This is a genomic window from Dyadobacter sp. CECT 9275 (genome assembly GCF_907164905.1).
GTDB lineage: Bacteria > Bacteroidota > Bacteroidia > Cytophagales > Spirosomataceae > Dyadobacter > Dyadobacter helix.
On record NZ_CAJRAF010000002.1, the window covers coordinates 1,441,788 to 1,557,130 of the forward strand.

Sequence of the window (115,343 nt, forward strand, 5' to 3'; positions counted from 1 at the left end):
TATCGGGGCAGGGTAATGCTGATAAGGTTCAAAAAATTGTTTCTGGTACTGCGAAGCTTCTCCATGGTTGTAAACTATATCCCCGAGATGATACAAAAACTGCGGATGCGTTTCGTCGCTGGCAGAAGGCTGGTACTGACTTTCCATGGCCGCAACCACATGTCGGATGAACCCCGGATTCCTTATACTTCCTGTGTCACCCAAAATATGGAATGTCATCTTTTCCTTTTCTGGCAAAGGTAAAATATCCGCTAAATTCAAATGGTAAGGATAAGTACCTGTGGGTTTGGGCAAGGAGCGGAATTTAAAACTGTCGTCCGGCTGATTTTTCTTAAAAACCGGTGTCTCATACTTTAGAGCATCCCGCTGCCTTTTATGCTTTTCTGCTTTTTCCATACATCCACTAGCCGAAACAATACGAAAAAGTTCCTGCAAAAGACTGCAAACCAGCAGTTCAACTGATAAAAACAGCCTCTTGAAACTTCATTATTAGAAAGGCAATATTTTTTCTACAAAAAACGCTTCCGCTGTCAGTATTTGCCGACCTACCCGATGCCGTGGCCCGTGTCTTCACGGGGCCACGACATCGCCCTCAATAACCAGTATTTAAATCCGCGGAATCAGGTTTTAAATGAGGCTTTGCCAAACTTAAAATTCCTTGGATGACCTGCGATATTCCTTTCGGTAGAGCACCAGGCACTTGATTTTGTCAGCTGTATCCTTCACCCTTGCCAGTGTCTTCACAGGCTACCAGGGAGCCATGGTACAAACTATTGAGCTTAAGCTCTATAAAAGCGGAAATATATCTGATACGTCAAATGAAGGTATAGTTATTAGTCCCATTTTTTAATGATTTTTTTCCGATTCCCTTTTAAGCGCATTAAGCCAATATTCAATGGACCTATCGAGGCTAAGTTGAAATTTGCTTTGTAATAGCCTTACCAGCCAGCCTTCCATACTTTCATCTACATGTATGGTTGTCCGATCATTTTCTTCTGTGAAATACCAGGTGTGTATGGCAAAAGCACCGAAAGCAGGACCAGACCAACCCACCATTTTATTGGTTTCTACTGTTTGCAGGGTTGAGGTAATCGTTAAACCGTTGCTTTTCCAGTCGAAAGAGGTGCCAACTTGAAATGCACCGTTAATTTTAGGAGCTACAATTTCGTGCTGCCATTTATCCCAGTGATCCACATCGCTGAAAATTCGATATACTTTTTCAATAGGCGCATTGATTACGATGCTCTTTCTTGTGATTACGGGTGCATCAAGATGGATGGTTTTCGAGGTTTTGTAACTGCTGCAATATTCCAATCCAAACACCCCTGAGGCTGTTATTGCCAACAGGGAGAAAATGGATACTAATGTATTTTGTACGCTTTTGCTTTTCATTGCTGTTAGTTTTTAAAGACGGCGCTAACCTGATTTGTCCAATTTGCCTTACTTTCTGGTGTTGGCCTGTCTGCTTTGTCAAAAAAGAAATGCCGGTTGATCGTAAGTCCACAATAAGAGAAAATGCCTTTGTCGGATGTCAGCGACAATGCCTTGTCCATTCCAATGGACTCATATTCGGCATTGGATTTTCCCTGCGTATTGATGATGGTGGTCAACTTTCCAGTGAGTAATCCTTTTTGAATGCCTTGGTCATAACGGTAAGCAAAACCATAACTGAAGACCCGATCGATATAACCTTTCATGATAGCTGGCATTCCCGTCCACCAGATGGGATAAATAAAGGTGAGGTGGTCTGCCCAGGAAATGTAATCCTGCTCGACTTTAACATCGTCTGCAACCGTTCCCAGCCGTTGTCCGTTCATATCTTCCTGGGAAAGAACCGGGTTGAAATTGAACTGATACAAATCCCTGACTTCTATTTCGTGATTTTCAGTTTGCAGACTCTCTATTACGGTCTGCATCAGGTGATGGTTCAGGCTTCCGATGTTGGGATGCGCATAGATGATTAGATGTTTCATTGTCCTGTCTTTTTAAATTTGATAGGACAAAAATATCGGGGCGCAACGGCCAAAAATTGTAAGAAAACGAAAACGACACTATTCCGCCTTCGCGATGCAGATATCTTGCTGAAATTTAAGATACTTTGTCGGACTGATCTTGATGTAGTGTTTAAAATCGTGGATCAGCTGACTTTGGTCGTAGTAACCTCATTCACCAACAATTTCAAACCAGTCGATCTTTGCAGATTTGGAAGTGATATGTTCTATCAGTTCAATGGTTTTCAGGAACCTTTGATAGCGGCCGATTTCTTTGGCAGTGTATCCAAAGGTTTTCTTATGATTGAGCTGAATATTTCTTTCGGTTTGATTTTGCTGGTTTGCAATACATTTTATTGGATTCTTCCTTTCCTCTTTAAAGCTTGCCAACTGTGCTGCAATGGCATTTCTATGCTTCAGATATGGTTTGCAGAATTCCAGAATATAGTTTACCCTGTCGTTCACATCCTCAATTTTGTTGAGCTGTGTCCATAAAAACGTGAAGCAATTTTCATCTGATAAATCATCGGGATCAACCGGCAGATGTTCCGAAACCGAGGCATTTCCGAAGAAACGGTAAAAAGCATCATCTTTAAAATTCGCAACCAGAATTTGTGAATTGGGGGGCAACGAATAATCAAACGCCTGCTTGATGGGGCCAAGCACCAGACATCTGTCAACACGGACCTCTGTATTTTGCTTAGAATGCAAGATGGGTTGCACACCAAAACTGAATATTAAAATCGTTTGAAACGAGGGGAGAAACGTTTTGGTAATGACATCAGCGGATTTATTCCCCGCAGAATAAAAATGGGTAAAAACGTCTTCGTAATCTTTGGGAACAGCTACTCTCAGACTTGTGTATTCACCTTGTTTTTGTTGCATTTTTCGGATATCACCATTTTGGTGTTGATCAGTCATAATCTATGATTACTCAAATCATCAGCTTGACAGGATAAATATACTATTTTAGGCGAATGCTTTAATACGATGAAAAAACATTAATCATAAGCAACAGTTTTTTCATCGTTTCCTAAGCTGACGTAATCAGTGATATTCCACTGAAGACAGCGCCAGGAATTTGATTTTGTCAGGTATGTAAAGCCACAGACCACCACATAATAGCCTGCGTGGTGGACTATGGTAGTAAAACAATCTACTTCGCCAGCTGCAAATCCGCAATACTCTTGATCCGATTCCGTTCCAGAAAAGCATCAATGGTCTCAAAATGCTCGATGACGCGTTTGTCTTTGAACTCGAATACCTTTTGGGATAAGCCCTGTAGGAAATCACGGTCGTGGGAGACCAGCACCAGCGTACCATCGAAGTTTCGGAGTGCTTCTTTCAATACATCCTTGGATTTTAAATCGAGGTGGTTGGTAGGTTCATCCAGAATCAACAGGTTCACAGGTTCCAGTAGCAGTTTCACCATGGCAAGGCGCGTTTTTTCTCCACCGGACAATACACTCACTTTTTTGTCGATATCTTCTCCCTGAAACATAAAGGCACCCAGAATGTTTTTGATCTGCGTACGTACATCTCCTTCTGCAACCTCGTCCACCGTCTGAAAAATCGTCAGATTAGGATCCAGCAGCGATGCCTGATTTTGCGCAAAGTACCCGACCTTCACATTATGCCCCAGCTGGCAGGTTCCCTCCACGTCAATCTGCCCCATGATCGCCTTGATCATCGTGGACTTCCCTTCACCGTTCCGGCCTACAAACGATACCTTTTCCCCTCTGGAAATGGACATGCTCGCATGCTTAAACACAACCTGGTCGCCGTAGGATTTGGATACATCCTTCACCGTCACCGGATAGTCACCAGACCGTGGCGAGGGCGGGAAACGAAGTTTCAGGGCCGAATTATCGATTTCATCGATTTCGATAATTTCCAGTTTCTCTAGCATACGCTCACGGGAAGAGACCTGGTTGGTTTTGGAGTAGGTTCCGCGGAAGCGTTCAATAAACTGCATGTTATCGGCAATCATTTTCTGCTGTTCCTGGTACGCTTTCACCTGATGCGCCCTGCGCTCTTCCCGTAATACCAGGTAATGCGAATAGTTGGCCTTGTAGTCGTATATACGGCCCATGGTCACTTCAATCGTGCGGTTGGTTATGTTGTCGATGAAGGCACGGTCGTGAGAAATCACCATCACGGCATTGGCTTTATTTACCAAAAAATCTTCCAGCCATATAACGGACTCGATGTCGATATGGTTGGTAGGCTCATCCAGCAAAATAAGGTCCGGCTTTTGCAGCAATATTTTGGCAAGCTCAATACGCATTCGCCATCCTCCGCTGAACTCCCTGGTTTGTCGTTGGAAATCTTCGGGCCTGAATCCCAGTCCTTTCAAGGCCTTCTCCACCTCTGCATCATAATTAACCTCTTCCAGCTGATAATATTTTTCACCCAGTTCAGTAACCTGTTCGATGATCGCCATATATTCATCGCTGTCATAGTCTGTACGGGTTTCGAGCTCAAGATTCAGTTTTTCCATTTCGGCACGCATTTCAAAAACCTGTTTGAATGCTTTGGCAGCTTCTTCAAAAACTGTACAGTTATCTTCGGTGAGTAAATGTTGGGGCAAATAAGCGATCACGGCATCTTTGGGTGCGCGCACATGTCCACGATTGGCTTTTTGCTCCCCCGCAATGATCTTCATCATAGTGGATTTCCCCGCGCCGTTCTTCCCCATCAGGGCAATTTTATCAGTGGGATTGATCACGAAGGAAACTTCGCTAAACAGGACAGAACCGCTGAATTCGACGGCCAGATTTTCAACTGTAATCATCTTCTCGTTTTTTGAAGCCGCAAAAGGTAGGATGACACTTCTTTTCCGCTCCCCGTTCTTTTGCAGATATTGAAATAATCGACGTATATCAGAAAAACAAAAAGCCTGTAAATCAAATATTTACAGGCTTTTAAAAGTACTTTAATATTACTTCCGGCGGTCTGGACGGGACTCGAACCCGCGACCCCATGCGTGACAGGCATGTATTCTAACCAGCTGAACTACCAAACCGTTTCATTTTTACCATCGTTATGGTGAAAACGTGGTGCAAAACTAGTATTATTATTTTCCATTGCAATAACCTTTCCTCTAAAATTGTTATTTTATTTGCAGGTAAAATCATGATCATTGATAAAAAAACTGATTATGAAACAGTTGTAATTTTCTCAAAATGCAAAAAATTAAAGATATTCTTACCAGTCTGGAATCTCTGGCACCACCGTCTTACCAGGAAAATTATGATAACGCGGGGCTGATCGTAGGTGATAAACATGCAATTGTGACCGGAGTACTGATCACACTGGATGTTACCGAAGCGGTGGTGCAGGAAGCGGTTTCAAAAAAATGCAATCTGATCATTGCGCACCATCCTATTGTTTTCAAAGGATTAAAAAAACTGACAGGCAGCAACTATGTAGAGCGCACCGTACTGGCTGCGATTAAAAATGACGTGGCGATCTACGCCATCCATACCAATCTGGATCATGTATTGAAAGGTGTGAACAGTAAGATCGCAGAGAAGATTGGACTGAAAAACATAAAAATACTGGCTCCTAAAAAAAACATTCTGCAAAAGCTGGTGACCTTCGTACCCACCGAAAATAGCGAAAGCGTATTAGAAGCCTTGTTTAATGCTGGTGCCGGAGAAATTGGCGCTTATAAAAACTGCAGCTTTTCAACAACCGGAACCGGCACGTTTCTGCCCGGAGAAGCGGCCAACCCGGCCGTTGGTACCATTGGCAAACGCGAAGATGTAAGGGAAAACCGCCTGGAAGTTATATTTCCCTCGCATTTAGGGAGAAAAATTCTGACGGTACTGAAAGCCGTCCATCCCTATGAAGAGGTTGCCTATTACCTTCAGGAACTTGAAAATGAAAACCAGGAAGTAGGCGCCGGAATGGTAGGGGAGCTTGAACACGACATGCAGCATGAAGATTTCCTCCAACTGCTGCGCAGCAACATGCAACTCCGGGTGATCAGGCACACTGCCCCTGTGACCGGGCCCATCAGACGTGTGGCAGTATGTGGAGGGGCCGGAAGTTTTCTGCTACCCCTGGCGATCGGCTCGGGAGCCGATGTTTTTATTACAGCGGATTATAAGTATCACGAATTTTTTGATGCCGATCAGCAGATTATGATTTGTGACATTGGCCATTATGAAAGTGAAGTATTTACGAAAGATTTACTATATGACTATTTATCAGGAATTTTTAGTAATTTCGCACTCTGTTTGTCGGAAATCAATACCAATCCTGTTCATTACTTCTTGTAAAACGTTATCGGATCACTGGTTTTCAGCAGAAGAACACAGCTTTAAGTTTTCATCAAATACGCATTGAAACAAGTCCATATAAAGACATACATGGAAAACACAATCGCACAAAAATTAGACGCTCTCCTGAAACTTCAGGAAATTGATTCAAGCCTGGATGAAATTCGTAAAACCCGCGGAGATCTTCCCGAAGAGGTAAGAGACCTGGAAGACGAAATCGCCGGAATAGAAACGCGGTTGAGCAAGTTTAAAAGTGAAATCAGCAATCTTAACGCTGAAATTGATAATTTTAAAAACTCACAGAAAGATGGTGAAAAGCTGATCAAAAAGTACAAAGATCAGCAGATGAACGTACGAAACAACCGTGAGTACGACGCTATCACCAAGGAAATTGAACTTCAGGAACTGGATATGCAGCTGGCCGACAAGAAAATTAACGAAGCCCGTGCACGTATCCGCCTGATAGAAGAGGATGCCAACCGGGCGGATGCTTCACTGAATGACAGAAACGAAGACCTTAAAGCCAAAAAAGGTGAGCTGTCTGTTATCACCAGCGAGAGTGAAGCTGAAGAGCAGGAATTGTTGAGCGAAAGGGAAAAACATGTTAAGAAAATTGAGGAGCGTCTGCTGAAATCATATCAGAAAATACGTGATAACTCCATGAACGGCCTTGCCGTAGTAAACGTGTCACGTGGTGCATGTGGCGGATGTTTCAGCATTGTGCCTCCACAACGCCAGGCGGATATCCGTGAAAGAAAAAAACTGATCGTATGTGAACACTGCGGAAGAATACTGGCAGACGTTGAAAGCGTTGAACCGGTGCATCAGCGCAGGTAGTACTACGAGAAAATACAAAAACGAGGTTGTCCTGAAGGGCAACCTTTTTTTATACATTACACGCTTACACATCAATTGATTGACGGTTTATATTAAAAGCTGCCGGATTGTTAGGCCATACCTCAGACCGTTGCTGCTGTTATGGTTTCTAATTTCAGGTATTTTATCCCTGGCAAATCCTCCCATGTTCGGGGCTGGGGAGAAGTACCATGTTGAATTTACGCCGGAGCTTCAGCGCGCCTATTTCGAGATCCAAAAACTCCGCATTCAGTCGGCCCGGCAAATTATCGACGAAGTACGTCCGCAGCATAAGGAGAATGCTTTTATAGCCTACCTGGATAACTATGCCGATCTGCATTATCTGCTGATTTCCGAAGACAAAAAATCCTATCAGCTTTTATTGAAAAAAGAAGACCTGCGCCTGGATGAGATCAATAAGCTGCCGGATCAATCACCTTATAAACGCTTCTTCCTGGGAGAGATCCGTTTGCATTGGGCGTTTGCCAAAATAAAGTTCGGAAACGAAATCAGCGGAGCCTGGGATATTGTGAAAGCTTACCGTTTGCTGGCAGAGAATCAAAGGAAATTTCCAAATTTCAGGCCCACCTTAAAAACGCTGGGTTTGCTGCACATCCTGATAGGATCAGCGCCTGACCAGTATACCTGGGTCACAAAAATCCTTGGTCTGAAAGGTGATATCGGAATGGGTGTCGAAGAGATCAGAACCGTCATCCGCGATGAACCTTTTTTCAGGCAAGAGGCACAGCTGATTGACCTGCTGATCCACGCCTATACCCTAAAACTATCCGAAACTCAGTTAAACAAAGTAAAACAGCTTCCCAGGGAGCAGCCTGACAACCTGCTTCTGCATTTCTTTGCTACAACTATTTTAATGAAAGAGAGCAAAAGTGAAGAGGCGCAATGGTACCTGAACCACGCCCCGGAAGGGCCGAATTACATCTCCTTCCCGTTTCTGGAATACCTCAAGGGCGAGATCATGCTTCAGAAGGGAAATTACAAAGAGGCGGCTGATTTTTACACGCTGTTCCTGAAAAAGTACAAAGGATTTAATTATATCAAGGATACCCATCTGAAGCTTTTTATGTGCTACTGGCTCACTGGTAATGACTCCGCGGGACTTACCTATCTCAACCGGGTCGACAAAGAGGGAAGCAGTGTACTCGAAGCCGATAAATTTGCCACACAGGTTGCCGCAGATTACAAAGCCGGGAAAATAACACCACGCCAAAAAATACTCTACAAAGCACGTTACGCTTCTGACGGCGGATACCTGGACGAGGCCTGGGAGATGCTCTCAACAGTTACGGAGAGTTCCTTTAACACCACGTATGACAAGGCCGAATTTAATTATCGCAAAGGAAGGATTTTACAAAAAAACAACCGTACCGACGCTGCCACCATAAGCTATCAGAGAACATTGCTGCTCGCGACGGGATCATCCGCAGGATTCGGGGCTTCATCGGCTCTTCAGCTGGGATATATTTTTATGGAGAAAAAAGAAAATACAAAGGCAGCAGGTTATTTTCAAAAGGCTATCTCTTACAAAAACCATGAACACAAAAACAGTATTGACAACAAAGCCCGAGCCGCTCTGACAGAGCTTGGCCGGTAAGGACTGCCTTTCCTTCATCTCAGGACCGAAGCCGGCAATACTTTTTCCGCAAGATGCCGTCTCACTGGTATACATTACTTTGAACTGCTCCTGTCATGCCGGAAATTTATCCCAATACAAGAAAAATCCTTAGCTGGGCCGAAGAAGACCGCCCCAGAGAAAAACTCCTTTTAAAAGGCCGGACCGCCCTGTCCGATGCCGAACTGATAGCCATCCTGATTGGCTCTGGCACGGCTGACCTCACAGCGGTTGACGTTGCTAAGGAAATCATGCATTCGGTGGATAATAACATCAATCTGCTCGCCAGGCAGAGCCTCAAAGATCTGATGAAAATCAAGGGCATTGGTGAGGCCAAAGCCATCACCATTATGGCTGCTCTGGAACTGGGACGCCGCAGAAAAGACAGTTTTCAGGACAGGAAAGTAAAAATTAACCAGTCGTCCGTGGTATATGATGAAATGAAACCCTACCTCCAGGACAAACTGCTGGAAGAATTCTGGATAATCCTGCTCAATAAAGCATGCGAGGCAATCCGTATTTTACAAGTAAGCATCGGCGGCCTGGGAGGAACCATTGCAGATACCCGGGTGATTTTCAAGCTGGCTATAGAAAACCTTGCGCATTCAATCATCCTGGTTCACAATCACCCGTCCGGACAACTGTATCCAAGTCCTCAGGACATCAGCCTGACAAACGATATCGTGAAAGCAGGCAAAGTGATGGATATTCCCATTATGGATCACCTCATCTATACGGATAACGGTTATTACAGTTTCCGGGATGCGGACAAACTACCAGTCTAAAAAATCAGGTCTTTTTTCACCACACCATCCAGTTCGGCATAGGGTATCAAAAATTCGATTGGCCCACGGGCATACGCCGCTATCTCGTAAGGATTATAATAAAAGAGGACCCCGGTGCGGGTAAAAGTAAAATTGGCAGGAAGAAAAAACTTATGATTTACCAGAAAATATCCTGCTTCCTCCAGATTGGCATTTTCACCAATTTTTTCCACCTCCCTGAATTTCTTCTCTACCTTTTCCAGCAAAGAAATGGTATCCGAAACAAAAGAAAGGATATTCAGTTCACTCCCTTCAACGGCATCAAAAACATGGTTGGACCGGAAAGTATTAGGGTGCGCTCCGCCTGTGAAAGCATAATGATCCAGCTTGTAGAGCAACAGTTTTGGCGTCACCATCACGGTATCACCTGTTACTTCCACTTCCCAGCATCCGGGTGCATCGGGAAAGTCGCGCTTGAAATCGCGATAATTTTTATCAAATACCTCAAAAGCACCTTTCACGCTTTTCATAGCAGCCGGTGTTTCGGCAATACTTGCGGAGTCGGCATGGGAATTAATCCGGTCGATTATCTTGGCGGCAATCTGGGTATTAATTTTTCTGGCGGCGGCAATTGTATCTTCCGCTTCCCAGATATCTATCCGTACCTGGGCACCCGCATTTGATGTAGTGTCGCAGGAGCCATAGCTTTCGCGCTGGATTTTGCCTTTTTTAAAACCTGAAAACAACTTCGCTTCCTCTTTTTCTGTGGATTGACCACAACCAAACATAAGAAGCCCTACACCTGCTACAACACCAACGATCCAAATGCGCATAACGTTTTTTTAATCTCTTCCTCCGATTCCAATCTATAGACTCATCAGTTCCTTAAACCGGATTGCCTGACGACGCGAAATTTCAATTTTATCTCCGCCCTGCAAAGTAACTAGTAATCCACCACTAAACCATGGCTCAATTTTCTCAATCCAGTGTAAATTTATAATATGTTTGCGGTTCGCCCTGAAATAGGTGTTTGAATCAAGCCTTTCTTCAAGGTTATTCAGAGATTTTAGTACCAGCGGTTTCTGATCATCAAAATGCAGCCTGACATAGTTGCCCATGGATTCAAACAGACGGATCTTACCCAGTTTTACAAACCAGCATTTTTCACCATCCTTGACAAATACCTGATCATTTTCTCCCAAAATTTTCTCGGCACGATCATTGGCCGTTACCGACACTTCAGGATGGATCTGACTTTCCTCAATCCGATGAATGGCGTCTTTAAGACGTTCTACATCAATAGGTTTCAACAAATAATCCAGCGCATTGTATTCAAATGCCTTGATGGCGTACTCATCGTAAGCCGTTGTGAAAATTACTTCCGGGCTTTTTCCCTCAATGGATGAAAGCAGCTCGAAACCATTTTTACCCGGCATCTGGATATCCAGAAACAGGAGTTCGGGCTGGAGTTCATCAATAAGTACCAGGGCCTCGTCGGCATTGGCGGCCTCACCCACAATTTCAATTTTGGTATAGGGCTCAAGAAGTCTTTTCAGTTCATTACGTGCTAAACGTTCGTCGTCAACAATCAGTGTTCTCATGGCGGTCGGAAAATATATAAATGGTGCTTTTTATTTGATCAAATTAGTAAAGATGATTTTATTCCTTTAAGAAACCTATGCTAGTTCCTGCTGTGTCCCTCCAAGCATGCTCTCGGAAAGCATCGGGATCCGCACTTCGGCACAAACCACATTTTCCTCATCCTGAAATACTCTGAAAGATGCCCCTTTTCCGTAAAGGATCGATAACCGCTCTGCAGTATTTTTGAGCCCTACCCCACCCGATTCGGTTTTCCCCAGATTTCCTGAGTTCCTGATCCGGATCACCAGTATTTCGTCTACCACCTCAGACTTTACCTCAATAAAGCCGCCTCCCATCACCTTGCTCACACCATGTTTTATACCGTTTTCCACCAACGTCTGAAGCATCATGGGGGGTATTTGCCAGTAGATAGCCTGCGGATTGGTTATAAGCTTGTACTGAAGCCTTTCTTCATAACGTACCTTTTCCAGCTCCAGGTAATCCTCCACAGTCTTCAGTTCTTCCTGCAGGTCCACGGTTTTTCGGCGATCGGCCAGCAGCGAATTTCGTAAAATATTGGATAACTGCGTAATACTCAGCTGTGCTTTTGACGGATCTTCCAGCACCAGCGCCCTGATACTGTTGAGCGCATTGAAAGTAAAATGCGGATTTAACTGTGAGCGGAGCACCTTTGCCTCCGTCTCCCGCATGGACATCTTAAGCATAATTTTCTCATAACCAGCCATGCGCGTCTGTTCCACATAATGGTATACCGTATAGGATAAAATCCAGGAAAGCAGGTTCTTGCACCAGTTGGAATAGTATCCCCAGAAAACCAGCGGCTGATGTAAGAGATTATTCTGGAGGGTTTCCCTGTCCAGCGGCTGGTTAACCATCGCCATGATGAGCCCAAGCCCCAGTACCGACACAATCACTCTCAGCGCAAGCCGGGGCAATGGCAAAGAAGACCAGTTCCATTTCCGGATTACCAGCCGGTAAACATGCGTGAGCGTAATGGCAAGGAAAATATTGGCCAGGGCCGAATAAAAAGAAGTTCGTTCAAAGCCGTATTCCAGGGTAAAGGGTATAAATTCAAACATGATGAGCAACGTCCATCCCAGTACCTGAAGGGTCCAGTAAACTTTCTTTTTGGACATCATGCTTATTCCGCTTATATACTGATTAATGGACAAAAGTATATAGGCAACTCCTCTACCAGATGGCTATTACACCAAAGGAGTTGCTTGTACATGAGCGGTATTTATAGTGTTTGAGGAATTTCCAGCGAAAGAAGATGCGTGATATCATTGGATATCTCAAGATCAAACTGGCCCTTGTCGTACGAATAATTGATTTTGTATAAACAAAGATTGCTATGTTCATAATCATCCATCCGCACCAACGGCTGGTTAAACAAAATCGTGAGGAAAACACGCATGGCCCGTCCGTGCATGGCCACCAGGATATTCCTCTCATGCGGCCTGGACAGGATGGTTTCAATTACCGGTATCTGCCTGTTGCGTACATCTACGGGGCTTTCACCTTCTTCCGCAGCCAGATGTACCTCCCCATTCCGCCATGCCGTAACCAGCTCGCGGTAGTAATTGCTGTCGCCGGTATTTGGTTCCTTTCCCTCGCGCACGCCCCATGAAATTTCATTCAGTCCGGCATAACTTTCGTGTGGTATCCCCTGTCTTAAAAAACCCCTCACCGACTGGTGTGTCCGCAGTAAATCGGAGGTGTAGATCTTATCAAAAGGGACATGCTGATAGGCATTGAAAAACGCTTCGGCCTGCGCCTCACCCCATTCATTCAACGGGGCATTCACTCCACTGCCTTGTACAACACCCCTACGATTCAAATCGGTTTCTCCATGACGGATAAGGTATATAGACTTTCTTTTCAAAATATTGTATTATTTAAATATTAATTTTGCAAATACCTTGTTTTTGATTAATATAGCCGGTACAAATTTATACAATTTTTAGGTATGTTTACAAATTTCATTTCGATAGATCAGCTGCAAGCCTTTGGTAACAACAGCATTGCAGAACACTTAGGAATAGAGTTTACCGAGATTGGGGAGGACTACCTGATGGCCAGAATGCCGGTGGACCATCGCACCCACCAGCCCTTTGGGATACTCCACGGAGGCGCGTCTGTAGTGCTGGCAGAAACGCTGGGAAGTATCGCCTCCTATCTCTGTCTGGATAAATCTGCTCAAAAAAATGCGGTTGGTTTGGAAATAAATGCCAACCATTTACGTCCTGTCAGGGAAGGATTCGTATATGGGAAAGTCACACCCATCCACATTGGAAGAAGTACGCATATCTGGGATATAAAAATAACGAATGAAGAAAATAAGCTCGTTTGTATCAGCCGCCTCACAGTGGCTATTGTAGATGCAAACCGATAGCCGTAATTTGCATGGAATTAGAAAGAGCACCAGTAATTTCAGGACAAACTAAAAATGGTTTCAGTTAAGGAGGAAAAGCAAGTATCGGACCTGGTATTGCTTCAGGCCGAGGATATATGGGAGGCATTGGTGTCGTTAGGATACCCGGGTGCCATATGGAAACTGCCGCACACAAGGGACATAAAATTACTGATTTCCATTCGTGACGGCATCAAACAATGCCAGCCGGATATCGAAAAACTTTCCCCGGGATTCATGCTGAGCCCGTTTCACTGGGAAGAAACCGAAAATGTGAGTTTCATGGAAGGTGATATTATCATCACTTTTTCGGAAACCGGCATGCTGCAGAATATTGATAACCATATCGGAGAGGAGCACCCTGGATTTAAGAAACTGATCCGAACGGCCCTCGCAGGCATTGGCAGACGGAGCAAGTCAGAGGGAATAAACCATTTTATGCTACCCGGGTCGGAAGATCCTGATGCAAGAGAGCGTTTCAAACGTACCGTAGAACTTGCAGTGGCCGCCATCCGGCAAAATCACTTTCATAAGGTAGTATTGTCAAGAACAAAAGAGCTTGATATTGACAATAATTTTCAGCCGATAACCGCATTCCAAAAGCTGGCGGGGGTATATCCCCATGCCTTTGTGTCGCTGGTTAATTTACCAGAAAATAACGAGCTCTGGCTGGGAGCAACGCCGGAACTGCTGGTTCAGCAAAAATCTGGAGGAGAATTCAAAACCATGTCGCTGGCCGGAACACAGCCTGCTAAAAATGAAAATGGTGTGGTTGTGCCCAAGTACGATATCCGCTGGGGAGAAAAAGAGATTGAGGAACAGGCACTTGTGAGCAGGTATATTGTAGAATGTTTCAAGAAGATCAGGTTAAGAGAATATAAGGAAACAGGCCCCAAGACAGTACTGGCAGGAAACCTTTACCATCTGAGAACTGATTTTGAAGTGGATTCCCACGCCCTTCATTTCCCGGAACTACCTTCCGTGATGCTTCGGCTACTCCACCCTACTTCGGCGGTATGCGGTACGCCCAAAACGGCAAGTCTGCGGTTTATTACAGACATTGAAGGCTACGACCGGTCGTTTTACAGCGGCTTCCTGGGCCCGGTTCAGATTGAGGGGGACTCAAATATTTTTGTAAATCTGAGGACGGTACGGTTAAAAGATAAAAAGGCCACTTTCTACGCCGGGGCGGGTATAACCGAAGATTCCATCCCCGAAAAAGAGTGGGAAGAGACCGAAATGAAAATTGATACCTTGCTGCAGGTGATCACAAAATCGTAAATTTTGAAAGAGCCGATTAAACTTTTAAAGTAGAAAAGCATCTTAGATGTTTTAGATATATTGACAGCCCGTGCGTGTGGAACAACCCGCATCGCTAACCTAACAAGATCCGGAATTTTTTCTCGCCTCTATGAATCTGAATGTTTCAATAAATAAATCTGCAGCCTTAGGCCGACTGTCATTCACCCATACCATTTCTTTTCTCATCCTTACGGGTACGTTGCTCGCTCAATGGGGCTGTAAGGAAAAAAAAGACACATTTCAGCAAAAGAACACCGGCCCCACAACGGTTGATGTGATTGTGGCCAAATCCGAAAAAATCGGAGACCACGTGGAAGTAAATGGTACTGTGGTGGCCAATGAGTTTGCGGAGCTCAGGCCCGAAGTAAGCGGTTTGCTTACTTTTTTAAATGTTCCCGAAGGACAGATCGTCAAAAAAGGTACAGTAATTGCAAAAATAAACAGTGCGGATCTGGCAGCTCAGCTCAACAAACTTAAGGTGCAGTTACAGCTGGCGGAAACGACTGAGAGCCGTTTAAAAAAACTCATTGAAATCAACGGTGTAAACCAGGCCGACTATGACGCTGCCGTTAACTCGGTGAATACCATCCAGGCAGATATTCGTTATTACCAGGCACTTATTGATAAAACAATTGTAAAAGCTCCTTTCACAGGAATGGTTGGTTTAAGGAAAGTGAGTGCAGGAGCCTACCTTACGTCTGGCAGTGTAATCGCTACGATGCAACAACTGAATCAGTTAAGAATTGACTTTACGGTTCCTGAGGTATATCAGCGCTATGTAAAAAAGGGCGGAAGCGTTGAGGTAAATCTGGATCCGAACGGGCAGAGCACGCAACCGGCGCGGATCATCGCAACAGAACCGCTGGTGGACCAAAGTACCAGAAATATTACGGTAAGAGCCGTTCTGGGAAATGTGAATACAAGTCCGGGCTCGTTTGCCAAAGTATACCTGAATGCGGGTGCTGAAAAAAGTGCGATTCTGGTACCTACCAACTGCATTATCCCGGAAGCAAAAAGCAAGAAAATCGTAACGGTTAAAGACGGTAAGGCAGCATTTGTTGTGGTAGAAACGGGCGATCGGCAGGAAGATTATGTGGAGATAACCAATGGACTTTCCCAGGGAGATACCGTGGTGGTTTCAGGTGTACTGTTCACCAGGCCCGATGCACCAGTGAAGATCAGAAACGTGAGAAGTGTAAAAGTGGTACAGGCGAAATAAAACCTGCATATCTACCCGATATTGAATTCCAACTTATGAATATATCAGAATTATCACTCAAAAGGCCGGTGCTTGCGGTTGTGATGAACCTGCTCGTCATCCTGTTCGGGGTGGTAGGTTATAATTTTTTATCACTCCGGGATTACCCTGCCATTGATCCACCGATTGTTAACGTAAGGACAAGTTACGTGGGTGCCAACGCGGACATTATAGAAAGCCAGATCACCGAACCGCTGGAGAAGAGCATCAACGGGATACCCGGAGTAAAAAGTATCAGTTCGTCCAGCCAGATCGGGTCCAGCAATATTACGGTAGAATTCAACCTCGAGGCTGATCTCGAAGCCGCCGCAAACGACGTGCGCGATAAGGTGAGCCAGGCGCAGCGGAACCTACCACAGGATATAGACGCTCCGCCCGTTGTGAGTAAAGCAGATGCCAACGGAGATTTTATTCTGATGCTTGCCGTACAAAGCCCTTCAAAAGGACTTCTTGAACTAAGTGATTATGCGGAAAATGTACTGCAACAGAGCCTACAGACTATTAACGGCGTGAGCTCTATCAACATATTCGGGCAGAAAAGGTATGCCATGCGGATCTGGCTCGATCCCGACAAAATGAGCGCCTACAATATTTCCTTTAATGATATCAGCAATACCCTGAATGCCGAAAACGTGGAGCTTCCGGCAGGTAAGATTTACGGTGCCAATACCGAGCTCACCATCCGAACGATGGGAAGGCTTAAAACCGAAAAAGAATTCAACGACCTGGTGATCAAGGACGATAGTACCGGGATAGTGAGGCTCAGCAATGTGGCCAAGGTGGAACTCGGTCCCGAAAACGAAGAACAGAGCTGGAAATACAACGGGGTGTATGCCGTTGGCCTCGCCGTTATTCCCCAGCCTGGTGCCAACTACATTGAAATATCGGACGAGTTTAACAAACGTCTGGCCGAAATTCAGAAGTCCAACAAATCAGATATTACTTTCAATGTACTGATCGATAACACGAGACTGGTGCGGCAGTCGCTGGAAGAGGTAGAAGAAACCCTCATGATCTCTTTCGGGCTGGTGGTTATCGTGATCCTGTTTTTCTTCCGCAATCTGCTGGTTGCAGTCCGCCCCCTGATTGATATTCCCATATCACTGGTTGCAACGTTTTTTATCATGTACATTTTCGGCTTCTCCGTCAATATCCTTACGCTGCTGGGTATTGTACTGGCAACAGGCCTGGTGGTGGACGACGGGATTGTAGTAACCGAGAACATTTTCCGAAAATTGGAAATGGGGCTGCCTATCCGAAAGGCCGCACTGGAAGGTAGCAAAGAAATTTTCTTCGCTGTTATTTCCACGTCGTTGACACTGGCTGTGGTTTTCCTCCCGGTTATTTTTCTGGAAGGTTTTGTGGGCAGTTTGTTCCGGGAATTTGGAATTGTGGTTGCATCCGCCGTTCTCATTTCCGCATTTGTTTCGCTCACCATTACACCTGTACTGAACGTAGTGCTGAACAGGAAAAATACAGGCCATGGCAAGTTTTACAACATGACCGAACCCTTTTTCACAGGGATGGAAAATGGCTACAGCCGCACATTAAGGGGATTTATGAAAGTACGATGGTTTGCCTGGGTACTGGTATTGATTTGCGGAGGGATTATCTGGTATACCTATAAAAACCTTCAGACGGAACTCGCTCCTATGGAAGACAGAAACAGCATCCGGTTTTCAATGACGGCCCCCGAAGGAACCAGTTTCGATCAGATGCAGCGCATTACGGACCAGGTATCCAACTACCTGAACGACTCCATCCCCGAAAAATCTTTTACATTTTCTGCGACGCCGGGTTTTGGCGGTAGTGGTGTAAATACTGCCTTTGGACGTATTGGGCTCGTACCTGCGCAGGAAAGGAAACGAAGCCAGAACGACATTGCTCAGGCCGTCAGTAAAAAACTTCCTGAATTTAACGATGCCCGGATTTTTGCAACACAGGAACAAACCATTGCGGTTGGAAGCGGTTCAAGAGGAGCTTTGCCCGTAGGATTTATCCTTCAAAATCTCGATTTCAATAAACTGAGCGAGGTACTTCCCCGCTTTCTTGAAGAAGCCCGAAAAGACCCTACTTTCCAGAATGTGGATGTTAACCTGAAATTTAACAAACCGGAAGTTCAGCTCACCATAGACCGTCTCAAAGCCAAAGACCTGGGACTTTCCACGACCGACATTGCAGGTACCATTCAAGCTGCTTTTAGCGGAAGACGGCTGGCATACTTTATCATGAACGGCCAACAGTATCAGGTAATCGGCCAGGTAGAGCGCTCGGAGCGGAACAAACCCGGGGATATAGAAAAGCTGTATGTCCGCAACAGCCGTGGTGAAAATATCCCGGTATCAGCGGTAACACACCTTGCGGAGGAGAGTGGCCCTCCGACCATTTATCACTATAACCGTTATAAAAGCGCTACGGTATCTGCGTCGCTGACAGAAGGCAAAACCATCGGAGACGGTGTAGCGGCCATGCGTGCCATTGCAAACCGCCTGCTGGACGAAAGTTTTCAGACCTCCCTCAGCGGCCCATCCCGGGATTTCGAAGAAAGCTCCTCCAATACTAGTTTTGCGTTTGGGTTAGCCCTTCTGCTTGTGTATCTGGTACTGGCAGGCCAGTTCGAGAGCTTCACTGACCCTTTTATTATCATGATCACCGTTCCGCTGGCCCTGGCGGGTGCGCTGCTGAGCTTGTACATTTTTGGGCTGACGATCAACATATTCTCTCAGATAGGGATGATCATGCTGATAGGTCTCGTAACAAAAAACGGAATTTTGATCGTTGAATTTGCTAACCAGAAACGGGAACAAGGTATGGAACGGCTTGAAGCAGCAATTGAATCAGCCACCCAAAGGTTACGCCCTATCCTGATGACCAGCCTTGCCACTGCATTTGGCGCCTTGCCCATCGCCCTGAGCCTGGGTGCCGCTGCTACCAGCCGTGTTCCGTTGGGCGTTGTGATTGTGGGTGGGCTGATGTTTTCATTGATCCTCACACTATTTGTAATTCCTGCCGTTTACACATTTATCTCACCCAAAAAACATAAGGTTACGGAAGAAGAAAAAATGGCAGAAGAACTTGCTGCTTAACTCCTGAAAATTTATCCGGTATATTTCAACTATTGGTTTCACATGAACCCGTTTAAGAACTTTAAGTACAACATAAGAATTTGTTTTATCATCTTTCTTCCGTCCGGGGTGATCGCTCAGAATAGTACTGATACGCTCCGGATTACGCTGGACGAGGCCATCTCCATTACCCTGAAAAACAGTTACGAAATTCAGATTGCCAAAAATAATGTGGAAGCCAATACCCTGCTGAATAATTACGGAGTAGCAGGGGGGTTGCCGGTTGTTTCGGCAGCATTGGCCAATACCGAACAAATTACCAAAGTAAAGCAAAAGCTAACCGACGGGACGGAGATCAACCGAAATAATGCGGCCGGTAACAATACACAGGCTAATGTTACGGCCGGTATTTTGCTTTACAACGGCGGCCGGGTGGTAGCAACAAAGAAAAGATTATCCGAACTGCAGACCCAAAGCGCACAATACTTAAACTCACAGATTCAAAATACCATATCACTGGTAATGACCAGCTATTATGATGTGGTTCGCCAGCAGAGTTATCTGAACACCGTGAAGACGTCCATTGAAGCCTCCCGGAAAAGGCTGGAAATATTAGAAGTAAGAAAAGTGGCCGGAATGGCTAATAATGCCGATATTTTCCAGGCACAGATTGATCTCAATACCCTGAATCAGACTTATCTGGATCAGCAGATGGTAGCCAATGTTGCCAAAACCGAACTATTGAAAATACTGACACTGGATCCTAAATCTCAGATTGCCATCCGGGATACCATCGTGGTAGATAACAATCTGGCCATCGGGCCGATCCTCGAAAGAGTTAGCCAGAATCCCGATGTACTGGCAGCCGAAACGCAGGTACGGATCAATGAGCTTATTGTGAAAGAGACAGCCGCACTGCGTTATCCCACGCTGAGGTTTAACATGGCTTACAATTATTCGCGGAACCAGACGGCAGCTGGTTTTACACTGCTCAACCAAACATCGGGCCCCAATGCGGGACTTACACTGGCCGTCCCGCTCTACAACGGCTCTGCCTTCAAGCGCCAGAAACAGGTTGCTGAAATCAACACCGCCAACGCCCGGCTTCAGAAAGATGTGATCGTCAGGGATTACAATTCAGGAATCGTTAAAATGCATCAGACCTACCTAAGTTCGCTGGAACAACTGGAAGTACAGAAAGAAAATTACCGGCTCAGCAAGCAGCTCCTGGACCTGACCCTGCAGCGTTTTCAGTTAATACAAGCCACCATTATAGATGTACGGGAAGCACAGCGTAGTTTTGAAGATTCTGGATATCGGCTGGTGAATCTTAATTATGCCGCCAAAGCCGCAGAAATTGAATTAAAGCGGCTGAGTTATTCGCTTCAGTAATGACCTGCTATTGATAAAATACCCCGGGACCTGCACCCGGGGTATTTTTTTGATGGGTACCCTAAAACGAAAAACCTCGGATAGCTCTGTCCTTCTGGCATATCTTTTTACAGAAAATTTATGCACACTTTTAAACTTTGTTAACCCGGCGTTGTCACAGACCCGTATTGCCAGCCACACAACCCGTTCAATTGTTATAAAACCCCTAACTGATCAAAGCTGTTATGAAAGAATTGCTGGTGATATTATGCCTGCTGACACTCCATGCCCACCGTTCTCTGGCCCAAGAAGAGCCTTTGGCAAAATACCCTGTAACCGGCACCTTAACCGAGGCCGGAAACAACAAACCCCTGCTCTTTGCCAATGTGGCTTTGTTTTCAGCAGATTCCGTTTTGGTGGCCGGCGTTACTTCTGACGAAAACGGAAAATTTTCCATACCCACCCCCGTCGGCTCCTATTACCTGAAAATCACGTATGTTGCTATGGCCGACAAGCTGGTATCCGGTATTCATGTTGTAAATCAATCTGTTAACCTGGGAATCATCGCTATCAAGCCTTCGGCAACGGTTCTGGAGGAACTTGTGGTAAGAGGCGAAAAAAGCCAGATGGAACTCGAACTCGACAAAAGGGTATTTAACGTTGGGAAAGACTTGAGTAACGTGGGCAGTAATGCGTCTGATATCCTTAACAACGTACCTTCGGTGACGGTGGATGTAGAAGGGAAAGTAGCGTTGAGAGGAAGCCAGAATGTACGGATTCTGATCGATGGGAAACAATCCGGTATGGTCGGAATGAATCCGGCAGAAGCATTAAGGCAGATCCCCGGCGACCTTATCGAAAGTATAGAAGTGATCACCAACCCGTCGTCCAGGTACGATGCCGAAGGGGAAGTAGGTATCCTGAATATAGTCATGAAGAAAAATGTCCGTTACGGGCTCAACGGCTCGTTCATGGCTACGGCGGGCTACCCGGCAAATTTCGGAGGTTCATTTAACATCAATTTCAGAAAGAAGAAAACGAACCTGATCGCCAGTTACGGGCTGATGTACCGCGAAGGGCCTGGTCGCGGCAATTCCCGCCAGGAATATAACAGCGCTGACACCAGTTTTGTCTACGAACAAACCAACCATCGCAACCGCGGCGGGCTGTCCAACAATCTCATGCTGGGCATGGATTATTTTATCAATAATTTCAATACCCTTACCACAACATTCTCCATCAGAAAATCAAAAAACAATAATAATTCCAGACTGGAATACCGTGATTTCGATTTTAACAATACCCTTACCGAAACGGTGATCCGGACCGAAAAAGAAACAGAACCCCGGACCAATTTTGAAGCAGCGCTTAATTACAAAAAGACGTTCGAAAGAAAAGGTCAGAGCCTGTCGGTGGACGCCAAGTATATCCTGAGCGATGAAACCGAATCATCCAAATACAACCAGTATACCTTCAACGAAGCGGATGGCCTGCGGCAAAGATCTTACAACACGGAAGACGAGAAAAATTTTCTGATACAGGCCGATTACGTGTACCCTTTCGGGAAAGAGGGCAGAATTGAAACAGGTTTAAAAAGTTCGATCCGTTTGCTGGATAATGATTTCTCGGTTCACCAGCAAAACCCTGAACTGAACTGGCAGATACTACCTCAATTTGACAACTACCTTGCGTATAACGAAAAAATACACGCAGTTTACCTGATGGCCAGCAATCAGTTTAATAAGTTTTTTATCCAGGCTGGTTTAAGAGGCGAGTACTCGGACATACTTACCGAATTAAAGAAAACACAGGAGAAAAAGCACAGGCAGTATTTCAATCTTTTCCCCAGCGTGCATTTGTCTTATAAGCTGCAGGACGATCAGACTGTACAGCTCAGTTATAGTTACAGGTTAAGCCGGCCGGGGTTCCGAGACCTTTTACCCTTTTCTAATTTTAGTGATTCTCGCGTTTTCAGAGCAGGAAATCCACTCCTTAACCCAGAATATACGCACTCCTTCGAGGCGGGGCATTTGCTCAATATGAACAAAGGAACCTTGCTTTCAAGCATCTATTACAGGCACCGGCTCGGCGTAGTGGAAAATATCACCTCGGTAGACTCCAGCGGGTTCACCCGCCTTACGCCCATTAACCTCTCCACCGGGAATTCCTATGGTTTTGAATTTACCTTTACTTATGATCCCCTACCCTGGTGGAAATGGAATGCAAATGCCAATATTTTCAGGGCAATGAATGAAGGGTTTTATAACGACAAATTATACAAAAGCGATACCTATACCTGGACAGGTCGGGTGGCATCACGTATGTCGATTGCCAAACTGATGGATTTTCAGGCTTCCGTAAACTACCGAGCACCGCGCAAAACCACACAGGGACGCGACCTGGCCACCTACGCCATTGACCTGGGATTATCGAAAGATGTTCTACAGGGCAAAGCTACCGTTACCCTGAGCGTCCGTGATCTGCTCAATACGCAGAAAAGACGCAGCGTAGTCGAGTCTGCCGGGTACTATTCCAGATCCGACTTCCTGTGGCGTTCACGTCAGTTTCTGGTCACGTTCGCCTATCGGCTCAACAGATCCAAAGAGAAGGCCAAAAGTGATTCCCGTAGCGACTTCGGTGAAGAAGAATGATATTGTAACTCCGAAACTGGTATCTTTGCTGCTCAACTAAAATTAAAGCAGGGATGCTCTTTATTGGAAAATACAATTACCTCACGATACAACGTGTCACCAGTGTCGGATTATTTTTAAGTGATGTGGAAGGCGAAGAGGTACTGTTGCCGAACCAGTATTTGACCGACGACATGAAACTGGATGATACGATAAGGGTATTTGTTTACAATGATTCGGAGGATCGCCCTGTTGCTACCACCCAAACACCTAAAATTGTCCGGAATGAGTTTGCATTCCTGGAGGTAACGGATGTATCCGAACACGGAGCTTTTCTGGACTGGGGATTATTAAAGGACCTCTTTGTTCCTTTCCGTGAACAAAGTACACCCATGCAGGTGGGAGAATGGCACGTGGTGTTTCTCTACCTCGACCAGAAATCTTCCAGGCTCATCGCTTCTACTAAAATTGATCGCTTCCTTGAAAATGACCGCCTGACGGTGAAAGAAGGAGATGAAGTGGATGCGCTGATCTGGCAAAAAACGGATCTTGGATACAACGCCATCATCAACCAATACCATAAGGGACTGATTTATAACAATGAGGTATTTAAAGACCTCAAGATCGGGGATACGGTAAAGGGGTATGTCAAGAAAATAAGAGAAGAAAACAAACTGGATATCAGCCTCCAGAAGCAGGGTTACGTTGCCGTTGAACCCAATGCCCGGAAAATCCTTGACCTCCTGAAAAAGGAAGGCGGATTTCTGAACCTGTCGGACAATAGCTCACCTGATGAAATTTATGCGCGCCTTGAAATGAGTAAAAAGCTATTTAAAAAAGCCATCGGCGGGTTGTATAAACAGGGACAGATCATGATTTCTGATAAGGGGATTCGTCTGGTTAACGAAGACTGATACGGTTTAAGATCTCCACAAAAAAGCGGACTGTTTCTTCCTTGAAGACCAACAGCCCGCTTTTTATCATTCAGAACTATTATTTTGCCTGGTATTTTTCCTTATATTTCTGATACAGGCGTTTTTGTTTGTCATCCAGGTTTACCTTACCTCCTTTGATGTAAATCATTTTAACGTTGTTTCCTCGCATATCCAGGATATCTCCTTCGGATACTATAAGCGAAGCATGTTTTCCCTTTTCCAATGTTCCAACGAGGCGGTCGGCTCCGAGGATTTCGGCAGCATTTTTGGTTACGAATTGCAGTGCCTCTTCTGGTGTTACCTCGCTGAATCCAGATGAAGTTCCGGCCATAAAAGCAAGATTTCGGGTACGCCACCATTCGTCCGCATAGGCAATAGCCACCTTAACGCCGGCCTTATGTAATATCCCTGGAAGTTCGTAAGGCAGGTAAACATTCTCGTCCGGCGATCCCGGCAAACGGTGCGTTGGATTGAGAATGACCGGTATCTTATTGTCTTTCAAAAATCCTGTAACCTTAAAGGCTTCATTTCCTCCTACAATAACCACCTTTTTAATACCAAATTCTTTGGCCAGACCGATTGATTCTATGATATCCTTTGCATATCCGGCACGGATATACAAGTTGCCAGTTCCGTTTAATATTCCCTTCATGGCCTCCATCCTCACATTAACGGTTTTGGGGTTCTCTGTTTCGGCATAAGCCCTGGCATCGCGAAAAGTCTGCCTGAGCTCGTCAATCACAGCCTGCCTCTTTTCATTTCTTTTGATAGAAAATGAAAAATCCTCGGCATTAAAAGTATTGGCCAGAAACGGCGGCCAGTTGATCCAGACGCCATCATCCTTTTTGAGCACAGCATCTTCCCAATTCCATCCGTCCGTATAAAATGCGGAAGAAGTACCTGAAATGATCCCCCCTTGCGGGACGGCCTGTGAAACCACTATCCCGTTAGCCCGAAGCGTTGGAATTACCTCGGAATCGGTATCATAAGCCACCAGGGACCGAATATGCGGGTTAATTTCCCCCACTTCGCTGAAATCCAGTGTAGCCCGCACCGAAGCAACCTCCTGCAACCCGACTGTGGTATTAAGAGAAATAATGCCTGGAAAAATGTGCATGCCTTTTACCTCTATCACCTCCGTACCGGCTAGCTTTACATCAGCAGTGGCTCCCACAGCAGTAATAATCCCATTGTCAAAACTGATGGCGCCGTTGCTAATGACCTGTCCGTTACCTACATGTATAGTTGCGCCCATCAGGGTAATGGGCCTTACCTGTGCCCGGGCAGGAGCAGGGTTTTGCGCTTGTATGGAAGATGATGCCAACAAGGTCATCAGCAGGCTGCCATATATGTTTTTGGAAAATATGTAAGTTATGTTTTTCATTTTGATTAGTTTAAAACAGAGAAAATCGCTCAATACCCTCATTCACCCTCCGCATGCGCTGAGTGAACACCTACAATATCCTCGCAATGCCACATTTTAGGCTGACTTGTCTGAGGCTTTTGCGTTGGTTTCCCGTCCGCCTTTTCTCCCAGCATTTTCTGGACAATCCTCTCCTTTTCCCTGGCGATAGCTACCTGTTTGGCCTGATCAAGTTTGCGGTCAAAATAGATAGCCCCTTCCACCATCGTAAAGTCAGGACGGGCATATATGGAAAGCGGGTGTGCATTCCATAGTACCAGGTCCGCATCTTTTCCTTCTTTCACACTTCCCATCCGGTTGTCAATGTGAAGCAGTTTTGCAGGATTAAGCGTTACCATTTTCCAGGCCTCCTGTTCGGGAACACCCCCGTAGGTCACCGTTTTAGCCGCTTCCTGATTGAGCCTCCTGGCCATTTCGGCGTCGTCAGAGTTTATCGCCACGGTAATTCCCTCGTGGTACATCAAGGCCGCATTGTAGGGAATTGCTTCCTTTACTTCCATTTTATAAGCCCACCAATCCGCAAAAGTGGAACCGCCTATCCCGCGTTTGGCCATTTTATCGGCCATCTTATATCCTTCCAGAATATGGGTAAACGTGTTGACTTTAAATTTGAGAGAATCGGCCACATGCATTAGCATATTTATTTCCGACTGCACATAGGAATGGCAGGTTATATTCCTTTCGCCTGCAAGAATTTCGGAAAGAGCTTCCAGTTCCAGATCACGGCGTGGAATCCTGGCTCCATTTTTCCTGCCAGGACCGTTGTAGTTTTTCCAGCTTTGTGCATACTCTTTTGCTCTCAGGAAATGATCAAAGTATACCTGCTCAACGCCCATCCGCGTCTGCGGAAAACGGATACGGGCTAAATCACCCCAATTGGATTGTTTAACATTTTCACCTAATGCAAATTTTATTGTTTTCACGTCGGGCACCAAAAGGTCGGAAATCCCCCCACCCCATTTTAGTTTGATAAGCGCACTTTGCCCGCCGATGGCATTGGCAGAACCGTGTAGCAGATGTGAAGCGGTTACCCCACCGGCCAACTGACGGTAAATGTTAACATCGTCAGGATTGATCACATCACTCATTCTTACCTCCGCTGAGCTCGTCTGCCCGCCTTCGTTGACAGCAAACAAGGCTATATGGGAATGTTCGTCTATGATACCGCTCGTGAGGTGTTTACCGGTGCCGTCTATGGTTCGTCCGCCTGCCGGTAGCTGCAGGCCCTTTCCTACTTTTGATATTTTCCCTTTTTGAACCAGTACATCAGCATTTTGCAGGATACCTTCCCGCTCATTCGTCCACACTGTCGCGTTTTTCACCAGAATGGTTTCGGCCACTGGCAATTGTTCGTTTCCGAAACCCGTAAAGGGGTATACGATACTACCGGTTTCCCTAGACATTTTTGTGATGGTATCTTTACGGGTGGTGGCCTGGTACTGATCAGTCAGGGTGGCTGTCCAGGAAACCGCCGTGCCATCAGGTAGGATACCTTCTCCTGCCAGTCCGGCTGGAGTTGTCCAACCGGTAAGTCGGGTTGTTTCATTCGTTTTCTTATTCGCCCGATAAGTCAGCGTTATAAGATTGTTGGCCAGAATGGCTTTGGGTGTAATTTTTAGCGTATCAAGAATAATTTTGTATTCCGGTTTTTCAACATTTCCTGTCACTTCAAGTCTTCCTCCCGCCTGCCCGTTGACTGTCAGCGAATAAGTCCCGCGAATATCCGGCGCATCCAGCTGTACGTTTATAAACTTTTTCCCCTGCACCCAGTTTTCATAGATGATATTATCTGCACTGAACAGATCTGTTGAGGTGATCAGAAAATTAGCGACATAACCCGCTTTCAGGCTCCCGAGCTGATGATCGGCTTTGATGAGCCGGGCAGGTATGGTTGTCAGCGCCTCCAGTGCCTTTTCTTTGGATAAGCCGTAGTCAATGGCTACACGGAGATTCTTCCAGAAATCAGCGGTGTTCTTCAGAAGAGCTGTTGTGATGGCAAAGGGAATATCAGCTCCGGCAATTTTTGCTATATTCCCGGGAGCGAGCTCCCAGTGTTTCAGTTGCGCAACCGTCACCACATCGGCGTCCCAGGGGTCTGTTACGTCATACGCATCGGGAAAATTAACCGGTACTATCAGAGAAGCCCGGGTGGCCTTTATCTCAGCCAGCCGCTGATATTCATCTCCACCTCCGCGAATAATGTATTGAACGCCCATTTCATCTCCAATTTTATCTGCTCTTAACAAACTGAATTTATCCTGGGTCTCAAAAAATGCAGGTAAGGTCCTGATCTGGTTAAATGCTTCCAGTGAAAGATTCATTTCGCCCGTTTTATCCGTTTTGGAATACCAGTCCGCGTCGTAGTAGGTCTGACGCAGAAGAGCTGCCACGCCCATGACAGACAATGGGTATGTTTGTGTGGAAGTACCTTTACTGAATGAAAAATGTGAGGATGCTCTCCCGTTGATCAGCGCTTTATTGGCCGGTTCGTCGGTGAGTGATACCAGCGCTCCGTTACCCCGCACGATCCCATCATGGGCATGAACCAACACTGCACCAAATCCTAATTTGCGGAGGCTTTCGCCTTTTTTGGGATCGGGACTAAATAATTTACTGGCATCCGTTTCAGGTTGTATGGCCTGGTTCCAGCCAAATGCGCCCTTTTTACCAGATTCCAGCTGTGGAGCCTGCCTCCCGGTTGCCCGGTTGTCTCTCTTTACCTCGGGCAAGCCATAATCTGAATCCAGGTCAATGAGCGACGGGTATATATATTTTCCTTTGAGATCTGTTACAACGGTACCGGCGGGAATTTTCACCTGCTTCCCCACTTCCAGGATAATGCCATTTTCAATAAGCAGAGTTCCGTTACTAATGGTTGTTTTCGGGTCCGTTATGATGCTGGCATTGATGAAAGCATAACGTCCGGGCCGCTCGTCGTAAGCTCCGTTTCTGGGAAATGTTTCTTGCCCGTAGCACAGGCTGCCCAGCATTATACCAGCGACTAACGTTGATAATTGTTTGTACATGTGTTTTTGTTAATTTGACCAGATAGCAAATTACAATATAATGGAATTTGACCAAAAACTTGCCTGATACAGATTTCAAGAGTAGTATCCGGCAATTTTTACCGTGGATTTTTATATTGGAATGATTTTTCACATCTTGTCTGACTTATTCACTATGACGCAGTTCAATCATGACGCTTGATGAATTCACAGCATCGTTAGACAATTCCCGTCCTCCAAAGGATATCCCTGTTTTGCTTGAAGCACTTTGGTATGATGGAAAGGGGGACTGGGAGGCGGCGCACAACATTGCTCAAAGTAAGGAAGGTACCCGTTCTTACGACAGATTACATGCCTATTTGCACCGGGTGGAAGGAGATACCTGGAATGCCGGATACTGGTATCGCCGGGCCGGTGCCGATGTTTTCAAAGGGTCATTAAAGGAAGAATGGCTGGTACTGGTGAAGGAATTTCTCTAAAATCATATTAGGCTTTTACCTTATATTTTCAAACTATAAGGCATTTAACTTATATTGACAAATTATAAGGTTTTTACCTTATACTAATGTATTATAAGGCATTTGCCTTATATTTGACAATTATAAGGCAAAAAGCTTATATCATGAAAATTTACTCAGCCGTTATTAATGCGGACATTGTCAATTCAACGTACTTTTCCCCTGAGATTACTTCCAAATGGCTGGAAGGATTGATTACCCTATTAAAAGCAAATCAGGACCTGAAATGGGCATTGCCTCCTGAGATCTACCGTGGTGACAGCTTTCAGGGTGTTTTGGAAAATGCGGGCCAGGCTTTAAAAGCCGCTATTCTTGCACGGGCATACCTCCGTTCAAAAAAATACAATCAAACGGAAACCGATATCAGGGTAGCAATTGGAATAGGCGGAATTGAAAAGCTGACCGACCGCCCCGGTACTTCCGACGGCGAGGCGTTCCGGTTATCCGGGTATCTGGCCGATCGGATCAAACAGCAAAAAGCAAAAATTGGCATTGCACTTCCCAGCCCGTCACAGCCCCTTTCGGCAGTAATGGATGTACTGGAAACGCTGGTGGAAAACTGGACGGCCCCTCAGAGCGAGGTAATCACCGGTTTGCTGAATAATGAAACGGTAAGCCTGATAGCAGAGCGACTAAAAATAAGTCAATCTGCTGTAAGTCAACGAATCAATGCCTCAAAATGGTGGGCAGCGGACCACCTTATCCAAACTTTCCCAGACCACATTCACCTTTATACACACCAGCTATGATCGAATTTTTAGCGCTTATCACCGCACATATACTGGCTGATTTCTATTGGCAGCCGACACGCTGGGTGATGGATAAAAAGGGAAGTACCGCATGGTTCATTGCCGACCAGGTTCTTCACCTGATTTCGATCATCTTCATTTCATTAATACTGACTTCCAAAATTGAAATTGGCATAGATCAGCTCAAAGCATGGTACCAAACACCACGTAACCTGGCGATCATTTCGGGGGTTTTACTTTGTCTTTCACCAGTATCTTTTCTGGTGGGAATGCTCACAAGGCCGTGGCGGGACGAACTTGAAAGGCTAGTACCAAATGCGGACGATAACCTTGCCAACGCCGGGCGCTGGATAGGGATGTCTGAAAGGCTGCTGATTTTTGTATTTGTGCTCATCAACCAGTTTTCCGCCATCGGGTTTCTGATCGCGGCAAAATCACTTTTGAGATATAACGATAAAACAACATCCGGCGACATTCCTCCCGCTTACATCAGCAAAAAATCGGAGTACATACTCGTAGGCACGCTGATGAGTTATACCTGTTCCATCGCCATTGCGCTGATCATAAAAATGGTGAATTAAATTTTGATTAAGGATTTAAACCTTGGGACAGGTCTTTACTCTAACCCGGGAATCTTTAAACAATGAATATCATGAAGAAAGGATTGATCGCCATACTGATGGCCTTTGCAAGTATTACCGCGTTTGCGCAGCGCCAGGACTCCAACATGACCGTGGAGCAAAGAGCAGAAAACCAGACCAAAAGACTTACTGAAAGCCTGCAACTTACCGCCGATCAGCAAAAGCAGGTTTATGCGCTGAACCTGGATCGTGCCAAGAAAATGGAAGAAATGAGAAACTCGCAAACGCAGGATCGTGAGGCTATGCGCGCATCCATGCAGACATTTAATACGGAGCTTGGCAAAGTGTTAACACCTGAACAACAGGAAAAGTACAAAGCTTTGCAGGAAGAAAGAAGGAACAGAGGCGGTGGCGGCCGTGGAAATTAAGTTGAGAGTTCACAATTGTGATTTGTGATTGGCTATCTGGCTGATTGGACATATCGGCGTATAACAAAACAATTATGAATTGGGGAATTCACCCACGCGCATGAAAGTCGTTTAAATAGAGACCAACCTATCAAACGACATGGCAGTAGTAGAATTCCCCCAGCTCATAGCCCGAGGTTGTGGCCTGGACGTACACAAAGATACAGTAGTTGCTTCGATCAAAGGAACTGGAATCAAGGAAGAAACCCGGACCTTCGCCACGTTCACCAAAGATCTGGAAGAGTTGTTGCAATGGCTTGAGGACCACCAGATTACCCATATTGCTATGGAGAGTACCGGCGTTTACTGGCGGCCTGTATATTATGTTTTGGAAGGCAGCTTTGAGATTATTTTGGTTAATGCCCGTCATATCAAGAATGTTCCCGGCCATAAAACCGATAAAAAGGATTCTGAATGGATCGCTAAACTACTTTTGAGTGGTCTTCTCCGGCATAGTTTTGTCCCCGAAAGCTGGGTGCGAGAGCTAAGAACATTGCTGCGACACCGTAAAAAGCTGGTCAATGAGCGCAGCAGGGAAAAGAATCGCTTACAAAATATCTTAGAGGATGCCAACATTAAGCTCGGCAGCGTGGTCAGCGATGTGTTTTCCAAAACCGGGCAGGGGATTATAGATTTGTTATTGGCCGGTGTTACCGATCCTGTTGTGTTATCAAACCAGGCCAAAGGTTCGCTGGTGAACAAAAAGCAAGCTTTGCAGCAAGCACTTTACGGCCGCTTCTGTGAACGCCACCGTTTTATGTTGAGCTTGATTATCCAGACGATGCATGCCTTAGACGAGCTCATCAGCCAGCTTGACCAGCAGATAGAACTTTGCCTGGCCGATAAGCAGGCCGAGCTCGCATTGCTACAAACCATCCCGGGTGTGTCAAGGCAATCAGCTATTGGTATCGTATCAGAAATCGGTCTGGATATGTCCCAGTTTCTCTCTGACAAACACCTGGCTTCCTGGGCCGGGGTCTGCCCGGGAAATAACGAGAGTGCGGGTAAAGTAAGGTCAGCAAGGATAACCCACGGAAATACCTATTTGAAAACCACATTGATCGAAGCTTCCTGGGCTGCCAGCCATACCCTGAACACTTTCTTGTCATTCAAGTACCACAAACTGGCGCAGAGGCGAGGAAAGAAAAAGGCGGCAATGGCTATCGCCCATCAGATACTAACAGCTGCATACCATATCCTTCGGGATAAACTACCTTACAAGGAACCAACCCTGAAAGCTGAAATCCTGATCGAAAGAAGGAAAGCTGAAATCCAACGGTTGGAAAACCGGGTGAGAAAGTTGAAAATATTAGCGTCCCAATAGAAAGGTCGAGGCTTTTTTTGGTGGACTATACCCCGTTAACAAAACTGATAACAGACGCTAAGCACCCACAGCTGTTGCCATTGAGCACGTAGAAAAAATTTTCCTCTAAGAGGAAAATCGCTTAGATCGATCTGCGATCTTGGGATTGCTGTGGGTATTCGGGTTCAGAAGAGACTTTCAGAAAAAAAAGAGACACTTCCATGTCTCTTTTTTGCATTCTAATAAGGTACTTCCGTCTTAAATTCCGATGTGAAGTGGAAATGAATAGCGGGATTATTTTCCCTGTTCATCCGGATCATCCATTCGGATTCCGCCAGGAAAACAGGATTTTTGTCTTTATCATACGCGATCTGATTACCTTTCAGCCTGACAAACTGGTCCATTGCCGGTTTCTCATCGGCAGTAAGCCAGCAGGCACGGGAAATGTTCATGGGTACCCAACGGCATTTTGCACCATATTCATGCTCGAGGCGGTATTGAATGACGTCAAACTGAAGCTCTCCCACGGTGCCCACGATTTTCCTGTTTCCCAGGTCCAGCGTAAAAAGCTGTGCCACACCTTCGTCTGTTAGCTGCTGGATACCTTTCTCCAGCTGCTTGGATTTCATAGGGTCCAGGTTAATCAGTTCTTTGAAAATTTCGGGAGAAAAACTCGGTATCCCTGAAAAATTCATGATCTCCCCCTCTGTCAACGTATCTCCAATCTTGAAACTGCCGGTATCATATAATCCGACCACATCACCCGGAAAACCTTCATCCAGTACGCTTTTATCCGATGCCATGAAGGTGAACGGACTTGAAAACCGGATTTCCTTATTCAGGCGGACGTGTTTATAAAATTTGCCCCGTTCAAATTTTCCCGAACATATCCTTAAAAAGGCGATACGGTCGCGGTGGCGGGGGTCAAGATTGGCATGTATTTTAAAAACAAAACCGGTAAACTTCGGCTCTGTCGGATATACTTCCCGCACGTCGGTGGGGCGAGGCTGAGGAACAGGCGAAATTTCACAGAAAGTATCCAGCAACTCTTTGATACCGAAGTTATTAATGGCACTTCCGAAAAACACCGGTGCCAGTTCTCCCTTCTGATAGGCGTCCTGTGAGAATCCGTCATAAACACCTTCCACCAGTTCCACATCTTCCAGTAACTGAAGCGCGTCGCGCTCTCCCACCAGGTTTGCCAGCCCGTCGTCATCCAGGCTTATCTTGGCTACATCTCTTTCTATTTTGGTTTTATTGATCTTAAAAAAGTATAACATCTGTTCATACAAGCTGTATACTCCTTTAAATTCAACACCCATGTTAATGGGCCATGTAAGCGGACGCACCCTGATCCCAAGCTTGGTTTCAAGCTCATCCAGAAGCTCAAACGGATTACGTCCTTCCCTGTCGAGCTTATTGACAAACACAATAACCGGTGTATTACGCATCCGGCAAACTTCCATGAGCCGTTCCGTTTGCTCCTCCACACCTTTTACGCAGTCGATCACCAGAATAACACTATCCACCGCTGTAAGCGTCCGGTAGGTATCCTCGGCAAAATCCTTGTGCCCAGGTGTATCCAGGATATTGATCAGCAGATCCCGGTACTCAAAGGTCATTACAGAAGTAGCAACAGAAATCCCTCTCTGTTTCTCAATTTCCATAAAATCGGATGTTGCCGTTTTCTTGATTTTGTTGGACTTCACCGCTCCGGCAGTCTGAATCGCTCCTCCGAAAAGAAGTAATTTCTCAGTCAGGGTAGTTTTTCCTGCATCCGGGTGGCTGATGATCGCAAAGGTGCGGCGCTTTTTTATTTCCTCTAAATTACTCATACATGTTGGCTATTCATACTCCTTATGCTGCGTTCTGAGCGGTTATCTTGCAGATTAACAAAACTTGTAACGCGGGTGGTATGACCTGCTTTTTAAAAATTTGCACAAAGATACGAATAAACAAAAGCCGCCCCTAACCGGAACGGCTCAAATTCATTATATCTTAACCAGTTAATTTTCAGATCAATAAAAGGAATGTTTGTAATCTTCAACCGATGTGCGTATCACTTCATGTGCTTCTTCGCGCCCGTAAACGTTTGTAATTTCGATATGCGCTTTCTCACCCGGCAGATTTTTATAGGTAAGGAAATAATGTTTCAAACGCTCCACGATCCCATCGGGCAGCTCGCTGAGGTCACTGTACTGCCCATAAATTCCATCCCCTTTCAATACGGCAATAATCTTGTCGTCGGCCTCTCCTCCGTCCAGCAAACGGATACCACCGATCGGTTTTGCCTCACACATGATATCCCCGTGTGATATGAATTTTTCGCACAGCACCAGGATATCAAGCGGATCACCGTCACCTTCGGTTACCTCCCTTCCCGAGCGCTCACGCGCGAGTTGGGCTATTTTCTCTGCACAATACGTTTTAGGTATAAACCCATACAAAGCCGGAACAATATTCGAATATTTTTGAGGACGGTCAATTTTCAGATAGCCCGTTACCTTATCTATTTCGTATTTAACTGTATCAGTTGGAACAATCTCAATAAATGCTGTCACCAGTTCCGGTGCGTTTTCTCCCATTGGAATGCCGTGCCAGGGATGGGCTTTGTGTACGTTAGCGATCATTATTTGCGTAATAGGTAAATTACTTTGGTTCTTAATTTTAAATCATACCGGATTTTAATTGCCCACGGTGTCTGAAACAACGTAGTCGCCGGTTTTGGATATGGATTGTTTCACAAACAATTCTCCCAGAAATCCTGCCAGAAAAAGTTGTGACCCCACCATGATCGACACCAGCGCCAGGAAGAACAACGGATTTTCGGTTACATTCCGATATACTTCATGAGATATATAAATTTTATATATCTTGGAACCAATGAGCCACATGGCTATAACACTTCCAAGGAAAAACATCAACGTGCCAAGACTTCCGAAAAGATGCATGGGACGCCGTCCAAACTTATTAACAAAGGCTATTGAAAGCAAATCGAGAAAGCCAAAAATAAATCTTTCCAGGCCAAATTTGGTATATCCGTACTTTCTTGCCCTGTGCTGAACCACCTTCTCTCCTATCTTCGCAAACCCGTTCCATTTGGCTATTACAGGAATATACCGGTGCATTTCTCCATAAATCGTAATATTTTTAACTACCTCTTTACGGTAGGCTTTTAGCCCGCAGTTGAAGTCGTGTAGAGATACTCCGGAAATACTTCGGGTAGCGGCATTAAAGATTTTGGTAGGTATCGTTTTGGTGATCGGGTCATATCTTTTCTTTTTCCAGCCCGATACCAGGTCAAATTTTTCCTCCCTGATCATCCGGTAAAGTGCCGGAATTTCATCCGGACTGTCCTGCAAGTCCGCATCCATAGTAATCAGTACCTCCCCGGTTGCCGCCTGAAAACCTGTCTGCAAAGCTGCTGTTTTACCATAATTTCTGACGAAACGAAAACCACGGATATGAGGGTTGACCGCCGACAGTTCCCTGATCACATTCCACGACTGGTCCTTGCTGCCATCATCCACAAAAAGGATTTCGTAGGAAAATTGATTTTCAATCATTACACGCTCAATCCACTCGCTTAGTTCAGGCAACGACTCCTCCTCGTTATAAAGAGGAATTAACACGGATATCTGTATGGGATTGTCTGTCATGAAATAATGAATGTTCTTAATACCTGGTCTGGATTCGGGTGCAAAGTTCGGCTTTTTCCTGATCAAAATATCAAATAAAACGGTTCAAGTAATTGCCTGAATTCACGGGTATATACTCTTTCCTGAAAATTATATACAGATAATTCATTACTAATGAATTCCTTGCATTCATTTCCACCATACCGGATGGTCAGAATCCGGCGGAAAGGTTTTTTGCCGGGGTCATGTTTCAGTATTAAATTATCGACCAGAACCCATCCTTTGTTTTCAGCTTTACGTAAAAAAAGACCTGCTTCTTCCACAGGTAATAGTACGTGCGCCTTTCCGTGGGGAGTGATTAACCGTGTCATCGCTTCTAAAAGCGCATCAAATGACAGTGTTTCCGCATGGTGAGCCCCGTTCTTCTTTTCCGAGGGGGAGCGTAAGTCGGACTGAAAGAACGGAGGATTGGTAATAATACAGTCGTACCGGTCATCCGGCTGAAACTCCTGAATAGCCGCTTGGTAAATGGAAATCCTGTGCCCGAATGGGCTGGCGCTTACATTTTCCCTCGCCTGCTCAGCTGCCTCCGGGTCCAGCTCCACAGCATCAATCAGTATCTTTTCATTCCGTTGTGCAGCCATCAAGGACAGCAGGCCAGTACCTGCGCCTATATCCAGCATTCTTTTCACATGCTCAATTCCAGCCCAGGCACCCAGTACGCAGGCATCTGTGCAGACTTTCATGGCACATTTTTCCTGAAAAACTGTGAATTGTTTGAAACGAAAGAATGAGTTTCCGGCCATGCCTGTTAATTATTTTCTGCCAAAGTCCGCCGGATTTTCACCCCAGTATTCTGTTTCCCATTTCAGGATTTTGTTGGGAAAGGAATTGGTTGCCAGCCAGCGTTCCGCCCTCTGGAGCATTTCGAAGACGGGTTTGTTACGTGGTGTCAATTCCAGTTTGGTATTGGCATGTTTCTTTTTCACCCAGCTGATGGCCGTCCGGGAGTCCGAATAAATGGGCAAATCACTTTCCTTTTTTTGTAGATAGGCCAGTCCGTGCACAATGGCCAGGAATTCGCCAATATTGTTGGTGGCATCCTTGAACGGTCCCTGTAAAAAAATCCTGACACCGGTTGCCAGGTATACTCCCTGGTATTCCATGTCTCCGGTGGCCGTGTTCCAGGCTGCATCCACAGCTATGCTGTTTTTGATCGGTTTACCTATACTGGCCGGCACCACTTTCATGCTCTGCTTTTGTGCGGCCTCTTTCTTGGCTACAAATTCCCAGTAATTACGCTGAATAGCGGCTTCGGCTTCCTGAAGGGAATCAAATGACTTAAACTGTGCATCGTCAAAACCCTTTATCTGCGCTTCACATTCCCGCCAGTCGGTAAAAATCCCTGTTTGCCGCCCCTGCCAGACCACATAAAATTTTGTCTTTTTTGCCATTACGCTTTCTCTTCCCAAACCTGACACAGACTGACTATTACTTCAACTGCTTTTTCCATATCCTGAACCGAAACCCATTCGAGCCGGGAATGAAAGGCATGTTCTCCTGCAAAAATATTCGGGCAGGGCAATCCCATGAAAGATAGCCTGGATCCATCCGTCCCGCCTCTGATACTCCGTTGGACGGGATTTAAACCCACCCTTTCCATCGCTTCAAGGGCATTCCCGATCACCTGCGGGTGCTGATCAAGAATTTTCTTCATATTACGGTACTGCTCGGTCAGCTTTATCTCGGCAGTTGAACCAGGATATTGTTTTAAAACGGTTTCGGTTATATTTTTCAGAAGTTCCTCTTTTTCTTTTAAGCCCACTTCCGTAAAATCCCTGATAATAAAGTCCAGCGTGGCCTTTTCCTGGATTCCCTCCATAAAAACGGGATGAATAAAACCTTCCTTCTCTTCGGTCGTTTCAGGCGAAAGGGCTGTTTTGGGTAGTGAAGCAAGAATATCCGCACCAATTTTCAATGCATTTTCAAGTTTCCCTTTGCCATACCCGGGATGCGTGCTTACTCCATAAATGGTGATCCTGAGCCCATCCGCAGAAAAAGTCTCGTCCTCCAGTGTTCCCACCGCTTCTCCGTCAACCGTATAGCCATATTCAGCTCCAAGTTTCAAGAGGTCAACTTTTTCGGTCCCCCGGCCTACCTCCTCATCAGGTGTGAAGAGTATTTTGATAACGCCGTGTCTGATATCCTTGTGGGACATAAGATAGTCCGCCGCCGCCATAATCTCAGCAACACCCGCTTTGTTATCCGCTCCTAACAATGTAGAACCGCTGGCGGTCACAATATCATTCCCGATCTGCTGATCCAGGTCGTGTAATTCCGAAATGCGCAGAACCTGGCTGGGATCATCCGGCAAAACAATATCAGCCCCGTCCCAATTACGGTGCACAATAGGTTTAACATTAGCCCCGGAGACGTCAGGAGAGGTGTCCACATGAGAGCAAAAACAAATTACCGGAATTCCCGCCTTCTCCGATGTAGCAGGAATAGTGGCATATACATAACCATGCTCGTCCAGATGCGCATCACGGATCCCAAGCTCCTGCAATTCCGTAACCAGAAGATTACTCAGGTCACGCTGTTTGGATGTACTTGGAAAACTTTCTGAATGAGGGTCCGACTGGGTATCGATCCGGACGTAACGAAGAAAACGGTCGAGAACAGACGACATTGTTTTACAGATTTACTTCTTCTAAAAAACTAAATTGATACTATCCGATTATCCCTGAAAGATCTGCCGGCGAATAGTTAATATTCTTGAGCGTTTTATCATCCGCCGTCCGGTAAACCAGGTATTTCCCGTTATCCTCTCTGAAATAACATTCGGTACCCTTTGCCTGATAATGTGCCACCGTTGCCTCCGCCTCTTCCACCGAATTACAGGCCTTTGACATGTTGGAGCGCTGTACCTCATCAAAAAGAGCTCTGAATTTCTCCCCGAGACCAAATTCCAGCACGGCTCCGGATAGGACATACTGGAGATCACAGAGAGCGTCCGCTATTTCTACGATATCTTTTTCCAGAATGGCAACTTCCAGTTCTTTCAATTCCTCGGCCAGCAGGGCAACCCGAAGGCGGCTGCGTTCCTCAGAAGGAATAGTTGGGGTATCAAGAATGGGATGTTTGAATGTGCGGTGAAATTCCGCTACCTGATTAAGGCTGTCAAGTTGCTGCATAAATAATGGAAAGAATGAACACAGGGCAGATATATCTATACAAGACCCTTTGCTTAGGCGATTAAGATATTAGTTTTAAATAATTTGACTGCAATGGCTAGCAGAATGATGCCGAAAACTTTTCTGAGAATATCAATACCTCCCTGTCCGAGTTTTTTTTCAATCCAGTTGGAAGATTTCAGGACAAGGTATACAAAGATAAGGTTCAGCAAAACGCCGACAAGGATATTCTGTATTTCATAGGCCGACCGAAGTGCCAGCAGGGTTGTCATGGTTCCGGCTCCCGCGATAATCGGAAACGCGATGGGCACGATAGATGCACTGCTGCTTTCCAGTTGGTCGTGCTTAAATATATTATGCCCTAAAATCATTTCAAGGCCCAGCAAAAACAGGATGATGGCTCCGGCAATGGCAAAGGAAGCAACGTCCACACCGAACAGATTGAGCAGCCTCTCGCCCAGAAAGAGGAACAGAACCATAATAAATCCTGCCACCAAGGTCGCTTTTTCAGATTCAATATGCCCCAGCTTACGCCTGAAATCAACAATGACGGGTATAGAGCCGAGAGCGTCTATAACCGAAAAAAGTATGAGCGTTACCGAAATTATTTCTTTAAAATTAAACATGTTCCCAGCTTTCGGATAATGGTGCAAAGTTGAAGAAAACCGCTTGCATACCCAAAAGTATTTTACTGCAATCACCTGATCAGACGATGAAGGCGGCATCACGAAGCATTACCGGGAAGAAAGTTGAGAAAGTTATTGAACTGTTTCTGATATTTCTCTTCATCAATTTTATAGAAGTAAGCACCTTTCTTGGAATACCCCCGCTGTTTTTCGTCCAGTTTGATCAAAAGATTGGTTGACAACAATTTACGGCTAAAATTCCGTTTATCCAGCTCGGTTCCGAAAATGGCTTCATATAACTTCTGCAACTGGGGAATGGTGAATTTTTCGGGCAAAAGCTCAAATCCAATGGGATGCTGCGAAGCTTTGTATCTTAAATGCTGAATGGCCCGCTCCACCATCATCCCGTGATCAAATAACAGCGGTGGAAGCTCCTGCATGGAAAACCACTGGGCCTCATAACTTTTGGATATTTTGTTGTCATAATCGTCCACGTTAATGAGGGCGAAGTAGGCTACGGAAACGGTTCGTTCTACCGGATCCCGCTGTGGTGCTCCGAAAGTGTAAAGCTGTTCGAGGTAAATGTCTGATAAGGTCGTCAGCTCATACAAGATACGGGAGGATGCTTCCTCCAGGCTTTCTTCCGGCTGCACCCAACCGCCCATCAACGACCATGTGTTTTGTTCATTTTCAATCCCACGCTTCACCAGCAGCAATTTCAATTCTTCCCCGTCGAAACCGAAAATAATGGAATCGAGGGCAACAAGGCATTTTGTTTGGGTTTCGTATTGTTGTAATATATCTAAGCGCACAACTTCGGTATAGAGAAGTGGGTAATCGAATAAAAAAATTGCTGATAGCGTACCTTTGTTTCCCTATTCACTTAATTGAAACCGCAAAATGAATGGTTCCGGAACGATGAAAACAAAGCCGACAGATTAATATTAAAACCCGTTTCACTTTAATACTACTCATCAGACCACGGTGGCAGAATGGAAAAATGTCGTTAGCGCTGTTACGTCCGCAGAGGTAATTGCCGGGAAATTGGCTACCCTGAAAGTATTCTCCTTCCAGGAGCCATATCCGTTTCCAAGCACAATCCCCGCACTTTTTGCAGCAGACTTAATGGTACTCAGCCGCTGTCCTTCCGCCTTAATAGCCAAAACGGTATCCGACCTGACTGCATCATTTTCAATTAATGGGGCAAAACCAACATTTTCAAAAAAGGAGTATAGGTCCTTCGCTCTCTGTTTGATTTCCTCCGAAACTTCGGCTATGGAAGGCACCTGCTCCAATACCCTTCCCAGCAAATAAATACCCAGAGAATTGGGAGTATAGGGCGTCTGCTGTTTCAAAAAATTATCCCGGATAAAAAGAAAACTATTGTAATGGGCAGCTTCTCCCATTTCCTTGGCCTGCGAAATGGCTGCCGGGGAAACCACCATCACCCCCATGCCGGGTGGTAGCCCAAAGCATTTCTGAACAGAAGCATACCAGATATCTCCATCGGTCCAGGGTAAGGCAACACCGGCCATAGAAGAAGTAGCATCTACGGCGATGAGATTACCCGTTTTTAATCTCAGTTCTTTAAAAAATGCATCAGGGATTACGGTTCCGTTGGAGGTTTCGTTGTGGGTAATGCAAATTATTTCATTTGCCGATAATTCCTTTGCGAAATCGGTGGCAGGTAGCTCATTACAATCAAAATACCGCCCACTTACACCCGTCCGGAGCTTGCGGGTGTACTCCATCCACTTTTCACCAAAAGCGCCGTTATACACATGAAAACCGGATATCATAAATGATTGAGCTATGATCTCCCAGCATTCCGTAGCAGAAGAAACAAAATAGACTTCATAATCTTCCGGAATAGCCAGTTTGCTTTTCAATATTTTGATGGTTCCCGCTAACATTTGCATAAATGGCTCACTGCGGTGATTCACACTCAGAATACCACTTTGATAAGCGTCCCGAAGATAAGTTTCAATCTGCGGATAAACCTTGGACGGACCGGGATAAAAGGTAATCATAACTCAGGTTTTATAATAACAAAATACAAAAGGCTCCTTTCAGAGCCCTGGGATGATAAGGATACCAAATTCCTGGTCTAGCGCTCCAAAGCGTTGCGCATAGACGATACATAATCTGCGGTAACCCCGGCGGCCAGCGCGATCTGATCATCTTTTAAATCTGATATTCTAATAAGGTTTTTGATCACTTCGTCACGACTTTTTTTCTCTCCGATTTCGATACCTCTTTTAATTCCTTTCTCTTCAATTCTTTCCAGTGTGTTCATAATTGTATCCTTGACATTAAATGACAATAGATCTAATATTTCTTCAATTTTGTGCTCATCGAGCCCCCGTTCCCAAACAAGTAAACTACCAGATTGCTCTGCAGATTCTTAGGGGCCTGCTCCGTTAAAAGCAGAATTTTTAATGCATTCTGTTCCAGCCAGTCCTTTTGAAAACTATGTTTCAACGCCAACAATGACGCAACCAGAAAATTATTATTCAGGGATTCTACCTGCTCACCTGGTATCTCACCCAAGTTATTGTAAATATAATCGAAGTCGGGGATAAATTGATCCCATGCCTGAAACCTGGTTTTAAATAGTCCCGAAAGTTTCTGATACGGCCACTTTCCTTTCCCATGATAAAGCAGTACCGGGATAATCACCGATAACTTTTCCTTGTTCTGAATCTGCTTCTGCAATCCCGAAAAAATATAGTGACCAATCTGCGCAGGCGTATTTTTATCTGGGTAACTTTTATGTTCAAGGAGCAGGCTAACCTTTACTTCTTCTTTTTTATCCGTGCTCAGACAATTGTAGACAATATCGGACATTGACTTTTTGAGCTCATCGGAAAGATAGGTATCCGTAACCTGCGTCAATGAGGAAAGGTCTAGCTTCTCCGATACTGAAAGTGGCAGGTAATTTTGAAAATAATCAATAGCGATCTCTTTATCAGATAAGATAGCACGAATAAAATGATCATGAATGGAAGTGTGCGGCCTGCTCATTTTATAAATTATGACGAAAAAAAAGAGCCTGAACGTTACCGCCAGGCTCCTTATGAATACCAATTACTGTTGATGTCACATAAATCCTTCCCGGATCATCGCTTTTTCCAATTTTTCACCCAGTTCCTGGGTAGCTTTTAGCAAGGGTAAACGCACGGCGCTACTGCATATTCCCTTGATTTCCAGACATTTTTTAATTCCAACTGGATTTGACTCGATATACAGGAGTGTATCAAATTCAAGAAAAGCAAGCTGCAACCGCGCGGCCTCTTTAAAATTTCCTTCCAGTGCGGACCACGTAAGATCCGTAAATTCCTTGGGGAAAGCATTGGCAATCACCGAAATGACACCATGCCAGCCTACGCTTACCATGGTAGTCACCAGATTGTCATCACCGGAAAGCAAAAGAAAATCTTCCGGTGCCCGGGCAGCCAGCTCCATGCTTTGTTCCATACTTCCGCCGGCGTCTTTGATACCAATGATGTTAGGGTGAGCCGCCAGGGTGATAATCGTATCCGCCTTCATGTTGGTAACGGTCCTTCCAGGAACGTTGTAGAGCAACACAGGAACGGGGCTTGCATCCGCAATTGCCGTAAAATGTGCTATGATGCCTTCCTGCGTGGGTTTGTTATAATAAGGACAGACAGAAAGTATGGCGTCAACGCCCGTAAAATCTGTTTTTTTTATGGAATCAATAACTGCTTTAGTATTATTCCCGCCTATACCATAAACAATTGGTAGCGACTTATAATTATGCTTGATTGTGAACGCAAGTGTCTCTGCCTTTTCTTCCGAAGTTACCGTCGGCGACTCCCCTGTAGTGCCCTGCACAACAAGAAAATCAACATCTCCTTCCGATACCAGGTCTATCAGTTTTTTCAGACCTGCGTAGTCAACTTCATTTTGTTCATCAAAGGGTGTAATCAGTGCAGCGCCAACTCCTTTGAAACGTTCGTCCAATGGCATTATTCCTATATTAATGTTTGATATTAAAACGCAAAGTTAACTAAGTAAATGATCTTATAAAGGTAAGAAACGTGGATCAGTACCTATTTTTTAATACACATCTGATTTACAGGAAGATACCTATAAAACTTGTACCTTACCCTTTGATTCAGACTTGTATCATCTCCAGAAATTCCGCTTCAGAAATGATCGTTACACCAAGTTTCCGCGCCTTTTCAAGTTTGGCAGGCCCCATGTTGGCTCCAGCCAGCAGATAATTCAGTTTACCTGATACGCCGCTTAAGACTTTGCCGCCGTTGACTTCGATTTTATCTTTCAGATCATCCCTTTCAAAATTCTCGAATACGCCCGAAATTACAAATGTCTTTCCTTCCAATACATTACTCTCAATTTCAACCGGCTTTTCATCGCTTTCCATCTGAACACCTGCCACGCGAAGCCTTTCAATCAACTGCTGGTTCTCGGGTACACTGAAATAGGATTCGATACTCTGCGCTATTCTCCCCCCTATTTCCGGGACGGCAATCAGCTGTTCATAGGTGGCAGATCTGATCGCGTCAATTGATTTGAAATATGCAGCTAGTTTTTCAGCCACGGTAGCACCCACAAACCGTATACCCAGTGCAAAGAGTACATTCTTAAAGGGTACCGTTTTGGACAATGCTATACCATTCAGGATATTTTCAACTGTCTTTTCCCGGAAACTTATCTTCTTAATTTTCCCTGTTTCTTCGTTCAGGATATTTTTCTCAAGACCCAGCAGCTTTTCGTAGGTAAGATCATATAAATCAGCCGGTGTCATCACCATTCCCAGGTCAAACAACAGCTCTATTTTCCCTTCGCCAAGACTTTCAATATTCATGGCCTTTCTGTGGATAAAATGCTCAATACGGCCTTTCAGCTGCGGCGGACAGTGGCTGTCATTAGGACAAAAAAACGCTACTTCTCCTTCATTTCTCTGCAGCGCAGAGCCGCATTCGGGACATGTTACCGGGAAAACAATGGGCTCCGTAGGAAATAATGCTCTCTGGGATACGTCCACTCCGGTTATTTTCGGAATAATCTCTCCACTTTTTTCCACAAAAACAGTATCTCCAACCCGTATATCCAGTCGTTCCAGCTCGTTAGCATTGTGCAGGGTGGCCCTTTTCACCTGCGTGCCAGACAAATGCACACCTCGCACTTTATTGTAAGTCATATCTCTTTCGGTGATATCACTCAGGTTAGCTACCGGAGTTACAGCACCCGTCCGTCCTACCTGGTAATTTACGGAGCGTAAAATAGCGGGCTTATTTTCGGCCTTGTATTTGAAAGCAATTGCCCAGCGCGGGCTTTTGGCAGTAAAACCAAGTTCCCTTTGCTGCTCAAACGAATTGATCTTGACAACGATACCATCGGTTGCCAATGGAAGAGTACCCCTTTTGTCTTCCCACTCATGAATAAATGCAATGACCTCGTCTATAGTCTGTACCTTACGCCATCCGGGGGAGATGTTAAACCCCCAGCCCTTCAAAGCCAGCAAACTTTCCTCATGCGAAGCAAAAACTTCCTTCTCACTCAAAAAAGAATAAATGTAACAATCCAGTCCGCGCCTTGCGGTTTCTCCCGAATCCTGCAATTTAAAAGAGCCTGACGCTGCATTTCTGGGATTGGCATAAAGATTTTCCCCCAGCGACTCCATCTCGGCATTGAGTTTCTGGAAGGAACTCAGCGGCATAAAACCTTCACCCCTGATTTCAAAAATCGCAGGAAGCGTGTCCGATTTCACACGCAGCGGCAAAGAGCGGATCGTCTTAATATTGTTGGTAATTTCATCTCCACGGGTCCCGTCTCCCCGGGTTACTCCCCGAACGAGCACACCGTTTTCGTAGGTAAAACTGAGGGAAATACCGTCAAATTTCAGTTCGCAGATATATTCATAGGCCTCACCGTCCAGGCCACGGCGGACCCTATCGTCGAAATTCCGCAGTTCCTGCTCATTATAGGTATTGTCCAGTGATAACATCGGGAAACGATGGTATACCGTATTGAAATTTTTAGTGATCGTTCCACCCACCCGCTGCGTGGGCGAATCCGGCAGGCGGTACTCGGGGTGTTTGTCTTCGAGCTCTTTCAGCTCAGCCAGCAGCTGATCGAAGTCAAAATCCGATATTTCAGAGATACTGTCCTGGTAATACTTTGAGTTGTAGTATTCTATCTTTTGGCTTAGTTGCTGTATTTTTTGCACGGGTGTCATCGTTCAGGCAGAATTTCGGTAAATCTTTTGGCTCGGCTTGGGCACAGATTATGGGGTAGGTACCACCAAATCTGCTTTAAACCGAAGTCAAAATTAATGTTAATTATAAATATTAAAACGGTCGCCCATTTCTTTGGCAGCAGTTCTCTTTCACAAAATTTACGTATTTTTAATAAAAAAACGATCAGACCAATGCTTGGTAACGCACAAACGGCTTTGCAGGAATGGGACCTGACTCAAATCATCAACGGCAAAGAAATCACATCCCCAAGTCCTAAAATTTATCATCAGAAAATATCCAGAAAACTCCAGAGATTACTGGAGCAGTATGTTGAAAAACATGATCTGGGAGAGATTTACAATGCTCCTCTTGATGTTATTCTTGAAGAAAATGTTAATCGCCTTCAGCCCGACCTGATTTTTGTAAGCCATGCCAACCGGGACATCATTCAGGACTGGCTGCGGGGCGTCCCCGATCTTCTTGTAGAAATTGTCTCTAAAAGTACGTTTCAGTTAGATACCAAAGAGAAAAAGGAAATTTATGAAAAGTACGGCGTGAAGGAATACTGGATTGTGTTTCCCGAATTTAAAAAGATAGAAGTATACCAGTTGACAAAAAACGGATATATCCTTTTTAACGCTGCTACCGGAACCGAAAACCTGAAGTCCAATATGCTGGCAGGGTTAACTTTCCCTGCCAGCATCATCTTTGAATAAACGAATCTACTTCTTAGGTCCGCTGATCACCCCCAGGTAACGGCCCATCCAGTAGGGCAACAAAAAACTATCTCCCGCACTTAACTCACTGATACCGTTGGTTTCGCGATCCAGTTTAAACAGGTTCCGGTTGTGTTTCAGCTCCGGACGTTCATCTGGCGGAAGTACTGTTTTAGTAGTTTGTCCCCGAAAATTGGGCTCTGTAAATTCAATATCTTTCCTGTGGCTGTTTCTGACCTGCCACTCTATCATATCCAGCGGAAACTCTTTGAGATACCACACCGTCTCGGCAAGGTCAAATTCTTTGGCGCCGGTCATGGCGTAACACAGGTTCCATAATCCATCCCGTTCCGGACGTTCCAGTTCCCAGTGCTGCTGAATAGCCGTTTTATATTTCGCCTTCAGATTTTTGTCAAAAGCATACGGATACAAACACCAGTAAGCAAGAAAATACATTTCATCGTCGGAGTGATTCCAGCCCTCCGAGAGCATTTTGGCCCAGTCGTCAGCCCCCGGCTGTGCTTTCCCGATCTCGGCCATCGGCCTGAGCAGGTTCTCCATATAACCATGTTTTTCGATCAGCTCAAAGGCCTTTTGCTTGTAAATTTCTTTTCCGGTAAAATGATATGCCGTCTGCAAGAAACCGATGATATTGGAAGAATTCAGCTTGCGGTCACCCACGTTTTTGGGGAAGCCATTCACATAATCTGGATGCCATTTGCCCCAAAGGGTAGGTTTCCCGTCAAAATCAATGAGATACCAGTCATTTTTAATGATATTGGTCATCAGTTCGTCAATGTGTTTGATGGCCCGCTGCTTCACCTCTCCATCCATCAATTCGGCCATCAGGGTCAGGGTAAACATCTGCCCCACCGTCTGGTCACTGCTGGTTGTTCCGCGCCAGTCCCACTCTTCGTCTTTGGCGTGCACCCATCCATTGTGCATGCCCCCGTCCCATGGCTTGTCCGAAAACCGGTGGTAACCCCTCCTTTCGAAACCACGGGCAAAATATCCCTTCATATCCGTAATTTCAAACAGCCGCTCCATGGCTTCAAAGGAGTCGAGGCAATTCTGCAATGCTTCCTTGCTTCCCGTCGCCTTATACCTGAAAAGCTGGCTCACCAGATACATGGACGTCCAGAGATTATCGCTATCGCGCTGTCCCATTTCGAAGGTCGAAAGATCGCCATGTTTAAGCGTAGATACGTCGCAGTTGAAACCATAACGGATGTGGCGCATCCTCACCTGTTTTTCATAGACCAGGGCTTTTTCTTCCAGGGTCATCGGGTCAAAATGAATTTCTCCCAATCCCTTGTCGGTCAGTACCAAAACCTGCTTTCCTTCTCCTTCTGAGATGTGGATGACGTTATTTCCGGGAAGCCAGCGCTCTCCATAGTAATAATTAAAAACGCCATCTTTCCGAAGCATAAATGCACCCAGTGCAGAACCAAACCACACATTTCCATGCGCGACAGCTATGGTGGTTATGTCGGTAACGGGGAGTTTATCCCGTAAAGGAGTGGCAACCTTAAAGGTTCCGGCCTCCAGAACCAGGTATCCCTTTTTAGTACCTATGTATATTTTATCACCGCTCACATCAAAGCAGGTAAGTCCGCTACTTTCAAAAACCGTTTTCAGCTGCTTTTCAGGTATGGAAAAAGCCTGTACCGAATGTTGTCCAAGTAGTAAAAACCGGTTATGGACAGGATCGAATTTTATATCCTTCAGATCGTCGTTTTCATACTTGCCTTCCCACAGCAGTTCATTCAGCCCAAATAGTTTAATCCGTTTGCCATCGGATACCATGGCTGTAAAATCCTTACCAACTGAAAAACATTGCGCATCGGGCATTTCATGGCGTGCAAGCCATTTTCCTGCAAACGCATTTGAAAAAATGGCTTTGCTATCCAAGTATACCAGCTCGTTTCTGAACAATGAAATAGCTTTAAGCTTTTTGTCCACAACAGGTTTGTAGGATTTATCCGGCTGTAAAGAGCCGGGATACTGAAACTTCCCGCCATCCGGCCGCAGCATTCCGCCTGCAGAAAGTACGGAAACGACACCATTCCTGTCCCTCACCGCCGAAAACAGCCTGGAAGTAGAATCCGGCAGGTAATACTTAATGCTGTAATCCTGTACGAAGGGGGTATCTATGTAAGCATTGGTCTGCGCCGATACATGCACTGTTACCAGCAGCGAAGAAAGGAGTAAGGTAAATATTCTTTTCATCAGAGGTATAATTGATTATCAGATATACCTCCGGAAGTGAAATTGATACTATCTCTTTGTTTACCGATTTAAGAATTATTTGAAAGGGTTCCGAACAAATGATGCCGAATTCTCTATTCAGCCAGGTTATTTCAGAATGCAAACACCCTTTCCCGTTCCCAGCCACATTTCACCCGTCGGCTTTTCACCGAACGCAAATACGCCTTCGCCTGGCAGGTCATGGAAAGTCCATTTTTTATTGCTGAAAACCGCATATTCCTTCTCTCCACCATAAAATGAAACCCATAAACGATCCTCTTTATCGAAAAAAACCTGTTTCGTAGCGTAAACAACAGAATTTTCATTGGGTAATTTCAGTATTTCGGCCTTTTGCCCGTTAAACCTGAAAGCTTGCGGGCGTTGCGGTACGAAAGTACTGGAAAGACCGTAATCCAGTGATGCAACGATATCCCCTTGGCTATCAACAACCACATTCCCATAATAATAAGGGCTAAACCCGATCTTTTCCGGCCCGTACAAATGCCATCTGTTGCCAGACAAACGTGCCAGGGTTGCACTGGAAACACTTTCATTGACGGTGAGCCAGAGATTGTCTGACTTATCCATAGCGAGACTGGAAATCAGGTGAGCCGGAAGCTGAGAATTTTCGGGCGTAAAAATGGTAAAGCGGCTGCCATCGTATTTAACCAACCCACCGCTTCTGAAACTTGCACAGGTAAACCAAATGTTGTCGGCGGAATCGATCTCGACGGAAAACACGGGATTTTTGGGCAGGTTAAACTGCCCCGCCTCGTATCTTGTAAATTCAGAATTTTTTACTTTGACCAACGCATCGGTTCCCAGCCAGACATTCCCTTTTTTATCTACCTCAATATCCCAGATAGCGGCGTTTGTCAAAACGGAGTTGGACGAATCAAAAACGGTTACCTGATTTCGCTCATATTTTAAAAGACCTTGTCGGAGTGTACCGAGCCATGCCGTACCGGCAGGATCAAATGCAATGGAAATAATATGATAATCCCTCAGAATGACTTCGGAAACTTCCCTTGGTAAACTGAACCGGTCCGCTTCACCGGAAACGTTATCCTTTTTGCAGGATATAAGAATAAAAAAGAGGATCAGGAAAAAGCCGGCAACCGATGTACGTTGCGTCACTCGGATCGTAAAAAGTTTTTTCATATCAGTCAGGATCAGGGGTTTCAACTTGCAACTAGACACATCCCAGGCTTCAAACGTTGTAAAAGAACTGACATTTAATCGTTTATACCTGCGTACGTATCCGGGCCAAGGAGACATAAGCTGACCATACCACTTCCGCATATTCCTGCTCTCTGCTTGCCTTTAATTCAATTTTGGCTATTAATTCCTTAATTTCGCCGTTTCATTTGTAAATTGAATTTGACTAAAATGCCTGCAATAGCTCCTTCCGTACTCGCCGCAGATTTTGCCAATCTGCAGCGTGACATAGCAATGCTCAATAGCAGCGAAGCTGAATATATCCATGTCGACATTATGGATGGTATGTTCGTGCCCAACATTTCGTTTGGTATCCCGGTTTGTGAGGCCATCCACCGCCATGCAACCAAACCACTGGATGTACATCTGATGATTGAACAGCCAGACAGATACCTTCCCGCTTTCCGGAAAGCGGGGGCGTCCATACTGACGGTTCATTACGAGGCCTGTCCGCACCTGCACCGTACGGTACAACACATTAAGGAACTAGGTGCGCTTGCCGGCATTGCACTGAACCCGCATACACCTGTAGAACTGCTGTCGGAAATATTGTCAGATGTTTCATTGATACTGATCATGTCTGTAAATCCTGGCTTTGGCGGGCAAAAATTCATTGAAAACTCCTATCATAAAATTGCAAAGCTTGACCAGCTCAGGAAAGAAAAAGGATATACATTCAAAATTGAAGTGGATGGCGGGGTAAACCTGGACAACGCTGCGCTGCTTGCCCAAAGCGGTGCTGATATCCTGGTTGCCGGAAGTTTTGTTTTCAGCGCCGGGGATCCGTCCGGGACCATATCAAAACTCAAAAATGTTTCGCAGGTATGATTTCCCGTTTCGCTTGTCTTTTTCTGATCATTTCCGGTTTTAGCGCCGTTCAGGCAATTGATCATAGCGAACAACCGATACCGGACAAATTCCCCCTCAGGGTAAGCATAGACGGACGGCATATTGAAGATGCCTCAGGTATGCCTTTTCTGATGGTGGCCGATGTGGCCTGGCAGCTTTTGCGGAAACTTAGTTATGAAGATGGTGTAAAGTATTTTGACATACGGAAATCGCAGTCTTTCAATACCGTACTGGTTCAGGTACTTCCGGGCCTGCCCACGCAACGGAATTTTTATAAGACCGCTCCATTTATCAACAATGATATCTCAAAACCCGACAAGGCATACTTTGATCATCTTGAAAAAATTGTGGCCGCGGCCAGTACACGTCAGCTGGCAATAGGGCTTGTGATAACAGGAAAAAACTGGAATACCCTTTTTGAAACTCAGGGAGCAGAAGCAGGTACCCTGTACGGAAGTTACCTTGCCGGACGGCTCGCCAAATATGAAAATGTGATCTGGATCATCAACGATGAGTTATCCGAAAACGGCGGAAACGCCAAATCCGTTGCAAGTGCCGTCAGGACCCGAAATGCGGGGAGAATCATTGCATCACTCGCCACCTGCTCACCCACGGCCGAAAACGACAAAGTTTCCCCTACGGATATGAAGTTTGTAATCCCCGATTCCACCGTTACGGTTTCTGAGTATGCATCACTGGCTGCCTGGCAAAAAACGATCTGGGAAAATAACCGCCAGCCCTTTCTGATTGCCAACTCCGAATTCCCAAGAGAAATAACGGACCAGTCGGCGCTGATCAGGAACCAAGCCTATCAATCCATTATGAGCTCAGCGGCAGGTTTTTGTCATCAAAGTACGATTAAAAATTTCCACCCGACCTGGAAAGTTAATATCCTCCGGGACGGTGCGGAGTATATCCAGCATTTTGTTAAAATACTGAAAGGGATCCCCTGGGAATATATGCGCCCCGAAAGTGAATCCGGCATGCTGCCCGATTCGGCAGACAAGGCTCAGGTTGGGGTATTTGCACTGTCCAATAAAAGAATGGCTATGCTTTATCTGCCCGAAACGCGCAGTATTAAAGTGGATTTCAAACAGCTCACGGGTAACCAGTTCAGGGCGGTGTGGTATAGCCCGCGTACCGGCAAGCGGTGGCCAGGCGCTGAATACGAATCCGTGTCCGATGCCATCATTTCCCCACCCGACAGGCAGCCCGAATGGGACTGGATTCTGCTGATCGGAGCAAAAAACTGACGTACCATTCAATGCCAGTCCCGGGATATTTGCCGGGGGGTGTTTTGACATTCTTTATAATTATTATAATATTACCCTATTATTACCCACGTATGAATTCAGGGCCGGTCCTATCCGGACACCGCTCTGTATGTAACCCTGCCGGGAATCCGGCTTTAAAACCTCAATGAAAATTTTAAAACTTACATTTAAGACCTCAATCCTGTTTTGGATGCTCGTCAGCAACCCTTTAAGTGCTCAGAATGTATTATGGGCAGATAAAGTACTGGGATTTTCATCAGAATTCAGGCCGCTGATTTATGGCAGCGGATACCGAACAAAGCAGATACTGGGTGCCCCCAACAAGCTTCCGGCTTATGGAGACAGCCCCTGCGCATGGTCTCCGGCTGACCCCGACGGCTATAATGAAGAATGGATTAAAGTAGGATTTGAAAAAGCGATACCTTTGAAACAGGTAGCCGTAGGAGAAAATTTTAACCCGGGAGCTATCTACAAAATATACGGTTATGATACTTCTGGAAAAGAATACCTTTTAACCGAAAACAAACCGGGCCCGGTTGCGGAAAAAAGCAGGATGTACCGAATTTTCCCAACTTACAACGATATCCTTTGCAACGCAGTAAAAATTGTTTTGCTGCCTTCAAAAGTCTCAGGTTTTAACCAGATTGACGCCATTGGAATTTCCTCAGATACCAAGCCGATTGAGGCAAGTATCAACCTGGCAGCGCAGGCCTCCAAAGATTTTAAGCGGGAAAATATGGGCAAGGCTATCAACAGCCGCAGCCTTGAAGTAGCGCCCGTCATCTCTTCAGACGGTAATACGCTCTATTTTACCCGTAGCAATCATGCACAGAATATAGGTATTCCGGGTAATCAGGATATCTGGTACTCCAGGCTGGGAAAGAACAACCAATGGTCCGAAGCCGTTAACATAGGTCCGCCGCTGAATAACGCTGACAACAATGCCATCACGAGTATCTCTTCGGATGGCAAAAAGGTATATCTGATTAATAAATATAAACCTGATGGTACCATGGAGTTCGGGTTTTCGTACTCCGTGGCCACCAAAACTGGCTGGGGTTTCCCTCAAGAGATCAGAATACCTAACCTGAATATTGACAAAAAACATGGAGATATGGAGATCGCCGTATCTCCGCATGGCAATGTACTGCTGGTTTCGTTTCAACGGCCAGACACCGAAGGACAAAGAGATCTATATGTGTGTTTTCTGAAGTCGGATGATACCTGGTCGGATCCGGTGAACATCGGCAACAAGGTCAACTCAGCCGCTGACGAAGGCTCTCCGTTTCTGGCCCTGGATAACAAAACACTGTATTTTGCATCCCACGGGCACAGTGGTTATGGCGAGGCCGACCTGTTTGTAACGCGACGCCTGGATGATACCTGGATACACTGGTCCGAACCCGAAAACCTTGGCCCGGCCATCAACAGTCCGGAATGGGACGGATATTTTAATATCCCGGCCGCAGGTGACTACGGTTATTTCTGTTCGGGTGCCAATACACTGGGCCAGGAAGATATTTTCAGGATACGGTTAATACCCGAGATCAAACCGGAACCGGTAGCCATTATTACCGGCCAGATCTACGAGGCGGAAACCAACAAACCCATTGAGGCAGAAGTGGTGGCCGAAATGAAATCTGGCAACGACATTTTCACAAAGGTGAATTATCAGCCAGCAAGCGGTGAGTTTAAGCTGATATTACCCCTGAAAGACATCTATACCTTTTCTGCCTCACAAAAAGGATACTTTCCCGTCATTGAGGAAATAGATCTTTCCACAGAAACAGGTTTCAGGAATATCAGGAAAAATATTTATTTGCAGCCTTTGAAGGGCGGGCAACAGATCAGGCTGAGCAACACCCTGTTCTCCCAGAGCAGCTCGGAAGTAACCCCGACAACTTTCAAGGAACTGGATAAAATTGTGACCACCATGGCGACCTACCCCAACATGGAAATACTGCTGGAAGGACACACCGATAACGTTGGTGAAATTCAAAAAAACATTCAGCTTTCGGAAGACCGGGTTAACGAGGTAAAAAAATATCTTATTTCAAAAGGAATAGATGCCAGCCGGATCCAGACCAAGGCTTGGGGCCCTTCCAAACCCATAGCCAGTAACCTTACTGAGGTGAGCCGGCAAAAAAACCGGCGGGTTGAGTTTACAATTCTTAAAATCTAAGCAATACCGGTCAGTTATAATTTGTGTACTTTCGTGCGAGGTACCAATCACTTCAAAATAACCAGCAACGGACTCTGAATTATCAATGACTCAAAATAAATCAAAGGAATCACTTTTCACCTGGATCATTTTTGCAATCATTCTTACGGCAGGCCTTTTCCTACGGCTCCATCGGTTGGATACATATAGTATCTTTTTTGATGAAAAAAGTACGATGGTCATCAGCCAGGGAATTGTGCTGGAAGGTGCTAATCAGAAAGAGGTATTCTCCACGCTGAAAGTTACTGTGCCCGAGTTCTGGAAAGCACCTGCGCTTGACTATCGGCCGCCGCAGGTATTACGGTCATTTACGTACAAGGAAACTTTTATACCCAGGGCCTTTACACCCGCGGAATTTTGGTCACCGAAATCGCTGGCAGATTATTACGAAGCCATGAACCGCAGCGACATAGGAAACAGCCCCTTCTATTACCTGCTACTACATTACTGGATGGAGATTTTCGGTTTGTCTGATTACTCAGCCCGCTCGCTTTCCGTACTTTTCAGTGTGCTGATCATCGGAATGACCTATTTGTTCGCCCGGCGTTTCTTCTCGGTCAAAATCGGGCTGATTGCCTCGGCCATTGTAGCTATTGAACCGTTTTTCATTGCATACAGCCACCAGGCACGCAACTACTCGCTTACTTTTTTCCTGACCCTGCTCGCCACCTATTTCTTTCTGTTGATTGTTGAGAGCAAGCCCGGAAAAACCAGGGCTGGTCTGCTATATCTGGGGTATATACTGGCGGCGGGGCTGAGCCTGTTATCCCACTTTCTGGTTATAACGGTACTCATGGCCCATGGTTTGTATGCCTTGTTCTTCTTGAGAAATCTCAAAACCTGGGTCCGGCTTGCATTGGCTGCACCTGTGGCTTTGGCCGGTGTTACCTGGTGGCTGATGTTCGGGGGAGGCCAATATACCTTATACACCCTCAGTTACCAGGCCGACCTCTACCGGAGAATGGCCGAAACCAGGCCGTATGATAATCCGTTTGGTGCGCTTCCGGCAACATTTAAAAACGTTTACAAAAAATCACTTCCGCTGTTTTCTGATCTTGTACTGTTTACCAATGGTTTGGCGGAGGTTACGCAAGGCAAAAAAAATATGCTGATCGCAATTTTTACCGGTTTCCTGCTGATCCTCCTCTACCGATATACGGAAAGAGCGCAATCCCGATGGCTCCCGGGTGTGCATGTAACTATCAAAAGATTGATCCCCGTCGCCCTGATACTTCTCAGCCTTGTTGTTTATAATAATCACAAGATCCAGTTTGGTATACTTTCGGTTAGCATTTTTGCCCTTTCTTTTATTCCCGACATTCACAGGCGTGCCGATACCATGGGGCGAAAACGGTTGTGGCTGTTGTATATCATGGCACTCGTCCCGGTGTTGTTCCTGATTCTGATGGCCATTAAAAATGGACATACTTTTGGGATACAGCAAAGATACTCCGGTTTCTCCTTCCCTTATGTCATCATCATTTTAAGCCTGCTGCTTGTATATTACACCAAACTCAGGCTGGAGTACGCGGCCATGATTTATGTATTTATGGCGATGCAGCTTTACTTTGTTTCACTGCGCCTTGTTGAATTTTACCAGGACCGCTCTGTGAAGTACGGATACTTTGCCGAACCCCGCGTGTCCAATCCATATTATCGCGCGGCAGATCAGATTAAGCAGATTTATCAGAAGGGGGATACCATTTATTATCCGGCTCCCAGCATGATGATCCTGTCAGAAATGGACCGCACTTTCTTACCCTATTCCATTCAGGATGCGCAACTTACCAACCTTTACCTGCCCAAAAATGCGGACTATGTTCAGGTGATGGATACCACACAGGCAGAAAGCATTCTGTTAAAAAGAAAAATTCAGCAGGACACTCTGGTTATCATGCGCTTAAAGGGGCTCAGATACGGGTCAGAATAACCATAAAGGCCTTCTTTTCAAAAGCCGTCAAATAAGATTTCGTATATTGCGCGCTTATTTGAAACAAAATGCTTGTTACTTTGTAGTCAACTTTAACTGCTCAGATACACAGACTGGCCATGACCGTAGAAGAAATCACAAACGATCCCAGACAAATAAGCGGTGAGCTGCGGCTTAAAATCCTTGGCCTGTACCATCAGGCGAATGCAGGCCATATCGGGTGTTCCCTCAGTTGTATCGACCTGATGATCGGCGTATTGTTCCTGAATAAAGATACCAACGATACTTTCATACTTTCCAAGGGACATGCAGCGGCGGCGTTATATGCCTGCCTCAATACGCTCGGGGAAATAACAGACGAAGAACTTGCCACTTTTTATCTGGACGGTACTACGCTGCCCGCCCATCCGGCCCCGCGCCAGTACAAGGGAATTCCTTTTGCAACGGGCTCGCTCGGGCATGGACTGCCCATTGCCACAGGTATAGCCCATGCAGCCAAAGTGTCTGGCGAAGACAGCATATCTTTTGCTTTGCTGTCCGACGGCGAAACAAACGAAGGAACTACCTGGGAAGCAGCGAATTATGCTATTGCCAACCAGTTGGACAACCTGATCATGATCATTGATAAAAATGGCCTTCAGGGATTTGGGTTTACAGATAAAGTACTTGGAGAAACCGCGGCCATTGAAAAATGGAACGCCATCGGTTTTGAAACAGTAGCGGTTGACGGCCACGATATACTCGAAGTGAGCAGAACGATTAAAGAATTAAAGTCTCATAAAAACGGATTACCTAAGGCAATTATCGCAGACACGGTAAAAGGAAAAGGTGTTTCCTACATGGAGAATAAGCTGGAATGGCACTACCTGCCCATGAATCAGGATCAGTATGCACAAGCCATACTGGAAGTAAAAGAACGTTACCTTAACGAATTCACGAATGCTTGATCAGTTACCGGTCTATCGCGATAAAATTGAAAAACTAAAAGGACCAGTTTTCGTATTCGGTGCCAGCGGTTTTATCGGTGCCAATCTTTTCAACGATATTTTCAAAATCAGGAAAGACTGTTACGCACTCACACACGACGCAACCAAAGCATGGCGGCTGAAATTGCTGAATGTGCCGTTTGAAAACATTATTCACTGTGATATCCTTTCAAATAATTCGGTTTCGGAGGTATTTGAAAAATACAAACCACAAACGATTTTCAATCTGGCCGCCTACGGCGCTTACAGCAAGCAAAGCAGTGTGAACCTCACTTATGAAACCAATGTGTTAGGTACGGTCAACATTCTTCAGAACTGCACCCGTGAAATGGTGTATATCCATGCCGGAAGCAGCTCGGAATATGGCTTTAACTGTACCGCTCCCAAAGAGACGGATCGCGTGGAGCCTAACAGCCATTATGCCGTTTCCAAGGTATCCGCCGCTTATCTGTTAGAATATTATGCCCGGTTGGCTGGTCTCAAAACCCTAAATCTCAGGCTTTATTCCATATACGGTTACTGGGAAGAACCCGATCGGCTCATTTCCAGATTAATCGAAAAAGCACGTCAAAAACAGTTACCATCACTGGTATCCCCGGACATCAGCCGGGACTTTGTTTTTATAGAAGACTGCGTGGAGGCGTTTGTAGATGCCGCCCTTAAAGTAGACCGAGCTACCTCGGGTAAATCCTATAATATAGCCACTGGCCGAAAAACGACGATCGGGGACCTTGTAAATACTTCCCGCAAAACATTTGGTATCCCTCAGGAACCTCAATGGGGAAGCATGTCCAACAGGAACTGGGACCTGGCCGAATGGTATGGAAACCCCGGTTCTTTCCAGGATGATTTTGGCTGGGTTGCACGAACTTCCCTTGAAGAGGGATTGTCCAAGACAGAGCAATGGCAGCAGGCGATACGGTATGAGGAAACCGTCATACCCGCCTTTGAAAATCCGAAACTGAACCCGGTAATCACAGCCATTATTGCCTGCTACAAGGATGCCCAGGCCATTCCCTACATGTACGACAGGCTGGTTAAAACTTTCAACCAACTGAAAGTTCGTTATGAGATCATCTTCGTGAACGACAATTCTCCTGATAACCAGGAAGAAGTCATTAATAACATTTGTGACAAAGACCCCAACGTAGTGGGTATCAGCCATTCCAGGAACTTTGGCTCACAGTCGGCTTTCCTGAGTGGTATGGAAATTGCTACCGGCGACTGCGTGGTACTCATGGATGGTGATCTTCAGGACCCACCGGAAATCATTCCCGATTTTTATGAAAAATGGATGGAAGGAAATGATGTGGTGTATGGCGTACGCGTGCAGCGTGAAATGAAACCGCATATTCATTTCTTTTACAAAACCTTTTATAAAGTATTCCAGAGCCTGAGCTACATCCCCATACCGCGCGATGCGGGTGATTTCTCCATGATCGACAGGAAAGTGGTAAAGGAACTGGTTGATCTTCCCGAAACAGAACAGTTTCTGAGAGGTTTGCGCGCCTGGGTTGGTTTTAAGCAAACAGGAGTACCTTATGTGCGCCCTGAAAGGATGTTTGGGGTTTCAACCAACAACTGGACCAAAAATATATGGTGGGCGAAAAAAGCGATTTTCTCATTCAGTTTTGCTCCGCTTGAACTGATGAGTTATGCCGGTTTTGCACTAACGGGTTTATCAATTCTGGGAATTATCTGGCAGATCCTGGCCAAGTTTATCTTCTTCCCCGACACACCGCAAGGTATCAGTACTGTCATCGTTCTGATCGTATTCTTTGGAGGGCTTACCATTCTGGGGATATCATTCCTGGGTGAGTATATCACCAAAATATTTGAAGAGACTAAAAAACGACCGAAATATATTCGTACTCGTATCAGACGCGGCTCCAAGTCCTATAAAACCGCTGATGAAATAAGGACACTTGTAAAACAGCTAAGAAAATGAGAAAAGAATTTTCGTCTGCCATTGAGGAACTGGCCGCTGAGGACGACTCCATCGTCTTCATTACGGGTGACCTTGGATACAACGCACTTGAAAATCTGCAGGGCAAGCTTGGCAAGCGTTTTATAAATGCCGGTGTTGCCGAGCAGAACATGGTAGGAGTAGCGGCGGGTTTTGCACACAAAGGGTACAAAGTGTTTTGCTACAGTATCGCTCCGTTTATCGTTTACAGATGTCTGGAGCAATTTCGTAACGATGTCTGCTTTCACAACCTGCCGGTTTTCCTGGTTGGTAACGGTGGCGGATACGGTTACGGCATCATGGGCAGCAGCCACCATACCCTGGAAGATATTGCCTGCCTGAGCGGATTACAAAATGCAAATGTATGGGTTCCGGCGTTTTCCGATGAAGTGGGCCCGGTGATCAGGCAAATAGTGGCAGACGCCCACCCAGCCTATCTGCGGCTTGGCGCCGGGAAAACCACGCCCGACAATAGTTACTCTTCCGGGTCGTTCAAGGTGATCCATAAAGGTGCGGAAGCCGAAATGACCGTTTTTGCCCTTGGCCCCGTAGCAAATAATGTGATGACCGCTTTGGGGCAAATTCCCGAAATAGCCTCAAAAATAAACGTGATAACCGCCCTGCATTTCCCTCTGAAAATCGAAAACGACCTGATGGAAATACTGGCTTCTGCCCCGCATATTATGGTTGCCGAAGAGCATATTGGTACCGGTGGCCTGGCGCAGCAGCTTTCTGTACAGCTTCTTGAAAAAGGCGTGGGGATAAGTTCCTTCAAAAGTCTAAAAGCCGAAGGATACCCCAACTCCCGATATGGAAGCCAGGCTTATCATCAGAAGCTCTCCGGCCTGGATGCCGCTTCCATTGCGGGTTATATCAGTCAAATGATGATTCCCGCATGAATAAAAAGGCTTTCAATATCGTCATAAGCCTGATTATTCTTATTCCGGTTGTCGTTTTTTTTACGGCCTGGAATTATTATGCCATTAATATACCCAAGTGGGACGACCACGCGCTAAAAACCTTCATCGTGGAATACAGCCAGGCCACCACCTGGCAGGAAAAATTCGCTTCTGTTTTCAAGCAGCATAACGAGCACCGCATAGCCCTCACCAGAGCAATCACCTGGCTTGACTTCAGGCTTTTTGGCAGCCTTAATTACAGGCACCTGATGCTGGCCGGAAATTTCCTGCTGCTGGCCCTTATTCCCCTCTGGTTCCTGTTGCTTAAAAATAACAAAAAGCCCTATTTTGCCTTATTGCCAATTCCGTTTATCTGGCTGACCCTGGCTTTTTGGGAAAATATGTATTGGGGAATGTCCGCCATTCAGAACTTTGGTGTGGTTACTCTGGCCGTCTGGACGTTGTATCTTTGTGTCAATCCCAAACCATGGCCATTTACACTTTCGCTGCTTCTGGCACTGATAACTGTCGCAACAAGTGGTAATGGGCTGCTGATTTTACCCATTGGAGGTGTGTTGCTGTTTCTCTCCCAAAACCGGAAACGGTTTGCCTTGTGGATTCTGATGAGCGCAGGTGCCGTATTCAGTTACTTTTACTGGTACTCTAAAAACGTTTCCAATCCTGTTTCCAGAGCTTCCGTTTTCCAGCTGGCAAAAGGCTATATGGCTTTCCTGGGTTCCTTCGCGGAATCATTCCCGGTTTTGGATAATTTCAAAGTCTGCGTGTTCTCGGGAATATTCCTTTTTCTGGTCGCCGTTTCCATAGGTTCCACCACCCTTTTCAGGATCATACGAAACAAGTATAGTGCGAAGTCTGAAAAGGCAACCGACCTTTTCTGCCTCGGCACCATTCTTTTTATTCTGGGTACTGCGCTGATAGTCGTCTATTCCCGCGCCGGATTTGGCCTTGAAACCCTGATCACCAGCCGCTATAAAATCTATTCGGTACTGCTGCTGATCACCGGCTACCTGTACGTAGTGATCCCGATCCGCGGAAGTTTTTTATCCCCCTACATTTCTGCGATCATTTTACTGGGAGTTGTTTTCAACATTTTCAGCTACCACTATCACCTGGTAGATGCCAGTTCCCTTCGGAAAATGCTGACCATGAGCCAGTTCAACTGGACCTACACCAATAAAAGTCTTGAAGTACGGCCGGATACCTCCTTTGCCGCTAACATTGTTGCCAAAACTCCGGTATTTTACAGCACATGGCCTGCCCCTATTAAACTTGCTGACAAGCAGGGCTACGCGGGTACTACCAACGGTTTGCCGGAACTATACGCCCAAACACAGTTTGATATTTCCAAGACAGGTATCTCGGTTAAAAACAATAAATTTTCCAGCCAGCGTCTTCAGGATAGCGGAATTTATATCCTGCTGAGTTCAGACAAACGTTTTTATGTTTTTCCTGCCTACCGCACCCGGAACAGAAATCGTAAGCAGCTATTTATCAAGCAATATTACTTCGCTCCCGGCTTCCATTCGGATATCTTTTTTGCGGAAAATCAGATTGAAAAGGGAGATTATAAGATAGGGCTGATCCGCCAGCAGGGCGACGATACCAGCATTTTATTTAAGGATAAAACCGTTCATATTCCCGAAACCATTTCGGAAAAAATTAAAGTAAACTGGTGAGCATGCACACAACCTCCAAGGGACATATTATTCAACTTGACGGTATCCGCTTCATAGCAGTTGCCCTGGTACTGATAGACCACCTGCTTGCCGATATAAACACCATACCCTTTGGTCCGCTCGGGGTGACCATTTTCTTTGTGTTGAGCGGCTTTCTTATCACCAGGATACTACTGAAGAGCAAAGAAAAAACTGCATCCGAGCCCGGAGGGTTTAAGAAATATCTCCGCAAATTCCTGATTCGCCGTACCATCCGGATCTTCCCTGTTTATTACTTATGTATTGCCGTTTTGTACATTCTGGATGTCCCCCCCGTTCGTGAGCAGCTTGCGTGGCTGGCTTTGTATGGTACCAATATCTATATCGCTGTTAACCAGCACTGGATGGGTGTGGTAGATCATTTCTGGTCTCTGGCAGTCGAAGAACAGGTTTACTTATTTTTCCCCTTCCTGATATTTTTTGTTTCAAGAAAAAACCTGATCCCCTGGCTGGGTTTCATGGGTGTGTTCAGTGTTGCGCTGCGGTTCTATTTTTATTTCTCCGGTAAGGAATGGTTTGTCTCTTACGTGACCATGCCTGCCTGCCTTGACTCGTTTGCGCTGGGTGGCCTGATGGCCTGGCTACAACTATACAAAACCGACGTGTTTGTTCGGCTGTTCAACAAATCTTGGCCGGTGGTACTGGGGCTGCTTTCATGGATTTTACTGCATTATATATCCAAGCATCTGGGACAGAAATACAACATTGCGAACGTAGTGCTGGACCGGCTGGTTTCTTCAATCTTCTGTTTTTTCCTGATCGGACGGGGAGTAATCGGGTATGGAGGGCTCATGAAATTTTTTCTTGAAAATCCTGTCAGCGTTTACCTTGGGAAAATCAGTTATGGGATTTACTTGTATCACAACTTTGTTTACAACCACTTTCACAGCGGCCCCAACCACCCGGTTGTGAGGTTTTTCAATAAGGCTTACCGTAACTTTCCTGAGCTGGAAAATTATCCTGCCTTTCAGGTGGTGTCGGTATGTATCTTTACCGTTATGATCGCGTCGGTATCCTGGCATTTTTTTGAAAAGCCAATTAACGCACTAAAAGATAAATACGCCGGTTAACCCCGCTTTGATATAGCATTTAACCGGGATCCCCATTGTAACAATTTTACCTCTTCTCAATTCAAAAAAACTAAAAGAAATACGGCTCAGTGGAAAGGATGATACTTTTGGGGCACCAACTGTGCTGGATATGTGTTACAGAATTATAGCGGGAAAATTTGTAACTTTATACTTTTCAAATATTGCATATCCAGCCGGTAAATAATTACAGTTGATATTTAATGCATTTAACACCACTATCCCGTTAACATTTATTAATTTCGCGCAAACTTACCAAATAAACTTCTGCATGTCGTTCCTTCTGAGTATAGTAATGCCCGCCTACAATGAGCAGGATTGTATAGAAAAAGTAGTACATAGCTGGACAAGTTTCTTACAAAGAAAATTTCCCAACGATAATACAACACTTATAGTAATTAATGACGGGTCGAAAGACAATACGAAGGTACTTTTGGATAAATTAAAAACCGAGGTATCCAATCTGACTGTGATCCATCAGAAAAATGGCGGCCACGGCAATGCGGTTGTGAACGGCTACCGTACCGCTCTGAAACTTGACTCACAATACGTTTTTCAGACAGATAGTGACGATCAGTTTATTTCGGACGACTTTGATAAACTCTGGGAAAAACGCGATAAATCACAGTTTATCCTGGGATACAGGCAGGTACGCCACGATGCCAGTGTGCGCCTGTTTATCACGAAGTTTCTTAGAGGTACCATTTCTGCAGTTTATGGCACTTTTATCATGGACAGCAACATACCTTTCAGGCTCATTAAAGGTAGTTTTCTTAAAAAACTGATGGACCAGTTGCCTGATCCTGAACCATTTGCACCTAATATTTTCCTGGCTGTGATGGCAAAAAAATCTGGACAGGAAACATTTGATATCCCCATTACCCACAAAGACCGTGAAACGGGCGAGGTATCCATCGTGAAATGGAATTTGTGGAAAGTATGTATTCGTAGCTTCAAAGAATTGTTACGGTTCCGTCTGGAGCTTAATCAAAAAGTGAAAGCGATCCGTGCATAAACAGTAGGCCTGTGACGAAAAAAAAAATAATATTTATCCTGCTGGCAGTTGTAATTGTGCTGGCAGGATATTTTGCATTTAAGTGGTTCAGAGGGTCAGGGGCTTCCTGGAAATTTATCCCTTCCAGTGCGATTGTGGTCATCACGAGTGAACATTTGCAGGATTCGTCTTATCTGGCCACTGAGGTCGGCCTAGATCTTAAAAGACTTCCCCTGGTGGACATAGCGAGCGATAACCTGTCTTTGCTCAACCTGCTCACCCGAGACCAGAAAAAACTTTACAGCTTCCTGAATAACAAGCAGATATCTTATTCCTATCACCCGCGTACCGCAACAGAATGGGGTGTAATTCTTTACATACCTGTCAATGGTGAGGAAGAAGCCAAATGGCTGGCCAGTCCGGGTCACAGTAATATAAAGGTGTTACATCATAGCTTCCAGGATAACCGGATTACGGATATCAACGATACCAACTCCCGTCCGCTATTCTCCTATATTGTTAAAGACCAGTACCTTATAGCGAGCTACTACGGCGACCTGATCGAAGACGTGATCAGGACCTCTTCCATCAGCATTCAGAAATTTGAATTAAAGTCACGGTTTTCCAAAATCGACGATACTTCGTACGGTACAAGCATTTATCTGAAGGCGGATGCATGGAAATCTGTCATACCGGATGTGGCTGGAAACCATTACTCCGAATTTGCCAGGAGCCTCCCGGCTCTGCAGGATTTCCATATTGGTGACGACAAAGACAATACAGGATTAACCATCCGTTCGGACGGCTCGGCCACACCGGACCATTACCTGGCCAAAATGCTCGCTGATGGCCCAGGCTCAAAATTCACCGGCCACAAGCATATTTCCCAGCAAACCTCGCTGCTATACAGATACGCTGCGGCAGACAAGGAAACATTTCATGATAATTTTGCCTCGTGGCATCAAAAGTACAAGTCGCCCGCCTGGGACAAGCTCTATTATTACATCGGGAAGGAAAGTGAATTGTTTCTTGACAATTTCGGGGCAGAACTGATCCTCTGTCAGCAAGAGGAAAACAACAGTATCAGCGACGGCAAGATCCTGCTTGCTGAATATTCCAGTTATGACAAACTGCGCCTGACGCTCCAAAAGCTTTCCAAACTGTCCAATGATCAGACGAACACGAGCATGGACAAGTTTCAGGGATATGATATTTTTGCGATCGGAATCTCCGAATTCCCTGGTGCGCTCTTCGGAAATTCATTTAATGGTTTTTCCAAAACCTACGTCACCTACATTGCTCCCTATCTTGTGATGAGCAATAACGCTCAGGTTTTACAAAACTATATTGTCGATTTTGAGAATCAGATTACCTGGAAACAATCGCCGGAATATGACAGCGTGCTAACTACCTCAAAAACCGAGGCCCAGGTATCTCTGGTGGTCAACCTGCGAAAACTGCAGTCGGAGGCGGGAGGCTATCGCGGAAAAACATACACTGATCTTACGTCCAAAATCGAGTCGGTGGTGATCCAGTGTTATTATGATGGAGACGAAGTCTTTCCTGAAATTTCATTATTCCCCAAAAAACGGTCCAGTGCCGCAAAAGTTCTTAACCGGACTTTCCTCAACATTGATATTGAATGGCCCGAGATACTGGACAAAGAACTGGCAGCACTGCAAAATCCAGTTGATGGCAGTTCGGAAATTTTACTGACCGACAAGGAATTTAACCTTCTGAAAATAGATAACCTCAGAACCGGAAAACCCGAGAATATCTCCAGGCTGAACGGCAATCTGAATACCGAATCATACAAGGTCGATTTCCTGAATATCGGGCGGCAGCAACGGGTATTCGCCACGGCAAGATCCGTATATGCGATCGATGAAGACGATTCAACCAATTACTCCACATTTACGCAGTCGCTGCCTTCCGCGGATAACATCACAGCATTATACCTGATAGACGGCGGTGAGGATGGCAGCAACCGGTTTGTCATTAAAAGCAGCGCGAATGAATTGTTCCTGTGGGAAAGTGTGGGCAAGCCGCTCCGCAAACTAACCCGTTCGGTATCTTTTGAAAATCTTGCCGGGCCCGTCATGACACTAAATCAGATTGGTAACCGGGGTTTTATCGTGACACAGCGTAATGGCAAAATTTATCTTCTGGGAGAAAACGGAGCCATACGGCGGGGATTTCCAACGGATATCCTGACAAGAACCGAAAGTGCATTCACATGGGCGCAAAATCATGAAAACGGGCAGCCCGAACTGCTGGGTGTCAGTGTATCAGGTGAGCTCATTCGGATCAGTCTGGAAGGAAAAATAGTAGCACGCAAGCAGCTTTTACGTCCTGAGCCCGGAGCCACTTTCAGGATTTTATACGACCGCAATTCCCTGGACTGGATATTAACCCGCTCCACGCGTTCCAAAACGGCCATTATCGGCAAAGACGGAAACGATCTGTTTGAAATCAAGGATATTTTGCCAGATGCTTCCATACAATATCATTTTTTTGGAGTGGATAACCGCTTCATCAGTATTAAATCTGGTAGTTATTCTACTATTTTTGATATGACAGGAAAGCGCCTTGGCGACAAAGCGATACCTTCTGAAATGCCTGTTAAGCTAACTTACCAGCCGGGCTATTACAAACTGCTGGTTTTTAGTCGTTCTGAAAAGAAAATTCAGGTATGGTCCATTAAGCTGAGATAACCGATGAAATTTCTCCGATACTTCTTCTTGCTCCTTTTTGTGCTGATCTGGCTGGCCGGATTAAGTCCGTACTTTAACAATCTGGCAGATCAGGCAGGTCTTCTTCGTGACAGTTACCGTTTTGGCGATCTGTACCGGCTATCCAACCTGCCCGATTTTAAGGACCCTCGTAAGAGCTGTGCAGCTTTTAAGCCGGTTGCAGATTACGGCACCCGTAAACCGGTTCACCTGTATATCATCGGTGATAGCTTTACGGAAAAAGAAAGGATAAACGAAACGAATTTTGCGGCAGACCAGTACCACTATGTTCACTGGAGTGAGGTGCTTCATTTTAAGCCGGATACCTCTGCCATTCACGTATTATTACTGGAATCCGTGGAGCGTCATTTCCGCGAAAAATTTGCTGCCAGGCCGCTCTCCAATATCGTTCCTGATTCGGCCACTTATGCTGTTGCCGGAAAACCGTCCGTGATGCAGACCCTTGACCAAGCCTTTAAATCGGAACCTACCGAAGGCCGCCTCGATCAGTTATTGTTTCAAAACGATCTGATCCTGAGTCTGAAACAACTCAAGGCAAAATTCAATTTTGACATTTTTGACAGAACCAACAAAGAGGTTACCTTGGTAAATAACAACCGGGATATTGTGTACTACATGGATACTGATACCCCTGAAACGACGTCGTCTTTCACCCCGGTGACCAATGCCGAAATAGATTCTATAGTTTTGCACCTCAATGAAACTGGAAAGGCAATGGCGCAGCTTGGTTTCAGCAAGGTACTGCTTTCCGTTATTCCTAATAAAGTCTCCGTGCTGAGTCCTGATTATGGCACATACAATCACCTTATAGAAAAGGTTTATGCCAATCCCAGACTGGAATTGGCATATATAGATGTACTGCAGGATTTCAGAAAGCTGGGCGTATCATCCTACCTGAAAGGAGACTCACACTGGACCTGCGAAGGGCAGAATCTCTGGCTGGAAAAGACCAACCGTAAAATCGCCGAGGTTTTGCACCCTTAGGTTAAAATCCGCCGGGCCCTCTTCCTCCGCCACCTCCACCAGGAAACCCTCCGCCAGGCATGCCTTCATAGTCATTTCTTCTCCGGTTATCCTGAGCAGGCATTTTACCAAAATTGCGAAGCGTATAAGTAAATGTCAGCATGGCATACTGGGTCAGTACGCGGCTTGTAACATCCTGTACATAGGTTTCGGTTACCGACCGGGTAATGCTGTTATTCTGTTTCAGAATATCAAATACCGTAAGTTTCAATTCACCGGCATTGTTCTTCAGGAATTTTTTACCGATACTGGCATTCCACAAAGTAAAGTTTTGATTAAACCCTTGCCCTAACCCCCTGTACGACTGATTGTTCACGTCGGTCTGAAACACAAAACCTTTTCCAAAAATCCAGTTCAGTCTTCCCGCCAGCCCCTGGGTATAGTAATTGTTGTTCAAACTAGGCTGAATGGTATTCCGAACAACATTATAATTTCCAGAATAGGATAGTGTAAAATCAATTTTCTCGCTGATATTACTGCTCAGTACCAGCCCTTGCGACATGGCATAGGTATTCGAAAAGTTGGTTACATAATTAATCATACCGGGTGCTCGGGTATAGTTAAAACCGGTCGTCAGGTTAACGTTGAGTTTGATTTTAGATATTGGCTTTCCGTAGGTAAGGAAAGTACGGGCATTCCAGCTTCCGTCCAGGTTCACCGGTGCGGTAAGCTTTGCACCCTGTTCCAGCATAATTCCGTTGGGGAGTTCTGTTGGCTGCTGCGCAATGTAAGTCGAGTTCACAATGGCGTTATTGGTCTGGGTTACCAATACAAAAGCATTAAAATTATAAGGTCTGGACGCCCCGGCGACAGAATAACGAACATTCAGGGTATTTCTGTATTCCTGTTTCAGATCCGGATTTCCTGCGGTGAGCGATACCGGATTGCTGTTATCAATTACATTTTGTAACTGGGAAATGGATGGCTGGTTGGTTGCACTTCTGAAAAAGGTACGGAACTGCGTGCCCGATTTGGACCGGAACATTAACATGAAATTGGGCAGGAAATTAGTGAACGACTGATCCACTTTGGTATTATTGGGCGACAGCTGCTGGCTGTACAAACCTGTGTTCTGAAAATCGACGCCTGCATTCGCGGTCCATGCGCCTTTGCGAAAACGGTATGATAAACCCGCACGGTTAGTAGTATACCGGTTATCAAAATTATTGGACAGAAGCGTATCCAGATCGGTATATCCCCCTTCATCAAAACTCATATTATACGTTTCCTTTTTGCTGTTGCTGTTGCTCAGGGTAAGGCCGTAATTGAACTGTAACTGACCCGTTTTACTGATCGGTTCGGTATATACCAGATTTCCACCCAGCGTTGTTCCATCGGACCAGGTATGACTTTGCTGGTCAATGGTATCTCCCGGCATAATCAGATTATTGAAGTACAACTGTTTGGAATACAGGTTCCCCAAACCTGTTTTGTCGTTCAACTGCGTATTGAGGTTCAGCGAAATACTCCGGCCTCTTTTGCTGAAAGCATGGCGGAACAGAATATCGTTTCCGAAATTGTACCCACTATTTTTTGAGCTTTTGATATTATCCTGGCTGTTGAGCTTACTTCCGTCGCCTAAAGATGTGAGGCCCGCCGTAGCGCTGTTGGCGCGATTGTCCTGAAAGCTTAGCCGGGGCGTAACAATTAAAGAATTGTTTTTATTGATGTTATATTCCACACGGAGGTTGACGCGGTGATTCAGATTGGTGGTGCTGGTACTACTGGTTTCATCATAAAACTGGTTTTGAGCCCCACCGGAAAGAAAAAACTGCTGCTGTGTACCCTGATAGTTGGAATTACCGGTTCTGTTAAAGAAATAACTCCCTGAAACATCTACCTTCTCACCAAACTTATTGGAATAGTTCAACCCAATGGAATTGGTACCAGTGATACCGTTCTGATTGCCCACCATAAAATTGTTGGAGGCTCCCCCTCCCCCGCCGCCTCCACGGCCACCTCTTCCTGCCCCGCCTCCCCCGCTTGACCCAGTTACACCTAACAGATCCTGGCTCGAAAAGTTTTGCTGATTGATGTTATTGCTGAGCCCTATGACAGAAATACGCTGGTTGTTTTTAAAGTAACTCACATTGCCACCGGCCTGATAGCGGTCGTCAAGGCCATATCCGGTAAACATTTTTCCAAATTGCCCTACTTTCCGGTCAGCTTTCGTAACGATGTTGATGGTTCGCTGGGCATTTCCGTCATCAAATCCCGTAAACTGGGCCTGATCACTAAGCTTGTCGAATACCTCTATTTTATCAACGATCTCAGCAGGGAGCGATTTTAAGGTTAGCGCGGCGTCATCCCCAAAAAACGGTTTCCCGTCTACAAGTACCCTGTTAACGGTTTCCCCATTAGCAGTTACCGTTCCGTTGCTCACCGTTATGCCCGGCATTTTCTGAATAAGATCCTCAGAAGTAGCATCCGGGTTGGTTTTGAAGGCTGCGGCGTTAAACTGGGTGGTATCTCCCTTTTGTTCCATGGGCGTTACCTGTCCAATGATCTTTACCTCTTTAAGATTGGACACCGCTTCCTGCATCATAAATTTACCCAGATCCAGATTACCATCGGCGGTACGGATGGTTTTACTAATGTCCCTGTAACTAAGATAGGATATTTTTACAACATAACTGGTTTGACTGGTCAGACCCGAAAATACAAACTTACCGTTAACATCCGTGGTGACATATTCAGGCTTTGCTTCGGGGATATTTTTGGTAACAGAAACGTATGCACCCACTACAGGTGAATTTGCTGCACTATCCAGCACTGTTCCGGTAAGCTGTATACTTTGTGCAAATGCATATCCCGGCAAAACCAGGATTACGATAAGGATAAATTTGTGCCAATGTCCGTTCATGGAGTTTCACTTAAAGGTTTATAGCGTTTTAGAGGCGCAAAGCATCTTTAAGTTTAAGCCAGATGGTTAATATTGTTAAATAATCGACCAAATGGCAAATTTCATCTATAAACGGGCCGGAAACCTACTTCATCCACTCCGCCAGGGATTCTTCATACTGCCCAAGGAACTTCTCATACGCCCTTTTCAGTTCAGGTAAAGCCTGGGCAAGTGTGCTCGTATCATCGGATTTGAGCCGCCACTCGGCATCCCTGGCTATCTCGGCAACCTGCGATACTCCCACGGTCCCCGCACTTCCTTTCAGGGTGTGCAAATTACTTTTAACTGTAGGTATATCTCCCTTTTCAAATGCGGCAAGGGCTTCATCGATCAGCCCGGTTGATTCCTGCACAAAATCTTCAAAGACCGACAACACCAGGTCCGGGCCTCCTATCCCCTTGAGCTGATCTATTATCTCTTTGTCCAGCACAGGCAGTGTAACCTCTTCCACAACCTCGTGTGCTTTTCTTTCGGTTTTAACAGCCAGCTTATTCCCTATCAGCTCTTTCACTTTATACACGAGGTGCTGTGCCCTGATCGGCTTGGCAATGTAGTCGTCCATGCCCTGGCTGATGAATCTGTCCCGGTCTTCCTTCATCGAATAAGCCGTCATCGCCACCACAGGAGGTAGGCCCGCAACACGTTTCCTGAGTTCTTGTGTTGTTTGCACCCCATCCATATCTGGCATCTGGATGTCCATAAAAATGATGTCATACATCTGGTCGCCGTCAAGCTGCATTTTTTCTACTTTTTCAATGGCCACAAAACCACTGTCGGCCAGGTCAACCGTACATCCTGATTTTTTCAGGATCTCGTTGGCAACTTTACGGTTAACGGCGTTATCGTCCACCAGCAGGATATGCGGATGAACGGTGGTGAAAACATTCTCAATCTGCATTTCCTCACCGGGACCCACCATGCTAACCTCGGCTGTAGTGGTCTGCCGGGTTTCAAAGGTGAACCAGAATGTACTACCCTCCCCCAGCGTAGACTCTACACCAATGCTTCCGTTCATAAGCGCGCAGAGCTGTTTGCTGATCGCCAGCCCAAGGCCTGTTCCTCCAAAAGATTTTTTGGAAGAATTGTCGAGCTGCGTAAAGGAGGTAAATAAAATCTGCCGGTCCATCGCACTGATGCCTATCCCCGAATCCTGTACGTCTACCTTAATTTTAAAAATATTATCCCGCTGCTCCACCAGGTTCAGGAGTATTTTAACGGAACCCTTCTCGGTAAATTTCAACGCATTGGAAGTAAGGTTGGAAAGTATCTGAAGCAGCCGCGTCTGATCTGCAATGATGAATCTGGGAATATCCGGAGCAATGTGATAAGTGAGTGTATTTCCCTTACTCTTCGCTGTTTGCCCGAATAGTGAAACCAGTTTCAGCAGTAGCTCCTCTACTGAAATAGCGGCTTCGTGCAGGACCATCTTGCCGGCTTCTATTTTGGAAAGATCCAGGATATCGTTCAGAATATTCAGCAGCGTTTCAGACGACCGTTTGATCGTAAGCACATAGTCCCTCTGCTCTTCATTTAATTTTGTCTCACCAAGCAGGTCAATCATACCGATGACACCATTCATAGGTGTGCGGATTTCATGGCTCATATTGGCCAAAAACCCTTCCTTCACTTTCAGCGAACGCTCGGCATGTTCCTTTGCTTTGAGAAGTTCCAGTTCGTTCCGTTTCAGTTCTGTGATATCGCGCGCGAGTGCCGCCACTTCGGTTGGCTTGCCCTTATCGTTTACAAACATCAGCATATTGATCATAAACTGGCGCTCCGAACCATCCTTGCGCGGCATGGTGATCTCGAAATTCCGCAGACTTCTGGTTTTCCTCAGCCTGATCAACGCGGAATGTATCCGTTTTTTATCAGAGAAAAAATTCGTCAGTTCTTTGCCTATTACTTCTTCCGGAAGATATCCCAGCCGTTTCAGTACCGACTGGCTGATCATGGTGATCCTGCCGTGGCGGTCTATCCGGCAATAGATATCCTGAAGATTTTCAAAGATTCCCCTGAACAACTCTTCACTATGCCGGAGCGACAATTCGGCTTCCTTCCTGCGGGTGATGTCCCGCGCAATACCGGATACTTCTTCGATGAGCCCCTCTGCATAATGAATAGGATTGAGATAAAACTCAAGCCACATTTCTCCCCCATCCTGCTTGTCTATTTTGAATTCGAAGTACTGCGGCTCGCCCCTCAATGCCTGCCTGTATTTGCTTTCAAGGATGCGCCGGTTGGCATTCCCCACCATCCGCCAGCCGAACTTCTCAGGGGTTACCTGCAGGGACGGACGGACACCTATCTGTGTCTGTATCAGATCTGCATAGTTTTTGTTGAAAGAGGTAAGCTGAAGACTCTTGTTAACCGACCATATCAGGTGCGAACTGCTATCAAAAATAGCGTTCAGCCTTGCAACATACCGGCTTAGTTCCTGCTCACTTTGCTTACGGGCAATTGCAAGGGCAACCTGTCCGGAAATAAACTCCAGCAGTTCAAGGTCACGAGCGTCAAACATATTGGGATCATCATAAGATTTCACCCCAATGATACCTGTCACCCTGTCGCCTATTCTTAAAGGCACGCAGAGTAACAATTTTGGCGTCACCCCGTATAGGTACAAACTGTTGGTTTTGGCGAGCTCTTCGATGTCCTTGTCGGATAAAAAAAGCGGTTTGTTTGACGCAATGGCGTACTCGGTAACACCATTCCCCAGCCTTCTTCTTGTAAATCTCACATTCCCTTTAAAGTACTGGTCTACATAATAGGGAAAATAAAGATAACTCTGGCTGGGATCATAGAGTGCTATGAAGAAGTTTTTTACGTCGATTATCTTACCAAGTTCTTCGTGAATAGAATGGTAAAAATCATCCAGACTGGGTGAATTGAGCGTCCAGTTGGCAATACTGTAATATAGATTCTGAGCCTTTTCCGCCCTTATTTTTTCTGTATAATCATTAAGTATACAGCGAAAAGCAGTAGGCTTTCCCCCATCGAACCGGCAATTCACACTGCCTTTCACAAATACCTTTTTGCCCTCCCTGTTTTGAAAAACAGCTTCGAAATTCGGATTGGAATTACCCTGCCTGATGCTTTCTAGCTGTTTTAATGCTTCATCCACATGCTGTGGATGAAGGATATCCTCCATTCTCATCGAGGCAATTTCCTCCAACCCGAAACCGAGCACCTCACGCCATGCCTTATTAACAAAAATGAATTTACCGTCTATGGCCACCAATTGAATAAGATCGCTCGTATTATCGACCAGATCCTGTAGCTGGGAGTTGGATTTAGCAATGGAAGACTCCATCCGCCGCCGCCGGGTAATGTCATCACCAATTAACGTAACACAGGAAACGTCGTTTTCGTCTTGGTGTAAAAGAACTGAATTGATTGAAAAAGTTCTGACTGTGCCCTTCCGGGCCAGAAATGGGATCTCCCGTCTTTCAAGTTTCCGTTTTCCCTGGATGCCCTCTTCCAGCATTTGCCTGACCTCGAACTCTTCCTCCTTCGGTACCAGATTATCGAATAAGCTTTTCCCAACCAGCTCTGCCTCTTCCCAACCGGTTTTCATTAAGGTATGGGCGCTGATGCTCCTGATGATAAAATCAGGTGTAAAGGTAATTCCTATCAGGTTGAGGTGCTGAAGTGTGGTGTGAATGGTTTGCCAATCTGTCTGTGATGAAATCATTTCCATAGTATGGGGGCATTCGGAATTTTAAGGTTAGTTCCAATTCTTTATTCGATAAATCTACGAATTAAGCCGTAATTTTGGTTCGTGAAAGTAAATTATAAAAATACCGGCGATAGCGTTCGTGCTAAAAAACATTTGGGACAGCACTTTCTGAAAGACCTGAATGTTGCTCAGAAAATAGTAGATGGCCTCACCTGCCATGGTGGTTATGACAAGGTACTTGAAATTGGCCCCGGAATGGGCGTTTTAACACAATTCCTGTTAAAGAAAAGTGAGTATACCACCTTCGTTGCTGAAATTGATACGGAGTCAGTTGCTTATCTGAAAGTACATTATCCGGAGTTAGCCCCCCGGATAATGGAAGGTGATTTTCTAAAAATGAACCTGAAAGAAAGTTTTACGGAGCCTTTCGGCATCATCGGTAATTTTCCTTACAACATTTCGTCTCAGATATTTTTCAAAACACTAGAATTCCGTGACCAGATTCCTGAGGTAGTATGCATGCTGCAAAAAGAGGTTGCCCTTAGGATTGCCTCGCCTCCCGGCAACAAAGATTACGGGATACTTAGCGTTTTGCTGCAGGCATTTTACGATATTGATTACCTGGTTTCGGTTCCGCCGGGGGCCTTTAATCCGCCTCCCAAAGTGCAGTCGGGTGTGATCAGACTGCGAAGGAATCAGGTAAAGGCGCTGGACTGTAACGAAAAAATGTTTTTCCGGGTTGTCAAAACTGCTTTCAATCAACGGCGTAAAACGCTCAGAAATGCGCTGAAACCACTGGGGGAATTTCCGGACCATCCGCTCCTGACCAAACGAGCTGAGCAGCTGGGCGTGGCTGAATTTGTAGAACTTACAAAACTGGCCCAGAGCCTTCAGCAGGACATAAAATAAAAAGCTAAAAGCAACGTTCCCAATCGCTAAAAGCTACGCAGCATGACTTTTGAATTAACCAAGGAATATGTCGAACATATCCAGGAACTCATTGAAAAAGAGGATGTAAGCAGAATACAGACCGAAATGGAAGGTCTTTTTCCCGCCGATATTACCAGCCTGTTGTATGAGCTCGAAACCGGAGGAGCCAAATACCTGATCAGTGCGCTGGATATTGAAACGGGCTCCGAAATCCTCGCGTCCATGGATCCCGACGAACGGAAAGAGTTTCTGAAATCCTTTACTTCTGAAGAAATCTCTAGATACGTCAACCTCTTTGATTCTGACGATGCAGTGGATTTGCTCAACGAACAGCCTATAAGGGTGCGTGAGGAGGTAATTGCGCTGCTGGAAGACCGTGAGCAGGCCCGTTTTATTCTTGATCTGCTGCATTATGATGAGGACGTAGCTGGTGGCCTTATGCAGAAAGAGCTTGTAAAGGCAAATGTCAACTGGACTGTCAATCAATGTATTGAAGAACTAAGAAAGCAGGCCGAGGATGTTGGAAAGGTGTATTCCGTATACGTTGTGGACGACAATAGCATACTGCTGGGAATATTGTCATTGAAGAAAATCGTAATCGCTCATAAAAACACAAAAATTGAAAGTTTGTATGACCGGGACGTGATTTTTGTAGAAACCTACCGCCCTTCCGAAGAAGTGGCTGAGCTCATGCAGCGTTACGACATTGACGCCCTGCCGGTTGTAAATGTTCAGGGAAAACTGCTGGGACGTATCACGATAGATGACGTCATCGACGTGATTACCGAACAGGCCAGCTCCGATACCCTGGCGATGGCAGGTATTACCGGTGACGTGGAAGAAGATGACACGGTTTGGCGACAAACCCGTGCCCGCTTGCCCTGGCTGCTGGTAGGTATGATGGGAGGAATACTGGCTGCCAAATTCATCAGTTTTTTTGAAGGAGATTTGAAAATCATTCCTGCCATGGCAGCTTTCATTCCCATTATCGGATCAACAGGCGGCAATGTCGGTATTCAGACCTCCTCCATCATTTTACAAAGCCTGGCAGATAAAAGCGGACTGGATGCCACAGTCTGGCAAAGGATGCTGCGGATGCTTGCCGTAGCCTTTATCAACGGATTGATTATCAGCCTCATCGTATTTGGATTCAACCTCCTGATCGGGAACGAACTCCGGCTCGCACTGGTGGTATCCACGGCGCTTATGTCGGTCGTTTTCCTAGCTTCATTCATGGGAACGGTAACACCCATTGTTCTGGAAAGAATAGGTATCAACCCCGCGGTTGCCTCGGGGCCTTTCATCACAACAGCCAATGACCTCATCGGTTACGGCGTATACTTTGGGCTCGCTCACGTGCTGCTGGATCTGTAAGCAAGGTGATCAGGGAGAGATACCAGCAGGGAAATATCACAACAAACCAGTTGGTCACTTTAACATTCGCTTAAGCTCAGCGGAATGTTCAAAGCAAGTCCTCCCTCAGAGGTTTCCTTATACCTGTTATTCATATCCAGTGCAGTTTCCCACATGGTTTTCACCACGTTATCCAGGGATACCTTCGCATGACCGGGATCACTCTGAACGGCCAGCTGGGCCGCCGTAATGGCCTTTATGGCGCCCATCGTATTTCGCTCGATACAGGGTATCTGAACAAGCCCGCCGACGGGATCGCAGGTCATACCCAAATGGTGCTCCATCGCAATTTCCGCTGCCATGAGGCACTGTTCCACCGTACCGCCCATGACTTCCGTCAGGCCTGCCGCTGCCATGGCAGAAGAAACGCCTATCTCCGCCTGGCATCCGCCCATAGCAGCCGATATGGTAGCTCCTTTTTTGAAAATGCTGCCGATTTCTCCGGCTGTCAGCAAAAACCTCAGGATGGACTCATCACTGCTTTCACAAAACGTAACATAGTATTGCAGTACAGCCGGAATCACCCCCGCCGCTCCGTTCGTCGGTGCGGTTACCACCCTGCTGAACGAAGCATTTTCTTCGTTGACCGCCAATGCAAAACAACTCACCCAGTCGAGTGTATACTTAAAGCCATTACCAGCAGCCCTGATCCTTGCGACCCAATCGTCATAATGATCGTCTGTGGCTTCGGATAGCAATTTTTTGCTGAGGCTGGCCGCTCGACGTTTCACATTCAGTCCCCCGGGCAAGGTACCATCCGCATGGCAGCCCCGATATATGCTTTCACGCATCACCCTCCATATATTCAACAGCTCTGATTTAATATCAGTCTCCGTTCTCCATGCTTTTTCATTTTCCAGTACTATTTCCCAGATGGACAGGCCTGTGCGCTGCGCCCACTTCAGAACGTCAGATGCTTTCTCCGTCGGATACGGTAAGACCGTTTCGTCGTTTCCCGTTACTTCCTCATTTTCTTTCATCACAAAGCCCCCGCCAACAGAGTAATAAGTTTCTGCTATCTGCCTGCCATTGGGGAGTTCAGCCCTAAATGTCAGTGCATTGGGATGAAATGGAAGAGACTCCTTCATCATAAAAACGATGTCACTCTGAGGATTGAAAGGCAGTGTTCTGGTACCATTTAGCCGGATCAGACCACGGTCCCTTATATCCGCAATGATGGTACCAATGCGGGAAGCATCAATCAGTACAGGGTCATGGCCACTCAGACCCAGTAAAACGGCGAGGTCAGTCCCATGTCCGACACCCGTTTTCGCCAGAGAACCATACAAATAAACACGTACCGAAGTAACCTGCTCCAATCCCGCCGTTTTTTCAATCAGGCTAAGAAACTGCTGGGCGGCCCGCCATGGCCCCAATGTGTGCGAACTCGACGGACCAATCCCTATTTTAAATATATCAAAAACCGAAATGCGCTCTTCTTTCATAACAAAGCTAAACTTTACGACGGACCCACATTTCAGTTGAATCAATCCGGTTATAAATATAGAATGCCATCGGTGATTTATGACCAGGCAGGTTGATAGTTAGATAGTTTATTGCCAACAGGTGACAAATTCCGTCATTTTATCTGGTTATTCTTTACTTTTTAAAATAACGGTATTTTGATCCAGCATATAATGAAGGTGATGTGTTCTGGCAAGGGTATCCAGTATATCGGCGAGGGGATCGGACAATAAAAATTTACCCGACAACTTTGTCTCCTTTATCGATTCACTTTCAAAAGCGATTTTCACATCAAACCTGCTTTCCAGTGTCGCCGCAACAGTGGCGAAACGCTCCTGGTCGAACACCAGAATTCCCTCCTTCCAGGCAATGGCGTTGGTACCCACTATGTTGGTTTTAGTGAATTTACCCGAATCCATATCCACAGTTGCACGTTCATTCGCCGACAATTCGATCCCAAGCATATCAAAAGAGGAGTCATTTACCAATGATGCTTGTCCGCGAACCACCGAAAATTCGGTCATCCTTAGGTATTTGTAAGCCCGTATATCCAAAGCACTGCCCGCTGGCAACCGTGCCCTGATTCCCTTGGTCAGTACAAAGAAATTCGAGACCTCCCGGTTGGCAATATCAAAATAGGCCTCTCCCTCCAGAAGTTCTACATTTATCTGTTTCCCCACGGGATCTTCAGGGTACAGAAGTGTACTACCTTCGTTGAGGTACACAACTGAACCGTCGCCGAATTTCAGCCAGATCCTTTGCCCTTTGGCAGTGGTGAGCCTGGCTATGTTATCGCCAAAAATAAAATGATAGGCATGTACCCTGTAAGTGTAAAGCAGCCAGCCCGTGGACACCACCAGGAAGATGCCAACTATCAGAAAAAGACCTCTGCCTGATCGTGAGAAAAATCTTGACTCCGGTTTTTCACTCAGATTTCCGTTGATAATATCATCCTTATCGGCCTCAAGTTGTGTGTCCAGCACCTGGTCCAGTTTCCCTTGTTTGAGAAGATAAAAGAAAACTTCCAGTTCCGTATCACTTATATCGTTGTTTCTGTACCGTTGAACAAGATTTTCCAAAAATGCGTGATCATCCATCCGTAACGTTTTCTTACAAAGACGGGTTTGGAGTAAAATAGGGTACCTGGTGCTTCATATTTTTTTCAAATCCCCCCACCGGACCGACCAGCGGTACCAAACCAGATTTGGAAGACAAGTATACCCATGCAGGTACTTGGCTTATATACAAGGTTTTCCTCGACCCGAAATCATTTCATCTTAATATGAATTCCGTCATGCTCAAAATCACCGGAAAAGGTTTCAGCACATTCCGAAAGCATACCTTTGCTCTGTTATTCGTGACTACGCTCATTACCAGGATACAGGCACAGAATTATGACGAGCGCAAAGTACCCCGATACACTTTACCCGAGCCATTGACTACTTCCTCGGACATGGAAGTAAAAAACATTAAAACCTGGGAAAAGGTAAGGCGCCCTGAAATCCTGCAACTTTTTGAGGATAATATTTATGGTCAAATGCCTGAATACTACGACAAGATCAGCTACGAAATTACCAGTGAGGACAAAACAGCCATGAACGGCAAGGCACATTTGAAACAGGTACTGATCCGCATCACTCAAAAAGATAAAGTAGTAAAAATTAACCTTACGCTATTCATCCCTCAAAATAGTACAAAACCCAAACCCGTTTTTTTATTGATCAACAACCGCGGAAAAGAGAATACCGATCCCGAACGAAAAGTAAAAAGCGAGTTCTGGCCCGCAGAAATGCTGGTCGACAACGGATATGCGGCGGCGGCCTTTCATGTGAGCGACCTGGCACCCGATCATAAGGATAATTATACCAACGGGGTTCTGCAGCTATATCCCGAACAGCTGAAAATGGATAACGGGATGAAAGCCATTGGCGCCTGGGCCTGGGGTGCAAGCCGCGTTATGGATTATTTTGAACAGGATAAGGATATTGATGCGAAGAGAGTTGCGGTAGCAGGCCACTCGCGCGGTGGCAAGGCTTCCTTATGGGCTGCTGCCCAGGACCAGCGCTTTGCCATCTGCATTTCCAACTGCTCGGGAAATACAGGCGCTGCGCTGTCACGCAGGCAGTTCGGAGAGAGAATCGCCCGCATTAATACCAGCTTTCCGCATTGGTTCAATAACAATTATAAAAAATTCAATGACAAGGAAGATTCTCTTCCCGTGGACCAGCATATGCTGATTGCCCTGGTGGCACCCCGTCCGGTATATGCCACCAACGCCTCCAAAGACCTTTGGGCCGACCCGACGGGTACCTATCTTTCCTTAAAAAATGCAGAAAAAGTTTATGCATTGTATCACCGAAAGTCGGCACTGCCTCCCAGCCCGCCAAACATCAATGAACCGGTGTACCGTTCCATCCTTGCGTATCATAACCGGGAAGGTGAGCATAACATGACCTCCTATGACTGGGGGAATTTTATAAAGTTCGCTGATTACCATTATAAAAAAGGCAGATAGGTCCGATATATAACATTTTCTTAACAGAAGATCAGGTCCTTTCAGCCCGAAGCGAAGTAATATTGCAAAATCAACGATTGCCGTTCTTGCCTATGTTTACCTTATCATACACCTCATTTAACCGGCTGGCTTTCACGGCCCTATTCCTTTCTGTGATCTCGCCGCTTGTTGCGCAGCAGAATAAGAGTTACCCTCCCTCTGCTTTTCCTGACAGGGTAATCCTCGGCTGGAAGGGCGATGCCGCGCATACCCAGGCTGTCAACTGGCGTACCGATTCTACGGTGTCCAATGCCATGGCAGCTATTCATGAAGCAGATCCCTCGCCTGATTTTGTGAGCAAAGCAAAGATCGTTAAGGCGACTACGCAGTCGGCACGGATTGACAATATAACCGCGAATTATCATGAAGCCAATTTTACCGATCTGAAACCCGCAACCCGTTACCTCTACCGTGTAGGTAATGGCACGGAGTGGAGCGAGTGGTTTCAGTTTACTACGGCTTCTGACAAAGCCTCGCCGGTGTCGTTTCTGTATTTTGGTGATGCCCAGAACGACCTGCGGTCTCTATGGTCGCGGGCCATCCGGGGTGCTTTCACACAGCTTCCCAAAGCTAACCTCATCATCCATGCAGGCGACCTGATTAACAATTCAAATGTAGATTACCAGTGGGGAGAATGGTTTGAAGCAGGTGGCTGGGTAAATGGGATGATTCCCAATCTGCCAACACCGGGAAACCACGAGTACTACCGCGACGAGGTAAAAAAACCACAGGTATCCAAACATTGGCGTAAGCAGTTTGCCCTTCCGGAGAATGGTCCTGAAGGCTTGGAAGAAACCGCATATTACATTGACTACCAAGGAATAAGGTTTATATCAATGGATTCTCAGGCGGCACTTCTGGATTCATCCGTACTGGACCGGCAAGCGGCCTGGTTTGAAAAAACAGCTCGAGAAAACACGAATAAATGGCTCATCCTATTTCATCATCACCCTATATATTCTACCAAAAATGGCCGGGATAATGACGAATGGCGTGCCAAAATGGAGCCCTTGTACAAGAAATATAAGGTAGATCTGGTATTACAGGGCCACGACCATACCTATGGACGTGGACTTAATATGCCGCTTGGTACCAGCCGCAAAAAGCCGGATGGCCCCATTTACGTGGTATCTGTAAGCGGCCCTAAAATGTACGACATAGGGCTGCAGGACTGGATGGATCGGGCGGCTTCCAACACGCAGCTTTATCAGGCGATCACCGTTGATGCCAACAAGCTATCCTATAAATCATTTACAGTTTCCGGCGACCTATACGACCATTTTGAACTGATAAAGGATGTGAAAGGTAACAATATCTATGCCGAATTATCTACCCAACTGAAAATGCAGGAAAGGCTAGAATTACCTGAAAAATTGAAACAGAGTTTTAAAGAAGCGGATCTCAAAGAATACGAAAAGCGGTTTCAGGAATATAAAAAGCGGAAAGAGATAAAATAACCCATTCCGTGCGGTTTATTACCGGCATCCAAGGTTGGATGCCGGTAATACATTTCGTATCAAGAGAATCCCTCTATTCTGATTTTAATGTTTTAACAGGATCTGATAAGGCGGCCTTTACTGTCCGGTTTCGATACAACAAAAGCAAAATACCGACACCTGTTAAACCAACCCCAACCCTGCCGCTGCTTTGATAAGCGACGCCGTATTGTTGACGTCAAACTTCATCAGCAGATTAGATCTGTGACTGTTGACAGTAGCCACACTTACAAATAACTGCTCAGCAATCTGTGGGTTGGTCATCCCTTCGGCAATCAAGACAAGTACTTCCTTTTCGCGGCGTGTAAGAAAGGGAATACTCTTGGGAGTTACGGCGTTGGACTGGTTCTGGTCAAAATTTACATTCATGTAATACCCTCCTGCCTGCACCTGCCTGATGGCCTCCAGAATTTCCTCTTTGGTCGAACTCTTGATCAGGTAACCGCTGGCCCCGTTCTGAATCATCCTCGATACATACGCCCGCTCCGTGAAGGTACTGAGGGCCAAAGATTTAACATCAGGAAACTGTTCCTTTATTTTTTTGCAGAGATCAATCCCGCTAATGTCCGGCAGGTTAATATCAAGAAATACGATGTCCACTTTATTGTTTTTCAGAAAGGCAACGGTATCAAAGGCATTGGACGCAGTACCTACTACCGCAATACCGCTGCTGTCTGCCAGCAATGACTTTAATCCTTCAACAACCAGTGGGTGGTCGTCAACAATAAGTATTTTCACATTCATCCGGGTGGGGCGTCTGGTTAGGGTTCTGTTAAGGCAGAGAAAACAAACTAGGTAACTATAGGGTGATCTCAACAAGGATAGAGGTTCCTTCCTCGGGCTTGGACTGTATATCCAGCTTGCCGTTCAGATAGTCTACCCTTGCCTGAACGTTCCCAAGACCTGTACCCTTTTTTTGTCTGACCTTTTCAACATCAAAACCCTTTCCGTTATCTTCAACCGTCAGGCTTACGTTTTTGCCCATCCGGGTAAGTTGGACCTGCGCCTCGGTGGCTTCCGCATATTTCAGCACATTGTTCAACAACTCCTGGGCAATACGGTACAGCACGATCTCAATGGAGGAATCAAGCCGCTGGTCGAAGCCAAAGGTATGGATCGAAACCTGCAACTGTCCTGATTCACTGATCCCGTTGCAAAAATCCGTAAGCGCATCTATCAGCCCGAACCTGACCAGCGTTTCGGGCATCATACTGTGTGCCACGCGCCGCATTTCGCTGATGGCGCCATCCAATTGGCTGAGTGCCCTGGTGAACGTCATCGCGCTCGCTTCGGGCAAAATTACATTTCCTTTCACCGAATTTAGTGTTAATTTGATACCTGACAATAATCCCCCAAGTCCATCATGGAGGTCTCTTGCTACGCGGGTGCGTTCTTCTTCCTGTCCTTTTAATATAGAATGTGTGGCCAGGAGCTGCCGCTCCTGCTGTAATCTTAATACTTCATTTTCCGCGATCCGCTTTCTGATGGCGATGTTCCTGTAAACCAGTCCCGCCACAACCAGCAGAACCAGCAAACCTGCTACAAGACTGTAAATAAGGGTATTGCGGGCCTGTTTTTCCTTTTCAAGAGAGATAATCCTGTTTTCCTTTTGTGCTGTCAGATACCTTGTGTCCAGTTCCTGCAACTGTTTCTGTACATCAATTCCCTGTAGCGAATCATCCAGTATGGAATATTTCATCAGGTAATCATAGGCAGCCTTGTAGTTCTCTTGCCGGTACATATCTGTCGCATAATCCTCATAAAGCTCCACCAGGCGGTCGGTCATTTCATTTTCCTCCGCAATTTTCAATGCCTCCGCAGTTAACTTAGCCGACAAATCAGGCAGGTTCATATCTTCGGCAACAAACATCAATGCCCGCAGGCATTCTATCTCAAGGAAAACGTTCCCCGATTTTCGCGCCAGTTTGAGACCTTCCTCTCCATACTCCTTTGCCCTGGCCAACTGTTTGTCTGCTCTGCTGGCCCGGCACAAACCTGCATAAGCCTGGATCACATATATGTCCGAACCAATGGCTTTTGCAACCGCCAGCCCTTCCTTAAAATGAGTCGCTCCTTCCTTATATCTCTTTAGATTCGAAAGACAAACCCCGTTGGTTGTAAGTATATCCGCCAGCTGCAGACTATCTTTCATTGGCCTCGCCAGGGCCAGCGCCTTTTGCTTGTATTGCAGCGACTTGTTCAACAAATTGGCATGCTCAAAGGCCGTACCAATATTGACATATAACCTGGGCAGGTATTCCGTTTTACCAAGTTTTTGGAATACATCCGCTGACAGCTGATTATAGCGTATCGCCTCCCTGAAATTGGCCATGTAGGTGTAACTGGCTGCTATATTTGCAAGACTTTTGCCTATGTTAACCTGGTGTTTCATTCTTTTGGCAATTTCCAGGCTTTCCATATTTAGTTTCAGGCCCGGTTCATATTTGCCCTGCAGATTTAATACATAGGTGTAATTGGACCGAAACTTAAATCGTCCTGTGTCGTAATTCAGCTTTTCACTCAGCTCACTCGCTTTCAGATAGTACTTGGCTGCGCTGTCAAGGTTCTTATTTTCTAAAAATTGCCCGTATTCAATATAGCTCAGTACCAGGTTGGTATCCTGTCTACTCTCCCCGATTTTTTTCAGAATTTCATTTACATCCTTGTTCTGGGCAAATGTTTCGGTGACGATCAAAAGAGAAAAAAGTACTTTAATTACAAGTTGCATTGCACGGCTAATGGGTTGTTGAGCCGGTAAATTACCTGAGTAAAGGTTATAAATAAAACCGTTAACTAATATCATATGAAAGCATGATTTTTGAAAAATCATGCTTTCATATGATTGTCCGCCAGGGCCGGGGGAATCTACCTTTGTGCCGTTCAAAACAAAGTATTCAGCTCAGTATTAAATCATTATCAGCCATGAAAAATTTCCTCATCATTTTGACCTTCACATCCTTTCTGTTTTCCTGCAAGAAGGACAAGGATGCTGCGCCCGAATTGAGCGCAAGAGTCGCAGGTACTTATCAAGCCAGCCGGATGACTGCCGACGGCCAGGCGCTTCCGTTAGGCAACGGTACCGAACTCCAGATAATCCTGACCAAAGCATCTGCAGAAACTGTAAACGGGACAATGAAACTGAAACTCGGAGGCAATCCCGAACCAGATGAAAGCCTGGGACTGCTGATCCTGAAGGATGCAGGTGATTCGGGTACGGACATCTTCACGGGCACCGACAAAGTGGGTACAGTTTCCAAAAGCGGGAGCCTCACCGTTACCGTGGAAGATGACGGCGTTGAATATAAAATTTACGCCGACAAGAAATAAAGCTTCCGGGCTCGTCCCGGGTCATTGCCCGGATTTCGCATTTGAATAACCCACCCAGTACCAGGGGCATAAAATGCCAATAAATATGCCCCTGCTTTATTCTTTTGATTTAACTCCAGCAACAGTTTTTCTTCTGTCTTAAACAGAGGAGGACAAATCTCAAGAACAGAGAACATACGATGCTCTGTTCTTGGGAATCAAATTATCTATTAGCCATGAAAAATAGTATTCTCTCATTTTTTATTTACGCGGCATGCGTATGCTTTCTGAATTTTAGATTCTCCGACGATTACTCCGAATTTGGTATCACCACTCGCGATGTCCAGGAACGGCTCTGGAGCGGTCTTCAGCAGAACCGGCTTTATGTCCCATATTTACCCGGTGCTGTTAAAGACGCCTGCCGTGCAATTTCACCAGACCAGCAGACTGCCGCCATTCAGAAACTGGGCGGACTGGTTAAATCTTACTATGCTTCCGAGGACTTTAAAAAGAGGTACAGCAACTGGCTCGCGAAAAGCTTCCCGCAAACTGAAACCATTGTGACCGAGGAAAAAAAGGCGCAGATCAGGGAGTCAAAAATCAGAAGTGTACAAAATGTCACCCCCAAAAGCGTGGAACCCGTTGTGGATATGCAGATCCAGTCTGGTGATACTTACAAGGGAATGGAGGCAATGATTGCCAGCATGCCTGTGGAGCAGCGTGCCGATTTCAAAAAACAGATCGATACCGGAAAACAGAATGCAGCATTTTTCAGAAAAATAAAACCTTTACTGACGTCTGACTTTGAGGAATTCAAAAAGCAATATGCCGAACACCTTGCTCAGGAACAAATTACCCAGGAACAGGAGAGGCTTGTTAACAATAACAAAACCAACGCCGAGGAATTAGAAAAATGGAAGAATCCCAAAAAGATCCTGGCAGCGAAACTAACCGAGTTCCTCGACAAAAGTAAAGGGGTTGATTTTGCGGCGCAGACAAAAGAAGTCAACAATCGCAAAAAATTTGTGAATGCAGCTTACGAAACCAAAAGTGATATCTGGAAATTTTGCTACCGCATGGGAAAAACGCCGACAGCCACCGCCAGAACATTTGCCCAGCAGTGGCTCACGGAGTTAAAGTAAGCTGCCGCCAGCTTTGCAGAAAACAGGGCCAGCAATAAAACGATGTGCCGTAGAAACAACAGCAGGGCAAGCTCCCTCTTACGTGCCTGCGGCACACCTCATATTAAATTACCCCATTTTTCTATGAAGCTTATGTATCTAACAGGATGTCATTACCTTATTTTTTGACCGATTCCTTTTCAAGATAGTCTACCGCAAGCCGGCTCAGTGCGCGAACACCCAGTACAAGCCCTGTTTCATCCAGATAAAAATCCGGCGTATGGTGCGGGGCTGCCTCAGAAATGGCTTTCCCCTTAGGCATACCGCCCAGGAAAAAGAAAAAACCCGGTACTTTCTGCTGAAAATAAGAGAAGTCTTCGGCACCCGTTTTTGCCGGAATAAGAGAAACGTTTTCCTTGCCGGCCACATTTTCAAGTGTCCCAATCATCCGGGCCGTCAATGCCTCATTGTTGAAAGTGACGGGATACAATACATCAATTTTAACATGGGCCTTTGCCCCAGCACTTTCCGCGATCAGCGAGGAAATATCCGTAACCCGTTTGTGTACCAAACTGTGCATTTCTTCATCAAACGTTCTGATGGTCCCGATCATCTTCACTTCTTCGGGAATAATATTCTGCCTGATCCCCCCGTGAATGGCTCCGATAGTCACCACAGCCGGGGCCTTTGTCAGATTAAGATTACGGCTAACAATAGTCTGCAGAGCTGTAACAATCTGGGAAGAAGTCACAATAGGGTCCACACCAGACCAGGGATATGCACCGTGGGTTTGTTTGCCTTTCACTTCGATACTAAAAAAATCAACCGCAGCCATGGTGGCACCCGGCCGGTAGGATATCTTGTTGGCTTCTATCTGTGAATCAATGTGAAGTCCGAAAATGGCATCAACTTTTGGGTTCTCCAGTACCCCTTCCTTCACCATGAGTTTAGCCCCGCCCTCTTCGCCTTCCGGGGCACCCTCCTCAGCAGGCTGGAATATAAACTTTACCGTTCCTTTGATGTCTCCTTTCATCCCGGCCAATACCTCTGCCACTCCCATCAGGATAGCCACATGGGTATCATGCCCGCAAGCATGCATAACCCCCGTTTTTTGACCGTTGTAGTCGGCAACTACCGTCGATTTGAAAGGTACCTCCACCCGTTCGGTTACCGGCAGGCCATCCATATCGGCCCTTAAGGCAACCACCGGACCCGGCTTTCCTCCTTTCAGGATACCCACCACTCCGGTATGCGCAATGCCGGTTTTCACTTCAAATCCAAGTTTTTTGAGATGAGCCGCTACCTTTTCCGCTGTTTTAAATTCCCGGTTTCCAAGTTCGGGATTAGTATGAAAATGGCGGCGCCATGTAATAATGGTTGGTTCCAGTTCCTTTGATTTCTTGTCAATTCTGGTCCATAGCGGGTTCTGAGCAGCTAGCCAAGCAGGAGTGAAAGTTGCTAAAACAAAAAGTAAGAAGTGCTTTTTCATGAGTGGTCATTTCAATTTCGGTAAGAATATACCAAAATATGGAATTATGACACCATTTACCAAAAATGACGGCTCCGGTATCAAACAAAAGCGGGAGCCCCTGCCGAGGCCCCCGCTTTTCTGATTTCTATTAATTCTGTGGTGAACAAATCAATGCTCATCCTCCTGAAATCCTGTACGACGGTATCCTGCATATTCATATTGCGTGCCCGGATCGTCTGAGAACTCAAATTTCACGTAAATGGAATCTGTCTTATTACCACCCGGTGTGGTGGCAGCTCCTTTCAATACCTTGCCTTCAATGACAGATACTTTGATGGTTGGGCTATACATATTAGACAGACCAGGCGCTGCATTGAAAGTCATAGCAGGCAAATTCACTTTTGCTACAATTTTTGCAGGCCACAATTCATGGTCATCCAGTAAAAGATCCGTGTCATTGTTAGCCGCAGTGTTACTTGTCGTAATCAGGTTAAAACCTGCACCGATGTCCTCTCCATCCACCAGCACATTGATCCACCATTCACCGGCCATCGCCTGAAGTTTGGTTCCTCCAATGGTAGGATCATTTCCAAGGTCACAGGCCGAGAGGGAGATACCAATGGCAAGAATGCCTATATATCCTAAAATCTTATTCATCTTTCTTCTGGTTTAAAATGATACTTGTTTCAAGGTTGCAACAAATTCATATACGTTCCATGCGGTGGTCAGCACAATCGTCTTTGTCGCAGGATCCACTGTCAGGGACTTGGGAGTTACAGGACCGCCAAAACCCAGTACCTGAGGAGCGCCTCCAAAAGTAAAGCTGTTGGTGCCAATGTTGGTAGCGGTAACTTCCAGGCCAGGAGCCAGATATGCATCACCAAGGGCCCTTCCCAACTGGTACCAGCCACCTATCGCGTCCGAGATCTGATAAGTATTTTCAGTACCTGGTTTTTTGCGGATCAGGATATACTTCATATTGGTATACTGTGCACCTGATACTGCATTTCTGAATACCGTAGAAGTATAGAGGCCCTCGATAGAAGTCTTAAGATCACCTGTACAGGCCGTCCAGACCACACGGCTCGCATTGGCGGGATATCCGTCTTTATTAACCGCCCTGTAATTAACCGTGTACCGGTCGGCGGTGGTAGGTACAGAAGCAACCGTACCGCCGCTGATCATTGCAGAAACCGTGGTGTTTACGGGGATATCCGCTCCGTTCTCAACCGCTGTTACACCCGGATCTGTAAAAGCTGTTCCGCAGGAGGCCAGCACTACTTCATCTCCTTTATAATCAAATTCGGGGAAATAGGTGATATCTGAAATCCCTTCTGTTACTTTATCCGGCTCACAGGATAATCCCAGAACACCAACAAAGGCAATCGCTATATATTTTAGTTGTCTTTTCATCTCTGATATTTTTAAAGATTATTTCATCCACCAGATTTTGTCCGTAACCTCTGCTGCCGGAGGCGTATTGGGGTTTACATCCCTGGAAGCGGCTGTATACAATATTCTCTTCGCAAACACACCGCTTGTAACTCCTTTTACAGGATAGGTCCACTCTCCTGGCACGTAGCTTTCATCTGTAACCGGAACCGGAGAATTACGCGGATATCCTGTACGTGCCTGATCCCAGAAGGATTCGTATCCCTGGCGGAACATTGCCACCCACTTTTGCGTGATGATCGCTTCCAGCTGTTGTTCCTGAGTTCCGGTAGAAGGATAAGCGTAAACACCCCCAGTTGCTATTTTGGTACCATCAAAAGGAATGGCGAATTTGGCATAAGCAGCTGTAACCGCCTTGTCATAGAATGATTTTGCCATGGCAGCGTCACCTGTTCTCAGGTAGGCCTCCGCCAAAAGGAAGTATACTTCGTCCAGGCTGAAATAAAAGAACGGATCAACCGCAGTCATTTTGGCAACACTGGGGACCGCGGGCAGTACAACTGTAGAGCTTTCGTCATAATTACCCTGAGCGAGACCATACTGGCCGTTGGTACCTGGCGTGAAGTAAGCATTAAGCCGTGCAAGATCATCGTGCGCTTCCAGGTAAGACTGGAAGGTTTTGCTCAAACGCAGGTTACTGGAAACATTCAGCTGCCTTACGTTATTTTCAAACAATGGATTGCTCCGGTTGGGCTCGTCCTTAAACTGTGTAAGCGCTGCATTTGTTGTAAGGAATTCAGTATCGCTGTCAAGCATAGCTTTAATGGCCGCTATCGCCTGCTCCGAGTTCGAACTGGCTGTCTGGCGAAGGTACATTTTTAGCTTCAGCGTGTTGGCAAAACGTTTCCATGCGTCAATTTGTCCGGCTGCGGATAAAGTTCCGAATACCAGGTCAGAGGATATTCTGGTGGATTTACCATTATTAAAATCCAAAGCCAATGCTGCATCCAGGCGTTTCAGTAACTCAGCATATACCGCCGGGCCATCATCATACTTAGGATTCGGTATGTTTGATGCCTGCAACGCTTCCGTCAACGGAATTTTATCAAACCAGTCGGCCAGCATCTGGTATCCATAACATTGCATAGCCACTGCCTGCAACAGCAGGTTGTTGTTTTCCAGCGCGGTTGCCTTGGTCTTTACGTCTTCAAAGTCGTTTAGTCCACCGGCATAAAGTTCCGTCCAGGCAATGTTATAGGTGGCTGCTACCAGCTGATACGAGTCAATGATCCGGTACTGGGAAGCTACATGTGACTGTGTCCAGTGCTGTGACCATAGGCCACCGATGATGGCGAAGTCTCCTCCAACAACACCAGCGACAGATACCTGAGCCGCAGGGAGTACAAATTCAGGTGCAACGTCCGACGGGTTGTTGGGATCACTGTTGACGTCCAGCCATTTTTCGCAGGAACCCAGTGACAGGACTGCCAATATCAATAAACTATGTTTTAAAATACTTTTCATTGTGAAGCAAATTAGAATGATAGGTTTAACTGAACACCATAGCTCGCTACTGACGGACCGGAGGCAAATTCACCATACAGGTTTTTAAGGTTGGTACCAAAGGTATTTGCCTCAGGATCCACGATATTGTTTCCTTTCGGCGTCCAGAGAATAAGGTTTCTTCCGAAAACACCCAGCGATGCCACGCGGATCGGCGATTTTTCAAGAAAGGCCCTGGGCACTGTATAGTTCAGAGAAACGTTTCTCAGTTTAAAGAATGTCTTAGGTAATACCTGGTTGTATTGGTACGAAGTAGTACCGCCATAATAAGTAAACACATCTGAACGGGAGATCGGAGTTGTGTTTTCAGCAAAGGTATTATCTCCTGTTTGAATCACAGAATTAGGAATGATCCAGGGTTCACGGTCATTATACTGCGTTTCCCATGCATTTCCCACAAAGTGGTTCAGACGGGCCGTGTAAGAATAAAATACACCCCCATGACGATAATCGCCGTTTGCACTCAGTTTAAAGCCTTTGTATGTCAGGTAAGTACCGATACCAGCCGTCCAGTCTGGATTGATAGAACCCCTGTAAGCTTCGTCCGGGCTGGTAAGCGGCAAGCCTGTTGATTCATTTACCACGGTACGTCCTTGTGGATCACGTAATACATCAGGAGAATATATCGCTCCAAGAGGCTTGCCAACCACCGCTCTGAGTTTTACGTCATAACTGCTGTTCAGCAAAATATTACCGGAACCTCCCTCAAATCCAAGGGATTCCACTTCATTATTAATTTTGTTGAAGTTAAGCGTTACACCCCACTCAAAATCCTTGGTCTGCACGGGGATCACATTTAACATCACTTCCACACCTTTATTTCTTACGCTACCCAGGTTAACAGTCTGTTCGGTTGCACCGGATGCCGGTTCAAGGTTAAGACTGATGATCTGGTTTTTGGTAAGCTTATTGTATATGCTCAGATCAAGGTTCACCCTTTTGCCAAATAGCCCAACTTCAAGGCCTCCTTCATATTCACGCGAAATCTCAGGTTTCAGATTAGTGTTACCAAGTATGTTGGATACCTCGTATGCATTTACCCCCGCAAAAGGGAAAACAATATTTCCAAAACCACCTGCGCGGATATCCCCCGATACATACACCGGATTCACTTTGTAGGGATCAGCATCATTACCCGCAGACGCAGCCGCAAAACGTACCTTCACGAAAGGTACTTCTGCGGGAAGTTTGAACACATCAGAAAGAACTGCACTGATGCTGGCACTTGGATAGAAGTATGAATTTTTACCCTTGGGAAGCGTGCTAGTCCAGTCGTTCCGGGCACCTACAGTCAGGTACAGCCAGCTGTCAAAGCCAAATGTTGCAGATCCGTAAACACCCATCAGACGACGGATGGTGCTGGTAGCAAAGGTAGCGGGTGTAACCGAGCTGTTGGACAGGTTATAGAATCCCGGCAAGTCCAGGTTGGTCACTTTGGAGAAATGTGTACGCGTTGTACGTTCGTTCACATTATGTCCCAAAAAGGCCTGTACATCAAAATGGCTTCCAATATTTGCCTTGTAGTTTAAGATAAGGTCGCTGTTGAACTGGCGGTTTCCTCTCGCAATTTCCGAAACACTACCCATTACGTCATTGGCCGTTTCGTTTGGAGAGCCGTCATTAATTTTACCCACGTTACCCCAGTCTTTCTGGAAAGCATCGGAATAGTCGCCACCTACACGCCATTGGATACCCAGGTCTTTCAGCAGTTGATACCCGAACTCTAGGTTTCCGAACATACGGTCTTCTTCGTATTTGTTGCCCTGGTTGTAAAGCGACCAGTACGGGTTCTGTGCATAGGGTGTAAAGTAATTGTCAAGCGAGAAAAATTTGGAAAGAGGGTTGTTCGGATCCGCATATTGTTTCGAGTCAACAATTGAATGATCACGCGGGATCTGGATTAGCTCCTGCCATAAAACGGTACCGGCACCGGCATCATCGCCCTGGCCTGTTGCAACAGCTTTCTGGTTTTTATGAACGTAGTTAATATTCGAATTCACATGGAATTTTTTCAGCTTCAATCCACCATTCAAACCTACTGTGTGACGCTGGTATGAATCTGCATTGGTCGGAACTACTCCATCTGCATCGGCATAGGAATAAGATACGCGGTAGTTGGCAGTTTCTGTTCCACCCGCAACGGCAAGGCTGCTGTTCCACTCATAACCGCGATCTAGAAAATCTTTGATGTTGTCCTTCTGAGCAGCAAATGGTTTGAGCAGCTGAGAGTTGTCAACCACATTACCCCAAAGCCTTGTTTCGCCATCCATTTTAGGTCCCCATGACCCGTTTTCATGCGCGTCAAACAATCCGCTCCATCCCTGTCCGTAGGTATTTTGCAGGTGAGGCACGCGTAAAACCTGTGTCTGCGCAAAAGAGCTTGAAAAATCAACAGTGGTTACCCCTGCCTTACCTTTTTTGGTAGTGATCAGGATCGCGCCGTTGGCCGCACGACTTCCATAAAGAGCGGATGCCGAAATACCCTTCAGAACAGTGATACTTTCAATCTCATTGGGGTTGATGTCATTCATCTGATTACCAAAATCGGTAGAACGGCTGAAGTCATCATTGGAATTCGCTGCGTTGGTAGACGAAGTATTACCCCGGTTGTTCATCGGCACGCCATCCACCACATAGAGCGGCTGATTATTACCCGTTACTGAGTTAAACCCACGGATATTCAGTACTGTAGAAGCACCCGGTGCGCCAGAAGCCGTAGATACCGAAAGACCCGGCACACGACCATTGAGTGCATCCAGCGGGCTGGTGTTTCTGCCTTCCGTGATGGAGACATTGGAAATGGTGGCGGTACTGTAACCTAATGATTTCCTTTCTCTGGAAATACCCAGAGCGGTTACCACCACCTCACCGAGTTGCTGGGCATCCGAAACCAGCACTACATTAATGGTTGTTTTGTTTCCCACCACAATGTTTTGGCCGACATACCCAACAAATGAGAAAACTAAAGTGGAGCTCGCTGCAACAGAAATGGAATATTTCCCGTCTAGGTCAGTGGTAACCCCTCTGGTCGTTCCTTTTACTGTGATGTTAACACCTGGTAGCGTGGAGCCATCGTCTGCGGTCACCACCCCGGTCACAACCTGATCCTGGGCAAATGCCGTTGTACCCAACAGCAGCAAACTACCAAGGAATGATAGTAAAAACTTCTTCATAAGGTAAAGTTTTGTTAATGTAGAATAGTTGAAAATAAAGTTACAAAGCTAATTATTGTTTTAGTAATGGCAACAAACTCCAAACGTGTAATGGTTGCAAATCAGGCAGATAAACGGCCCGTTTATTGCCTTTTTAAAAAATAATTCTTATTAAATATATAAATTTTTATAAAAAATGCAAAATACCATCATACCCTTATTTATATTTTTTCGGGACGTTTAATGGATTTTTCGCATTAAAAAGCAGATACGTTTGATAATAATTACGTAATCCTGCCGTTTAGCGTGAAGTATTGGCAAAAACCAACTTTCACAAAATTTAGTATTAAAAATAAATTAAAACCATGCCTTGTGCATGGTTATTTTAAAAGATTCCGAATAAAGAACAAGTGAACCATATATGTAGAATTAGTTACTTTCTCAACATTACTTTTTTAAACAACTGAGGAATACTATATACTTTTTTACAACACAAAGTTTTACTCCACTCTTTTACCTGACCATCATAACCCTACCTATTTTCATCCGAAGAGTCCCAAAGCAGTATTTTTTGTATATTGTCATAACCTACTAACAACTAAAAAATCAAAATGGAACTTATCAAGGAATTTGACAAACAGGGAAACTTCCTGTTTAAGTACAGGGGCACGCTGCCAATTATTATCCTTTTTCTCGGCCTGAGTGTACATGCTTATGTACGCTGGGAGGATGCCAGAACAGGAAATACTGATTTTACAGAAAACGGATATGAATTCTTTTGTCTTTGCGTGGCTTTGCTTGGCCTGGTGATCAGAATACTGACCGTAGGGTATGCCCAGAAAAATACTTCGGGCCGTAACACTGCCAGACAAGTAGCCGATCACCTCAATACCTCCGGGATGTATTCCATTGTGAGGCACCCGCTTTACCTGGGCAATTTCTTCATGTGGCTGGGCGTGGCCATGCTGACGCAGCACACCTGGTTTATTGTGGCCTTCATCCTGCTTTACTGGCTTTATTATGAGAGAATTATGTATGCAGAGGAGCAATTTATAAGTAAAAAATTCGGGAAATCGTTTTCCGAATGGGCTTCCCGCACGCCAGCCATTGTTCCTTATATAAGCCAGTGGAACAACCCCAACCTTGAATTCAGTACCAAAAAGATATTACGCCAGGAAAAAAACGGTTTTGCCGCCATTTTTATACTTTTCTTCCTGTTTGATACGGTGGGTGAATATATCACTTACGGCGATGTACAATTCCGGAACATACATTGGCTTTTCCTTTGCCTCGGAAGCTGTGTCACATATATGGTACTAAAATTGATGAAAAACAGCTCATTCCTGAAACCCGGCGTACACCGGTAAGCACTTTATCCCTAACATGTACACAATTCTGATATTTCAGGAGGATATACTCTGTTTTAATCCATAACTTTGAAGTTGTAAATCAGGACTGGTATTTATGGAATTTCTGAAAAGCCAGCGCCTCAACAATCTCAGATACGAGATACGGGGTGCTACGTACGAAAAAGCCCTTGAACTGGAAAGTCAGGGTTATAAAATTCACAATCTCAATATAGGTAACCCGGCACCATTTGGTTTCGATTCTCCTGATGAAATCGTGCATGATATCATCATGAACCTTCGGAACGCACAGGGTTACTCGGATTCGCGCGGGCTTTTCGCAGCCAGAAAGGCTGTTATGCACTATACGCAGAACCGCGGGATCCAGGACGTTGAAATTAATGACATATTTATAGGAAACGGCGTCAGCGAGCTGATCCTGCTTTCCATGCAGGCATTGCTGAACCCAGGTGACGAAATTCTTGTACCGTCGCCCGACTATCCCCTGTGGACGGCCTCCATTGCCCTCAGCGGCGGCAAACCGGTGCATTATATCTGTGATGAAGCATCGGACTGGAATCCCGATCTGGATGATATGGAGCGAAAAATCACCTCCCGCACCAAAGGTATCGTGCTGATCAATCCTAACAACCCTACAGGCGCAGTATATGAAAAGGACATCCTTGAAAAAATCGCCAGAATGGCCGAAGAGCATAAGCTGATCATTTTCTCAGATGAAATTTATGATAAGATACTCTACGACGGAGCGGTACATTACCCTATGGGTACCCTTGTAACTGATACGCTCTGTGTATCTTACGGAGGATTATCGAAAAACTACCGTTCTGCGGGTTTCCGCGGTGGCTGGATGATACTGAGCGGTGCAAAACAAAAAGCCAAATCCTACATTGAAGGAATATTGCTGCTGGCCAGCATGCGCCTTTGTGCCAATGTTCCTACACAGTATGCGATCCAGACTGCTCTGGGCGGCTATCAGAGTATCAATGAACTTGTCACTCCCTCGGGCAGGCTGCATAAACAGATGAACCTTATTTATGACCGGCTCACGGCCATACCGGGCATTACCTGCGTAAAACCCAAAGGTTCACTGTACGTCTTCCCGAAAATCGATCTTAAAAAGTTTGGCCTTCATACCGACGAGCAATTTGTTTATGATTTGCTTAGCGAACAAAAAGTGCTGGTTGTGGCGGGTACGGGCTTTAATTATATTACCGATGATCATTTCAGGATTGTATTCCTGCCTACCCTGGACGAACTCAACCAGGCAATGGACAAAGTGCAGTTTTTTCTGGAGAGCCGCAGGGTATTGTCCAGCCGGATGATTGAAGACATTATGGTTTAAAAAACAAAACGTTTCGCTTCCCTCCTTATAACTGAATTGGAATGGAACTTTCGATAGCTGAGAGGAAAAGGCAACGTCTTTTCCTGGTTCTTTGCGGCATTTTTCTTACTAATGCCCTGATCGCCGAAATAGTAGGCGGGAAGATATTTTCGGTAGAAGCATTACTGGGGATTGCCCCGGTACAAATACCAATCGGAGGGCAAAAAATGGATTTTAATATGACGGCTGGTGTAGTAAACTGGCCGATCGTATTTCTTACCTCGGATATTATCAACGAATACTTTGGCAGAAAAGGTGTAAAACGAATATCCTATCTGACTTCGGCATTTATTGTATATACCTTTTTTACTATATTCATTTCCACCCAGTTACCACCTGCGCAATTCTGGCTTGAGGTGAATAAAACAGATTCACAGGGAAACCCGTTTAATATTAACGAAGCGTTTACCAAAGTTTTCAACCAGGGATTGGGAATTATGATCGGCTCCATTACCGCGTTCCTGCTGGGACAGTTTCTGGATGTCTTTGTTTTTTCATGGCTGAGACGCAAGACAGGAACGCGCTATATCTGGCTCCGCGCCACAGGATCCACCATGTTTTCGCAGCTGGTTGACAGTTTCGTGGTGATCGGTATTGCATTTTACGTATTTGGCAACTGGGATTTGAGCCAGGTATTCTCTGTGGGCTCTATCAATTATTTGTACAAAGCACTTGTAGCCATTCTGATGACCCCGTTGCTGTATGTTGCCCATTACTTTATTGATGGCTACCTCGGCAAGGAATATGCCGAAGAACTTTCGCACAAGGCAGCGCATGAACAGTGACGGTATCAGTTTCACTAATATCTGATCAAATACCGCTCCTTCTGAGATTGTCCAGAATAACCGCCGTAGCAATACCGACGTTTAATGATTCGGCCTCCCCGTAACGCGGAATGGTGATACGGTTTGTTACCAGGCCTTCCACCAGGGGGCCTATCCCATTGGATTCATTACCCATCACAATGTATCCGCCGGTTTTTGCAAATTGAAAATCGTATAAGGATTCCCCTCCCAGAAAGGCTCCGGCCACCATCTCCCCCCGGGCGTTCTCGGATAAGTAGCTATCCAAAGGAGTATAAAAAGCATTCACACGGGTAAACGACCCCTTACTCGCGGCAATTACTTTGGGATTGTACCAATCCGTCGTATCCGGCGAACAGATGATGTTTTTGATACCATACCAGTCGGCCACACGGATGATTGTTCCCAGATTTCCCGGATCTCTCACATCGTCCAGCACAATCACATACTCCCCGGGACGTTTACTAATAAATTCGTTTTTTTTGGCTCGGGCAACAGCAATACAGGAGTCGTTTGTCTGAAAAGAACCTAGCCCCTGAAGTTCTTCTAATGAAACAGTTTCGACTTTAGGTATATGCCGGGTTAAAATACTTGAGTATTTTTGTTGAAAATCAATAGTAGCCAATACAAACTCAGTTTCAAAATCAGAGCCGAGCAGTTCTATCACACTTTTTGCTCCTTCTACAATGAAGGCCTGGGAAAGCTGCCTGTATTTCTTGATTTTCAGCGAGTTAATATATTTTATCCGGTTTTTAGATAACATTGAATAATAAGTATAGTGTCCTTTTTACTGTTATAATTCTCCTTTTTTGTACAGGATTACTTTCCTGTGCCCGAAAACCTACCCCCAAACGACAACGTTATTATCTGGGAAATTCTTCCTTCAAAGGTAACAATGTCATCAAAAACAGCGAACTCGAAGCGCTCATTCCTCAAAAACCAAATCGCCGTTTTTTGGGTTTACCCTTTTTCCCATACGTTGGTCTGTATCGCTTCGGTACGCTCTTTTACAGCAGGGAAGAACGGCAGCGCCGGCTGATTGAGGTGACGCAAAATTACCAGAAAGAAACCCGATTAAACGAAAATAATCCCCGAAAGCTTCAAAAGATCGACCGGCGTTATGCAAAAAAGATTGCAAGGGCTCAGGACAGGGTGGATAATGGCAATTTCTGGATGCGGGTTTTGGGAGAGAAACCTGTATTTTACAATGGCAAGGATGTCGAAAAAAACGCTGAAAAAATACAAAAGTATCTTTACAACAATGGTTTCTTTCAGGCCGGCGTTCACTTCACTACGGATACCATCATCAACAGGATCCGCATTATTTATCATCTGAAAGAAGGGAAACCCACCCTGCTGAACCATATCACGTACCGGGTCAGAAATCTGGAAGTTGACAGCATTATTACGGCAAACAAAAAAGATGCGGCCATTGTAACTAATAAAAGGTATGACGGTGATGCCTTTGAAGAAGAGCGTATACGCATCGAAACGTTGCTCCGAAATGCTGGCTATTTCGGTTTTTCGCGCCAGTATGTTAGCTATCTGGTTAATGATACCCTTTCCAACCCCAAGACCGACAGTGCATTAAAGCTCGTGGATGTACAGGTGCGGGTGGACATGCCCGCAAAAGAAATCTACAATAAGCCGTATACCATCCAATCAGTTCATTTTGAAGTGCTCCCACCGTCGGGATTACCGGATTCCCTTTTCCGGAAGGATACCGTGCAGTACCGAGGCATTCAGTATGTTTTTTCGGACAAGAAATTTTCAACCAAAATCCTGAATAATAAAATTCTGGTCAGACCGCAAACGCGGTACAGCCAGTTGAAAGAGCGGGAAACCCAGCAGCAGTTATCGTTAACAGACCAGTTCAGGTTTGTCAATTACAGTTACCGGCTGGACTCCGCAGGACATGGGCTTCACAGCTATTTCAAAGCCATTCCTCTGGAAAAATACCAATTATCCACAGATGTTGGCCTTAATGTTATTCAGCTTCAGGGAGCTCCCGGGCCTTTTGCAAATCTGTCTTACAAGATCAGGAACGTTTTTAACGGCCTCGAAAATTTCGAGTCCAACCTGCGCGGTGGTATCGAGCTTGTTCCCGGTTTTTTGGGAAGCCGGCAGATATACCGCAGTGAGGAAGTTGGACTAACTACCTCGCTGATCTTCCCCAGGTTACTGCTGCCCGGCAGTTTTTTCCAGAGAAAAGCGAAAGTCTACAATCCAAGGACGCAAATTGGGTTAGGTTATAATTATGTCAACCGACCTGAATATACCCGTACCAATGTAAAAATTGCAACAACCTATTCCTGGCAGCCCTCCAATACCACGATTTTCAACCTTTCACTGATTGACCTCAACATCCTGAACACCCAGAATATCCGTCCCGATTTTCAGAATTTGCTGGATACCCTCCAGCTGCAGGGCAATAATCTGATCAATAGCTTCCAGAAATCATTCGTTTCGGACGTTAACTTCAATTTTGTTTACAATACCAACCCGCTCAGCGGTCCGCCAAGGCATGCCAAATACCTGAGGGTTGCGCTGGAATCGGGCGGTACTTCGCTCAACCTGGTCAAAAAACAGGAGGACCTGATCAAAAATATTTTCGGCGACCTTCAGTTTTACAAATATCTGAGGTGGAATGTGGATTACCGGCGGTACTGGCCTATGGGGCGGCAGTCGCTGCTGGTTGCACGAGTGAACAGCGGAGCGGTGTACAGCTATGGCGACAGCAAGGTGCCACCCTATGAAAAGTATTTTTTTGCGGGAGGCTCCAACAGTTTAAGGGCCTGGCTTCCCCGACGCCTCGGACCGGGGAAGGCCAAACCCAGGCTCACTTCCAACAATTTGTCGGTAGAAGCCCCCGGGGAGTTTCTGCTTGAAGGCAACCTGGAATACCGTGGGCACCTGGCCAATTTTTTCGGAGATATTAATTATGCCCTTTTTCTGGATGCCGGCAATGTCTGGAATATTAACAGCTATACCGAAGAGGCCCAGCAATTCAGTTTCAACCGGTTTTACAAGGAAATTGCGGTGGGTACCGGTTTTGGTATCCGTTATGACGTTTCCTATTTCGTCGTCCGGTTTGACTTTGGTGTAAAAGTGTACGATCCGTCCCGGCAAAAATTTGTTTTGAATGAACTCGAAACCGACAAACTTTTCAAACGGACTCAGAGTAACTTTCTCAATGTGAACCTGGGTGTCGGTTATCCTTTCTGATCCTGACACTTCGTATCAGCGCCCTACCTCCGGTTATCCTTAATTCTCTCCGCTGATCACTGCCAGTTTGTCAGTTTTTACTGATTTATTCGTACTTTTGTAATTCCCGCTTACTGGCTCAGGCCGCACGCCTCCCGCCGTAAGCCAACTGGAACATTTAAATTAAATTGCTATATAACAAGGTCAGATGGATCATAAAATTGCCGGGGCTTTAAAAATACTGACTCATACGGACAAAGAGGCATGTGAAACCGTTAAGGTTACTGAAAATGAGCCGGTATCAGATAAAAAACGGCTGTTTATTGAGAGCTATGGCTGTCAAATGAATTTCTCAGACAGCGAAATCGTGGCCTCCATCATGCGCGAAGCAGGCTTTGCAACAACTTCGGAAGTCAACGATGCTGATCTCATTTTTCTCAATACCTGTTCCATTCGCGAAAATGCGGAACAAAAGGTACGCACACGCCTTAAACAGCTTAATGCCGTAAAGAAGAGAAAACCCGGCATGCTGATCGGCGTTTTGGGCTGTATGGCTGAAAGGCTTAAAACCAAATTTCTCGAGGAAGAAAAAATGGTGGATATCGTTACCGGCCCCGATGCCTACCGTGATTTACCCAAGCTGGTTGAAGAAGCCGGGACAGGCCAGAAAGCGGTAAACGTTTTTCTTTCCCGTGAGGAAACCTACGCTGATATCTCGCCTGTGAGGCTGAATTCCAACGGGATCACAGCCCTGGTATCCATCATGCGGGGCTGCGACAATATGTGCAGTTTCTGCGTGGTACCCTATACCCGCGGCCGGGAAAGAAGCCGTGACCCGCGCTCGATCATCCAGGAAGCTACCGATCTCTTCCATCAAGGATACCGTGAAGTAACCTTGCTGGGCCAGAATGTGGACAGTTATAAATGGAAAAGTGCTGAGGTAAACGGTGTTTCCGAAGAGATGAATTTTGCCCGGTTGCTGGAAAATGTAGCACGCATCAGCCCGGAGCTCAGAATCCGGTTCAGTACCTCACATCCGAAGGATATTACGGACGAAGTCCTGTTTACCATAAAAAAATACGACAACATCTGCAACTATATCCATTTACCGGCACAAAGCGGCAATAGCAGGATCTTGAGCCTGATGAACCGTACCTACGACAGAGAGTGGTACCTGGGAAGAATAGATAGCATCAGAGCCATACTCGGCGAAGACTGCGGAATCTCGCATGACATGATCAGCGGCTTCTGTAGTGAAACAGAAGAGGAGCATCAGGATTCACTGAGCCTGATGGCCTACGCCCGGTTCGATTTCGGTTACATGTTTTCTTATTCCGAACGGCCTGGCACCCCAGCAGCAAAAAAATACAAAGACGACATTTCGCCAGAAGTAAAACAAAGACGCTTGGCCGAAATCATTGAATTACAACAAAAAATTTCACTGGAACGTAATCTGCGTGCCGTCGGGAAAATACACCGTGTACTGATAGAGGGGACATCCAAACGGTCGGAAGAGCATTTTTCGGGGCGCAATGACCAGAATAAAGTTGTGATTTTCCCCAGGGAAAATTTCATTGCCGGAACTTACGTAGACGTACTGGTGACAGAATGTTCCACCGCCACGCTGAAAGGCCACGTGGTAAGCAAGGTACTGGCCTAACCCTTAAACTATGGCGTGGTGTTTGGGCTGCCCCGGCTACCCGGCTCCGTTTTGCACCATGCCAAAAAGCGAAATACTACATGAATCCTTCGGAAATACAAGCTATAAAAAACCGTTTTGGGATTATCGGTACTTCGCCGGTCCTGAATCACGCTATTAACGTAGCCATACAAGTTGCCGCCACCGACCTGACGGTACTCATTACCGGAGAAAGCGGTAGCGGGAAAGAATCTTTTTCAAAAATTATCCATAACCTCAGCTCCCGGAAGCACGGGCCGTTTATAGCGATCAACTGTGGCGCCATTCCGGAAGGGACTATAGACTCCGAACTTTTCGGCCACGAAAAAGGCGCTTTTACCGGTGCATTGGACGCTCGTAAAGGATATTTTGAAACCACCAACGGAGGTACCATTTTTTTGGATGAAGTAGGCGAAATGCCCATGGGCACACAAGCCAGGCTTCTGCGCGTGCTGGAAAACGGTGAATATATCAGGGTAGGCTCTTCCAAAGTGATGAAAACCAATGTGCGTATTGTAGCCGCTACCAATGTTAATCTGCTCGATGCCGTAAACAACAGCAAGTTTCGTGAGGACCTTTTTTACCGGCTCAACACGGTACCGATCTATGTCCCTCCCCTGCGTGACCGCGGAGAAGATGTGTTACTTCTTTTTAGAAAATTCACGAACGACTTTTCCGAAAAATACCGTAGCAAACCTGTCAGGCTTGATACCGACGCACGTGAGTTACTGATGCAGTATCCGTTTCCGGGGAATATCAGGCAGTTAAAAAACATAGCCGAGCAAATCACTATTCTTGAAACGGACAAAGAGTTGCCGATCACAGCCCACAGCCTGAACAATTACCTGAATCCGGTACAACCCGCAGGGCGTAAGGCACTGGTACCTTTGCGTGCTGATGACGAATCGGCCAATCCATTTTCGGAAAGAGAGCTTTTATACAAAGTGCTTTTTGACATGCGCAGGGACGTAACCGAATTAAAAAAGCTGGTGAGGGATGTGCTTGAAAATGAAAAATATGGTGGAGAAATCCTGAAAGACCATCAGGAACTGTTTAGTTCTATAGGGAATATAGAGCCGGTTATTCCCGCACCAACCATGGAACCCACCCGCTTGCTGACACCTCCTCCCCCCCGAACCGTTGAACTGGATCGTTATGACAGATATTCCGATGACCGGGATGATATCGAAGACGTTGTCCATGTGTCAGCCGAAGAAGAATCCCTTTCACTGGAAGACAAGGAGAAGGAGATGATCATCAAGGCGCTGCGCAAAAACAATAACAAACGCAAATATGCAGCCAGCGCACTTGGAATTTCGGAACGCACGTTATATCGCAAGATTAAACAGTACGACATTGAAGAATAGCGCCTGAGACTTTACGTTAGTTTAGTAAACAACAAGGAGCCATACCAGATCCTGATATAATTAAATAATCAATAATGACTCGTATTAAAAGGTATCTCACCGAAGGGAGGCGTAATATTTTAACCCTGGCTGGCCTGTTTTCACTTTCCGTGCTTTTGTATGGCTGTGGAGTATATTCATTTACCGGAACCAGCTTATCTCCTGACATCAAGACATTTACAGTACTAAACTTTACGATGGGTACTGCCGGAGGGCCGTCGGATCTGCCGCAAAGGTTAACGGAGCAGGTAAAAGAATATTTTCAGAAAAACACGAGTCTTACCCAATTACCTTCGGGCGGAGACCTATTACTTGAGGGATCCATTACCGGATATGACGTGGTAGCTGCGGCTCCGACCGCCAGTGACCAGGCAGGCCTGAACCGGCTGAACGTAACCGTGCAGGTAAGGTTCACCAACGCGAAAGATGAAACGAAAAATTTCGACCAGTCATTCACCTATTATGCTGATTTTCCGCAGGACCAGACACTTAATCAGAACGAAGCCCGGCTGCTTCCTACTATCCAGGAAAACCTCGTGCAGCAAATTTTCAACAAATCGGCGGCAGACTGGTAAGGCAGTATCATTTTTAGTATCTTCATTTGGAAATTCAATCATTTAAATAACGATTCATGTCAATCGTAGAAAAAGAATTATTCAGCGAGCTTGTAAAAAATCCGGCTTTGGTAACCGTCGATGTTATTCCCCAGCTGGAAGAAACAACAAAGGCTTTCCCATTTTTTCAGATCGCATACTCGCTACTGGCAAAAGCTTCCGCGCTGAATGGTACGCTTGGCCTGGACCAAACCAAGCCCAAGGCGGCAGCTTATGCGCTTAGCAGGGTGGCTTTGCAGCGCCTGGTTGAAAATGACACAGATCGGTTTGACGCAAGTGAACTCGCCGGGGAACTGATTCATGCCCTTCCGGAAGAAACCGAACCGCAGGACAGTGCCGACCTGTTCATCGGCCTGGCTCCCCAGGATACCACGCCCGCCGGGCAAAAATCGGACGAGCAGAAAAAACAGCAGCAGATCATTGAAGGATTTATGAAAAAAAATCCGAAGATCATCCGCCAGGACAATCAGATTGAACCAGTAGCAGTTGACCTCAAAGGGCGGCTTGCCGAATCGGGATCGGGTGAAATTGAGACAGAAGCATTTGCAAAAATTCTGCTCAAACAAGGCAAGATTGACAGGGCCATGGACCTCTACCAAAAATTGATTTTGAAAAATCCGGAAAAAAGAAATTACTTTGCGAAAAAATTAAGCGAATTACATCATGCTGAAAATTAATTCGGCAGCTGATTAACCGAGCATTTACGCATTCATTCATTTTATATTTATTAAAGGCATGTATCTGGGTTTGATTATTCTTGTTGCAATTGTTGCAGTTTTACTGATTCTGGTGGTATTGGTACAAAATTCAAAAGGTGGTGGACTATCCAGTGAATTCAGTGGAGCGGGTTCAGCCCAAATGTTTGGCGTAAAAAAAACTACCGATTTACTTGAACAGATTACCTGGGGATTAGCCGGGGCTGTTATTCTGATTTCCCTTGCTTCTTATATTATGGTGGGCGGAAGCCAGGACGGCGGAAGCATCAAAAGCATCAATGTTGAAAGAGCGCAAAATACGGTTATTCCGGGTGGCGCAGTTGCTCCTGCACCCGCTGCTGATACTGCCAAGAAATAATTGGCTGACACTTTAAAGAAAAAGCCTGATGCTGACTCGTGAATCAGCATCAGGCTTTTTTATGCCACGTTAAGATACCTGAGCATCAGCTTTTGGGTAATTGGCAAAAGTGTTTCCTGCAGCGGATAGTCGTACCTGGATTCAACCACATAGGTTGCCGGATTGGGCATGACCTTATATTTTCTGGTCAGGTCGACTTTAAGCTGAGAAACGCTGGTACCCATTCCAATCCTGACGCGGTCAACGAAAACCGTCCTGAGATACCGTTCCTTGTACTCATTATACAATGCCAGCTGATACTGAAAAATTGACACCATTTTTTCATAGCTGTGCAAAAAGAACAGGTACCCTTCCTCGGTCCTGAGTGGTACGATACCCACGGGCGAAATGGTGATATGCTCCCCTATTTCCGATATCCGGCTGGCACCCTTATCCAGTGTGCCTGAAAACAGGGGAATTGCAAAGTCCAGAATTCCGTTCAATTCTGTAAGATAAGGAGTATCCGAAATTGTTTCTTCATACTCCAGCTTTACAGCTTTCAGATTAATCCGCTTTAAATTCTTTGGGAATGATTTGGCAATGGCCTGCTTGTTCTTCTGCAGGCCCACACAGGTATCAAAATGAAGCCTCAGTTCATTTAAGTGTGGGAAATATTTGTCTTTGGTAAACTGCCCTTCAATGTGCTGCAGGTAAGCCAGTAAGACGTATTTTTTGTATTCAAAATCAAAAATACCTTGGGTAAGCCAATTATGGTCAAGCTGGGTCATAGTATTTTGGCATTTGATGTTGGTAAAATTTAGCCATTAATTGCCAAAAAAGCAATTATGGCATCTTTCTGCCATTTATAATATCCGCATATTACCAGGATATCCCCCTTAGGTACAAAAATGTCATACTACCTATGAAAAAATGTCAGCCCCGCGGGGTTGGCACGAATTGTTTAGGAGTGAAGCCAGTCAATTTAAATTAATGACAATTAATAAATAAAAACGTTTAATATCTTATGTCAACTTTAGCAGAAATACAAGTGAGCGTACAACCTCTGGCTGACCGTGTTCTTGTAGAACCAGCCCCAGCAGAAGAAAAAACTGCATTTGGTATCATTATCCCTGATACTGCAAAAGAAAAACCGCAGCGTGGTACTGTCTTGGCAGTTGGACCAGGTAAAAAAGATGAGCCTCTTACCGTTAAAGTAGGTGACACAGTATTGTATGGCAAATATTCAGGTACTGAACTTGCCTATGAAGGCAAAGACGTGCTGATCATGCGCGAATCGGATATTTACGCCATCGTTGGTTAATTATCTTATCCAGAACAAATTAAGATTTTCCATTAAAGTTTAATTCAAATTCCTTATTCATATGTCTAAGAAAATATTTTTTGACACAGAAGCACGTGACAAAATCAAGCGTGGTGTAGATACCCTGGCTGACGCCGTTAAAGTAACCTTAGGACCTCGTGGCCGTAACGTTGTAATCGATAAAAAATTCGGTTCTCCAAGCATCACAAAGGATGGTGTAACAGTTGCGAAGGAAATCGACCTGAAAGATCCTATCGAAAACATGGGCGCTCAGTTGGTGAAAGAAGTGGCTTCAAAAACTGCTGATTCTGCTGGTGACGGTACTACAACTGCAACTGTACTGGCACAGGCGATTTATTCAATCGGTGTGAAAAACGTAGCAGCTGGTGCTAACCCCATGGATCTGAAACGTGGTATTGAAAAAGCAGTTGCTGTTATCACAAAAAATCTTGAAGGACAGAAAAAAGTGATTTCTACTTCAAAAGAAATCGCTCAGGTTGCAACTATTTCTGCTAACCATGATGAGGAAATCGGTAATATGATTGCCGAAGCGATGGAAAAAGTAGGAAAAGAAGGTGTGATCACTGTGGAAGAAGCACGTGGTACTGAAACAGAAGTGAAAACTGTTGAAGGTATGCAGTTTGACCGCGGATACCTATCTCCCTACTTTGTGACCAATACAGAGAAAATGGAAGCTGAGCTGGAACGCCCTTACATTTTGATCTCTGAGAAGAAAGTTTCTTCTATGAAAGAACTTCTTCCGGTATTGGAAGCGGTTGCTCAAACCGGCCGTCCTTTGCTTATTCTGTCAGAAGATGTTGACGGAGAGGCGCTTGCTACATTGGTAGTAAACAAAATCCGTGGTGCCTTGAAAGTAGCTGCTGTAAAAGCTCCTGGTTTTGGTGATCGTCGTAAAGCGATGCTCGAAGATATCGCCATCATCACAGGCGGACAGGTGATCAGCGAAGAACGTGGTTTCAAACTGGAAAACGTAACACTGGACTACCTGGGAACTTGCGAAAAAGCCATCATTGACAAAGACAACACAACGTTGGTAAACGGTGCCGGAAATTCTGAGGATATCCAGGGCCGCGTGAACCAGATCAAAGCACAGATCGAAAATACAACTTCGGATTACGATCGTGAAAAACTTCAGGAACGTCTTGCAAAACTGTCGGGCGGTGTAGCGATCCTTTACATTGGTGCGGCTACTGAGGTTGAAATGAAAGAGAAAAAAGACCGTGTTGACGATGCCCTGCATGCCACCCGTGCTGCTGTTGAAGAAGGTATCGTAGCAGGTGGTGGTGTTGCCTATATCCGTGCAACTACTGCCCTGGAAGGCTTAACCGGAAACAACGAAGACGAAACAACCGGTATCAACATCATCCGTGTTGCGCTGGAAGCTCCTCTGAGAACCATCGTTTCCAACTCAGGCCAGGAACCATCCGTAGTTGTTCAGAAAGTAAAAGAAGGAACAGGTTCATACGGATACAATGCCAAAGACAATGTTTATACCGACTTGCTGGAAGCTGGTATCATAGATCCTAAAAAAGTTTCACGCCTTGCTTTGGAAAACGCTGCTTCAATCGCAGGTCTTCTATTGACAACTGAATGTGTGATTGCTGACGAACCAGAAGAAAATGCAGCTCCTGCAGGCCATGGCCACGGAGGCGGCATGGGTGGAATGATGTAATATCAACCACTGCTTTGATTATACGGAAAAAGCCGGTAGCTATGCTGACCGGCTTTTTCCGTTAACAATGGATATATTTTCGAAACGGACAGCTCAAAAAAATAACCGTCCGGAAAATCCAGACGGCTATTCACTTTACTCAACGTTATGAAAAACTTCGGCATTATGACGGAGGCTTTTAAAGCAAGTCACACAGTCATAAAAGAAAAACATAACTTTTCGTAAAATTTCTATTCCGACATGCTGCCATCCTGCATCAGCAGCCTCCTGTCGGCCATTTCGGCAAGTTCTTCATTGTGAGTAACAATTACGAATGTGTGCCCGAAATCATCCCTCAGTTTAAAAAAGAGTTTGTGCAGGTCCAGCGCATTCTGAGAGTCCAGGTTGCCACTAGGCTCATCCGCAAGAATGATGGCAGGGCTGTTTAGAAGGGCCCTGGCCACGGCCACCCGCTGCTGTTCTCCGCCCGAAAGCTGCGACGGCAGGTGATTCGCCCGCTCTCTGAGCCCCAATAAGTCCAGGAGCTCCTTGCCTCTTGACACAATATCTTTTTCTTTTTTCCCACCCTGAATATATCCTGGCATACAAACATTTTCAAGAGCGGTAAACTCTGCCAGCAGATTATGAAACTGGAAAATAAAACCGATTTTTTCATTCCGGAATCTGGCCAGTTCCTTATCCCTCAGTCCCAGTGCATTGACTCCCTCAATCCATACCTCCCCGGAGTCGGGCTTGTCAAGTGTACCCAATATTTGCAGAAAAGTGCTTTTTCCGGCTCCGGAAGGGCCAACAATAGCTACAACCTCCCCCTTCCCTACTTCCAGGTCAATCCCTTTGAGAACCTGCAGAGATCCATAATTACGTTTGATTCCTTTGGCCTGGAGTAATTTCATGAATCGAAAAGATAATTGGGCAAAAAACTACCCCCGTTTTGATTAATTCCTTAATTTGCCGTGAAAATACCAATTTACTTTTATACTCATGAATATTCACGAATATCAAGGCAAAAGCGTTCTCAAAAAATATGGTGTACGTATTCAGGAAGGGCTTGTTGCAGACACTCCTGACAAAGCTGTAGAAGTTGCGCGTGAGCTAAGCCAGCAAACTGGTACCAAGTGGTATGTGGTTAAATCACAGATACATGCCGGTGGCCGTGGAAAAGGCAAGATTGTAGGCACCGAACAGCGCGGTGTAGCACTTGCAAAATCAGTAGAGGATGTCCGCACGATATCGAACAACATTCTTGGAAAAGTGCTTGTTACGCATCAGACCGGCCCGGATGGTAAGCGTGTAAATAAGGTTCTTATAGCAGAAGATGTATACTACCCTGGCCCGAGTGAACCCAAAGAATACTATTTGTCGATCCTGCTGGACCGCGCCCAGAACCGGAACGTGATCATGGCAAGTACAGAAGGTGGTATGGATATTGAGGAGGTTGCAGAACATACTCCCGAAAAAATAATGAAAGAGTGGATCGACCCGCGTGTTGGTCTGCAGCCGTTCCAGGCTCGTAAGGTAGCCTTTGCTCTGGGCCTGGAAGGAGATGCTTTTAAGGAAATGGTGAAATTTATCACCTCTCTTTACAAAGCTTACGTTGAAAGTGATTCTTCCATGTTTGAAATAAATCCGGTTCTGAAAACATCGGATAACAAAATTCTTGCTGTTGATGCAAAGGTGGACCTGGACGACAACGCGCTTTTCCGCCACCCCGAACTCGCAGAAATGCGTGATACCAATGAGGAAGATCCTCTGGAGGTGGAAGCTGGTGCCAACAACCTGAACTATGTAAAACTTGACGGTAACGTGGGTTGTATGGTAAATGGTGCAGGTCTGGCCATGGCAACCATGGACCTTATTAAGTTATCAGGTGGAGAACCTGCTAACTTCCTGGATGTTGGGGGTGGTGCAAATGCAAGAACTGTTGAAGCTGGTTTCCGTATCATCCTGAAAGATCCTAATGTTAAAGCGATCCTGATCAATATCTTTGGAGGTATCGTTCGTTGTGACCGTGTGGCTGCCGGTGTTGTGGAAGCATACAAAGCAATTGGTGAAATTCCCGTACCAATTATCGTTCGTTTGCAGGGTACAAATGCAGAGGAAGGAGCACGGATTATCAACGAATCAGGCTTGAAAGTTCAGTCTGCTATTGAATTTAAGGAAGCTGCTGCGAAGGTTTCAGAAGTTTTAGCAGAACTTGGCGTATAAAAATACAAAGCATAAAAAAAGGACGGCTGCATAACCGTCCTTTTTTTATGCCCACCCAACAAGAGTAATTTTGCGCCGGGAACAACTTATATGACAATAACTTGTAGTATTTTTTAATAGTTCAATCCCCCGGTTCATTCTTCAAGGAATTTTCTACGGAATGTATGGCTTTGAAATCTCAACGTTATAACGGCGTCAGTACCGGCACTATCCTTTTTGCCGCTTTCAGTTTGTTGTTGCTTAACCTCTCACAGGCACAAACACAACAGACCAACCTTCCCACCTTGGTTATCACCACTACCGACAATCAGCCTGTGGATAGCAAGGATGATTACCGTACGGGAACCCTGACGGTCCTTGCGCAGGGAGAAACAGATGGTATCTATAACGGTGCCATCCAAATCAAAGGCAGGGGGAATTCGACCTGGAATTTCAACAAAAAACCTTACCGCATCAAGCTCGACACCAAAACGAAGCTGCTAGGCATGAATGCAAATGCCAAAGATTGGGTGTTGCTGGCTAACTTTGCAGACAAAACTTTACTTAGAAATGCATTAGCATTTGAGTTGGGCAAATTCATAGGAATGCCTTTTTCAAATTCGTATAGACTTGTAGATGTTTATCTCAACAACGAATTCCTGGGTAACTACACACTTACCGACCAGGTTGAAACAGCACCGGACCGGGTTAACTTATCTGGCGGCGATGGCTCGGAAACGTCGGAAGGCTTTTTTCTGGAACAGGACGGCTTTGCCAGCGATGCGACGGAAACCTCTTGGTTTCAGACCACTTCAAAACAAATACGGTTCGTCATTAAAGACCCTGACGATGAGGACATTACTCAGCAGCAAAAAGATGACATTAAAGGTTACATGGACCAGTATGAGGGCAAATTGTTTTCCGAAGATTTTAAGGACGCCACAAATGGGTACCGCCCTAAGGTAGATATGGCCTCGCTCGTGAACTGGTACCTGGCCAGTGAGATCACCGGCAATCCAGATGCTTTCTGGAGCACCTATATGTTCAAAAAAACAAACGAGGGCAAATTGTATTATGGCCCGTTATGGGATTTTGACATTTCATTTAACAATGACACAAGGATTGGTTCCAGTACTTACCGGAGGATGTCTGACGTGGCCCATGAGAATAAGACCTATATCCGGCAATATCTGGAAGATGACCAATTCTTTCTTGCCCTCCGTACTCGATGGAAACAGCTGCAAACGGATGGTCTCAAAGCTCATTTACTTTCCAAATTAACCAGCCTGAAACAACAGATAAATGATTCTCAGCAGCTTAATTTCCAAAAATGGGACATTCTCAATACCATCGTTTATCTGGAGCTGTGGGCACGGGGAAGCTACAGTGCCGAGACCGACTTTCTGACCAGTTACATTGAAAATCATATTGACTGGCTTGACAGAGAAATTAACGGACCAGATACAAAATACTACTATAAACTTGAAAATCAGACCAACCAGAAAGCGCTGGCTACAGGGTCGGTTTTTGAAGGACTAACCCGGATTGTTCAAAAGGATTATACTTCCGATCAGAGCTATCAATGGGACATCACGAACCTCAACAACGGCTTTTTCAAAATAAAAAACCGGTCAACCGGGAAAATACTTACGGCGCCTACCGGTAAGCTTCAGCTTTACCTGGATGACGACACACCGGGCAGTCTTTACCAGCAATGGCGCCTTACTGACACGGAGATTAATAAATATGCACTTGTGAACCGCATGACGGGCATGTCGGCCGATAACCGTGGTGCAACCGGTGACAATGACCAGATTACCCAGGAAGACAAAACGCTCGGAAGCGCTAGCCAGCAGTGGCGTTTAACGGCGCTGGATGAAAAACCCGCTGATGCCCTTCCCTTGTATATCTCAGGCTTGAAAGCTGTTAAAACAGCAAATGAAGTGCGGTTGAGCTGGGAAGTTTACTCCCAAAAAAACGGACAAGGCTTTGAAGTTCAACGCGTTTATGCCGACAAAAATAAACTTCCGGTAACGCTCGGTTCGGTACCTTTAAGGGACGACGCACTTGGCAGGTACACTTTCACCGATAAAAATCCGCTGTCCGGCATCAATTATTACAGGCTCAAACAAATAGATAAAGACGGCAGGTTCGAGTTCAGCCGGGTGGTTGCAATCCATATCCAGGAACTTGACCAGCTTACGGTCTCCCCCTCTCCTGCTACGGACATGGTCCGTCTGACTTTCCTGGCTGCCAAGGAAGGTACCGGCAAAATGGAAATATGGAATACCAGCGGTCAGCAGGTAAAGGAAGCTGAGCTATCGATAAAAAATGGTTTTAATTCGGCAAGATTGGATATTTCTCGGCTCAATGCAGGCCTTTACCTCGTCAAACTCAAAACCGGAGATCAGATGCAGGTTCAAAAAATCATCAAAACGCCTTAGGCCAGCAGGGCATACAGCAGCATGGTAGCCGCAAAACTTACCAGTCCCTGCAGGCCGGTAAGGACGGTATGGCTTTTATAAGTATCGGTAGGTGAAATTCCGGTAAATTGCGAAACTACCCAATACCATGCATCATTGGTGTGTGAAACCATCATGGCGCCACTTCCCACTGCCATTACCAGAAGACCCGTATGGATAGCGGAAACAAACCCCATAGATACCAGCAACGGAGCCAGAATACTCGTCGTAAGCACCATGGCAGAGGTAGTTGACCCTTGTGCAGTTTTAAAAAAAGCAGCGATCAGAAATGCGATTACCAGCAAATAACCTCCGGACATTTCATTGTTGATCAGCCAGTTACTTACCAGATGTTTTAATTCCGTTTCCTTCAGTACCGCTCCGAAAGCACCTCCCGCACCCACCAGTACCAGCGTGGTACCACAATGTTCGATCCCATTTTTAAAACAGGCTATCATTTTTTCGGCAGGCTTTTCCGGAAACAGGGAATAGCTGAAAAATATGGCCAGCAGGAACGATATGAGAGGACTTCCAAAGAAAGTGAGCCATTCCGCCAGCTTTGCCGGAAAATGGAGTATGTTCCCGGCTGAGGCCAGCGTTATCAGAACGATAGGTAGCAGTATAGGCATAAATGCCTTCCAGGCCGGAGGCAATTGCAGGGATACAGCATCAACATGTTCATTATCACCATTTTCCTGAATCGTAATTTTGCTACCATACTTACCGGCAAACCAGGCAGAAAGAAACAGATTCGGGAGGGATACTATAAGGCCCAGTATGATAACGATCCCCATCGAATCTGAAATACCCAAATTCCCCGCAGCAGAAACCGGCCCGGGTGTGGGAGGCACCAACGTATGAGTTGCAAAAAGACCTCCGGAAAGCGCCAAAGCGATCGTCCCAAGAGACCTGCCCGTCCGTTTGGCCACGATTCTGTTAAGTTTGTGAAGGATGATAAATCCCGAATCACAAAAAACCGGAATCCCGACTATTGCACCTATAACAGCCATTGCAAAAGTAGGCCGTTTGGCTCCGAACAGTTTTAAGATCACATCAGCTACCTTGACAGCCGCACCGGATTTATCAAGAATGGCCCCTATTACACATCCCAGGATCACCATCAGCCCTATTTTCGCCATCAGTTCACCAAAACCTTTGCCGATTGTTTCGGCGAGTTTGTCAACCGGTAACCCTGCCGCAATGCCTACACCCAACGCGGCCAGCAGCAGGCCCGTCAGCGGATGTAGTTTAAATACAGTTGAACTCAGAATTATAAACGCAATGGCAAGGAAAACAATAAGGACGATCATCTGATACTTAAAAGCTGAAAAATAATTTGCCGGATTACAAAAGGCTCATAACCGCCTCGTTACCCATTACTGCATTGGCTGGCCTGGGATGAGCCTTATCAAAAACTTCCAGCTCCTTCTGATCCAGTACCTTTACCTGGCTTTCATCTATATTACCCTTATCATCCGTTACAGCCTTCAGGTCCAACCCAATGTATTTGGCCAGGAATGGGTACATCGCCTTTCTTTTGCTCGGCCCATAATCATGCTTTTCATCTGGCAAATGTACATTTTCAACATTTCCGGCTTTGCCATAAAGGCTATAGATACCGCGTATGTAGGGATATTCCAGATCAGGCGTATGCTTGGTCCAGTCGGCTCCGTCAGATATCAGCAGCATGGGGCGAGGTGCCGTTAATGACGCAATCTGCACATTGTTAGTCTGGTAATCACCTTTTTTATGAATGGGAAGCCCGCTCTCGCAGACACAGCCGCCGAAGAAATGAGCAGAAACCATTACACAGGGAACAGCAACTTTAACGCGGTTATCCAAAGCCGCCAGAATGAATGTCTGGGTACCTCCTCCCGACTCACCTGTAACAGCGATGCGTTTAGGATCCACACCGGGCAAAGATTCCAAAAAATCAAGCGCCCGGATGGAATTGATTGTCTGGAGCTTCAATCCTTTTGCCATAGAATGTTCACACTGCCG

At 45.7% G+C, this 115,343-nt stretch carries 91 protein-coding genes and 1 tRNA gene (2 of these 92 cut by a window edge); 48 read left to right on the plus strand and 44 right to left on the minus strand.

Translation table 11 applies throughout. From position 1 onward, the window contains the following. From KOE27_RS14015 to KOE27_RS14040, 6 genes are all read right to left on the minus strand, one after another. A protein-coding gene (locus KOE27_RS14015) for a metallophosphoesterase family protein (RefSeq protein ID WP_215239487.1) crosses the window boundary here: on the minus strand, nucleotides 1-396 show its 5' portion. The gene continues 759 nt to the left of window position 1, outside the view; only the first 396 of its 1,155 coding nucleotides appear in the window; it begins with the start codon at nucleotides 394-396; its stop codon lies off the left edge, out of view. Nucleotides 397-846: 450 nt separating this feature from the next. Next, nucleotides 847-1,392 (minus strand): SRPBCC family protein, encoded by a 546-nt coding sequence (locus tag KOE27_RS14020; protein WP_215239488.1) that lies wholly within the window; start codon nucleotides 1,390-1,392, stop codon nucleotides 847-849. Nucleotides 1,393-1,397: 5 nt separating this feature from the next. After that, nucleotides 1,398-1,973 (minus strand): NAD(P)H-dependent oxidoreductase, encoded by a 576-nt coding sequence (locus KOE27_RS14025; protein ID WP_215239489.1) that lies wholly within the window; start codon nucleotides 1,971-1,973, stop codon nucleotides 1,398-1,400. A 189-nt stretch (nucleotides 1,974-2,162) separates the two neighbouring features. Continuing rightward, entirely contained in the window at nucleotides 2,163-2,876 is a 714-nt protein-coding gene (locus tag KOE27_RS14030) for a hypothetical protein (RefSeq protein WP_215239490.1), read from the minus strand. 271 nt (nucleotides 2,877-3,147) lie between these two features. Further along, nucleotides 3,148-4,785, minus strand: coding sequence for an ABC-F family ATP-binding cassette domain-containing protein (locus KOE27_RS14035; RefSeq protein WP_215239491.1), 1,638 nt, complete (start codon nucleotides 4,783-4,785; stop codon nucleotides 3,148-3,150). A gap of 157 nt (nucleotides 4,786-4,942) precedes the next feature. Next, nucleotides 4,943-5,016, minus strand: a tRNA-Asp gene (locus tag KOE27_RS14040). Between the two features lie 160 nt (nucleotides 5,017-5,176). Between KOE27_RS14040 and KOE27_RS14045 the strand changes: the two genes are divergently transcribed. The 4 genes from KOE27_RS14045 (at nucleotide 5,177) to radC (ending at nucleotide 9,550) form a co-directional block, all read left to right on the plus strand. Beyond that, nucleotides 5,177-6,277 carry a Nif3-like dinuclear metal center hexameric protein gene (locus tag KOE27_RS14045; RefSeq protein ID WP_215239492.1) on the plus strand — a complete coding sequence of 367 codons (1,101 nt, stop codon included), beginning with the start codon at nucleotides 5,177-5,179 and terminating at the stop codon, nucleotides 6,275-6,277. Nucleotides 6,278-6,367: 90 nt separating this feature from the next. Beyond that, entirely contained in the window at nucleotides 6,368-7,114 is a 747-nt protein-coding gene (locus tag KOE27_RS14050; protein ID WP_215239493.1) for a zinc ribbon domain-containing protein, read from the plus strand. A 79-nt stretch (nucleotides 7,115-7,193) separates the two neighbouring features. Beyond that, complete coding sequence (locus KOE27_RS14055) at nucleotides 7,194-8,747, plus strand: tetratricopeptide repeat protein (protein WP_229252769.1); 1,554 nt, start codon at nucleotides 7,194-7,196, stop codon at nucleotides 8,745-8,747. A gap of 95 nt (nucleotides 8,748-8,842) precedes the next feature. Continuing rightward, nucleotides 8,843-9,550, plus strand: coding sequence for a RadC family protein (radC, locus tag KOE27_RS14060; protein WP_215239494.1), 708 nt, complete (start codon nucleotides 8,843-8,845; stop codon nucleotides 9,548-9,550). On the opposite strand, the gene KOE27_RS14065 is transcribed toward radC, so the two are convergent. The 4 genes from KOE27_RS14065 to KOE27_RS14080 all read right to left on the minus strand — a co-directional run bounded on the left by KOE27_RS14065 (nucleotide 9,547) and on the right by KOE27_RS14080 (nucleotide 13,016). Then, nucleotides 9,547-10,362 carry a DUF3298 and DUF4163 domain-containing protein gene (locus KOE27_RS14065; RefSeq protein WP_215239495.1) on the minus strand — a complete coding sequence of 272 codons (816 nt, stop codon included), beginning with the start codon at nucleotides 10,360-10,362 and terminating at the stop codon, nucleotides 9,547-9,549. The two genes, radC and KOE27_RS14065, sit on opposite strands and share 4 nt — an antisense overlap. Nucleotides 10,363-10,395: 33 nt before the next feature. After that, nucleotides 10,396-11,130, minus strand: coding sequence for a LytR/AlgR family response regulator transcription factor (locus KOE27_RS14070; protein ID WP_215239496.1), 735 nt, complete (start codon nucleotides 11,128-11,130; stop codon nucleotides 10,396-10,398). A gap of 75 nt (nucleotides 11,131-11,205) precedes the next feature. Beyond that, nucleotides 11,206-12,267: a sensor histidine kinase gene (locus KOE27_RS14075; RefSeq protein ID WP_215241608.1), complete on the minus strand. Its 1,062-nt coding sequence runs from the start codon at nucleotides 12,265-12,267 to the stop codon at nucleotides 11,206-11,208. 104 nt (nucleotides 12,268-12,371) lie between these two features. Further along, nucleotides 12,372-13,016, minus strand: coding sequence for a histidine phosphatase family protein (locus tag KOE27_RS14080; protein ID WP_215239497.1), 645 nt, complete (start codon nucleotides 13,014-13,016; stop codon nucleotides 12,372-12,374). Between the two features lie 84 nt (nucleotides 13,017-13,100). On the opposite strand from KOE27_RS14080, the gene KOE27_RS14085 reads away from it, so the two are divergent. The 7 genes from KOE27_RS14085 (at nucleotide 13,101) to KOE27_RS14115 (ending at nucleotide 24,084) form a co-directional block, all read left to right on the plus strand. Then, entirely contained in the window at nucleotides 13,101-13,526 is a 426-nt protein-coding gene (locus KOE27_RS14085) for a hotdog fold thioesterase (protein WP_215239498.1), read from the plus strand. A gap of 54 nt (nucleotides 13,527-13,580) precedes the next feature. Next, nucleotides 13,581-14,825, plus strand: a complete 1,245-nt coding sequence (locus KOE27_RS14090; RefSeq protein WP_215239499.1) for a chorismate-binding protein — start codon at nucleotides 13,581-13,583, stop codon at nucleotides 14,823-14,825. A 130-nt stretch (nucleotides 14,826-14,955) separates the two neighbouring features. Next, nucleotides 14,956-16,065, plus strand: coding sequence for an efflux RND transporter periplasmic adaptor subunit (locus KOE27_RS14095; protein WP_215239500.1), 1,110 nt, complete (start codon nucleotides 14,956-14,958; stop codon nucleotides 16,063-16,065). A 35-nt stretch (nucleotides 16,066-16,100) separates the two neighbouring features. Further along, nucleotides 16,101-19,190: an efflux RND transporter permease subunit gene (locus KOE27_RS14100; protein ID WP_215239501.1), complete on the plus strand. Its 3,090-nt coding sequence runs from the start codon at nucleotides 16,101-16,103 to the stop codon at nucleotides 19,188-19,190. Between the two features lie 42 nt (nucleotides 19,191-19,232). Next, the gene (locus KOE27_RS14105) at nucleotides 19,233-20,561 is read left to right on the plus strand and encodes a TolC family protein (protein ID WP_215239502.1); all 1,329 of its coding nucleotides are present in this window, start codon (nucleotides 19,233-19,235) and stop codon (nucleotides 20,559-20,561) included. A 224-nt stretch (nucleotides 20,562-20,785) separates the two neighbouring features. Continuing rightward, the gene (locus KOE27_RS14110) at nucleotides 20,786-23,191 is read left to right on the plus strand and encodes an outer membrane beta-barrel family protein (protein WP_215239503.1); all 2,406 of its coding nucleotides are present in this window, start codon (nucleotides 20,786-20,788) and stop codon (nucleotides 23,189-23,191) included. 53 nt (nucleotides 23,192-23,244) lie between these two features. Continuing rightward, nucleotides 23,245-24,084, plus strand: a complete 840-nt coding sequence (locus KOE27_RS14115) for a CvfB family protein (protein ID WP_215239504.1) — start codon at nucleotides 23,245-23,247, stop codon at nucleotides 24,082-24,084. 79 nt (nucleotides 24,085-24,163) lie between these two features. On the opposite strand, the gene KOE27_RS14120 is transcribed toward KOE27_RS14115, so the two are convergent. Both KOE27_RS14120 and KOE27_RS14125 read right to left on the minus strand, forming a co-directional pair. Continuing rightward, nucleotides 24,164-25,489, minus strand: a complete 1,326-nt coding sequence (locus KOE27_RS14120) for an amidohydrolase family protein (protein WP_215239505.1) — start codon at nucleotides 25,487-25,489, stop codon at nucleotides 24,164-24,166. A gap of 38 nt (nucleotides 25,490-25,527) precedes the next feature. Beyond that, nucleotides 25,528-28,554 (minus strand): amidohydrolase family protein, encoded by a 3,027-nt coding sequence (locus tag KOE27_RS14125; protein WP_215239506.1) that lies wholly within the window; start codon nucleotides 28,552-28,554, stop codon nucleotides 25,528-25,530. Nucleotides 28,555-28,724: 170 nt separating this feature from the next. On the opposite strand from KOE27_RS14125, the gene KOE27_RS14130 reads away from it, so the two are divergent. The 5 genes from KOE27_RS14130 (at nucleotide 28,725) to KOE27_RS14150 (ending at nucleotide 32,172) form a co-directional block, all read left to right on the plus strand. Next, complete coding sequence (locus KOE27_RS14130; RefSeq protein ID WP_215239507.1) at nucleotides 28,725-29,012, plus strand: hypothetical protein; 288 nt, start codon at nucleotides 28,725-28,727, stop codon at nucleotides 29,010-29,012. A gap of 143 nt (nucleotides 29,013-29,155) precedes the next feature. Further along, complete coding sequence (locus tag KOE27_RS14135; protein WP_215239508.1) at nucleotides 29,156-29,800, plus strand: SatD family protein; 645 nt, start codon at nucleotides 29,156-29,158, stop codon at nucleotides 29,798-29,800. After that, entirely contained in the window at nucleotides 29,797-30,381 is a 585-nt protein-coding gene (locus KOE27_RS14140; protein ID WP_215239509.1) for a DUF3307 domain-containing protein, read from the plus strand. Before KOE27_RS14135 ends, KOE27_RS14140 begins: the two co-directional genes overlap by 4 nt. Before the next feature lie 71 nt (nucleotides 30,382-30,452). Next, nucleotides 30,453-30,809 (plus strand): hypothetical protein, encoded by a 357-nt coding sequence (locus KOE27_RS14145; protein ID WP_215239510.1) that lies wholly within the window; start codon nucleotides 30,453-30,455, stop codon nucleotides 30,807-30,809. Between the two features lie 139 nt (nucleotides 30,810-30,948). Beyond that, nucleotides 30,949-32,172: an IS110 family RNA-guided transposase gene (locus KOE27_RS14150; RefSeq protein ID WP_215239511.1), complete on the plus strand. Its 1,224-nt coding sequence runs from the start codon at nucleotides 30,949-30,951 to the stop codon at nucleotides 32,170-32,172. A gap of 218 nt (nucleotides 32,173-32,390) precedes the next feature. Here KOE27_RS14150 and KOE27_RS14155 read toward each other — a convergent pair whose 3' ends face one another. From KOE27_RS14155 to ligA, 14 genes are all read right to left on the minus strand, one after another. Further along, the gene (locus KOE27_RS14155) at nucleotides 32,391-33,986 is read right to left on the minus strand and encodes a peptide chain release factor 3 (protein ID WP_215239512.1); all 1,596 of its coding nucleotides are present in this window, start codon (nucleotides 33,984-33,986) and stop codon (nucleotides 32,391-32,393) included. 183 nt (nucleotides 33,987-34,169) lie between these two features. After that, on the minus strand, nucleotides 34,170-34,781 hold the full coding sequence (locus tag KOE27_RS14160) for an inorganic pyrophosphatase (RefSeq protein WP_406566852.1): 612 nt from the start codon (nucleotides 34,779-34,781) through the stop codon (nucleotides 34,170-34,172). A gap of 54 nt (nucleotides 34,782-34,835) precedes the next feature. Then, a complete protein-coding gene (locus tag KOE27_RS14165; protein ID WP_215239513.1) occupies nucleotides 34,836-35,810 on the minus strand; it encodes a glycosyltransferase family 2 protein in 975 nt (324 codons plus the stop codon). 62 nt (nucleotides 35,811-35,872) lie between these two features. Further along, nucleotides 35,873-36,595, minus strand: coding sequence for a tRNA1(Val) (adenine(37)-N6)-methyltransferase (locus KOE27_RS14170; RefSeq protein ID WP_215239514.1), 723 nt, complete (start codon nucleotides 36,593-36,595; stop codon nucleotides 35,873-35,875). Between the two features lie 9 nt (nucleotides 36,596-36,604). Next, nucleotides 36,605-37,243, minus strand: a complete 639-nt coding sequence (locus KOE27_RS14175; protein ID WP_215239515.1) for a ribonuclease H1 domain-containing protein — start codon at nucleotides 37,241-37,243, stop codon at nucleotides 36,605-36,607. Then, the gene (pepT, locus tag KOE27_RS14180; RefSeq protein ID WP_215239516.1) at nucleotides 37,243-38,478 is read right to left on the minus strand and encodes a peptidase T; all 1,236 of its coding nucleotides are present in this window, start codon (nucleotides 38,476-38,478) and stop codon (nucleotides 37,243-37,245) included. Before pepT ends, KOE27_RS14175 begins: the two co-directional genes overlap by 1 nt. Before the next feature lie 40 nt (nucleotides 38,479-38,518). Beyond that, entirely contained in the window at nucleotides 38,519-38,983 is a 465-nt protein-coding gene (locus KOE27_RS14185; protein WP_215239517.1) for a pyrophosphohydrolase domain-containing protein, read from the minus strand. Nucleotides 38,984-39,036: 53 nt separating this feature from the next. Then, entirely contained in the window at nucleotides 39,037-39,609 is a 573-nt protein-coding gene (locus KOE27_RS14190) for a MarC family protein (RefSeq protein ID WP_215239518.1), read from the minus strand. Nucleotides 39,610-39,707: 98 nt separating this feature from the next. After that, entirely contained in the window at nucleotides 39,708-40,421 is a 714-nt protein-coding gene (locus KOE27_RS14195; RefSeq protein WP_215239519.1) for an NUDIX hydrolase, read from the minus strand. A 162-nt stretch (nucleotides 40,422-40,583) separates the two neighbouring features. Then, a complete protein-coding gene (locus KOE27_RS14200; protein WP_215239520.1) occupies nucleotides 40,584-41,639 on the minus strand; it encodes an aminotransferase class V-fold PLP-dependent enzyme in 1,056 nt (351 codons plus the stop codon). Between the two features lie 77 nt (nucleotides 41,640-41,716). Beyond that, a complete protein-coding gene (locus KOE27_RS14205) occupies nucleotides 41,717-41,905 on the minus strand; it encodes an RpnC/YadD family protein (protein ID WP_215239521.1) in 189 nt (62 codons plus the stop codon). A 32-nt stretch (nucleotides 41,906-41,937) separates the two neighbouring features. Then, on the minus strand, nucleotides 41,938-42,633 hold the full coding sequence (locus tag KOE27_RS14210; RefSeq protein ID WP_215239522.1) for an Rpn family recombination-promoting nuclease/putative transposase: 696 nt from the start codon (nucleotides 42,631-42,633) through the stop codon (nucleotides 41,938-41,940). 75 nt (nucleotides 42,634-42,708) lie between these two features. Then, nucleotides 42,709-43,599: a 4-hydroxy-tetrahydrodipicolinate synthase gene (gene dapA / locus KOE27_RS14215; protein WP_215239523.1), complete on the minus strand. Its 891-nt coding sequence runs from the start codon at nucleotides 43,597-43,599 to the stop codon at nucleotides 42,709-42,711. Between the two features lie 148 nt (nucleotides 43,600-43,747). Then, the gene (ligA, locus tag KOE27_RS14220; RefSeq protein WP_215239524.1) at nucleotides 43,748-45,835 is read right to left on the minus strand and encodes an NAD-dependent DNA ligase LigA; all 2,088 of its coding nucleotides are present in this window, start codon (nucleotides 45,833-45,835) and stop codon (nucleotides 43,748-43,750) included. Between the two features lie 192 nt (nucleotides 45,836-46,027). Between ligA and KOE27_RS14225 the strand changes: the two genes are divergently transcribed. Then, on the plus strand, nucleotides 46,028-46,552 hold the full coding sequence (locus tag KOE27_RS14225) for a Uma2 family endonuclease (protein ID WP_215239525.1): 525 nt from the start codon (nucleotides 46,028-46,030) through the stop codon (nucleotides 46,550-46,552). 6 nt (nucleotides 46,553-46,558) lie between these two features. Here the strand turns inward: KOE27_RS14225 and KOE27_RS14230 are convergent, their stop codons facing one another. Together KOE27_RS14230 and KOE27_RS14235 are read right to left on the minus strand one after the other, a co-directional pair. Further along, nucleotides 46,559-48,781, minus strand: coding sequence for a hypothetical protein (locus tag KOE27_RS14230; RefSeq protein ID WP_215239526.1), 2,223 nt, complete (start codon nucleotides 48,779-48,781; stop codon nucleotides 46,559-46,561). Nucleotides 48,782-48,907: 126 nt separating this feature from the next. Then, nucleotides 48,908-49,960 carry a ligand-binding sensor domain-containing protein gene (locus KOE27_RS14235; protein WP_215239527.1) on the minus strand — a complete coding sequence of 351 codons (1,053 nt, stop codon included), beginning with the start codon at nucleotides 49,958-49,960 and terminating at the stop codon, nucleotides 48,908-48,910. Between the two features lie 228 nt (nucleotides 49,961-50,188). Here KOE27_RS14235 and rpe point away from each other — a divergent pair, with 228 nt between their 5' ends. The 12 genes from rpe (at nucleotide 50,189) to KOE27_RS14295 (ending at nucleotide 67,697) form a co-directional block, all read left to right on the plus strand. Then, nucleotides 50,189-50,845 (plus strand): ribulose-phosphate 3-epimerase, encoded by a 657-nt coding sequence (rpe, locus tag KOE27_RS14240; RefSeq protein ID WP_215239528.1) that lies wholly within the window; start codon nucleotides 50,189-50,191, stop codon nucleotides 50,843-50,845. Continuing rightward, nucleotides 50,842-52,119 carry an apiosidase-like domain-containing protein gene (locus tag KOE27_RS14245; RefSeq protein WP_215239529.1) on the plus strand — a complete coding sequence of 426 codons (1,278 nt, stop codon included), beginning with the start codon at nucleotides 50,842-50,844 and terminating at the stop codon, nucleotides 52,117-52,119. Before rpe ends, KOE27_RS14245 begins: the two co-directional genes overlap by 4 nt. Nucleotides 52,120-52,285: 166 nt before the next feature. Beyond that, the gene (locus tag KOE27_RS14250) at nucleotides 52,286-54,322 is read left to right on the plus strand and encodes an OmpA family protein (protein WP_229252770.1); all 2,037 of its coding nucleotides are present in this window, start codon (nucleotides 52,286-52,288) and stop codon (nucleotides 54,320-54,322) included. A gap of 85 nt (nucleotides 54,323-54,407) precedes the next feature. After that, nucleotides 54,408-56,291 (plus strand): glycosyltransferase family 39 protein, encoded by a 1,884-nt coding sequence (locus tag KOE27_RS14255; RefSeq protein ID WP_215239530.1) that lies wholly within the window; start codon nucleotides 54,408-54,410, stop codon nucleotides 56,289-56,291. Nucleotides 56,292-56,410: 119 nt separating this feature from the next. Further along, complete coding sequence (locus tag KOE27_RS14260; protein ID WP_215239531.1) at nucleotides 56,411-57,238, plus strand: transketolase; 828 nt, start codon at nucleotides 56,411-56,413, stop codon at nucleotides 57,236-57,238. Beyond that, complete coding sequence (locus KOE27_RS14265) at nucleotides 57,231-59,225, plus strand: NAD-dependent epimerase/dehydratase family protein (protein WP_215239532.1); 1,995 nt, start codon at nucleotides 57,231-57,233, stop codon at nucleotides 59,223-59,225. Before KOE27_RS14260 ends, KOE27_RS14265 begins: the two co-directional genes overlap by 8 nt. Continuing rightward, complete coding sequence (locus KOE27_RS14270; RefSeq protein WP_215239533.1) at nucleotides 59,222-60,142, plus strand: transketolase family protein; 921 nt, start codon at nucleotides 59,222-59,224, stop codon at nucleotides 60,140-60,142. Before KOE27_RS14265 ends, KOE27_RS14270 begins: the two co-directional genes overlap by 4 nt. After that, a complete protein-coding gene (locus KOE27_RS14275) occupies nucleotides 60,139-61,839 on the plus strand; it encodes a hypothetical protein (protein ID WP_215239534.1) in 1,701 nt (566 codons plus the stop codon). Before KOE27_RS14270 ends, KOE27_RS14275 begins: the two co-directional genes overlap by 4 nt. Before the next feature lie 2 nt (nucleotides 61,840-61,841). Continuing rightward, nucleotides 61,842-62,948, plus strand: a complete 1,107-nt coding sequence (locus tag KOE27_RS14280) for an acyltransferase family protein (RefSeq protein ID WP_215239535.1) — start codon at nucleotides 61,842-61,844, stop codon at nucleotides 62,946-62,948. Nucleotides 62,949-63,237: 289 nt separating this feature from the next. Beyond that, nucleotides 63,238-63,981: a glycosyltransferase family 2 protein gene (locus tag KOE27_RS14285; protein ID WP_215239536.1), complete on the plus strand. Its 744-nt coding sequence runs from the start codon at nucleotides 63,238-63,240 to the stop codon at nucleotides 63,979-63,981. An 11-nt stretch (nucleotides 63,982-63,992) separates the two neighbouring features. Further along, entirely contained in the window at nucleotides 63,993-66,674 is a 2,682-nt protein-coding gene (locus KOE27_RS14290) for a hypothetical protein (protein WP_215239537.1), read from the plus strand. A 3-nt stretch (nucleotides 66,675-66,677) separates the two neighbouring features. After that, nucleotides 66,678-67,697 carry a hypothetical protein gene (locus KOE27_RS14295; RefSeq protein WP_215239538.1) on the plus strand — a complete coding sequence of 340 codons (1,020 nt, stop codon included), beginning with the start codon at nucleotides 66,678-66,680 and terminating at the stop codon, nucleotides 67,695-67,697. A 1-nt stretch (nucleotide 67,698) separates the two neighbouring features. Here KOE27_RS14295 and KOE27_RS14300 read toward each other — a convergent pair whose 3' ends face one another. Further along, on the minus strand, nucleotides 67,699-70,599 hold the full coding sequence (locus KOE27_RS14300) for an outer membrane beta-barrel protein (protein ID WP_215239539.1): 2,901 nt from the start codon (nucleotides 70,597-70,599) through the stop codon (nucleotides 67,699-67,701). A 124-nt stretch (nucleotides 70,600-70,723) separates the two neighbouring features. Next, nucleotides 70,724-74,335, minus strand: a complete 3,612-nt coding sequence (locus KOE27_RS14305) for a PAS domain S-box protein (RefSeq protein WP_215239540.1) — start codon at nucleotides 74,333-74,335, stop codon at nucleotides 70,724-70,726. Nucleotides 74,336-74,416: 81 nt separating this feature from the next. On the opposite strand from KOE27_RS14305, the gene rsmA reads away from it, so the two are divergent. Together rsmA and mgtE are read left to right on the plus strand one after the other, a co-directional pair. After that, complete coding sequence (gene rsmA, locus KOE27_RS14310; RefSeq protein ID WP_215239541.1) at nucleotides 74,417-75,223, plus strand: 16S rRNA (adenine(1518)-N(6)/adenine(1519)-N(6))-dimethyltransferase RsmA; 807 nt, start codon at nucleotides 74,417-74,419, stop codon at nucleotides 75,221-75,223. A gap of 42 nt (nucleotides 75,224-75,265) precedes the next feature. Continuing rightward, on the plus strand, nucleotides 75,266-76,618 hold the full coding sequence (mgtE, locus tag KOE27_RS14315; RefSeq protein ID WP_215239542.1) for a magnesium transporter: 1,353 nt from the start codon (nucleotides 75,266-75,268) through the stop codon (nucleotides 76,616-76,618). 59 nt (nucleotides 76,619-76,677) lie between these two features. On the opposite strand, the gene KOE27_RS14320 is transcribed toward mgtE, so the two are convergent. Both KOE27_RS14320 and KOE27_RS14325 read right to left on the minus strand, forming a co-directional pair. Further along, nucleotides 76,678-78,102, minus strand: a complete 1,425-nt coding sequence (locus tag KOE27_RS14320; RefSeq protein ID WP_215239543.1) for an L-serine ammonia-lyase — start codon at nucleotides 78,100-78,102, stop codon at nucleotides 76,678-76,680. Between the two features lie 147 nt (nucleotides 78,103-78,249). Further along, nucleotides 78,250-79,200, minus strand: coding sequence for a FecR family protein (locus KOE27_RS14325; protein ID WP_215239544.1), 951 nt, complete (start codon nucleotides 79,198-79,200; stop codon nucleotides 78,250-78,252). A gap of 215 nt (nucleotides 79,201-79,415) precedes the next feature. On the opposite strand from KOE27_RS14325, the gene KOE27_RS14330 reads away from it, so the two are divergent. After that, nucleotides 79,416-80,636, plus strand: a complete 1,221-nt coding sequence (locus tag KOE27_RS14330; RefSeq protein WP_215239545.1) for a dienelactone hydrolase family protein — start codon at nucleotides 79,416-79,418, stop codon at nucleotides 80,634-80,636. A 92-nt stretch (nucleotides 80,637-80,728) separates the two neighbouring features. Next, on the plus strand, nucleotides 80,729-82,132 hold the full coding sequence (locus KOE27_RS14335) for a purple acid phosphatase family protein (protein ID WP_215239546.1): 1,404 nt from the start codon (nucleotides 80,729-80,731) through the stop codon (nucleotides 82,130-82,132). Nucleotides 82,133-82,294: 162 nt separating this feature from the next. Here the strand turns inward: KOE27_RS14335 and KOE27_RS14340 are convergent, their stop codons facing one another. Beyond that, nucleotides 82,295-82,915: a response regulator gene (locus KOE27_RS14340; protein ID WP_215239547.1), complete on the minus strand. Its 621-nt coding sequence runs from the start codon at nucleotides 82,913-82,915 to the stop codon at nucleotides 82,295-82,297. A gap of 55 nt (nucleotides 82,916-82,970) precedes the next feature. Further along, complete coding sequence (locus tag KOE27_RS14345) at nucleotides 82,971-84,899, minus strand: tetratricopeptide repeat-containing sensor histidine kinase (protein ID WP_215239548.1); 1,929 nt, start codon at nucleotides 84,897-84,899, stop codon at nucleotides 82,971-82,973. 194 nt (nucleotides 84,900-85,093) lie between these two features. Here KOE27_RS14345 and KOE27_RS14350 point away from each other — a divergent pair, with 194 nt between their 5' ends. Then, complete coding sequence (locus tag KOE27_RS14350; protein ID WP_215239549.1) at nucleotides 85,094-85,498, plus strand: hypothetical protein; 405 nt, start codon at nucleotides 85,094-85,096, stop codon at nucleotides 85,496-85,498. Between the two features lie 215 nt (nucleotides 85,499-85,713). Then, nucleotides 85,714-86,619 (plus strand): hypothetical protein, encoded by a 906-nt coding sequence (locus tag KOE27_RS14355; RefSeq protein WP_215239550.1) that lies wholly within the window; start codon nucleotides 85,714-85,716, stop codon nucleotides 86,617-86,619. 157 nt (nucleotides 86,620-86,776) lie between these two features. Here KOE27_RS14355 and KOE27_RS14360 read toward each other — a convergent pair whose 3' ends face one another. The 5 genes from KOE27_RS14360 to KOE27_RS14380 all read right to left on the minus strand — a co-directional run bounded on the left by KOE27_RS14360 (nucleotide 86,777) and on the right by KOE27_RS14380 (nucleotide 94,197). After that, entirely contained in the window at nucleotides 86,777-88,087 is a 1,311-nt protein-coding gene (locus KOE27_RS14360; RefSeq protein ID WP_215239551.1) for an amidohydrolase, read from the minus strand. A 150-nt stretch (nucleotides 88,088-88,237) separates the two neighbouring features. Next, a complete protein-coding gene (locus tag KOE27_RS14365; RefSeq protein ID WP_215239552.1) occupies nucleotides 88,238-88,726 on the minus strand; it encodes a lipid-binding protein in 489 nt (162 codons plus the stop codon). Between the two features lie 12 nt (nucleotides 88,727-88,738). After that, nucleotides 88,739-89,482, minus strand: coding sequence for an immunoglobulin-like domain-containing protein (locus tag KOE27_RS14370; RefSeq protein ID WP_215239553.1), 744 nt, complete (start codon nucleotides 89,480-89,482; stop codon nucleotides 88,739-88,741). 18 nt (nucleotides 89,483-89,500) lie between these two features. After that, entirely contained in the window at nucleotides 89,501-90,985 is a 1,485-nt protein-coding gene (locus tag KOE27_RS14375; protein ID WP_215239554.1) for a SusD/RagB family nutrient-binding outer membrane lipoprotein, read from the minus strand. 11 nt (nucleotides 90,986-90,996) lie between these two features. Further along, complete coding sequence (locus KOE27_RS14380) at nucleotides 90,997-94,197, minus strand: SusC/RagA family TonB-linked outer membrane protein (RefSeq protein WP_229252771.1); 3,201 nt, start codon at nucleotides 94,195-94,197, stop codon at nucleotides 90,997-90,999. A 590-nt stretch (nucleotides 94,198-94,787) separates the two neighbouring features. On the opposite strand from KOE27_RS14380, the gene KOE27_RS14385 reads away from it, so the two are divergent. From KOE27_RS14385 to KOE27_RS14395, 3 genes are all read left to right on the plus strand, one after another. Continuing rightward, a complete protein-coding gene (locus tag KOE27_RS14385) occupies nucleotides 94,788-95,543 on the plus strand; it encodes a methyltransferase family protein (RefSeq protein ID WP_215239555.1) in 756 nt (251 codons plus the stop codon). A 97-nt stretch (nucleotides 95,544-95,640) separates the two neighbouring features. Next, on the plus strand, nucleotides 95,641-96,885 hold the full coding sequence (locus KOE27_RS14390) for a pyridoxal phosphate-dependent aminotransferase (protein WP_215239556.1): 1,245 nt from the start codon (nucleotides 95,641-95,643) through the stop codon (nucleotides 96,883-96,885). A 41-nt stretch (nucleotides 96,886-96,926) separates the two neighbouring features. Further along, nucleotides 96,927-97,709 (plus strand): queuosine precursor transporter, encoded by a 783-nt coding sequence (locus KOE27_RS14395; protein ID WP_215239557.1) that lies wholly within the window; start codon nucleotides 96,927-96,929, stop codon nucleotides 97,707-97,709. A 25-nt stretch (nucleotides 97,710-97,734) separates the two neighbouring features. On the opposite strand, the gene KOE27_RS14400 is transcribed toward KOE27_RS14395, so the two are convergent. Then, on the minus strand, nucleotides 97,735-98,490 hold the full coding sequence (locus tag KOE27_RS14400) for a TrmH family RNA methyltransferase (protein WP_215239558.1): 756 nt from the start codon (nucleotides 98,488-98,490) through the stop codon (nucleotides 97,735-97,737). Between KOE27_RS14400 and tamL the strand changes: the two genes are divergently transcribed. From tamL to secG, 6 genes are all read left to right on the plus strand, one after another. After that, nucleotides 98,490-100,952, plus strand: coding sequence for a translocation and assembly module lipoprotein TamL (tamL, locus tag KOE27_RS14405; RefSeq protein WP_229252772.1), 2,463 nt, complete (start codon nucleotides 98,490-98,492; stop codon nucleotides 100,950-100,952). The genes KOE27_RS14400 and tamL overlap by 1 nt on opposite strands. A 187-nt stretch (nucleotides 100,953-101,139) precedes the next feature. Beyond that, nucleotides 101,140-102,591 carry a tRNA (N6-isopentenyl adenosine(37)-C2)-methylthiotransferase MiaB gene (gene miaB / locus KOE27_RS14410; protein WP_215239559.1) on the plus strand — a complete coding sequence of 484 codons (1,452 nt, stop codon included), beginning with the start codon at nucleotides 101,140-101,142 and terminating at the stop codon, nucleotides 102,589-102,591. 80 nt (nucleotides 102,592-102,671) lie between these two features. Then, the gene (locus tag KOE27_RS14415) at nucleotides 102,672-103,976 is read left to right on the plus strand and encodes a sigma-54 interaction domain-containing protein (RefSeq protein ID WP_215239560.1); all 1,305 of its coding nucleotides are present in this window, start codon (nucleotides 102,672-102,674) and stop codon (nucleotides 103,974-103,976) included. A gap of 74 nt (nucleotides 103,977-104,050) precedes the next feature. Continuing rightward, entirely contained in the window at nucleotides 104,051-104,590 is a 540-nt protein-coding gene (lptE, locus tag KOE27_RS14420) for an LPS assembly lipoprotein LptE (protein ID WP_215239561.1), read from the plus strand. A gap of 56 nt (nucleotides 104,591-104,646) precedes the next feature. Then, on the plus strand, nucleotides 104,647-105,306 hold the full coding sequence (locus tag KOE27_RS14425) for a hypothetical protein (RefSeq protein ID WP_215239562.1): 660 nt from the start codon (nucleotides 104,647-104,649) through the stop codon (nucleotides 105,304-105,306). Between the two features lie 70 nt (nucleotides 105,307-105,376). Then, on the plus strand, nucleotides 105,377-105,703 hold the full coding sequence (secG, locus tag KOE27_RS14430; RefSeq protein WP_310590068.1) for a preprotein translocase subunit SecG: 327 nt from the start codon (nucleotides 105,377-105,379) through the stop codon (nucleotides 105,701-105,703). Nucleotides 105,704-105,762: 59 nt separating this feature from the next. Here the strand turns inward: secG and KOE27_RS14435 are convergent, their stop codons facing one another. Continuing rightward, nucleotides 105,763-106,470 (minus strand): hypothetical protein, encoded by a 708-nt coding sequence (locus KOE27_RS14435; RefSeq protein WP_215239564.1) that lies wholly within the window; start codon nucleotides 106,468-106,470, stop codon nucleotides 105,763-105,765. 236 nt (nucleotides 106,471-106,706) lie between these two features. On the opposite strand from KOE27_RS14435, the gene KOE27_RS14440 reads away from it, so the two are divergent. Together KOE27_RS14440 and groL are read left to right on the plus strand one after the other, a co-directional pair. Beyond that, on the plus strand, nucleotides 106,707-107,003 hold the full coding sequence (locus KOE27_RS14440; protein ID WP_215239565.1) for a co-chaperone GroES: 297 nt from the start codon (nucleotides 106,707-106,709) through the stop codon (nucleotides 107,001-107,003). 61 nt (nucleotides 107,004-107,064) lie between these two features. Beyond that, nucleotides 107,065-108,696 (plus strand): chaperonin GroEL, encoded by a 1,632-nt coding sequence (gene groL / locus KOE27_RS14445; protein ID WP_215239566.1) that lies wholly within the window; start codon nucleotides 107,065-107,067, stop codon nucleotides 108,694-108,696. A gap of 230 nt (nucleotides 108,697-108,926) precedes the next feature. On the opposite strand, the gene KOE27_RS14450 is transcribed toward groL, so the two are convergent. Then, a complete protein-coding gene (locus tag KOE27_RS14450; protein WP_215239567.1) occupies nucleotides 108,927-109,589 on the minus strand; it encodes an ABC transporter ATP-binding protein in 663 nt (220 codons plus the stop codon). Between the two features lie 88 nt (nucleotides 109,590-109,677). Between KOE27_RS14450 and sucC the strand changes: the two genes are divergently transcribed. Beyond that, the gene (sucC, locus tag KOE27_RS14455) at nucleotides 109,678-110,901 is read left to right on the plus strand and encodes an ADP-forming succinate--CoA ligase subunit beta (protein WP_215239568.1); all 1,224 of its coding nucleotides are present in this window, start codon (nucleotides 109,678-109,680) and stop codon (nucleotides 110,899-110,901) included. A 164-nt stretch (nucleotides 110,902-111,065) separates the two neighbouring features. Continuing rightward, entirely contained in the window at nucleotides 111,066-113,324 is a 2,259-nt protein-coding gene (locus tag KOE27_RS14460) for a CotH kinase family protein (RefSeq protein WP_215239569.1), read from the plus strand. Here KOE27_RS14460 and KOE27_RS14465 read toward each other — a convergent pair. After that, a complete protein-coding gene (locus tag KOE27_RS14465; RefSeq protein ID WP_215239570.1) occupies nucleotides 113,321-114,652 on the minus strand; it encodes a GntP family permease in 1,332 nt (443 codons plus the stop codon). The two genes, KOE27_RS14460 and KOE27_RS14465, sit on opposite strands and share 4 nt — an antisense overlap. Before the next feature lie 34 nt (nucleotides 114,653-114,686). Next, a protein-coding gene (locus KOE27_RS14470; RefSeq protein WP_215239571.1) for an alpha/beta hydrolase family protein crosses the window boundary here: on the minus strand, nucleotides 114,687-115,343 show its 3' portion. 495 nt of this gene lie beyond the right edge of the window; 657 of the gene's 1,152 nt are visible here — the last part of the coding sequence; its start codon lies beyond the right edge, outside the window; its stop codon occupies nucleotides 114,687-114,689.

Coding starts and splice junctions, on each gene's coding strand:
- KOE27_RS14305 (WP_215239540.1), bottom strand. CDS start 74,335: ATGGAAATGATTTCATCACAGACAGATTGGCAAACCATTCACACCACA.
- KOE27_RS14270 (WP_215239533.1), top strand. CDS start 59,222: ATGAGAAAAGAATTTTCGTCTGCCATTGAGGAACTGGCCGCTGAGGAC.
- KOE27_RS14145 (WP_215239510.1), top strand. CDS start 30,453: ATGAAGAAAGGATTGATCGCCATACTGATGGCCTTTGCAAGTATTACC.
- KOE27_RS14365 (WP_215239552.1), bottom strand. CDS start 88,726: ATGAATAAGATTTTAGGATATATAGGCATTCTTGCCATTGGTATCTCC.
- KOE27_RS14320 (WP_215239543.1), bottom strand. CDS start 78,102: ATGAAAGAAGAGCGCATTTCGGTTTTTGATATATTTAAAATAGGGATT.
- KOE27_RS14205 (WP_215239521.1), bottom strand. CDS start 41,905: ATGAACACACTGGAAAGAATTGAAGAGAAAGGAATTAAAAGAGGTATC.
- KOE27_RS14130 (WP_215239507.1), top strand. CDS start 28,725: ATGACGCTTGATGAATTCACAGCATCGTTAGACAATTCCCGTCCTCCA.
- KOE27_RS14460 (WP_215239569.1), top strand. CDS start 111,066: ATGGCTTTGAAATCTCAACGTTATAACGGCGTCAGTACCGGCACTATC.
- KOE27_RS14110 (WP_215239503.1), top strand. CDS start 20,786: ATGAAAGAATTGCTGGTGATATTATGCCTGCTGACACTCCATGCCCAC.
- KOE27_RS14095 (WP_215239500.1), top strand. CDS start 14,956: ATGAATCTGAATGTTTCAATAAATAAATCTGCAGCCTTAGGCCGACTG.
- rpe (WP_215239528.1), top strand. CDS start 50,189: ATGCCTGCAATAGCTCCTTCCGTACTCGCCGCAGATTTTGCCAATCTG.
- KOE27_RS14175 (WP_215239515.1), bottom strand. CDS start 37,243: ATGGCAAAAAAGACAAAATTTTATGTGGTCTGGCAGGGGCGGCAAACA.
- miaB (WP_215239559.1), top strand. CDS start 101,140: ATGGATCATAAAATTGCCGGGGCTTTAAAAATACTGACTCATACGGAC.
- KOE27_RS14295 (WP_215239538.1), top strand. CDS start 66,678: ATGAAATTTCTCCGATACTTCTTCTTGCTCCTTTTTGTGCTGATCTGG.
- KOE27_RS14235 (WP_215239527.1), bottom strand. CDS start 49,960: ATGAAAAAACTTTTTACGATCCGAGTGACGCAACGTACATCGGTTGCC.
- KOE27_RS14075 (WP_215241608.1), bottom strand. CDS start 12,267: ATGTCCAAAAAGAAAGTTTACTGGACCCTTCAGGTACTGGGATGGACG.
- KOE27_RS14160 (WP_406566852.1), bottom strand. CDS start 34,781: ATGATCGCTAACGTACACAAAGCCCATCCCTGGCACGGCATTCCAATG.
- radC (WP_215239494.1), top strand. CDS start 8,843: ATGCCGGAAATTTATCCCAATACAAGAAAAATCCTTAGCTGGGCCGAA.
- KOE27_RS14100 (WP_215239501.1), top strand. CDS start 16,101: ATGAATATATCAGAATTATCACTCAAAAGGCCGGTGCTTGCGGTTGTG.
- KOE27_RS14225 (WP_215239525.1), top strand. CDS start 46,028: ATGCTTGGTAACGCACAAACGGCTTTGCAGGAATGGGACCTGACTCAA.
- KOE27_RS14425 (WP_215239562.1), top strand. CDS start 104,647: ATGTCAATCGTAGAAAAAGAATTATTCAGCGAGCTTGTAAAAAATCCG.
- KOE27_RS14105 (WP_215239502.1), top strand. CDS start 19,233: ATGAACCCGTTTAAGAACTTTAAGTACAACATAAGAATTTGTTTTATC.
- KOE27_RS14465 (WP_215239570.1), bottom strand. CDS start 114,652: ATGATCGTCCTTATTGTTTTCCTTGCCATTGCGTTTATAATTCTGAGT.
- sucC (WP_215239568.1), top strand. CDS start 109,678: ATGAATATTCACGAATATCAAGGCAAAAGCGTTCTCAAAAAATATGGT.
- KOE27_RS14340 (WP_215239547.1), bottom strand. CDS start 82,915: ATGAATGTGAAAATACTTATTGTTGACGACCACCCACTGGTTGTTGAA.
- KOE27_RS14170 (WP_215239514.1), bottom strand. CDS start 36,595: ATGGCCGGAAACTCATTCTTTCGTTTCAAACAATTCACAGTTTTTCAG.
- KOE27_RS14380 (WP_229252771.1), bottom strand. CDS start 94,197: ATGAAGAAGTTTTTACTATCATTCCTTGGTAGTTTGCTGCTGTTGGGT.
- KOE27_RS14065 (WP_215239495.1), bottom strand. CDS start 10,362: ATGCGCATTTGGATCGTTGGTGTTGTAGCAGGTGTAGGGCTTCTTATG.
- KOE27_RS14280 (WP_215239535.1), top strand. CDS start 61,842: ATGCACACAACCTCCAAGGGACATATTATTCAACTTGACGGTATCCGC.
- KOE27_RS14390 (WP_215239556.1), top strand. CDS start 95,641: ATGGAATTTCTGAAAAGCCAGCGCCTCAACAATCTCAGATACGAGATA.
- pepT (WP_215239516.1), bottom strand. CDS start 38,478: ATGTCGTCTGTTCTCGACCGTTTTCTTCGTTACGTCCGGATCGATACC.
- KOE27_RS14285 (WP_215239536.1), top strand. CDS start 63,238: ATGTCGTTCCTTCTGAGTATAGTAATGCCCGCCTACAATGAGCAGGAT.
- KOE27_RS14375 (WP_215239554.1), bottom strand. CDS start 90,985: ATGAAAAGTATTTTAAAACATAGTTTATTGATATTGGCAGTCCTGTCA.
- KOE27_RS14265 (WP_215239532.1), top strand. CDS start 57,231: ATGCTTGATCAGTTACCGGTCTATCGCGATAAAATTGAAAAACTAAAA.
- KOE27_RS14140 (WP_215239509.1), top strand. CDS start 29,797: ATGATCGAATTTTTAGCGCTTATCACCGCACATATACTGGCTGATTTC.
- KOE27_RS14335 (WP_215239546.1), top strand. CDS start 80,729: ATGTTTACCTTATCATACACCTCATTTAACCGGCTGGCTTTCACGGCC.
- KOE27_RS14275 (WP_215239534.1), top strand. CDS start 60,139: ATGAATAAAAAGGCTTTCAATATCGTCATAAGCCTGATTATTCTTATT.
- KOE27_RS14370 (WP_215239553.1), bottom strand. CDS start 89,482: ATGAAAAGACAACTAAAATATATAGCGATTGCCTTTGTTGGTGTTCTG.
- KOE27_RS14035 (WP_215239491.1), bottom strand. CDS start 4,785: ATGATTACAGTTGAAAATCTGGCCGTCGAATTCAGCGGTTCTGTCCTG.
- KOE27_RS14120 (WP_215239505.1), bottom strand. CDS start 25,489: ATGAAAAACATAACTTACATATTTTCCAAAAACATATATGGCAGCCTG.
- KOE27_RS14345 (WP_215239548.1), bottom strand. CDS start 84,899: ATGCAACTTGTAATTAAAGTACTTTTTTCTCTTTTGATCGTCACCGAA.
- KOE27_RS14450 (WP_215239567.1), bottom strand. CDS start 109,589: ATGAAATTACTCCAGGCCAAAGGAATCAAACGTAATTATGGATCTCTG.
- KOE27_RS14115 (WP_215239504.1), top strand. CDS start 23,245: ATGCTCTTTATTGGAAAATACAATTACCTCACGATACAACGTGTCACC.
- KOE27_RS14090 (WP_215239499.1), top strand. CDS start 13,581: ATGGTTTCAGTTAAGGAGGAAAAGCAAGTATCGGACCTGGTATTGCTT.
- KOE27_RS14125 (WP_215239506.1), bottom strand. CDS start 28,554: ATGTACAAACAATTATCAACGTTAGTCGCTGGTATAATGCTGGGCAGC.
- KOE27_RS14050 (WP_215239493.1), top strand. CDS start 6,368: ATGGAAAACACAATCGCACAAAAATTAGACGCTCTCCTGAAACTTCAG.
- ligA (WP_215239524.1), bottom strand. CDS start 45,835: ATGACACCCGTGCAAAAAATACAGCAACTAAGCCAAAAGATAGAATAC.
- KOE27_RS14255 (WP_215239530.1), top strand. CDS start 54,408: ATGACTCAAAATAAATCAAAGGAATCACTTTTCACCTGGATCATTTTT.
- dapA (WP_215239523.1), bottom strand. CDS start 43,599: ATGCCATTGGACGAACGTTTCAAAGGAGTTGGCGCTGCACTGATTACA.
- KOE27_RS14330 (WP_215239545.1), top strand. CDS start 79,416: ATGCTCAAAATCACCGGAAAAGGTTTCAGCACATTCCGAAAGCATACC.
- KOE27_RS14440 (WP_215239565.1), top strand. CDS start 106,707: ATGTCAACTTTAGCAGAAATACAAGTGAGCGTACAACCTCTGGCTGAC.
- KOE27_RS14260 (WP_215239531.1), top strand. CDS start 56,411: ATGACCGTAGAAGAAATCACAAACGATCCCAGACAAATAAGCGGTGAG.
- KOE27_RS14165 (WP_215239513.1), bottom strand. CDS start 35,810: ATGACAGACAATCCCATACAGATATCCGTGTTAATTCCTCTTTATAAC.
- KOE27_RS14020 (WP_215239488.1), bottom strand. CDS start 1,392: ATGAAAAGCAAAAGCGTACAAAATACATTAGTATCCATTTTCTCCCTG.
- KOE27_RS14070 (WP_215239496.1), bottom strand. CDS start 11,130: ATGAGAACACTGATTGTTGACGACGAACGTTTAGCACGTAATGAACTG.
- KOE27_RS14245 (WP_215239529.1), top strand. CDS start 50,842: ATGATTTCCCGTTTCGCTTGTCTTTTTCTGATCATTTCCGGTTTTAGC.
- mgtE (WP_215239542.1), top strand. CDS start 75,266: ATGACTTTTGAATTAACCAAGGAATATGTCGAACATATCCAGGAACTC.
- KOE27_RS14250 (WP_229252770.1), top strand. CDS start 52,286: ATGAAAATTTTAAAACTTACATTTAAGACCTCAATCCTGTTTTGGATG.
- groL (WP_215239566.1), top strand. CDS start 107,065: ATGTCTAAGAAAATATTTTTTGACACAGAAGCACGTGACAAAATCAAG.
- KOE27_RS14350 (WP_215239549.1), top strand. CDS start 85,094: ATGAAAAATTTCCTCATCATTTTGACCTTCACATCCTTTCTGTTTTCC.
- KOE27_RS14025 (WP_215239489.1), bottom strand. CDS start 1,973: ATGAAACATCTAATCATCTATGCGCATCCCAACATCGGAAGCCTGAAC.
- KOE27_RS14045 (WP_215239492.1), top strand. CDS start 5,177: ATGCAAAAAATTAAAGATATTCTTACCAGTCTGGAATCTCTGGCACCA.
- KOE27_RS14355 (WP_215239550.1), top strand. CDS start 85,714: ATGAAAAATAGTATTCTCTCATTTTTTATTTACGCGGCATGCGTATGC.
- KOE27_RS14415 (WP_215239560.1), top strand. CDS start 102,672: ATGAATCCTTCGGAAATACAAGCTATAAAAAACCGTTTTGGGATTATC.
- KOE27_RS14360 (WP_215239551.1), bottom strand. CDS start 88,087: ATGAAAAAGCACTTCTTACTTTTTGTTTTAGCAACTTTCACTCCTGCT.
- KOE27_RS14135 (WP_215239508.1), top strand. CDS start 29,156: ATGAAAATTTACTCAGCCGTTATTAATGCGGACATTGTCAATTCAACG.
- KOE27_RS14385 (WP_215239555.1), top strand. CDS start 94,788: ATGGAACTTATCAAGGAATTTGACAAACAGGGAAACTTCCTGTTTAAG.
- KOE27_RS14435 (WP_215239564.1), bottom strand. CDS start 106,470: ATGACCCAGCTTGACCATAATTGGCTTACCCAAGGTATTTTTGATTTT.
- KOE27_RS14395 (WP_215239557.1), top strand. CDS start 96,927: ATGGAACTTTCGATAGCTGAGAGGAAAAGGCAACGTCTTTTCCTGGTT.
- lptE (WP_215239561.1), top strand. CDS start 104,051: ATGACTCGTATTAAAAGGTATCTCACCGAAGGGAGGCGTAATATTTTA.
- KOE27_RS14185 (WP_215239517.1), bottom strand. CDS start 38,983: ATGCAGCAACTTGACAGCCTTAATCAGGTAGCGGAATTTCACCGCACA.
- KOE27_RS14200 (WP_215239520.1), bottom strand. CDS start 41,639: ATGATTACCTTTTATCCCGGTCCGTCCAAGGTTTATCCGCAGATTGAA.
- KOE27_RS14300 (WP_215239539.1), bottom strand. CDS start 70,599: ATGAACGGACATTGGCACAAATTTATCCTTATCGTAATCCTGGTTTTG.
- KOE27_RS14030 (WP_215239490.1), bottom strand. CDS start 2,876: ATGCAACAAAAACAAGGTGAATACACAAGTCTGAGAGTAGCTGTTCCC.
- KOE27_RS14085 (WP_215239498.1), top strand. CDS start 13,101: ATGTTTACAAATTTCATTTCGATAGATCAGCTGCAAGCCTTTGGTAAC.
- KOE27_RS14155 (WP_215239512.1), bottom strand. CDS start 33,986: ATGAGTAATTTAGAGGAAATAAAAAAGCGCCGCACCTTTGCGATCATC.
- KOE27_RS14190 (WP_215239518.1), bottom strand. CDS start 39,609: ATGTTTAATTTTAAAGAAATAATTTCGGTAACGCTCATACTTTTTTCG.
- KOE27_RS14230 (WP_215239526.1), bottom strand. CDS start 48,781: ATGAAAAGAATATTTACCTTACTCCTTTCTTCGCTGCTGGTAACAGTG.
- KOE27_RS14400 (WP_215239558.1), bottom strand. CDS start 98,490: ATGTTATCTAAAAACCGGATAAAATATATTAACTCGCTGAAAATCAAG.
- KOE27_RS14210 (WP_215239522.1), bottom strand. CDS start 42,633: ATGAGCAGGCCGCACACTTCCATTCATGATCATTTTATTCGTGCTATC.
- KOE27_RS14150 (WP_215239511.1), top strand. CDS start 30,949: ATGGCAGTAGTAGAATTCCCCCAGCTCATAGCCCGAGGTTGTGGCCTG.